General features: G+C 62.1%; 102 protein-coding genes, 2 tRNA genes and 2 pseudogenes (1 of these 106 running past the window's edge). 62 read left to right on the forward strand and 44 right to left on the reverse strand.

The window, feature by feature from the left end; translation table 11 throughout:
* Nucleotides 1-103: 103 nt before the first annotated feature.
* The 7 genes from VJS46_RS07455 to VJS46_RS07485 all read right to left on the reverse strand — a co-directional run bounded on the left by VJS46_RS07455 (nt 104) and on the right by VJS46_RS07485 (nt 10,350).
* A complete protein-coding gene (locus tag VJS46_RS07455; protein WP_324059125.1) occupies nt 104-1,153 on the reverse strand; it encodes a DUF7146 domain-containing protein in 1,050 nt (349 codons plus the stop codon).
* A gap of 1 nt (nt 1,154) precedes the next feature.
* A complete protein-coding gene (locus tag VJS46_RS07460) occupies nt 1,155-5,504 on the reverse strand; it encodes a strawberry notch family protein (protein ID WP_324059127.1) in 4,350 nt (1,449 codons plus the stop codon).
* Nucleotides 5,505-5,548: 44 nt separating this feature from the next.
* Complete coding sequence (locus tag VJS46_RS07465; RefSeq protein ID WP_066966578.1) at nt 5,549-5,764, reverse strand: DUF6117 family protein; 216 nt, start codon at nt 5,762-5,764, stop codon at nt 5,549-5,551.
* Nucleotides 5,751-6,269, reverse strand: a complete 519-nt coding sequence (locus VJS46_RS07470) for a hypothetical protein (RefSeq protein ID WP_324059129.1) — start codon at nt 6,267-6,269, stop codon at nt 5,751-5,753. Before VJS46_RS07470 ends, VJS46_RS07465 begins: the two co-directional genes overlap by 14 nt.
* Nucleotides 6,270-6,336: 67 nt before the next feature.
* Complete coding sequence (locus tag VJS46_RS07475) at nt 6,337-8,406, reverse strand: ParB/RepB/Spo0J family partition protein (protein WP_324059131.1); 2,070 nt, start codon at nt 8,404-8,406, stop codon at nt 6,337-6,339.
* A 127-nt stretch (nt 8,407-8,533) separates the two neighbouring features.
* Nucleotides 8,534-9,727, reverse strand: coding sequence for a DUF932 domain-containing protein (locus VJS46_RS07480; RefSeq protein WP_324059133.1), 1,194 nt, complete (start codon nt 9,725-9,727; stop codon nt 8,534-8,536).
* A gap of 548 nt (nt 9,728-10,275) precedes the next feature.
* Nucleotides 10,276-10,350 (reverse strand) — tRNA-Gly (locus VJS46_RS07485).
* Between the two features lie 175 nt (nt 10,351-10,525).
* Between VJS46_RS07485 and VJS46_RS07490 the strand changes: the two genes are divergently transcribed.
* Genes VJS46_RS07490 through VJS46_RS07500 form a run of 3 tightly spaced genes read left to right on the forward strand, consistent with a single transcriptional unit; the run spans nt 10,526 to nt 12,269 of the window.
* A complete protein-coding gene (locus tag VJS46_RS07490; protein WP_324059135.1) occupies nt 10,526-11,437 on the forward strand; it encodes a tetratricopeptide repeat protein in 912 nt (303 codons plus the stop codon).
* Nucleotides 11,438-11,451: 14 nt separating this feature from the next.
* Nucleotides 11,452-12,066: an LON peptidase substrate-binding domain-containing protein gene (locus VJS46_RS07495; RefSeq protein WP_324059137.1), complete on the forward strand. Its 615-nt coding sequence runs from the start codon at nt 11,452-11,454 to the stop codon at nt 12,064-12,066.
* On the forward strand, nt 12,063-12,269 hold the full coding sequence (locus tag VJS46_RS07500; protein ID WP_324059139.1) for a Trm112 family protein: 207 nt from the start codon (nt 12,063-12,065) through the stop codon (nt 12,267-12,269). The genes VJS46_RS07495 and VJS46_RS07500 overlap by 4 nt, the downstream gene beginning before the upstream one ends.
* Nucleotides 12,270-12,276: 7 nt before the next feature.
* Here the strand turns inward: VJS46_RS07500 and VJS46_RS07505 are convergent, their stop codons facing one another.
* The 6 genes from VJS46_RS07505 to VJS46_RS07530 all read right to left on the reverse strand — a co-directional run bounded on the left by VJS46_RS07505 (nt 12,277) and on the right by VJS46_RS07530 (nt 19,313).
* Nucleotides 12,277-13,485, reverse strand: a complete 1,209-nt coding sequence (locus tag VJS46_RS07505; RefSeq protein ID WP_324059141.1) for a UbiH/UbiF/VisC/COQ6 family ubiquinone biosynthesis hydroxylase — start codon at nt 13,483-13,485, stop codon at nt 12,277-12,279.
* A gap of 226 nt (nt 13,486-13,711) precedes the next feature.
* The gene (gene phbB, locus VJS46_RS07510; RefSeq protein WP_324059143.1) at nt 13,712-14,434 is read right to left on the reverse strand and encodes an acetoacetyl-CoA reductase; all 723 of its coding nucleotides are present in this window, start codon (nt 14,432-14,434) and stop codon (nt 13,712-13,714) included.
* A gap of 35 nt (nt 14,435-14,469) precedes the next feature.
* The gene (gene hemH, locus VJS46_RS07515) at nt 14,470-15,477 is read right to left on the reverse strand and encodes a ferrochelatase (RefSeq protein ID WP_324059145.1); all 1,008 of its coding nucleotides are present in this window, start codon (nt 15,475-15,477) and stop codon (nt 14,470-14,472) included.
* Complete coding sequence (locus tag VJS46_RS07520; protein ID WP_324059146.1) at nt 15,478-17,739, reverse strand: xanthine dehydrogenase family protein molybdopterin-binding subunit; 2,262 nt, start codon at nt 17,737-17,739, stop codon at nt 15,478-15,480.
* A gap of 111 nt (nt 17,740-17,850) precedes the next feature.
* The gene (locus tag VJS46_RS07525) at nt 17,851-18,282 is read right to left on the reverse strand and encodes a CoA-binding protein (RefSeq protein ID WP_324059148.1); all 432 of its coding nucleotides are present in this window, start codon (nt 18,280-18,282) and stop codon (nt 17,851-17,853) included.
* A 59-nt stretch (nt 18,283-18,341) separates the two neighbouring features.
* Nucleotides 18,342-19,313 (reverse strand): Mrp/NBP35 family ATP-binding protein, encoded by a 972-nt coding sequence (locus VJS46_RS07530; RefSeq protein ID WP_324059149.1) that lies wholly within the window; start codon nt 19,311-19,313, stop codon nt 18,342-18,344.
* A 70-nt stretch (nt 19,314-19,383) separates the two neighbouring features.
* Between VJS46_RS07530 and hflK the strand changes: the two genes are divergently transcribed.
* The 3 genes from hflK (at nt 19,384) to VJS46_RS07545 (ending at nt 22,932) form a co-directional block, all read left to right on the forward strand.
* A complete protein-coding gene (gene hflK, locus VJS46_RS07535; RefSeq protein WP_324059151.1) occupies nt 19,384-20,481 on the forward strand; it encodes an FtsH protease activity modulator HflK in 1,098 nt (365 codons plus the stop codon).
* Nucleotides 20,481-21,326 (forward strand): protease modulator HflC, encoded by an 846-nt coding sequence (locus VJS46_RS07540; RefSeq protein ID WP_324059153.1) that lies wholly within the window; start codon nt 20,481-20,483, stop codon nt 21,324-21,326. Before hflK ends, VJS46_RS07540 begins: the two co-directional genes overlap by 1 nt.
* A gap of 94 nt (nt 21,327-21,420) precedes the next feature.
* A complete protein-coding gene (locus VJS46_RS07545) occupies nt 21,421-22,932 on the forward strand; it encodes a Do family serine endopeptidase (protein ID WP_324059155.1) in 1,512 nt (503 codons plus the stop codon).
* Between the two features lie 233 nt (nt 22,933-23,165).
* Here the strand turns inward: VJS46_RS07545 and VJS46_RS07550 are convergent, their stop codons facing one another.
* Nucleotides 23,166-23,990, reverse strand: coding sequence for an alpha/beta hydrolase (locus VJS46_RS07550; protein ID WP_324059156.1), 825 nt, complete (start codon nt 23,988-23,990; stop codon nt 23,166-23,168).
* A gap of 309 nt (nt 23,991-24,299) precedes the next feature.
* On the opposite strand from VJS46_RS07550, the gene VJS46_RS07555 reads away from it, so the two are divergent.
* From VJS46_RS07555 to VJS46_RS07565, 3 genes are all read left to right on the forward strand, one after another.
* Nucleotides 24,300-25,340 carry a serine hydrolase gene (locus tag VJS46_RS07555; protein WP_414707984.1) on the forward strand — a complete coding sequence of 347 codons (1,041 nt, stop codon included), beginning with the start codon at nt 24,300-24,302 and terminating at the stop codon, nt 25,338-25,340.
* A 165-nt stretch (nt 25,341-25,505) separates the two neighbouring features.
* Entirely contained in the window at nt 25,506-28,283 is a 2,778-nt protein-coding gene (gene polA / locus VJS46_RS07560) for a DNA polymerase I (protein ID WP_324059159.1), read from the forward strand.
* A gap of 206 nt (nt 28,284-28,489) precedes the next feature.
* A complete protein-coding gene (locus tag VJS46_RS07565; protein ID WP_324059161.1) occupies nt 28,490-28,855 on the forward strand; it encodes an EthD domain-containing protein in 366 nt (121 codons plus the stop codon).
* An 86-nt stretch (nt 28,856-28,941) separates the two neighbouring features.
* Here the strand turns inward: VJS46_RS07565 and VJS46_RS07570 are convergent, their stop codons facing one another.
* From VJS46_RS07570 to VJS46_RS07580, 3 genes are all read right to left on the reverse strand, one after another.
* Complete coding sequence (locus tag VJS46_RS07570; protein ID WP_324059163.1) at nt 28,942-30,195, reverse strand: serine hydrolase domain-containing protein; 1,254 nt, start codon at nt 30,193-30,195, stop codon at nt 28,942-28,944.
* 348 nt (nt 30,196-30,543) lie between these two features.
* Nucleotides 30,544-31,179, reverse strand: coding sequence for a 3-oxoacid CoA-transferase subunit B (locus VJS46_RS07575; RefSeq protein WP_324059166.1), 636 nt, complete (start codon nt 31,177-31,179; stop codon nt 30,544-30,546).
* Complete coding sequence (locus VJS46_RS07580; protein ID WP_324059167.1) at nt 31,179-31,886, reverse strand: CoA transferase subunit A; 708 nt, start codon at nt 31,884-31,886, stop codon at nt 31,179-31,181. The genes VJS46_RS07575 and VJS46_RS07580 overlap by 1 nt, the downstream gene beginning before the upstream one ends.
* 203 nt (nt 31,887-32,089) lie before the next feature.
* On the opposite strand from VJS46_RS07580, the gene VJS46_RS07585 reads away from it, so the two are divergent.
* Nucleotides 32,090-33,610, forward strand: a complete 1,521-nt coding sequence (locus tag VJS46_RS07585) for a fumarate hydratase (protein ID WP_324059169.1) — start codon at nt 32,090-32,092, stop codon at nt 33,608-33,610.
* Between the two features lie 251 nt (nt 33,611-33,861).
* Nucleotides 33,862-34,272 (forward strand): hypothetical protein, encoded by a 411-nt coding sequence (locus VJS46_RS07590; RefSeq protein WP_324059171.1) that lies wholly within the window; start codon nt 33,862-33,864, stop codon nt 34,270-34,272.
* Between the two features lie 20 nt (nt 34,273-34,292).
* Here the strand turns inward: VJS46_RS07590 and VJS46_RS07595 are convergent, their stop codons facing one another.
* Nucleotides 34,293-35,162, reverse strand: a complete 870-nt coding sequence (locus tag VJS46_RS07595) for a hypothetical protein (protein WP_324059173.1) — start codon at nt 35,160-35,162, stop codon at nt 34,293-34,295.
* A 14-nt stretch (nt 35,163-35,176) separates the two neighbouring features.
* The gene (locus VJS46_RS07600; protein ID WP_324059174.1) at nt 35,177-36,397 is read right to left on the reverse strand and encodes a TIGR04063 family PEP-CTERM/XrtA system glycosyltransferase; all 1,221 of its coding nucleotides are present in this window, start codon (nt 36,395-36,397) and stop codon (nt 35,177-35,179) included.
* 98 nt (nt 36,398-36,495) lie between these two features.
* Here VJS46_RS07600 and VJS46_RS07605 point away from each other — a divergent pair, with 98 nt between their 5' ends.
* Both VJS46_RS07605 and VJS46_RS07610 read left to right on the forward strand, forming a co-directional pair.
* On the forward strand, nt 36,496-36,624 hold the full coding sequence (locus VJS46_RS07605) for a hypothetical protein (protein ID WP_324059175.1): 129 nt from the start codon (nt 36,496-36,498) through the stop codon (nt 36,622-36,624).
* Nucleotides 36,617-37,975, forward strand: coding sequence for a putative O-glycosylation ligase, exosortase A system-associated (locus VJS46_RS07610; protein WP_324059177.1), 1,359 nt, complete (start codon nt 36,617-36,619; stop codon nt 37,973-37,975). Before VJS46_RS07605 ends, VJS46_RS07610 begins: the two co-directional genes overlap by 8 nt.
* A 141-nt stretch (nt 37,976-38,116) precedes the next feature.
* Here VJS46_RS07610 and VJS46_RS07615 read toward each other — a convergent pair whose 3' ends face one another.
* The gene (locus tag VJS46_RS07615) at nt 38,117-39,910 is read right to left on the reverse strand and encodes an ABC transporter transmembrane domain-containing protein (protein ID WP_324059179.1); all 1,794 of its coding nucleotides are present in this window, start codon (nt 39,908-39,910) and stop codon (nt 38,117-38,119) included.
* Nucleotides 39,911-40,045: 135 nt separating this feature from the next.
* Between VJS46_RS07615 and VJS46_RS07620 the strand changes: the two genes are divergently transcribed.
* Nucleotides 40,046-41,266 (forward strand): polyhydroxyalkanoate depolymerase, encoded by a 1,221-nt coding sequence (locus tag VJS46_RS07620; protein ID WP_324059181.1) that lies wholly within the window; start codon nt 40,046-40,048, stop codon nt 41,264-41,266.
* Between the two features lie 86 nt (nt 41,267-41,352).
* On the opposite strand, the gene VJS46_RS07625 is transcribed toward VJS46_RS07620, so the two are convergent.
* Nucleotides 41,353-41,844, reverse strand: coding sequence for a glycine zipper 2TM domain-containing protein (locus tag VJS46_RS07625; RefSeq protein ID WP_324059183.1), 492 nt, complete (start codon nt 41,842-41,844; stop codon nt 41,353-41,355).
* 147 nt (nt 41,845-41,991) lie between these two features.
* Nucleotides 41,992-43,869 carry a signal peptide peptidase SppA gene (sppA, locus tag VJS46_RS07630; RefSeq protein ID WP_324059185.1) on the reverse strand — a complete coding sequence of 626 codons (1,878 nt, stop codon included), beginning with the start codon at nt 43,867-43,869 and terminating at the stop codon, nt 41,992-41,994.
* Nucleotides 43,870-44,201: 332 nt separating this feature from the next.
* On the opposite strand from sppA, the gene groES reads away from it, so the two are divergent.
* The 12 genes from groES (at nt 44,202) to recF (ending at nt 59,048) form a co-directional block, all read left to right on the forward strand.
* Nucleotides 44,202-44,489, forward strand: a complete 288-nt coding sequence (gene groES, locus VJS46_RS07635; RefSeq protein ID WP_324059187.1) for a co-chaperone GroES — start codon at nt 44,202-44,204, stop codon at nt 44,487-44,489.
* A gap of 56 nt (nt 44,490-44,545) precedes the next feature.
* A complete protein-coding gene (groL, locus tag VJS46_RS07640) occupies nt 44,546-46,192 on the forward strand; it encodes a chaperonin GroEL (RefSeq protein WP_324059189.1) in 1,647 nt (548 codons plus the stop codon).
* Between the two features lie 318 nt (nt 46,193-46,510).
* Complete coding sequence (locus VJS46_RS07645) at nt 46,511-47,092, forward strand: ANTAR domain-containing response regulator (protein WP_324059191.1); 582 nt, start codon at nt 46,511-46,513, stop codon at nt 47,090-47,092.
* Nucleotides 47,089-48,309 (forward strand): ABC transporter substrate-binding protein, encoded by a 1,221-nt coding sequence (locus VJS46_RS07650; protein ID WP_324059193.1) that lies wholly within the window; start codon nt 47,089-47,091, stop codon nt 48,307-48,309. Before VJS46_RS07645 ends, VJS46_RS07650 begins: the two co-directional genes overlap by 4 nt.
* Before the next feature lie 156 nt (nt 48,310-48,465).
* A complete protein-coding gene (locus VJS46_RS07655; protein WP_324059194.1) occupies nt 48,466-49,851 on the forward strand; it encodes a CmpA/NrtA family ABC transporter substrate-binding protein in 1,386 nt (461 codons plus the stop codon).
* Nucleotides 49,852-50,020: 169 nt separating this feature from the next.
* Nucleotides 50,021-50,980, forward strand: a complete 960-nt coding sequence (gene ntrB, locus VJS46_RS07660; protein WP_324059196.1) for a nitrate ABC transporter permease — start codon at nt 50,021-50,023, stop codon at nt 50,978-50,980.
* A gap of 113 nt (nt 50,981-51,093) precedes the next feature.
* Nucleotides 51,094-51,897 (forward strand): ABC transporter ATP-binding protein, encoded by an 804-nt coding sequence (locus tag VJS46_RS07665; protein WP_324059198.1) that lies wholly within the window; start codon nt 51,094-51,096, stop codon nt 51,895-51,897.
* Between the two features lie 256 nt (nt 51,898-52,153).
* On the forward strand, nt 52,154-53,368 hold the full coding sequence (locus tag VJS46_RS07670) for an alginate export family protein (RefSeq protein WP_324059311.1): 1,215 nt from the start codon (nt 52,154-52,156) through the stop codon (nt 53,366-53,368).
* A gap of 526 nt (nt 53,369-53,894) precedes the next feature.
* The gene (gene nirD / locus VJS46_RS07675) at nt 53,895-54,233 is read left to right on the forward strand and encodes a nitrite reductase small subunit NirD (protein ID WP_324059200.1); all 339 of its coding nucleotides are present in this window, start codon (nt 53,895-53,897) and stop codon (nt 54,231-54,233) included.
* Nucleotides 54,234-54,279: 46 nt separating this feature from the next.
* The gene (locus tag VJS46_RS07680) at nt 54,280-56,871 is read left to right on the forward strand and encodes a molybdopterin-dependent oxidoreductase (protein WP_324059202.1); all 2,592 of its coding nucleotides are present in this window, start codon (nt 54,280-54,282) and stop codon (nt 56,869-56,871) included.
* A complete protein-coding gene (cobA, locus tag VJS46_RS07685) occupies nt 56,864-57,649 on the forward strand; it encodes a uroporphyrinogen-III C-methyltransferase (RefSeq protein WP_324059204.1) in 786 nt (261 codons plus the stop codon). The genes VJS46_RS07680 and cobA overlap by 8 nt, the downstream gene beginning before the upstream one ends.
* 328 nt (nt 57,650-57,977) lie before the next feature.
* On the forward strand, nt 57,978-59,048 hold the full coding sequence (recF, locus tag VJS46_RS07690; RefSeq protein WP_324059206.1) for a DNA replication/repair protein RecF: 1,071 nt from the start codon (nt 57,978-57,980) through the stop codon (nt 59,046-59,048).
* A gap of 560 nt (nt 59,049-59,608) precedes the next feature.
* Here recF and dxs read toward each other — a convergent pair.
* The 3 genes and pseudogenes from dxs to VJS46_RS07705 form a co-directional block, all read right to left on the reverse strand.
* Nucleotides 59,609-61,534, reverse strand: a pseudogene (gene dxs, locus VJS46_RS07695) (1-deoxy-D-xylulose-5-phosphate synthase).
* Nucleotides 61,535-61,583: 49 nt separating this feature from the next.
* The gene (locus VJS46_RS07700) at nt 61,584-62,048 is read right to left on the reverse strand and encodes a Fur family transcriptional regulator (RefSeq protein WP_324059207.1); all 465 of its coding nucleotides are present in this window, start codon (nt 62,046-62,048) and stop codon (nt 61,584-61,586) included.
* Between the two features lie 59 nt (nt 62,049-62,107).
* Nucleotides 62,108-62,476, reverse strand: coding sequence for a MerC domain-containing protein (locus tag VJS46_RS07705; RefSeq protein ID WP_324059209.1), 369 nt, complete (start codon nt 62,474-62,476; stop codon nt 62,108-62,110).
* Between the two features lie 114 nt (nt 62,477-62,590).
* On the opposite strand from VJS46_RS07705, the gene VJS46_RS07710 reads away from it, so the two are divergent.
* From VJS46_RS07710 to rpsI, 4 genes are all read left to right on the forward strand, one after another.
* Nucleotides 62,591-63,628 (forward strand): COX15/CtaA family protein, encoded by a 1,038-nt coding sequence (locus VJS46_RS07710; protein WP_324059210.1) that lies wholly within the window; start codon nt 62,591-62,593, stop codon nt 63,626-63,628.
* A 13-nt stretch (nt 63,629-63,641) separates the two neighbouring features.
* Nucleotides 63,642-63,956, forward strand: coding sequence for a divalent-cation tolerance protein CutA (gene cutA, locus VJS46_RS07715; protein WP_324059212.1), 315 nt, complete (start codon nt 63,642-63,644; stop codon nt 63,954-63,956).
* A gap of 182 nt (nt 63,957-64,138) precedes the next feature.
* Complete coding sequence (gene rplM / locus VJS46_RS07720) at nt 64,139-64,618, forward strand: 50S ribosomal protein L13 (RefSeq protein ID WP_324059214.1); 480 nt, start codon at nt 64,139-64,141, stop codon at nt 64,616-64,618.
* The gene (rpsI, locus tag VJS46_RS07725) at nt 64,618-65,142 is read left to right on the forward strand and encodes a 30S ribosomal protein S9 (protein WP_324059216.1); all 525 of its coding nucleotides are present in this window, start codon (nt 64,618-64,620) and stop codon (nt 65,140-65,142) included. Before rplM ends, rpsI begins: the two co-directional genes overlap by 1 nt.
* Nucleotides 65,143-65,292: 150 nt before the next feature.
* Here the strand turns inward: rpsI and VJS46_RS07730 are convergent, their stop codons facing one another.
* Entirely contained in the window at nt 65,293-66,105 is an 813-nt protein-coding gene (locus tag VJS46_RS07730; protein WP_324059218.1) for a diacylglycerol/lipid kinase family protein, read from the reverse strand.
* A gap of 129 nt (nt 66,106-66,234) precedes the next feature.
* On the opposite strand from VJS46_RS07730, the gene VJS46_RS07735 reads away from it, so the two are divergent.
* Together VJS46_RS07735 and VJS46_RS07740 are read left to right on the forward strand one after the other, a co-directional pair.
* Entirely contained in the window at nt 66,235-66,975 is a 741-nt protein-coding gene (locus VJS46_RS07735; protein WP_324059220.1) for an alpha/beta hydrolase, read from the forward strand.
* Nucleotides 66,972-67,829 (forward strand): tetratricopeptide repeat protein, encoded by an 858-nt coding sequence (locus VJS46_RS07740; protein ID WP_324059222.1) that lies wholly within the window; start codon nt 66,972-66,974, stop codon nt 67,827-67,829. Before VJS46_RS07735 ends, VJS46_RS07740 begins: the two co-directional genes overlap by 4 nt.
* 39 nt (nt 67,830-67,868) lie before the next feature.
* Here VJS46_RS07740 and VJS46_RS07745 read toward each other — a convergent pair whose 3' ends face one another.
* Entirely contained in the window at nt 67,869-68,537 is a 669-nt protein-coding gene (locus VJS46_RS07745; protein ID WP_324059224.1) for an SIMPL domain-containing protein, read from the reverse strand.
* A gap of 156 nt (nt 68,538-68,693) precedes the next feature.
* On the opposite strand from VJS46_RS07745, the gene VJS46_RS07750 reads away from it, so the two are divergent.
* From VJS46_RS07750 to VJS46_RS07760, 3 genes are read left to right on the forward strand one after another with little or no spacing between them, the layout of a single operon-like run.
* A complete protein-coding gene (locus VJS46_RS07750) occupies nt 68,694-69,110 on the forward strand; it encodes a VOC family protein (RefSeq protein ID WP_324059226.1) in 417 nt (138 codons plus the stop codon).
* Nucleotides 69,077-69,835 (forward strand): hydroxyacylglutathione hydrolase, encoded by a 759-nt coding sequence (gene gloB, locus VJS46_RS07755; RefSeq protein ID WP_324059228.1) that lies wholly within the window; start codon nt 69,077-69,079, stop codon nt 69,833-69,835. Before VJS46_RS07750 ends, gloB begins: the two co-directional genes overlap by 34 nt.
* A gap of 58 nt (nt 69,836-69,893) precedes the next feature.
* Nucleotides 69,894-70,307, forward strand: a complete 414-nt coding sequence (locus VJS46_RS07760) for a hypothetical protein (protein ID WP_324059230.1) — start codon at nt 69,894-69,896, stop codon at nt 70,305-70,307.
* A 133-nt stretch (nt 70,308-70,440) separates the two neighbouring features.
* On the opposite strand, the gene VJS46_RS07765 is transcribed toward VJS46_RS07760, so the two are convergent.
* A complete protein-coding gene (locus VJS46_RS07765) occupies nt 70,441-70,935 on the reverse strand; it encodes an outer membrane protein assembly factor BamE (protein WP_414707985.1) in 495 nt (164 codons plus the stop codon).
* 126 nt (nt 70,936-71,061) lie between these two features.
* Between VJS46_RS07765 and VJS46_RS07770 the strand changes: the two genes are divergently transcribed.
* The gene (locus VJS46_RS07770) at nt 71,062-71,577 is read left to right on the forward strand and encodes a ubiquinol-cytochrome C chaperone family protein (RefSeq protein ID WP_324059233.1); all 516 of its coding nucleotides are present in this window, start codon (nt 71,062-71,064) and stop codon (nt 71,575-71,577) included.
* Complete coding sequence (locus VJS46_RS07775) at nt 71,574-72,095, forward strand: DUF177 domain-containing protein (protein ID WP_324059234.1); 522 nt, start codon at nt 71,574-71,576, stop codon at nt 72,093-72,095. Before VJS46_RS07770 ends, VJS46_RS07775 begins: the two co-directional genes overlap by 4 nt.
* Before the next feature lie 9 nt (nt 72,096-72,104).
* Here the strand turns inward: VJS46_RS07775 and VJS46_RS07780 are convergent, their stop codons facing one another.
* The 4 genes from VJS46_RS07780 to VJS46_RS07795 form a co-directional block, all read right to left on the reverse strand.
* The gene (locus tag VJS46_RS07780; protein ID WP_324059237.1) at nt 72,105-72,863 is read right to left on the reverse strand and encodes a 3'(2'),5'-bisphosphate nucleotidase CysQ; all 759 of its coding nucleotides are present in this window, start codon (nt 72,861-72,863) and stop codon (nt 72,105-72,107) included.
* Nucleotides 72,860-74,779 (reverse strand): sulfate adenylyltransferase subunit CysN, encoded by a 1,920-nt coding sequence (cysN, locus tag VJS46_RS07785; RefSeq protein WP_324059239.1) that lies wholly within the window; start codon nt 74,777-74,779, stop codon nt 72,860-72,862. The genes VJS46_RS07780 and cysN overlap by 4 nt, the downstream gene beginning before the upstream one ends.
* An 86-nt stretch (nt 74,780-74,865) precedes the next feature.
* Nucleotides 74,866-75,834, reverse strand: a complete 969-nt coding sequence (gene cysD / locus VJS46_RS07790) for a sulfate adenylyltransferase subunit CysD (RefSeq protein ID WP_324059241.1) — start codon at nt 75,832-75,834, stop codon at nt 74,866-74,868.
* 108 nt (nt 75,835-75,942) lie between these two features.
* Nucleotides 75,943-76,827: an SMP-30/gluconolactonase/LRE family protein gene (locus tag VJS46_RS07795; protein ID WP_324059242.1), complete on the reverse strand. Its 885-nt coding sequence runs from the start codon at nt 76,825-76,827 to the stop codon at nt 75,943-75,945.
* 91 nt (nt 76,828-76,918) lie between these two features.
* Between VJS46_RS07795 and VJS46_RS07800 the strand changes: the two genes are divergently transcribed.
* The 7 genes from VJS46_RS07800 to VJS46_RS07830 all read left to right on the forward strand — a co-directional run bounded on the left by VJS46_RS07800 (nt 76,919) and on the right by VJS46_RS07830 (nt 81,951).
* A complete protein-coding gene (locus VJS46_RS07800; protein WP_324059244.1) occupies nt 76,919-77,362 on the forward strand; it encodes an acyl-CoA thioesterase in 444 nt (147 codons plus the stop codon).
* 59 nt (nt 77,363-77,421) lie between these two features.
* Nucleotides 77,422-78,093: a response regulator gene (locus VJS46_RS07805; RefSeq protein WP_324059245.1), complete on the forward strand. Its 672-nt coding sequence runs from the start codon at nt 77,422-77,424 to the stop codon at nt 78,091-78,093.
* A gap of 98 nt (nt 78,094-78,191) precedes the next feature.
* Nucleotides 78,192-79,631 (forward strand): 3-isopropylmalate dehydratase large subunit, encoded by a 1,440-nt coding sequence (leuC, locus tag VJS46_RS07810; protein ID WP_324059247.1) that lies wholly within the window; start codon nt 78,192-78,194, stop codon nt 79,629-79,631.
* On the forward strand, nt 79,628-80,476 hold the full coding sequence (locus VJS46_RS07815; protein WP_324059249.1) for an N-acyl homoserine lactonase family protein: 849 nt from the start codon (nt 79,628-79,630) through the stop codon (nt 80,474-80,476). Before leuC ends, VJS46_RS07815 begins: the two co-directional genes overlap by 4 nt.
* Nucleotides 80,476-81,060, forward strand: coding sequence for a 3-isopropylmalate dehydratase small subunit (gene leuD, locus VJS46_RS07820; protein ID WP_324059251.1), 585 nt, complete (start codon nt 80,476-80,478; stop codon nt 81,058-81,060). The genes VJS46_RS07815 and leuD overlap by 1 nt, the downstream gene beginning before the upstream one ends.
* A gap of 59 nt (nt 81,061-81,119) precedes the next feature.
* Entirely contained in the window at nt 81,120-81,656 is a 537-nt protein-coding gene (msrA, locus tag VJS46_RS07825) for a peptide-methionine (S)-S-oxide reductase MsrA (protein WP_324059253.1), read from the forward strand.
* A 61-nt stretch (nt 81,657-81,717) separates the two neighbouring features.
* Nucleotides 81,718-81,951: a hypothetical protein gene (locus VJS46_RS07830; RefSeq protein ID WP_324059255.1), complete on the forward strand. Its 234-nt coding sequence runs from the start codon at nt 81,718-81,720 to the stop codon at nt 81,949-81,951.
* 62 nt (nt 81,952-82,013) lie between these two features.
* On the opposite strand, the gene VJS46_RS07835 is transcribed toward VJS46_RS07830, so the two are convergent.
* From VJS46_RS07835 to VJS46_RS07850, 4 genes are all read right to left on the reverse strand, one after another.
* Nucleotides 82,014-82,089: transfer RNA gene (locus VJS46_RS07835), tRNA-Val, on the reverse strand.
* A 39-nt stretch (nt 82,090-82,128) separates the two neighbouring features.
* Entirely contained in the window at nt 82,129-83,184 is a 1,056-nt protein-coding gene (locus tag VJS46_RS07840) for a winged helix DNA-binding protein (protein WP_324059257.1), read from the reverse strand.
* Between the two features lie 306 nt (nt 83,185-83,490).
* Nucleotides 83,491-83,733, reverse strand: coding sequence for a hypothetical protein (locus tag VJS46_RS07845; RefSeq protein ID WP_324059259.1), 243 nt, complete (start codon nt 83,731-83,733; stop codon nt 83,491-83,493).
* Nucleotides 83,734-83,982: 249 nt separating this feature from the next.
* Nucleotides 83,983-84,348 carry a glycine zipper 2TM domain-containing protein gene (locus VJS46_RS07850; protein ID WP_324059261.1) on the reverse strand — a complete coding sequence of 122 codons (366 nt, stop codon included), beginning with the start codon at nt 84,346-84,348 and terminating at the stop codon, nt 83,983-83,985.
* Nucleotides 84,349-84,643: 295 nt separating this feature from the next.
* Between VJS46_RS07850 and VJS46_RS07855 the strand changes: the two genes are divergently transcribed.
* From VJS46_RS07855 to VJS46_RS07885, 7 genes are all read left to right on the forward strand, one after another.
* On the forward strand, nt 84,644-85,909 hold the full coding sequence (locus VJS46_RS07855; protein ID WP_324059262.1) for a DUF418 domain-containing protein: 1,266 nt from the start codon (nt 84,644-84,646) through the stop codon (nt 85,907-85,909).
* A 243-nt stretch (nt 85,910-86,152) separates the two neighbouring features.
* Nucleotides 86,153-88,825, forward strand: a complete 2,673-nt coding sequence (gene acnA / locus VJS46_RS07860) for an aconitate hydratase AcnA (protein WP_324059263.1) — start codon at nt 86,153-86,155, stop codon at nt 88,823-88,825.
* Between the two features lie 107 nt (nt 88,826-88,932).
* Nucleotides 88,933-89,205, forward strand: a complete 273-nt coding sequence (locus tag VJS46_RS07865) for a type II toxin-antitoxin system ParD family antitoxin (protein ID WP_324059265.1) — start codon at nt 88,933-88,935, stop codon at nt 89,203-89,205.
* Nucleotides 89,195-89,500, forward strand: coding sequence for a type II toxin-antitoxin system RelE/ParE family toxin (locus VJS46_RS07870; RefSeq protein WP_324059267.1), 306 nt, complete (start codon nt 89,195-89,197; stop codon nt 89,498-89,500). The genes VJS46_RS07865 and VJS46_RS07870 overlap by 11 nt, the downstream gene beginning before the upstream one ends.
* 87 nt (nt 89,501-89,587) lie before the next feature.
* Complete coding sequence (locus VJS46_RS07875) at nt 89,588-90,805, forward strand: argininosuccinate synthase (protein WP_324059269.1); 1,218 nt, start codon at nt 89,588-89,590, stop codon at nt 90,803-90,805.
* Between the two features lie 71 nt (nt 90,806-90,876).
* A complete protein-coding gene (locus VJS46_RS07880; protein WP_324059270.1) occupies nt 90,877-92,223 on the forward strand; it encodes a TldD/PmbA family protein in 1,347 nt (448 codons plus the stop codon).
* Nucleotides 92,216-93,004, forward strand: coding sequence for a 3'(2'),5'-bisphosphate nucleotidase CysQ (locus VJS46_RS07885; protein WP_324059272.1), 789 nt, complete (start codon nt 92,216-92,218; stop codon nt 93,002-93,004). The genes VJS46_RS07880 and VJS46_RS07885 overlap by 8 nt, the downstream gene beginning before the upstream one ends.
* Before the next feature lie 65 nt (nt 93,005-93,069).
* On the opposite strand, the gene VJS46_RS07890 is transcribed toward VJS46_RS07885, so the two are convergent.
* Complete coding sequence (locus tag VJS46_RS07890; RefSeq protein ID WP_324059273.1) at nt 93,070-94,551, reverse strand: phytoene desaturase; 1,482 nt, start codon at nt 94,549-94,551, stop codon at nt 93,070-93,072.
* 415 nt (nt 94,552-94,966) lie between these two features.
* Between VJS46_RS07890 and VJS46_RS07895 the strand changes: the two genes are divergently transcribed.
* Complete coding sequence (locus tag VJS46_RS07895; protein WP_324059274.1) at nt 94,967-96,157, forward strand: acyltransferase; 1,191 nt, start codon at nt 94,967-94,969, stop codon at nt 96,155-96,157.
* Between the two features lie 67 nt (nt 96,158-96,224).
* Nucleotides 96,225-97,307, forward strand: coding sequence for a GNAT family N-acetyltransferase (locus VJS46_RS07900; protein WP_324059276.1), 1,083 nt, complete (start codon nt 96,225-96,227; stop codon nt 97,305-97,307).
* On the opposite strand, the gene VJS46_RS07905 is transcribed toward VJS46_RS07900, so the two are convergent.
* Nucleotides 97,285-98,145, reverse strand: coding sequence for a cupin-like domain-containing protein (locus VJS46_RS07905; protein WP_414707981.1), 861 nt, complete (start codon nt 98,143-98,145; stop codon nt 97,285-97,287). The two genes, VJS46_RS07900 and VJS46_RS07905, sit on opposite strands and share 23 nt — an antisense overlap.
* Nucleotides 98,142-99,245 carry a GNAT family N-acetyltransferase gene (locus VJS46_RS07910; protein WP_414707982.1) on the reverse strand — a complete coding sequence of 368 codons (1,104 nt, stop codon included), beginning with the start codon at nt 99,243-99,245 and terminating at the stop codon, nt 98,142-98,144. Before VJS46_RS07910 ends, VJS46_RS07905 begins: the two co-directional genes overlap by 4 nt.
* A 130-nt stretch (nt 99,246-99,375) precedes the next feature.
* Between VJS46_RS07910 and VJS46_RS07915 the strand changes: the two genes are divergently transcribed.
* Complete coding sequence (locus VJS46_RS07915; protein ID WP_324059279.1) at nt 99,376-101,271, forward strand: methyl-accepting chemotaxis protein; 1,896 nt, start codon at nt 99,376-99,378, stop codon at nt 101,269-101,271.
* Between the two features lie 38 nt (nt 101,272-101,309).
* Here the strand turns inward: VJS46_RS07915 and murA are convergent, their stop codons facing one another.
* Both murA and VJS46_RS07925 read right to left on the reverse strand, forming a co-directional pair.
* Entirely contained in the window at nt 101,310-102,593 is a 1,284-nt protein-coding gene (murA, locus tag VJS46_RS07920) for a UDP-N-acetylglucosamine 1-carboxyvinyltransferase (protein WP_324059281.1), read from the reverse strand.
* A gap of 45 nt (nt 102,594-102,638) precedes the next feature.
* Complete coding sequence (locus tag VJS46_RS07925; protein ID WP_324059283.1) at nt 102,639-103,205, reverse strand: HNH endonuclease; 567 nt, start codon at nt 103,203-103,205, stop codon at nt 102,639-102,641.
* A 96-nt stretch (nt 103,206-103,301) separates the two neighbouring features.
* Between VJS46_RS07925 and gluQRS the strand changes: the two are divergent.
* The 7 genes and pseudogenes from gluQRS (at nt 103,302) to VJS46_RS07960 (ending at nt 109,884) form a co-directional block, all read left to right on the forward strand.
* Nucleotides 103,302-104,193, forward strand: a pseudogene (gluQRS, locus tag VJS46_RS07930) (tRNA glutamyl-Q(34) synthetase GluQRS).
* A 9-nt stretch (nt 104,194-104,202) separates the two neighbouring features.
* Complete coding sequence (locus VJS46_RS07935; RefSeq protein ID WP_324059285.1) at nt 104,203-104,436, forward strand: twin transmembrane helix small protein; 234 nt, start codon at nt 104,203-104,205, stop codon at nt 104,434-104,436.
* A 1-nt stretch (nt 104,437) separates the two neighbouring features.
* Entirely contained in the window at nt 104,438-105,007 is a 570-nt protein-coding gene (locus VJS46_RS07940; RefSeq protein ID WP_324059287.1) for a cob(I)yrinic acid a,c-diamide adenosyltransferase, read from the forward strand.
* 69 nt (nt 105,008-105,076) lie between these two features.
* Entirely contained in the window at nt 105,077-106,345 is a 1,269-nt protein-coding gene (egtB, locus tag VJS46_RS07945; RefSeq protein WP_324059289.1) for an ergothioneine biosynthesis protein EgtB, read from the forward strand.
* A complete protein-coding gene (gene egtD / locus VJS46_RS07950; protein ID WP_324059291.1) occupies nt 106,345-107,304 on the forward strand; it encodes an L-histidine N(alpha)-methyltransferase in 960 nt (319 codons plus the stop codon). Before egtB ends, egtD begins: the two co-directional genes overlap by 1 nt.
* A gap of 234 nt (nt 107,305-107,538) precedes the next feature.
* Nucleotides 107,539-108,633: a DNA polymerase IV gene (gene dinB, locus VJS46_RS07955; RefSeq protein ID WP_414707983.1), complete on the forward strand. Its 1,095-nt coding sequence runs from the start codon at nt 107,539-107,541 to the stop codon at nt 108,631-108,633.
* A gap of 66 nt (nt 108,634-108,699) precedes the next feature.
* Nucleotides 108,700-109,884 (forward strand): acetyl-CoA C-acyltransferase, encoded by a 1,185-nt coding sequence (locus VJS46_RS07960; protein WP_324059293.1) that lies wholly within the window; start codon nt 108,700-108,702, stop codon nt 109,882-109,884.
* Here the strand turns inward: VJS46_RS07960 and VJS46_RS07965 are convergent, their stop codons facing one another.
* Nucleotides 109,885-110,211, reverse strand: coding sequence for a UrcA family protein (locus VJS46_RS07965; RefSeq protein WP_324059295.1), 327 nt, complete (start codon nt 110,209-110,211; stop codon nt 109,885-109,887).
* Here VJS46_RS07965 and VJS46_RS07970 point away from each other — a divergent pair.
* A complete protein-coding gene (locus VJS46_RS07970; protein WP_324059297.1) occupies nt 110,199-111,227 on the forward strand; it encodes a LysR family transcriptional regulator in 1,029 nt (342 codons plus the stop codon). The genes VJS46_RS07965 and VJS46_RS07970 overlap by 13 nt on opposite strands.
* On the opposite strand, the gene VJS46_RS07975 is transcribed toward VJS46_RS07970, so the two are convergent.
* Nucleotides 111,224-111,793 carry a hypothetical protein gene (locus tag VJS46_RS07975; RefSeq protein ID WP_324059299.1) on the reverse strand — a complete coding sequence of 190 codons (570 nt, stop codon included), beginning with the start codon at nt 111,791-111,793 and terminating at the stop codon, nt 111,224-111,226. The two genes, VJS46_RS07970 and VJS46_RS07975, sit on opposite strands and share 4 nt — an antisense overlap.
* Nucleotides 111,794-112,005: 212 nt before the next feature.
* Nucleotides 112,006-113,855, reverse strand: partial view of a TonB-dependent receptor gene (locus tag VJS46_RS07980; protein ID WP_324059301.1) — the 3' portion only. The gene runs 910 nt beyond the window's last position; the window shows 1,850 of its 2,760 coding nt (coding positions 911-2,760); its start codon lies off the right edge, out of view — the gene reads right to left on this strand; the stop codon is at nt 112,006-112,008.

The following is a 113,855-nucleotide window of genomic DNA, read 5'->3' on the forward strand; positions in this document are numbered from 1 at the left end:
CGGTCCTCCCGGATCGCCCCTAAAGAAGGCCGGGTGGGTCCGGCATGGCTTCGCGGAACTGCCCATGCCGGGGACCATCATCCTGATCCCGTCTCGGCCCGGCTCAGCGACGTTGAAATCGCGCCCGGTCGGTCTCGTGCAATTGATCGACGACCCGCTCGCCCAGAACCGATGGCCCATGCAGGCGCAAGTCGTCGTTGAAGTCGCCCAGCTCAGGCATGAGCGAGAGTAGTTCGATCCCAGCTGCCAATGCCCGCTCGGTCAGGATTGAGAGCGCTGCGTCCCCGGCCGCATCGCGATCGCGAGCGACGTATAGGCGGCGAAGCATTGGCGGGAACAGGATGGCGGCGAGGTGCGACGAGGAGGTGGCGGCGGCGAGTGGCAAGGTCGGCAGGACTTCGCGTAAGGAGAGCATGGTCTCGATGCCTTCGCTTGCGGCGATGACATCCTGCGCCTTCCCGAACCGGATTGCATGCCCAAGGATATTGCCCATTGCACGGCGCGGCGATGCGACTGCGGCTTTCATGCTGCCGGATGGATCGAGCCAGGTGCGATGGGTGCCGGTCTGGGTGCCTTCGTGATCGGTGACCGAAGCAATCAAAGCCGCAAATGCAACAGGCGTACCGGGCACATCGTAGTCGTTGGGCCGATAGTAGCAGCGGGGGTGGAATCGCAGCGCTGGCAGGTCGACAAGATGCGTGATGCCACGCGATTGCAGGTAGGTCGCCGCCAACGTGCCGACAATCGGCTTGGAAGCTGCGAACAGTCTCCTTGCGGCGGTTGGCGACCCTGCGCGTGCTGGTGGACCGGGCGAGAGCCTCCGCTCGTCGTCGTCAGCCGATGGCGGCAGCGACAGGAAGCGTTCGGCTTCGTCGATGGTCTCGGCAAGCCGCCCGTGGCGCTGGTTCAGCCGGATAAGGTCGATGAGGTCGCCATGTTCACCGGTCGCCGCATCGACCCAGTTGCCGATCGTACCGCGTTCGTTTTCGAAGAGGCGGACGTAGAGGCTGCGTCCGGGCGTACCGGCAACATCGCCAACCATCCAGTAGCGTCCCTCGCGGCGTCCTGCAGGGAGGTAATGGCGGCAAACGGCCTGCGCGTTCTGGGCGAGCCGTTCCGACAGATCCGCTGCGCGCGTGGAAAGCTGTCCCATGTCACGCAGCCTTGCGATCAAGGATGCGGGCTAGCGGATTGCGTTCGAACAAGCGCTCGAGAATCTGGCACCCGGCAATGGTATCGTCGGGGACGAACAGGCGCAGCTTCCAGCTGATAATCTCCGAGAACAGACCCATCGCCTTCAGTCGGTCCACAGCCGTCGGAGCAAACCCGGTCAGTTCGATGCGGTTCACCTGCATCAACCGCGAGCGGCGCAGTTGCAGGCCGTCGGCGAGGTCGAGCACCGTATGCCCCTCGCGCAGCAAGGCCAGCGCTTGCGGCGGGGATAGTTCGGGCGCGGTAGTCTTAGCCGTGGCGCTCGCTGCCCATGCAGGTGAGACCCTGCGCCCGACAATGCTCATGCCATCGTCGGTCTGGAGCCGGTAAACGCGGGTCGATTCCTCCGGCAGCCGCTTCCAGATGGGCAGCAGCAGCCCGGTGACAATGTGCAGTTCGCTTTGCGTGAACTCCTCCACCTGCGCCACCTCGGCCTGCCAGGTCGAAGAGAAGGTCCGTTCGTCGACCTCTTCCCAGGCTGTCTCGGGCAAATGGTGAGCCGCGAAGTTTAGCCGCTCCATCGGCCGGATCAGCCGTACCCGCCGTTCAACCTCGCCATCGTCGAGCATGACGCTTCGCGCTGGAAGCTGCACGGCAGCGCGTTTCGAGCGGGAGTTGACCAGCAGCCGCGCGCCCGGCTCGCATAGCAGGTCGAGCGCCTTGTCGAGCGCCAGCGGCTGGTTGCGCTCGCGCATGGCAATGGTGAGCAGCCGGGTTTCGGCACCGGTGGCCGGGTGGACGTAGATCGGTTCGCTGCCGGTGACGGAGAAGCTGTCGGCGACCAGCGTTTCCAGCCCGACATCGTAGCTTCCCGACGCAATCGCACTCTCGACCTTGGCGCTGAGCAACTGTTCGAAAACCGTGAACAGCACGTTCTGCATCGAAATCGTGAGCGCCAGCAGTCGGTTGAGAAAGGTCGTGATCGGCGGCAGCTCGTCCCTGATACAGCCGCTACCATCGGTCAGCGTCAGCCCGGTCATGGCCTCGAAGGTGGCCAGCGAGCAATGCTCGACCTTGCCCGCGTAGATCAGCAGGTAGAACTGCCGCAGCGCTGCATGGGCATAGGGGCTTTCGAGATTGTCCTCAGGGCGGAACAGCCCCTGGCCGCCGGTCTGGCGTTGGCCGCGGGTGATCGCGCCCAGCGTGTCGAGCCGCCGCGCGATGGTCGAGAGGAAGCGCTTTTCCGCCTGAACGTCGGTGGCGACCGGACGGAACAGCGGGGGCTGCGCCTGGTTGGTGCGGTTAGTTCGACCAAGCCCCTGGATCGCGGTATCGGCCTTCCAGCCCGCTTCGAGCAAGTAGTGGTGGCGCAGCCGCTGGTTCCGGGCGCCGAGATCGGCATGGTAGCTGCGCCCGGTGCCCCCGGCGTCGGAGAACACGAGGATAGGCTTCCTGTCTTCCATGAACGCCTGCGCTTCGGCGAGATTGGCGTGGGCGGGACGGTTCTCGACCACGAACCGCTCCCCGTCCGCATCGACCTTGCGGACAATGCGCCGCGAACGCCCGGTCACCTCGGCGACCATATCGGTGCCGAACCGCTGGACGATCTGGTCGAGCGCGCCTTGCACCGGCTCCATCGCTGCCAGTTTCTCGGCCAGGCAGTCACGCCGTTCTATGGCTTCCCGGCACTCTATCACGTTCCCGGCATCGTCATAGGCAGGACGCGAGGCGAGATTGCCGTCGCCATCGGTGTAGGTCTCGTGAAGCTGGGTCGGGAAGCTGTGCACCAAATAGTCCAGGACATATTCGCGAGGAGTTACATCGCAGGAAATGTCGTTCCATTCGCCTGGATCGATCTCGGCTAGGCGGCGGGAGAGCAGGGCTTCTCCGGTCGAGACGATCTGCACCACGGCGGCGTGGCCATCGGCAATCCCCTGCTCGATCGCCCGGATCAGGGTCGGCGTTTTCATCGCAGTGATGAGGTGGTTGAAGAAGCGCTGCTTGGCGGATTCGAAGGCCGACCGTGCCGCCGACTTGGCCTGGCGGTTCAAGGTGCCCTCGCTGCTGCTGGTCACGCCCGAAGCTTCAAGCGCCGCGTCGAGGTTGTTGTGTATGACCTGGAAGGCTCCGGCATAGGCGTCGTAAATCCGCACCTGGTCAGGGGTGAGTTTGTGCTCGACCAGCTCGTATTCGACGCCTTCGTAAGATAGCGACCGCGCGGCATAGAGCCCGAGCGCCTTGAGATCGCGGGCCAGCACTTCCATCGCCGCGACGCCGCCCGCCTCGATGGCCGCGACGAAATCGGTGCGTTTGTCGAACGGGAAATCCGCGCCGCCCCACAGGCCAAGCCGCTGTGCATAGGCGAGGTTCTCGACCGTGGTCGCCCCGGTCGCGGAGACGTACAGCACGCGGGCATCAGGCAATGCGTGCTGCAGGCGCAGCCCGGCGCGTCCCTGCTGCGAGGGAGCGCTGTCGCCCCGGTCGGATTTGCCGCCACCAGCATTCTGCATCGCATGGCTCTCGTCGAAAATTATGGCCCCGTCGAAGTCGGACCCCAGCCAATCGACGATCTGCTGAACCCGCGAAACCCGGTTCTCACGCGCATCGGAGCGTAGCGTGGCATAGGTCGTAAAAAGGATGCCCTGCTCGAGCCGGATGGGTGTGCCCTGGCGAAAGCGGGCGAGCGGCTGGATCAGCAGCGGCTCCTGGCCGAGCGCGCGCCAGTCGCGCTGGGCGTCTTCGAGCAGCTTGTCGGATTTCGAGATCCAGACCGCACGGCGACGGCCCTTGAGCCAGTTGTCTAGCAGTACGCCTGCGACCTGGCGTCCCTTGCCCGCGCCGGTGCCGTCGCCGAGGAACCAACCTTTGCGGAACCGGACGGCCTTGTCGCAGTCGTCGGGTGCGGCCTCGACCTTGTCGAACGTGGCATCAACCGTCCAGTTCCCGGCAAGGTGCACGGCATGGGCTTCGCCCGCGTAGATCACCGATTCCAGCTGGGCGTCGGAAAGCAGCCCCTTTTCGACTAGCCCTAAGGGCAGATGCGGCTGGTAGCTGGGCATGGGCGGCGCGACCGAGGCCATCGCAGCCGACTGGACGAGGCGGGTCGGATGCGGTTGTGCGCCCGCGATCCGGATCGATTGCAGCACATAAGGCTCGTAGAGCGCGTCGGTCAGGCGGCCGCCACTGGTCGCAGCCCAATCGACAGTGTCATAGTTGAGCACGACTCCGGCGGCTTCAACCGGCGGCACGGCAACAAGGCGAGGTGTAGGAGCGGCGGCTCGGCGGCTAGTTCTAGCGATCTTTCCCGGCGATGGGATCGCAGGCAGGACCGCAACCGGTGCCCGCGTTGGCAGCGCATCGACCAGCATTCGCAGCAGGCTTGGCAGATCGGCGGCCGTCACGTGCGATGGCGGAAAGACGCCGGGATCGTCCGCAGGCACCTTGTCGATCACCGTCAGCCGGGTCTCGAAAGTCGTGCCGTGGCTCGCGTAGATGCTGCCTGCGATCGGCGCGGTGAACACAACTTGCGCCTTTTCCTGCAACCTCACGAAGCTGTCGCGCCAGGCCGCATGATCCGGCGTACAATGGCTCCCCGTGATCGCGACGAGCCGCCCGCCTACGGCAAGTCGGGCCAGCGCCGAGACGATGTGGCGGAATGCGGCATCGGCGACGCGGGTCTCGACGCCGAGCGAGGCCGAGAACGGCGGGTTCATGACGATGCACGTCGGCACCACGCCCTCATCGAGCCGATCGTGGATCTGCGCCGCATCGTGCCCGGACACGCTTGCGCGCTCGAACAGATGCCGCAGCAGTTCAAGCCGCGTGTCGGCAACCTCGTTGAGCGCCAGGCCTGCGCCGGCAAGTTCGGCCTGTACCGCCAGCAACCCGGTGCCCGCCGACGGTTCCAGTACCAATTCGCCCGGTTGAAATTTCGCGGCGAACCCTGCGACCCAGGCGAGGCCAAGCGGCGCCGAGAACTGCTGGTATTGCACCATGTCCTCGCTGCGCCGGGTCTGGGTGGGCGTAAGGCGAGAAATCCGTTCGACAAGCTTCAGCCGTTCGAACGGATCAGCGGTCTTGGCGTGGATGGCAGGGCCATAGCGGCGCAGGAACAGCAACTGGGCGATTTCGAGCGCTTCGTAGGCGGTCTTCCAGTCCCAGGCCCCGCTGGAATCGCTGGCACCAAAGGCCGATTGCATGGCGGTGCGGATGGCGGGCGCATCCATCCGGCGACCTGCGGCAAGGTGGCCGAGCAGGTCCTGAGCGGCTTCGATGATGGAGTGGGCAGCCTGGTCCGGACGAGCGGAAGCAAGCGGGCGCGTGGAAGCACCCGCCAAAGGCGAGTTGGTCATGGATTTGATCCTTGGATTGGAAGTGTTGAGAGGCCTGCGCGCGCTCAGGCGGGCGGGATATAGGCGTCGTAAGGGTTGCCGGGCGCGAGATGACCGAACGGCGTCATCACGTAATCACCATCATCGCGGCCAACGGCGCACAGGACATAGCGGGTCTCGCCGCTGCCGACCTCGGTGCATTCCATCAGCGCCAGGTTGCCGTCCTTGGCAGCCCTGAGCAGAGTGTTGAAATTGGTGCGGGCATAGTCAGGAATCGCCATGACAGATCTCCCCGTTGACCGCAGCTTCCTTGTAGAATCGGTCGAACAGTGTGTGGGTCGATTCCGAGCGGATCGCGCTGGCGGTGATCAGCATGGCGAGACCGCCAAAGCCATCGGGGCGCATCTTCGAGCAGGTGAAGGCCATGGTGACCGTCAGTTCCTGAAGGTCGGGCGAGCGGCGCACGATGTCCTGCAGCACGTCGGGCCAGAGGTCACCGGCCATGTCGAGTTCGATATCATCCTCTCCCAGGATGGCGTTGGGCTGCTCATCGATCAGCTTCTGCGCCAGGCGGCTGGTTTCGGGGGTGGCCGCATCGAGGGCGGAGCGGACTTCAGCTGCTGGCAATGAGATCAGATCACTCGCGCCTTCTTCGCTGAAATAATACGCGGCCTCGCCGACGAGCTCCTCGTTGAAGACCTGAGCAAGAAACATCCGCTCGATCGGGAACATCGCCGAAAGCGGAATCACGGGATCGACCACTGTGGGCGTGAAATAGTCAGCCATGGCATGGCTCCTTTGAAAGTTTGGGGGGAAGGCACGCGGGGCGACCAGTGCCGCCCCGCGCACCGGTTCATTCGGCGGCGATCGCCATCGGATCGAATTCGCCATCCTCATCATTGAGGAAGTCGGGCAGGTCAGTGTCGGATGCTGCCTGCTCGGCAGCTTCGATAACCGGTTGCCGCAACGGTTCGGGTAGCCAGCCCGTGCCTTCAAGCAGCCGTTCGGCCTCGCGCGCCATGTCGCCCTTCTTGAGATGCTCGATCAGCACGGCGGTTGCATCGCCCTTGGCTTCGCGCACGGCTTCGATGATGCGGGGCTTGGTCACGCGGCTAAGATAGTTGTTGACCGTCGGCGTCCAGCCTGCGCCGGCCATGTCGAGGCCGACGACCGACGCCAGGGCATCAGCCGCAGCGATCCGGCAGGCAACGCCGTGCGCCGAAATTTGACCGCCGTAGCCCTTGACCGGTTCGAACAGCGCGTTGACGCCGAGCGAGACGCAATGGGCGAGCAGCGCCATCTGCTCGTCATGGGCCAGCGCGGTCAGCGCATCCCAAAGCGCAGCGGGTTCGTCGGGCAGGCGCGCCGCCCACTGCTCGTGCCGTTCCTGGATCGCCAGGCTCCATGGCGTCTCGCGCAGGTTCGGAGCGACATTGTCGAGCCAGGCCTGGGTCACGCCGATCTGCACGCAGCCATGGGTGCCGTGCGAGCGGAACACCGACAGGGTGAGTGCGTGGAGAACGGCAATGAATGCCGCCCCCGCATCCTGCGCAAGCGCATTGCGCAGCGCCACCGTGCGCACGGCCGTCAGCTCGGAGACAAGCCGATCAGGCAGCGGACGGATGGCATCGTCCTCATCGTCGCCCTGGTGCTCATCCTGGACCTGACCGCCAACGCTGATCGCCGGGCCGGTGGCCTGTTGGCCAGCTTCAGCATCGACCGCCGCACCTTCGTCCTCGACAACAGGCTCGTCGCCGGGCCGGACATAGCCGCGGTCGATCCGTAGCCGCCCGTCGTGCGCCAGTGAGACGAACACGCCTGCCCGCGCTAACTCATCGGGCTCATAGACCACCGGGCGAGAGGTGAGCGGCGTCAGCTCGGCGTCGATCTCGGTCAGCCGGGCATCGACCTCGTCGGGCAGGTCGCAGCCATCGCGGTACTCCTCGCCGATCGCGTCGTATTCCTCGACCAGGGCATCGAGTCGGGCCTGTTCCTCGTCGGTCAGCGGAACCGTCGTGCCGGTGATCCGGCGCTTGCCGCGCTCGCAGCCGTAAGGCAGGTCAATCGCGGCCTCGACCCATTTCCAGCCTTCGGCACCGATTTCCTGCGCTGCTTCGTTGAGCTTTTCGTTCACCAGCAGTTCGACCAGCGCCGGATCCTGCAGCCAGCCAGCCTCCTCGCTCGAGAACAGGTCTCGCATCACATAGCCGCCCGCCTCGGTGTAGGCCTCGATGCCGATGAAGCGCACGCGCCGGTCGCTCGCCGCAATGGCTTGTTCGGTCAACAGACGGCGGATGTGGTAGGCCGGAACGTGCTGACCCTGGTTGACCTGTTCCCAGACCTGCTCCTGGCGGGCATGGTTGTCGGTGACCGAGAAGGCCATGAGCTGTTCGAGCGACATGCCGTCCTCGCCGTAGACGTCGAGCAGGCTGGGCGCGACTGAAGCAAGGCGCAGGCGCTGGCGCACGGTCGAGACCGAGACGAAGAACCGCGCCGCGATGTCCTCCTCGCTGAGGCCCGCCTCGACGAGCGCGTTGAAGGCGCGGAACTGGTCGAGCGGGTGGAGCCCTTCGCGCATGACGTTCTCGGCGAGCGAGTCTTCTTCGGCGATGCCGCCCTCGCGCACTACGCAAGGGACGGGCTGGTCCTTGGCCATGCGCTTCGACTTCACCAGAAGCTCGAGCGCGCGGAAGCGGCGACCACCGGCCGGCACCTCGAACAGACCGGTCTCCTTGCCATCATCGTCGAGCATGGCGCGGACGTTGAGGCTCTGGAGCAGGGTGCGGCGATAAATGTCATCGGCAAGGTCCTCGATCGAGAGGCCCGCCTTCACGCGCCGCACGTTCTTCTGGCTCAGCACCAGCTGCGAGAACGGGATGTCGCGCGAGGAACTGAGCACCAGCTTGGGAACAGACTTGGTCATGGCAATTCTCCATGACGGGCCGCCGGGAGCCTCTCTCCCGGACCTCGACCCGTCACGAAGCGAAGCGCCGCCCTTTCACTCTGGAGAGAGCAGCGCCGCGCTGGAGAAACACCGGGAAGAGCAGGACTCAGTGAACCCGGTCGAGCAACTTCTTCGCCTTGCCCTCCATGTCGAGGCGGGCATCCTGGTGGGCCTTGTCGCGCGCCAGCGCGGTGATCCCCTGCACGAAGTCGAAGATCGACTCCGGCGGACGGCCTTCCTCGGCCAGCACGGTTTGGATGATCTTGCCAGTCTCGGCCTTTGAGAACCCTCGCGCCCGCAGGAAATCGCTGCGATCCTCGTCGGTGCGTGCAACGATCTGCTCGCGCGCGGCTTTAATGCCGTTGACGAAGGGCAGCGGCGAAGAATTGGCGAAGCCCTCCAGCGCCGGTGCGGCTTCGTGGGCGAAGCGGTTCGCGGCATATTTGCTGTGCCGGATGGAGATTTCCTCGAAGTCTTCGACGCCCCAGAGGTTCCGGTTCTGGCAGACGGCGCGCAGGTAGAAGTTCGCCATGCCCAGAGTCTTGGCCCCGACTTCCGAGTTCCAGCAGTAGAACCCGCGGAAGAAAAGATCAGGCGATCCGTCGGGCAGGCGCCCTGCTTCGATCGGGTTGAGATCATCGACCAGGAACAGGAAGACATCCCGGTCCGAGGCATAGAGCGTGGTCGTGTCGCGGGTGATATCGACGAGGGGATTGTAGGTGCCGGTTGACCAGTCGAGCACGCCGGGCACCTTCCAGCGGGTGTCGCCGGTGCCGTTGCCAGCGATCTTCTGCACGGCCTCGACAAGTTCATGGTCGTAGATGCGGCCATAATCAGGGCCAGTGACGGCGCGCAGTTCGAGCCTGCCGTTGTCGGTTTCGAGCGTCTTGATCTGCTCAGTCCGGTTCGAGGTCAGGCCGTATTGCAGGTTGATCGCCGCCAGCGGCGCAGGCAGCTGGCGGAGGTAGGCGGCGGGCGCGCCGACCTGGCTTGCGAGCTGGCCGAAGCTCCAGTGGGTCGGCGTGACCGGCGCATCCGCGCCCGGCAGAATTAGCGCGAGGCGCTCGGGATCGTTGCGGTTTGCCTCGACGTGGATCAGCGCGCTTTCGACGACGCGGGTGCGGCTGCGCTCCGACCGGCCACGCAAAGAGCGAGCGAGATCATTGAGTGACAAGAAACGCTCATCATCGGGCCGCGAGAACCATTCCGATGACACGCGGCCATTATGGGAGCCGCGGGACACATCGACCTTGTAGCCGCCGCTGAAGTCACGGCGCGCATCGAGAACCTGCATGTTCATGGGAAAATCTCCATGACGGGCGGCCGGGAGCCTCTCTCTCGACCTTCATCCCGTCACGGCGAAGCCCGCCAACCTCTCACTCTCACCTGCTCATGCTAACGTCGCGCGAGCGGCCCGAGAGATTGCCAAGGCAAGAAACCGCACCCTGACGGGAGGCGGTGGTCGCTACCTTGCCCGTGCAGGCAGAAAGGCGGGCCTGTCGGCTTTCCGAGCCTGCACATGCACACCTAGCCGCCGGAGGCAGAGTGCGCGCGGGGCCTTCTTCATTAGGCATCGCTCCCTCAGGAGCAGGCCGCGAGGGCTGCGGGACAGAGCGCGTCATCAGCCCCGCTCCGATTCTCGGGGTGTTGCGGGGTGTCCCCGCAGAGGTGGGTAAGGAGAAGACGCATTGCGGCTTCGACCAGGGAGGAGACTTCCTCCCGCCGAAAAATACTATTTGTGCGCCAGAAATACCCTGTTTGGTGGACGCCCGGTGGACGCCACTAGCCGAAGCGCACCGTGGACGCTGATGCCGCGGCGTCAGAATACATTGATATATTTAGGAAAACTGGAGCGGGCGAAGGGATTCGAACCCTCGACCCCAACCTTGGCAAGGTTGTGCTCTACCCCTGAGCTACGCCCGCTCGGCGGCCAGTGGGGTGTGTCCACTGGCAGGTGAGGCGCGGCAACTAGCATCGGTTTGGGGACTGGGCAAGTCCCTTTTGTTCATTCCCCAAACAATTTCTCCTGACGGTTGCGTAACCGGCGCATAGCCCCACATTATGTGCTATTCACACTGGGGATAGCAGGAGACGATCATTGGCGACGCTGGGATTGAGCGAGGCTGAGAAGACGGCGGTGGAGGCTTTCCGGCGGGACGTTGTGGAGCCCTCCATGACCCAGCTTGTCATTGTCGATTTCTGGGCGGAATGGTGCGGCCCCTGCAAACAGCTGACGCCTGTCATTGAAAAGATCGCGGCTGAATATGCGCCCAAGGGCGTGAAGCTGGTCAAGATCAATGTGGATGAGAACCGCTTCATCGCCAGCCAGTTCCGCGTGCAATCCATCCCGACCGTCTATGCGCTGTTCCAGGGGCAGCCGGTGGCTGACCTGACCCAGGCGCGCACAGAGGCACAGTATCGCAAGATGCTGGACCAGCTATTGTCCCAGCTTCCTATTCAGACCCCGGAAAAGAGCCTTACCGAGCAGATCGCGCCGTTGCTTGCCATGGGAGAAGAGGTGCTGGCGAGCGGCGATGCACAGCGGGCGCTCAGCATCTTTACCCAGATCATAGACATGGCGCCCGGTAATGCCGACGCGCAGGCAGGGCAATTGCGGGCGCTCATCGCCATGGGAGAGGCGGGTGAGGCGGAGGTGATCTATGGGGAACTGCCCGAGGATCTGAAAAAGAACGCCGCCATTGCTCGTGTTCGCTCGGCGCTCGACTTGGCGAAGGCCGCCCAGCCCGTCGACAATCTCGCAGAACTTCAGCAGCGCTTGTCCGCCAATCCGGATGACCATGCGGCACGGTTCGAACTGGCGGGCGGCCTGATGGCACAGGGCGACAATGACGGCGCGGCCGATGCGCTGCTGGAGATCATACGGCGGGAGCGCGACTGGAATGATGGCGCGGCGCGCTCTCAATTGCTGAAGCTGTTTGAGGTTGTCGGCCTTGAAGATCCCTGGGTTTCGGCCCAGCGGCGGCGCCTATCGGCCATTCTCTTTGGCTGAGTGAAACCCGTCGCATGACCGTCCAGCGCATATCCATTTTCCCCTTGGCGGGCGCGCTGCTGTTTCCCCGGATGCATTTGCCATTGCACATATTCGAGCCGCGCTATCGCGCCCTGGTCAGCGATGCGATGGCCCGCGACCGCCGGATCGGAATGATTCAGCCGCGCGGCCTTGGTCTTTCGCCGCCACTTTTCGACATTGGCTGCCTCGGCCGGATCGCGGATGTCGAAGCGCTGGAGGACGGCCGATTCAATATCGTTCTGGAAGGAATTGCCCGGTTCCGGGTGTTGAAGGAACTGAACGTGACGACGCCCTTCCGCCAGATCGAAGCGGAACTGGAGGATGAAGGCGCATCGGACGATGCGCTGGCGGGCGTAGAGCGCGCGGCCCTGGAGCAGGAGGCCAAGCGGTTTGCGGAGCTTCAGGGCTATGCCGTCGACTGGAATGCCGTTTCACGGCTCGATGACGAGGCGCTGATCAACGGGATTGCGCAGATCGCGCCCTTTGATGCGGCGGCGAAGCAGGCGCTGCTGGAGGCTGACAGCCTTAATGCGCGGTCCGAGCTTATCATTCAGCTCCTGCAGTTCTTCGGACGCCATGACGGCGATGATCGGGCGACCTTGCAATGAGCAAGCCCGACCCTGAATTGCTGAAGATATTGGTTTGTCCTGTCACGCGCGGCCCCCTGCGCTATGATGAGGAGGCGCAGGAACTGATTTCCGAACAGGCAGGACTTGCCTTTCCGATTCGCGACGGTGTGCCCGTGATGCTTGTCGAAGAGGCACGGCGCCTGGACGAGGGCGGGCCGGCTCAGCCTGGCCAACCGGCCTGACAGGATTTCAGATCGTTAATCCCTGCAGCAGTTTCGGCACATCGCCCGATTCACCGCGCGCCTCGCTCATGAAGCGGTTTTTGAGCGGGGGAAGCCCGCCGATAATGCCCATGCCCAGCCGCCGTACCGCCGACGCGGCCCCGCCCGGCAGGCCGAACAGGCGAATAACGCTGTCGCTGACCCCCGACACCATCAGATTGTCAAGGCTGCGCCAGCGGTCATAGCGCTTCAGCAATTGCGCGTCGCCCGGATCAAGGCCAAGGCGCATGCCCTCCACCAGAACTTCGGTCAGGGCGGCCACGTCGCGGAAGCCAAGGTTCAATCCTTGTCCGGCCACCGGATGAATGCCATGCCCGGCGTCTCCGACCAGCGCCAGCCGCGTATCAACGATGCGGGCGCTATGGTGGAAGCCGAGCGGAAAGCTGGAGCGGGGCGCCGCAAGGCTGATTTTGCCAAGGAAGCCGCCCATGCGCTTGTGCATCTCTGCGAGGAAGGCGCGTTCGTTGAGCGCCAGCATCGCGGCGGCGTGTTTCTTAGGCACTGTCCAGACAATAGCGGACCGGGTTCCGGGCAGCATAGGCAGGAGGGCGAGGGGACCGTCCGCCTGAAAGATTTCGAAGGCCGTATTCTCGTGCGGTTCCTGATGGTGAATGGCGGTGATGATCGCCACTTCATCATAATCCCAGCGGGCCGCTTTGATATGGGCGGCCTCACGCGTGGGGGAATGCCGCCCTTCGGCAGCGACAAGCAGAGGCGCGGAAAGAACCGCACCGTTATCCAGCGTTACTTCCACCCCGCTCAGGTCCCGCTCCACCCTTGCTGCTTTTGACGGGATGTGAAGTGTCAAATGCTTCGCGGCCCCTGAAGCGGCTCGCAGGGCAAGGCGCAGTTCGCGATTTTCGAACATGATGCCTAGCGGATCGTCATTTTCCGATGTTTCGAATTCCAGCGTTCCGGGCGAAAGGCCGTCGCTGACCCAGATCTTGCGAATGGGACAGCCTTTCCCCGCCAGATGGGGCTCAAGGCCGACCGCCTGAAGCAAACGGTAACTGGAACTTGAAATGGCGGAAACGCGGCCGTCGAAATCGGGTGCAGTGGTTTTCTCGGGATCAGCGGGATCGACCACCGCGCAGCCGATGCCATGGGCGTCAAGCGCCAGTGCCAATGTCATCCCGGCCAAGCCGCCGCCCAAAATGATGACATCGCTATGCTGCATGGCCGCTCCCGTCCGGCATTGAAATCCGCGAGCCTATGTAGGCGGGCCGAAGCGCTATGGGAAGCCGCTTAGAGGTGATCCGGCTCGTCGTCGCCGTCAGAGCGCGATCTTTCCGGTGCCAGCTCAAACCCGCTTGGTCTGATCTTGCCGAAAAGCCGCACTTGTCTTTGCAGAAAGTGAGACCTCGACTGGATCAGCAAGCGGGCCCGAGCGGGTCGCCGGACCCTTAATACATATGCTGTCCGCCGTTGATCGACAGCGTCGAACCAGTGATGAATGCAGCATCTTCGGCGCAGAGGAACGCTACGCCCCGAGCGATTTCTTCCGCATGGCCAAGGCGGCCCACGGGAATTTTGGCGACGATCTTTTCAAGCACGGGTTCCGGCACGGCTGCCACCATTTCAGTGTCGATATAACCTGGCGCGATGGCGTTTACGGTGACGCCGTTTTTCGCGCCCTCCTGTGCCAGAGCCTTTGTGAAGCCATGGATGCCGGATTTGGCGGCGGCATAGTTGACCTGCCCATATTGACCCGCCTGGCCATTGACTGAGCCGATATTCACGATCCGGCCCCAGCCGCGTTCCCGCATGCCGGGGAAGCAGGCCTTCGCCATGTTGAAGCAGCCCCCGAGGTTTATGCGGATCACTTCATTCCAGTCTTCAAAGCTCATCTTGAGAAGAATGCCGTCACGGGTGACGCCTGCATTGTTGATCAGGATGTCAATCGGGCCAAGTTCATCGGCAATCTGCGCGCATCCATCCCGGCAGGCGCCGAAATCCCCCACATCCCATCTGTAACTCCTGATGCCGGTTCGTTCGGTAAAGGCCGTCGCTTTCTCCACATTTCCCGCATAGTTCGCCGCCACCGTCACACCCATGTCCCTGAGCGCCAGGCTGATCGCTTCGCCGATACCGCGGGTGCCGCCGGTTACTACTGCTACTCGGGTCATGGTGGGTTCTCCTTCGCCTTAAAACTTCGGCCGCTTTATCGGAGCGGCCGCCAACCGGACAGTTCGCGACCCAGAATCTTGCCATACATGACGATAGCTTCGTCCTCTGCGTTTAGACAGGGGAGGAAAGCGAATTTTTGGCCACCTTGGCTCAAAAAAATCTCCCGTGCCCTAAGGGCAATTTCTTCCAGCGTCTCGATGCAATCAGCGCTAAAGCCGGGTGTTGTTACGGCGATATGACGTACCCCCGATTTCGCCATTTCGGTCAATGCCGCATCGGTTGCTGGCTCCAGCCATTTGGCCCTGCCGAAGCGGGACTGGAAGCTGACGGCAACTTCCCTGCCCAATGCTTCCCCCAGCAAGCGGGCGGTCTTGCGGCAATGGCAATGATAGGGGTCACCCAGTTCCAGTGTCCGCTGCGGCATGCCATGGAAGCTGGCGAGGAGCAGGTCTGGGGTGAAATCCAGGGCCGCCAATTGCCTTTCGATGAGCGACTTCAACGCCGCGATATAGTCGGCGTCGTCATGATAGGGTGGAAGCGTGCGGATCGCGGGTTGCCAGCGCATATGGCTCAGCACGCGATAGACCTCATCCTGCACGCTTGCCGTGGTGGCGCCGCAATATTGGGGATAGAGCGGCGCGATCAGGATCCGGTCGCATCCCGCTTCAGCCATGGCGCGAAGCCTGCTTTCGATCGACGGATTGCCATAGCGCATCGCCCAATCGATAAGGATATCATCGCCCATGTGCCGCTGCAGCCTCTCGGCCTGCGTCCGGGTGATCACCGCTAGCGGCGATCCCTCCGCCGTCCAGATCTGGCGATAGGCATGGGCTGACTTTTTCGGCCGCACGTTAAGGATGATGCCGCGCAGGATCGGTTGCCAGAGAAGGGGCGGGATCTCCACCACACGTGGGTCCGACAGGAACTGCTTCAGATAGCGTTTCACCGCCTTTGGTTCCGGGGCGTCAGGCGTGCCGAGATTGATGAGCAACAGTCCGGTACGGGGGGAGGGGAGCGACGGGTGTTTATCGGGTAATGGCAATTATCTTTCCCCCAGAAGCGGCAATGTGCGAAAGCGTTCGCCGGTGATGGTGAACAAGGCGTTGGCCATGGCCGGTGCCACCGCGGGCACGCCGATCTCGCCAACGCCCCCGGCTTCTTCCCTGCTGCGAATGAACTCGACCGTGATGTCGCCGACGTCGGCGAGTAGCGGCAGCTTCAGATCGCCAAGCCTCATCTTCCGCGGCATTCCCCGCCGGTAGGGCGTGGTGGCGCCCATGGCGGAGGCGAGGCCGAAGATGAGGCCGCCCTCGATCTGCTGGCGGGCAATGTCGGGGTTCACCAGCGTGCCGCAGTCCACGGCTGCCACCATCCTGCCGACGCTGAGCTTGTTGCCCTTCAAGTTGGCTTCCACCACGACTGCGATGTGGCTTCCGCCCATGCTGTGGCAGGCAATGCCTTGTCCGCTGCCCGCAATCCCCCCCTGCCAACCGCCAAGCGCCGCCGCAGTTGAAAGGCAATGGGCAAGGCGGGGATGGCCCCCCAGCATCTGCATGCGGAAGGACATGGGCTCTATGCCCGCGATCTTCGCCAGCTCATCGACGAAGCATTCGTTGAAGAAAGCCGCATAATGGTCCGCATTGCCGCGCCAGAGCCCGGAGGGGAGACCCACATCAACCGGATAATGGTCGATGGCGAGAGCACCCATATGATAAGGCGGAACCAGCCCCGATATGGCGGCGCGTTCGGCCGTCGCCCCAGTGCTTTCCCGCGCCTCATGCGGCAGAACGCCATCCGCCACCCGCTTCCAGAGTTCAGACAGAGCCGAAGGGACCGCGATCTTTGCCGACCAACCCTCAATGAATCCGCCGCGCCCGAGCTTGGCCTCCAGCCGCGCATGGGCCGGAGGGCGGGGACGGTCGTGAATGATATCCTCGGCCCTGGACCAGAGCAGTTGCACGGGACGGTTCATCTCCTGTGCGATGATTGCCGCCTGAACGGCTGCGTCCGCCTCCATCTTGCGGCCGAACGAACCGCCTGCGAGCATGGGATAGATGACGACCGAACTTTCAGCCAGACCAAGCGCGCGAGCGACCGCGGCACGGGCAAAGGCCGGTGCCTGCGACGGCAGCCAAAGTTCCGCCTCGCCTTCATGCACCCGCGCCGTCGCGGCCATGGGTTCCATGGCCAGATGGAGCGCAGGGGCGACCTGATATTCGCTCGCGGCGATCTGGGCTCCGGCGAAGATGCTTTCCAGGTCCCCTTCGTGCACGAAGCGTTCGCCTTGGGCGCCATCAAGGGCTGCCTCCAGCGACTGGCTGATGAAGCTGTTGTCGATCAGCCTGCCTTCGACCGTGAACAGGGGATCAAGCAGATCCAGCGCCTTGTTGGCCGCCCACCAGTTGGTGCCCGTCACCGCCACCCAGCGTTCATGCCGGATGATCTTCAGGAAGCCTGCGACCTTTTTTGCCTCCGCCTCGTTGACGGATTTCAGGCGGACATTGCCGATCGGTCCCTGACGAATGGAGGCATAGACCATGTCGGGCAGGCGGATGTCTGCGGCGTAATTGGCAGAACCGTCAATCTTTGAAGGAACGTCGAGGCGGGGGAGATCACGGCCGACCAGATCGTCTTCGGACTTCGGCCGAAGCGGCAGGTCTTGGGGGACGTCATACTCCGCCGCCTCCGCTGCCAGTTCGCCAAAGCGAAGCCTCTGATCTCCCAATATGACAAAGCCGTCTTTCGTCTCGCAAGCCTCCCAGTCCACGTCCCAGCGGGCCGCTGCGGCCTTGCAGAGGAGAATGCGTGCCGCTGCGCCGGCCTCGCGATAGCTGCCCGCGAACATCCGGACCGATGTCGAACCACCGGTCAGCATCATATTGTTGCGGATCGCATATTGGCGCACCGCCCAATCGCCTGCCTTGCCGATGAGCGTCGGCATCTCCTCGCCCAGCCATTGCCCGGCGAGCAGCGTATTGGCGTAGATCGGATTGATCGGCGCTGGCTGCACCGCGACCGTGCGCCAGTCGGCCCCCAGTTCATCCACCAATATCTGGGGCAGCAGGGTATAGACGCCCTGACCAAGTTCGGCCTGAGGAACCACGACCACCACCTGACCGTCGCGCCCGATCTTCAGGAAGCCGTTCATCACCTGCTCGCCTTCGGCGGCGTTCAGATTAGGCGCATAGCTGCGGGGCCAAAGCGCCCAGGCGACCAGAAGGCCGGCGCTGGCGCCACCGCCAATCAATATCTGGCGGCGGCTAAGCCCCGCCGGTTGCTCTTCACTGGCCCTGACGCGCGTCATGCCGGTGTGATAGAGGGGGAAGAGACAGGGCGGAAGGGGCGAAGTGCCCGGCGGGAGGGATTTTTGAGTGGTTCTGGGCTTTTACCACTCAGTTCCAGCGAGGGACGGGGCTCATCCTTCCACCCGCGCTATGCCGAGCCGTGAAATTTCAATTTTCGGACAATGGTTCATCACGACCTTCAATCCCGCTGCTTCGGCGTGCCTCGCGGCCTCCTCATTGACGACGCCGATCTGCATCCAGACAGATTTTGCGCCTGCCTTGATGGCGGCGTCCACCGCCTCACCAGCGGCGTCGCTGCGGCGGAAGATATCGACCATGTCAATCGGGACGCCAATCTGATCCAGGCTGGCCCAGACGAATTCGCCATGCACATGTTCGCCAGCGATCGTGGGATTGACCGGCAGGACGCGATAGCCCTGCTTCTGAAGGAAGGCCATGACGCCATAGCTGGGGCGCATGGGATCATCCGACGCGCCGATCATGGCAATGGTGCGGGTTTCGCGCAGCAACTCCGCAATATCTTCGTCACGGGTGAGGGGCATGGGGCTTCTCCTTCCGGCCAGATGTGGGGAGGGCCGGCGGAGATGCAATTGATTCACCCTTATCTTGGCCGGCTATTCTCCACCCAGCGGGCGAGTTTCTCCGCAATGGCCATGAATGGGACTCCCTCGGCTCCGTCCGAAGCGGCCGGGGGCTGCCCGGCGTCGGACGCTTGGCGGATAGCGATATCCAGCGGGATACGGCCAAGGAAGGCCATGCCCATGGATTTGGCCGCTGCCTCCGCGCCGCCCGTGCCGAAGGGATCGGACACTTCGCCGCAATGGGGGCAGGCATAGCCCGCCATATTCTCGATAAGTCCGATCATCGGAATGTCGGCCTGCTCGAACAGATGCACGGCCCGGGTGGCGTCGATCAGCGCCAGATCCTGCGGCGTCGATACGATGATGACTCCCGCAGGCTTATGCTTCTGCATCATGGAAAGCTGGACATCGCCGGTCCCGGGGGGCAGGTCGACGATCAACAGATCGATGTCGCCCCATTGGGCGTCGATCAACTGGCCAAGCGCATTTCCGGCCATCGGTCCACGCCAGGCGATCGCCTGACCGGGCTTGACCAACTGGCCCATGGACAGCATCGGCACGCCGTAGGCATTGGGCACGGGCACCAGCTTGTTGTCCTCGGCCGTGGGCTTTACGCCTTCGCTGCTCAAGAGACGCGGCTGGGAGGGCCCATAGATGTCGGCATCGACCAGACCCACTTTCTGGCCAAGCCGCTTGAGGGCGATGGCGAGATTGGCGGCCACGGTCGACTTTCCAACGCCGCCCTTTCCGCTGCCGACGGCGATGAGGCGAACGGCCTTTTTTTCAGCCGTCATTGCGATGCGCACGTCGCGAATATCCTGAAGCGACTTCATCTGGCCACGGATACCGGCCTCCAGCACCTCCCGCTGCATGGGACTAAGGCCGGTTACGTCAAGGACCACGCTCAGCACGCCATCTTTAAGGCGCGGAGCGCTGGCACGGCCCTTGGCCGCTGTCTCCAGCAGTTTTTCGATCTCGCTCAACTCGGTCATGGCGGCCGCATAGTCGAATATCGTGGCAAAGGCACTGTTTTTCCATGGCGGGTGTTCCTATACAGGGGAAATGAGGAAAATTTCCGGGTGGATGGCGCAAATCGGCGCTGCAATGAGTGAAGGTGGGCCTTGGGGCGGGCGCGGAAGCGACGGGTCCAGCGACAGCGGCGACGGGTCGGGCAGCGGCAAGGGGCCACGCAACCCATGGAGCCAGCCTCCTCCGGGCGGACGTCCTCGCGGACGGGGGCCGTCGGCCCTTGACGAACTGCTCCGGCGCGGGCGGGAAGGTTTCGGCGGCGGTTTGCCGCAGCGTCCCGACGCCAGGCAGCTTTGGCCGATCCTGCTGGTCCTGTTCGTGATCATCTGGATCGCTCTTACCTGCGTGCACCGCATTGGGCCGCAGGAGCGGGGCGTGCTGCTGCGGCTGGGCAGCTATGCCGGAACCATGCGGCCCGGCATCAATCTCAGCCTGCCGGCGCCAATCGATTCGGTATCCACCGTCGATGTGGAGGAAATCCGCACCATCAACATTCCGAGCGGCGCGGGCGAGAAGCTGGTGCTGACCGGCGACCAGAATATTGTCGACCTGGCTTATTCGGTCCGCTGGAATATTCGCGACGCGGCGCTTTACAAGTTCCAGCTTGCCGATCCGGACAACACCATCCGCGAAGTAGCTGAATCCGCCATGCGGTCAGTGGTTGCGACTGTCTCCCTTAATGAAACGATCGGCGCTGGACGCACCGAGATCGAGCAGAGGGTGCAGCAGCGGATGCAGGAGATGCTCGATGGCTATCGTTCGGGCATATTGGTGCAGGGTGTCGCCATCAAACAGGCTGATCCGCCCGAAGCGGTGAACGACGCCTTCAAGGAAGTCTCGGCCGCGCAGCAGACAGCGCAGACCTACATGAACGAGGCGCGCGCCTATGCCCAGCAACTTACCGCCAAGGCTCAGGGCGAAGCGGCGGCCTTCGACAAGGTCTATGAGGAATATAAGCTGGCGCCCGAAGTGACCCGGCGGCGCATGTATTATGAAACCATGGAGGAAGTGCTGGCGAATGTCGACAAGACCGTGGTTGAGGCAGGGAATGTCACACCCTATCTGCCGCTGCCGGAGATTCGGAAGCGGGCGCAGCAGTCTGGCACTTCGGGCATGGAGAATGGCCAGTGATGGGTAATGTCGTTCGTAACCCGATTGCCCTGGCGATCATTGCCATCGGCCTCCTCATTCTCATTGGCAGCACGCTGTCGATCGTACCGGAAACCAAGCAAGCAGTGGTGGTCCGCTTTGGCGAACCGGTCCGGATCGTCAACCGCTACAAGCCGAATGAGGATTTCGGACATACTGGCGCTGGCCTTTATGCGCGGATACCCTTTGCCGAGCAGCTCGTCTGGATCGACAAGCGCGTATTGAGTGTCGAAATGGAGCGCCAGCAAGTGCTCTCCACGGACCAGTTGCGGCTGCAGGTCGATGCCTTTGCGCGCTACCGCATTGTCAATCCGCTGCGTATGTACATCACGGCAGGCAGCGAAAGCCGGGTGTCCGACGAACTTCGGCCGATCCTGGGTTCGGCCTTGCGCAATGAACTTGGCAAGCGGCCATTTGCGGCGCTGCTCAGCCCTGAGCGGGGGCAGGTGATGGGCAATATCAAGCGCGGCCTCAACCGCGTTGCCCGCCAATATGGCGCCGAAATCGTCGATGTGCGGATCAAGCGGGCTGACCTGCCTGACGGCACGCCGCTGCAAAGCGCTTTCCAGCGGATGCGGACCGCGCGGGAGCAGGAAGCGCTCACCATCAGGGCGCAGGGCGCGAAACAGGCACAGATCATCCGGGCAGAGGCTGATGCCGCCGCCGCGCGCATTTATGCCGACAGTTTCGGAAAGGATCCTTCCTTCTATGACTTCTATCGGGCAATGCAGAGCTACCGCATGACCTTCTCCCCCAACGCGAAGGGGGACTCGTCGGTCATCCTGTCGCCGGACAATGCCTATCTGAAGGAATTCCGCGGTCGTTAAACTATCGTAACAGGGCTTATTCAATGTAGGTTAATGCGATCAGCAGCATAGGCGGGGCGTGCTGGTCGCCACCAAATTGAGAGGAAATCTTACCGTGCGTTATGCTTACGCCATTACTGCAGCTCTTCTTCTAGGCGGTACGGCAATTGCCGTGACGTCGCACGATCCGCTCGGCGCACAGACCGCTCAGAATGAAGGTCCCGCGATGCAGGCAGCCGCGCCGCGCGGCGCGCCCATGAGCTTTTCGGCCATGGTTGAGCGTCTGCAGCCGGCGGTCGTCAATATCTCCACACGCCAGCGCGTGCAGGTTCAGAATCCCTTTGCGGGAACCCCCTTCGGCAATCTCTTCGGCCCGCAAGGCGGACAGCCGCAGACGCGCGAAGCTCAGTCGCTGGGTTCCGGCTTCATTATCTCGCCGGACGGCTATGTGGTTACCAATGCTCATGTGGTTTCTGGCGGAAACGCCAGTGCTGTGGTCGATTCGATCACGGTGATCCTGCCGGACCGCAAGGAATATGAAGCAAAGCTGATCGGCCGCGACGTGGCGTCGGATCTTGCCGTGCTGAAGATCAATGCGCGGGGCCTTCCCTTCGTGAAATTCGGCGACAGCACCCGCACGCGCGTTGGTGACTGGGTAATTGCCATCGGCAACCCCTTCGGGCTTGGCAGCACGGTGACCGCAGGCATTGTGTCGGCGTTGCACCGCAACACTGGCCAGGGCGGCGCCTATGACCGATTCATTCAGACCGACGCCTCGATCAATCAGGGCAATTCCGGCGGTCCGATGTTCGACCTCAACGGCAATGTGATCGGCATCAACTCGCAGATCCTTTCGCCGACTGGCGGCAATGTCGGTATCGGTTTCGCCATTCCCTCGGAAACGGCCCTCCCGATCATCGAGACGCTGAAGAAGGGGGGGGCGGTTCGTCGCGGTTACCTCGGCGTCGGCATCGGGCCGATGTCGGAGGATCTGGCGGAGTCCCTGGGCCTTCCGAAGAATCGCGGCGAGTTCATCGGCCAGGTCGTTCCCGGTGAAGCAGCCGCGAAGGCCGGCATCAAGGCCGGCGACGTTGTGGTCAAGGTCAATGGCGAGGACGTGACGCCGGACAATACTCTCTCCTTCATCGTCGCCAATCTGGCGCCGGGAACAAGGGTCCCGGTCGAGTTGATCCGTGACGGGCGGCGCATGACGGTCACCGCTGTTGTGGGTGAACGTCCGGCCGAAGAGGAACTGGCGGGCTTTGGCGCAGAGCCGAAGGAGGATTTCTCGGACCAGGATCAGCAGAGCAGCCAACAGGCCACGCAGCAGGCCCTGGGCGTTGCAGTGACGCCGGTGACCCCGGCCATTGCCCGGCAGTTGGGCGTGGATGGAGCGCTGAAGGGCGTCGTCATCACCGCTGTTGATCCTGCTTCGGACGCGGCCAGCAAGGGACTGCGCCGGGGCGACATATTGTTGACCGCGAATAACAGCCCTGTGGCGAGCGAGGCCGCACTCGCCGCGGCAGTGCGGGAAGCGCAGCAGGCAGGGCGCAGCGCTGTCCTGCTCCAGGTCCAGCGCGGACGGGCACAGCCTGCCTTCATTCCGGTAAGACTTGGGAAGAAGTAACCAAATCAGCATATGCCGGGAGGCGGGGACCCATTTGCCTTGGGCGATTTCTCTCTTGAAGAAAGGGGCTGGGCTTCGACAAGCTCAGCCCGAGCGGAGGAAGATTATCCCCATTCAACGGGGGCGGTCGGCTAGAGCGCGCTGCGTTTAATCTGACGCGGGCGCGCGCTCTAATTCTTTGTTGTCGCATCGTTTTTCGCGCAAAACCGGTTCCCACGTTTGCGCACGATGCTCTATCCCTTCAGGAACAGCCTTACTTCGTCCGCAAAGCGCTTGGGCTGATCGAACATGATCATGTGTCCGCTCGGTCCTATGGGCTTGAGCCGGGCGGTCCTGGCCCCTGCATAGGCGGACTGATAGCGCCTCGTTACGGCGGCGCGCTGCTCCGCATTGGCCGGGGTTGCATAAAGCACGGTGAGCGGCGGGCGGATCTTTGGCAGCTCTGCCGTGATATCCAGCTTGGCAAGATCCTGAAGCGCGGCGGCCATGGTGTCCGGGTCATTGTCCGCCGCATCGGGACTGAACATGCCCATGAGTTGCCTGAACATTTCCCGGCCGCCTTGGGTGCCGGTGAAATAGCTGCCCATCCGGGTTGCAAAGGTGCCCATGCCTTCCGCAGTGCCGCCCACCATGCCAGCGCCGGCAGGGAGCATGTCCACCACCATCACCGATCCCGTCTGCCGGGGAAAGCGGAGAGCAAGCAGCATCGCCAGCATGCCCCCCATGCTATGCCCTATGAGGGCGGGAGCTTGAAGGCCAGTGGCTGAGATGTAGCGCGCGATTTCCGCCGCGACGGGTTCCACCACCGCTCCGCCGCGATTGGCTTCTGGCTGCGTTCCCGCAAATCCCTTCACCTGAACGAGGTGATAGCGGTAGCCAGGGACGGCTGCCACGCAAGCCTGCCATATCGACGAAGCGGAACCCAGGCCAGGGATCAGTATGACGTCGGGTCCCGATCCCTGGGTTTTGACGCTGATCCGGCGGGACGAGAAAGCCGGAGCGGCCCAGCCAGTGCCGGGCAGTAATGCAGCGGCACCCAGGGTCAGAGCCGCCGTCATGAATTCGCGCCTATTTGCCCGGATCATATGGGATGCTGAATCGGTCATTTCTGTTCATTATGCCTTGGACGCTTTAACCGCTGCTGACTGGCGGCTTTCTTCTTGTCTGATCTTCCGGCGTTCACCTTCCGTCCACCGCCTTTGTGGAATCATTCATCGCAAATATGGCATAATCCCGACTCGGGGAGCTTAGGAATTGGTCGCGTGCGGGATGTAGGCGAAGGATTGTTCGAAGTGGGTGAAAGGCGGGGCTGGAAGCCGGTTTGGCTATGGGGCGCAAGGGGCGGGATTTTGCTGGCTGCGTCCGCGATGCTGGCCTCCTGCTCCAGTGGTATCATTCCGGCCGCTGCACCCTCGACGCCTGTTGCCAGCCGCCCGGTGACGCCGCCTCAGCGCATTCCCCAATATGATCCGCGCAGCCAGCCCTCTCCCGCGCTCGTGCGGATCATCCATGACCTTGGGCGGAACTTCAACGGCGACGTCGGCATCGCCGTCCAGCGGGTGGATGCCGATTGGGTGGTCGAATATAATGGCCGCAAGCTTTATCCGCAGCAGAGCGTTTCCAAGCTGTGGGTGGCGATGACGCTGTTCGACACGGTCGACCGCGGCAAGCTGAGGCTAAGCGATCCGACGGTCATTCAGAGGCAGGATTTGACGCTGTTCCACCAGCCCCTGGCGGCCATGGTGGATGCTGATGGCTATCAGACGACGCTGTCCGACCTCCTTAACCGGGCGATGCAGCAAAGCGACAATACCGCAAATGACAAGTTGCTGCGCACCGTGGGTGGTCCCGACGCCGTACGGGCCTTTTTCGGCAAGAATTTCATCGGCAATATCCGCTTTGGCCCCGGCGAACGACTGCTGCAGAGCGCCGCAGCGGGCCTCGACTGGAATCAGAGTTATTCGGTCGGCCGGAATTTCTATGCGGCGCGAGCAAACCTGCCCCGCTCGGTGCGCGAAAAGGCGCTGGACCGCTACCTTGCCGATCCGCCCGATGGCGCCGCGCCGGTCGCCATTGTGGGGGCGCTAGCGAAGCTGAAGCGGGGCGATCTGCTTTCGCCGTCCTCCACGCGGTTGCTGCTCGCGGTCATGCATGAGGCAAAAACCGGTCCGCAGCGGATCAAGGGCGGCGTGCCGCCGGGTTGGACCTATGCCCACAAGACCGGCACTGGCCAAGAACTTGCGCCGCGCTCAACCGGCTATAATGACGTCGGCATCATGACCGCGCCCGACGGCACCAGCTATGCCGTCGCAGTGATGATCGGCAGCACGACCCAGCCCATCCCCAGGCGCTGGGAGTTGATGCAGGCGGTGTCCCGCGCGGTCGCGGCCAATCACGATAGAAGGTGAGTTGCTCCTTCGATATCCCTGCGAAAGCGGGACCCATCTTTTGAGCCAACCCTTGGGTGTTGAAGTGGCTTCCCGCCTTCGCGGGAAGGACGAACTATCTAAGGCTTTCGACCCCAAAGTTCATCCCCTGTTCCCCTGACCCGCACCCTGCGCTATCCCCGCGCCATGGCTCAGAATCATCTCTATCTTGTCGATGGCAGCGGTTATATCTTCCGCGCCTATCACCGCCTGCCGCCGCTCACCAACATCCGCGGAGAGCCGGTGGGGGCCGTCTATGGCTATACGACGATGCTCTGGAAGCTGGCCGATGCCCTGCACAGGGCGGAGGGGCCGACGCATATGGCGGTGATCCTCGACAAGGGCAGCACTTCTTTCCGCAATGACCTTTACGATCAGTACAAGGCGCAGCGTCCGCCCGCGCCGGAGGACTTGGTCCCGCAATTCCCGATGATCCGCGACGCCACCCGCGCTTTCTCTCTTCCCTGCATCGAGGAGGAGGGATTTGAAGCGGACGACATAATCGCCAGCTACACCAAGGCGGCGCTGAAGGAGGGCTGGTCCGTCACCATCGTCTCTTCCGACAAGGATCTGATGCAGCTCATCGAACCCGGCGTCGATATGCTGGACACGATGAAGAATGTCCGGTCGGGGCCGGAAATCGTGCATGAGAAATTCGGCGTGCCGCCGGAAAAGCTGGGCGATGTGCTCGCGCTCATGGGCGATTCGGTGGACAATGTTCCGGGCGTGCCCGGCATCGGTCCCAAGACGGCGTCCAAGCTGATCCTGGAATATGGTGATCTGGAGAGCGTGCTGACCGCAGCGCCGCTCATGAAGAAATCGAAGATGCAGGAGAATCTGATCGCCCATTCCGACATGGCGCGTCTCTCCCGGCAATTGGTGGAATTGCATTGCGAGGTGCCGCTGCCGCAGTCGCTGGACTCGCTGGTGCTGAACGGCATCCCTACCGAGCCGCTAAAGGCATTTCTTGAACATCATGGCTTTAATTCGCTGCTCGCGCGGCTCGGCACCAGTGCTGCACCCGCGGCCGTCGCGGCCGCCACGGCGCCCGACGTCAAGGCGGAGCCGCAGCCTCCCCGGTTCGAGTCCGCCCCCGCCATTGACCGCAGCCTTTACGAAACCGTGGTGACTGAAGCGGCACTCGACCGCTGGATCGCTGCGGCGCATGAAGAAGGCGTGCTCGCCATCGATACGGAGACGGACAGCCTCGATTCCGTGTCGGGCAAGCTCTGCGGCATCTGCCTTGCGGTCGCGCCGGGACGCGCCTGCTACATTCCCGTCGGCCATCGCGGGGCCGACATGTTCAGCGACGCCCCGCAGCAGCTTTCCCAAGATCTGGTATTGGAGAAGCTAAGGCCGCTGCTCGCCGATGAAAGCGTGCTGAAGGTCGGCCAGAACCTCAAATATGACATCTGCATCCTTGCCGGTCTTGGCTTGGAGATAAAGCCCATCGACGATACGATCGTCATGAGCTTTGACCTGGATGCGGGCAAGAATGGCCATGGCATGGATGAGCTTGCGAAGCTCCACCTCAACCATGAATGCATCAGCTTCAAGTCGCTCTGCGGGACCGGCAAGAGCCAGATCAGTTTTGCCGAGGTGCCGCTCGACAAAGCGACCGCCTATGCCGCCGAGGATGCGGACGTCACCTTCCGGCTGTGGCAGATCTTCAAGCATCGACTGCCCCAGGAAGGGGCGACGCGCGTCTATGAGATGGTCGACCGCCGTCTGGTGCCCGTCATCGCGAAGATGGAGCGCACTGGCGTCAAGGTCGACCGCGAGCAGCTCTCCCGCCTGTCCGCTGAATTCTCGACCGCTATCGAGGCACTGGAATGTGCGATCTTTGAGGATTGCGGCACGGAGTTCACCATCGGCAGCCCCAAGCAATTGGGCGACGTGCTGTTCGAGAAAATGGGCCTGAAGGGCGGGCGGAAGGGCAAGACCGGCGTCTATTCGACCGATGTCACCGAGCTTGAGCGGTTGCAGAAGGACGGCGTGCCGGTTGCCGCAAAGCTGCTCGAATGGCGGCAGATCACGAAATTGAAGAGCACCTATACCGACGCCTTGCAGCAGCAGGTCAATCAGAAGACCGGACGCGTCCACACCAGCTACAGCCTGTCAGGGGCGCAGACGGGACGGCTCAGCTCCACCGACCCCAATCTTCAGAACATCCCGATCCGGTCCGAGCTTGGACGGCAGATTCGCCATGCCTTTGTCGCGGAGCCGGGCAATGTGATGCTGGCGGCGGACTATAGCCAGATCGAACTGCGCCTTGCCGCCCATATGGCGGACGTTCCGGCGCTGAAGGATGCCTTTGCGCGGGGCGAGGATATTCACGCCGCCACCGCGCAGGAGCTGTTCGGCGAGGTCAATCGCGATACGCGCGGGCGGGCGAAGACGATCAACTTCTCGATACTTTACGGCATATCCCGCTGGGGTCTGGCGGCGCGGCTGGAGATTGCGCCGGACGAAGCGCAGGACATGATCAATCGCTATTTCCAGCGCTTTCCCGGCATCTCCAACTATATCACTCACACGCTCGAAGAAGCGCGGGAGAGGGGCTTCACCACGACGCTGTTCGGCCGCAAGACTTGGTTCCCCCGGCTCAATGCCAAGAATCAGGCCGAACGCGCGGGTAGTGAGCGTGCGGCGATCAACGCGCCCATCCAGGGCACCAGCGCCGATATCATCAAGCGCGCCATGGCTCGCATGGGCCCGGCGCTGGAGGCAGCCGGATTGCCGGAGGTGAAGATGCTGCTGCAAGTGCATGACGAACTGGTCTTCGAACTGCCGGAGGGGCAGGCGGAGGCGGCGAGTGCAGTCATCCGCTCCGTCATGGAAAGCGCGGCGGAGCCGGTGGTGAAATTGAGCGTGCCGCTCGGCGTGGAGATTGGCACCGGTCCAAGCTGGGGCGCGGCGCATTGATTTGCCGTGCTGCTGCCTAAGTCACATTTGCTCCATCCGGTCATTCCCGCGAACGCTGGAATCCATCCGTTCTCTCGGCTCAAAGTCGGAGATTGTGGCGAGCTAAGTTCCCGCTTTCGCGGGAATGACGGGCTTTCGGTTGTCTTCACGGGAGCGCGATCCTGAATGTTGATTTTATTGGCGTCCGAACGCGTAGAGGGGATGACATGATCAAGATGATTTTTTGCTTGAAGCGCAGGGCCGATCTGACGGTCGAGGAGTTTTTGAAATACTGGCTGGAGCGCCATGCCCCGCTGGTGCACTCCTACGCCTCCGATCTCAATATCCGCCGCTACGTCCAGTCACATTCGCTCCCCGAGTCTATGGCGAAGGGTGGGCCGCGGGGATCGGAGGCGGTTCATTTCGACGGGGTTGCCGAACTGTGGTGGGATGATTGGGAAAGCTTCACCGAGCCGCGTCAAACCGCACGGGGCCAGGCGGCAGGCCTCGCCCTGCTGGAGGATGAGCGGAACTTCATCGATCTCGCCCATTCCCCGATTTTCTTTACACGCGAGCATGTGATCGTCGGCTGACGGACATGGTTTTTGATGTGGTCGATAAAAACCGGGCCGTCGCCCCATTTGCACGATCAGGATGACAAGCTACCCTATGCCCTAGTTCAAGGCGCGGCCCACTGTCTTCCATTCGCCGCCACGCGCATTGGGGTTCCCGGCTGGCCGGGGAGGGGCGACAGTTCCATCCAATTCTGGAAGGGCAGCCCGTAATACAAATCGAACAGCTCCAGCTGCGCCCTGAAAGGCTTGCTGCTTTCGCTGTTCCACAACATCGCGATGCCGGTGCGCGTTTCGGGATCGAACATCATCGTCGAACGATATCCCGCCACGGCGCCGCTATGGCCGACCAGCCGGTGCCCCGCATAGGTGAAGCTGCGCCAGCCAAGGCCATAGCCCGGATCATGCAGCGCGCGGCCGAGCGCTGTGCTGCCATAGGGACGCAGAGTGCCCACCAGTGGGTCGTGGATCGTCTTCAGCACCTCTGGCGAAAGAACCGAAGGTTCCTCGCCCATTTGCGCCTGCATCCAGCGGGCCATGTCGATTATGTTGGAATTGACCCCCGCCGCAGCCGGAACCTTGTAATAGGCGTCGGTCAGCTTCACCGGATAGCCGTTGCGATAGGGTCGCGCCCAACTGCGGGCGCAAGTGAGATCGCCAAGGCCGATGCTGGCTCCTGTCATGCCGAGCGGCTGGAAAAGCTGCGTCCGAACTGTCTCCGCATAGCTGCGGCCCGTCACCTTGCTGATGACCTCTCCCGCCGTGTCATAGGCGATATTTTGATAGCTGTGGCAGGTGCCCGGCGCGCAGATGAGGGTCAGGCCCGCAAGTTCGTGCCGGATCGCGACGGGATCGCCGCCTCCCTCCAGCTTGCCATCATAGGCATTCTTCCACAGGCCAAGTTGATGCGACAGCACGTCGGACACGGTCGCCAGCCGCTCCGCACCGCCCGGCAAGCGAAGGCTGGTACCATAGGAAGCGACCGGCCGGTCAAGATTGAGCTTGCCTTCAGCGGCGAGCTTCGCGGCCATCGTGCCTGCTACGCCCTTGGAAAGGGAGGCCCAGCGGAAGACGGTATGTTCGTTGACCGCCTCTCCGGTTTCCTCCGAGGCGAGGCCATAGCCGCGGATGAAGGCCAGCTTGCCATTTTCGACCACCGCGATGGCAAGGCCCGTCATGTCGCGCTCCGCCATAAGCCGGTCCAGCCGGGCATCGAGCGCGTCATAATCAACCACTGGCTTCCAGGGCTGAACGTCAGGAAGGGGTACGCTGGCGGCCTGCGCTATTGCGGTCCGTCCACCCTCCGTTTCGGAGGCATAATGCTGATAAAGCAAAAGGCCACCCGCAGAGGCAGCCAGCAAGGAAAGCGCTTTCAAAACGCCAAAGGAGCCCCCGTGTCGGGACCGCTGTCCTTTGTTCCCTCTCCCAATCCGTCTGCGACCATGGCTTTTGCTCATGGCCCTATATTTGTCCGGATTTCCGCCGTTCCGCAAGGTAAATGCGGTGATCAGCATGGAAAACGAGTCAGCTTGTATGAAGCTGATGCCTGTCTGCGAGCGTGGTACTTTGCAGCAGACCGTCATCCCCGCGTAGGCGGGGATCCATTTCCGGATCCAACCTCTGGATCTGGCGTCGGGAGATGGCTTCCCGCCCGTGGGGAATGACGATTTCAAGCGGCCCTTTGCAGGAAAGGGCGGGCCATCCGTGAGTCAGCTCAAATAATGCGCCGTGGTCTTTGCCGCGACTTCCTCCGCCGTCACGCCGGGAGCAAGTTCGACCAGTTTGAACAAGCTGTTGTGATCGGGCCGCTGGAAAACGCAGAGGTCGGTGATAATCATGTCCACGACATTCTTGCCGGTGAGCGGGAGGGTGCATGCGGGGATGAACTTGGCGCTGCCGTCCTTGGAGTTGTGCTCCATGACGACAATGATCTTCTTGACGCCAGCGACCAGATCCATAGCGCCGCCCATGCCCTTGATCATCTTGCCGGGAATCATCCAGTTGGCGATGTCGCCATTTTCGGCCACTTCCATGGCGCCAAGGACAGTGAGGTCGATATGGCCGCCGCGGATCATGGCGAAGCTGTCCGCCGAGCTGAAATAGCTGGAGGAGGGCAGTTCGCTGATCGTCTGTTTGCCAGCATTGATAAGGTCAGGATCGACTTCATCCTCATAGGGGAAGGGGCCGATGCCGAGCATGCCGTTTTCCGACTGCAGCGTCACTTCGACGCCGGGTGGGATATGGTTCGCCACCAGAGTTGGAATGCCGATGCCAAGGTTCACATAGAAGCCGTCCTTGAGTTCCTTTGCGGCGCGGGCGGCCATTTCATCACGCGTCCAGGCCATTATGCCGTCTCCCTCTGGCGAACGGTTCGGAATTCGATCTTCTTGTCATAGGGCGCACCCACGATCATGCGCTTCACATAAATGCCGGGCAGGTGGATGCTGTCGGGATCGAGGCTGCCGGTGGGCACCACCTCCTCAACTTCGGCGACGCAGATTTTCGCTGCGGTGGCCATGGGCTGGTTGAAATTGCGGGCGGTCTTGCGGAAGATGAGGTTGCCTGCCTCGTCGGCCTTCCAGCCCTTGATGATCGCAAGATCGGCGAAAATCCCGCGTTCCAGAATATATTCCTGGCCGTCGAAGACCTTCACTTCCTTGTCTTCCGCCACTTTCGTACCGACGCCTGTCTTGGTGTAGAAGCCTGGGATGCCCGCGCCGCCCGCACGGCACCGCTCAGCCAGCGTCCCCTGCGGGCAGAACTCGACCTCCAGTTCCCCGGAGAGATATTGCCGCTCGAATTCCTTGTTCTCGCCGACATAGGAAGAGATCATCTTCCTGATCTGCCGCGTGCGCAGCAGCTTGCCCAGCCCTTCATTGTCGATGCCGGCATTATTGGACGCGATGGTCAAGTCCTTGACGCCCGAATCCCGGATCGCATCGATCAGACGCTCGGGGATTCCGCACAGGCCGAAACCGCCGGCACAAATCTGCATGCCGTCGAAAAGCAGGCCGTCCAAGGCCGCCTGGGCGCTTGGATATTGTTTCTTCATAGGCAGAATCTCCCAGTCAGCGAAAATGTTGCATCGCACATAGGGGGAGGAAAGTTGCGGGTCAATTTGCCTGCATTGACTTGCGGCCATTAACCTGCCCCGGCGGCTTTGGCCAGTCACAATTGGGGGCCCCTCTGGACAGATGCCGCACAAGCGGTAAAGCGGCGCCCATTGACCGTGCTGGAAATGAAGGAATCGCAATCGTGACCGTTGTGATCAAGGAAGCCGACCTTATCGAAAGCGTCGCCGACGCGCTGCAGTTCATCAGCTATTATCATCCGATGGATTATATCCGGGCTCTAGGCGTTGCCTATGAGGCGGAGAAAAGCCCCGCCGCCAAGGATGCAATTGCGCAGATCCTGACCAACAGCCGCATGTGCGCCGAAGGGCATCGGCCGATCTGCCAGGATACGGGCATTGTCACGGTGTTCGTGAAATGGGGGCAGAATTGCCGGCTCGAGAGCGGCATGAGCCTGCAGGAGGTTGTCGATGAGGGTGTCAGGCGCGCTTATCGCAATCCGGAAAACCCGCTGCGCGCTTCCATCCTCAGGGACCCGGCCTTCGGCCGCGTCAATACGAAGGACAACACCCCTTCGGTCCTGCATGTTGAAATGGTGCCCGGCGACAAGGTGAGCATCGATGTGGCGGCCAAGGGCGGCGGTTCGGAAAACAAGTCCAAGTTCAAGATGCTCAATCCCTCCGACAGCATCGTTGACTGGGTGCTGGAAATGGTGCCGCAGATGGGCGCTGGCTGGTGCCCGCCGGGCATGCTGGGCATCGGCATTGGTGGCACGGCGGAAAAGGCGGTGCTGCTCGCCAAGGAGTCGCTCATGGGCGCCATCGATATGGCGCAGCTCAAGGAACGCGGACCGCAGAACAAGATCGAGGAGCTGCGAATCGAGATTTTCGACAAGGTCAATGCGCTAGGCATCGGCGCGCAGGGCCTTGGCGGGCTTTCGACCATTCTTGACGTCAAGATCATGGACTGGCCGACCCATGCCGCGTCCAAGCCCATAGCGATGATTCCCAATTGCGCGGCCACGCGTCATGCGCATTTCACGCTGGACGGTTCGGGTCCTGCCTATCTCGAAGCCCCCAAGCTCTCCGAATGGCCGGACGTCAACTGGACGCCGAGCAAGGAAGCAATCCGCGTCGACCTCGACAAGCTGACACCGGAAGTCGTTCAGAGCTGGAAGCATGGTGACCGCCTGTTGCTTAACGGCAAGATGCTGACGGGCCGCGACGCCGCGCACAAGCGCATCCAGGACATGCTGGCCAAGGGCGAGGAGCTGCCGGTCGAGTTCAAGGGCCGGGTCATCTATTATGTCGGACCGGTGGATCCGGTGGGCGAGGAAATCGTCGGCCCCGCTGGTCCCACTACAGCAACGCGCATGGACAAGTTCACCCGCATGATGCTGGAACAGGGCCTGCTCGCAATGGTCGGCAAGGCCGAGCGCGGTCCCATGGCTATCGATGCAATCAAGGACCACAAATCGGCCTATCTGATGGCCGTGGGCGGGGCCGCCTATCTGGTCGCCCGCGCGATCAAGGGATCGAAGGTCGTGGGCTTTGAGGACCTCGGCATGGAGGCGATCTACGAGTTCGAGGTGCAGGACATGCCGGTGACCGTAGCGGTGGACGCAGAGGGGCAGAGTGTCCACCACCTCGCGCCGCTGGTGTGGCAGGAGAAGATCAAGCGGGAGAAACTGCTGGAAGGGGTGTGATCTGCCGGGGCAATTTCCGTACGGAATAGAAGATGATCCCATGTTTTGGCTCTCGATATTCCTTGCAGGCACTACGAACTACGACTCCGCCCGAGCCAATCCGACCGGGCAAGTGGGTAGGACCGTATGATTATCCCCCTCAGTCCCGCTATAATTCTGCCCTAATTTTCTTCTAGCCGCTCGGGCGTTATAGAGGCGCTGGCACCTGGATCGCCGCAGGGGGCGGAAGGTTTGGCGCCGGGGGAATTGGTGTGACTAAATCGCGATTCCGCTACCCTTGTGCGGTGGCGACAGTGCTGTGGGGCCTTATGGGCACGCCTTCTGTTGCACATGCGCCTGTGCCGCTCGCGCTGCAGGTGCTGGAGAAGGGCGCTTGGCAGGTGAAGCCGCGTTCGCCGGGCGAAGGGGTGCTGAATATCTGCCTGGGGGATCCCCGGCAGTTGCTGCAGCTCTATCATCAGCGGAGCCGCTGCACCTTCCATGTCATTGAAGATCGCGCCACCAGCGCCGTCGTGCATTATACTTGTCCGGGCTCCGGGCAAGGGCGGACGGCGCTTCGGATCGAAACCAGCCGCCTGGCGCAGATCCATACCCAGGGAGTCGCCAAGGGGCAGCCCTTTGCCCTGGCCTATGAAGCGCGGCATAAGGGCGAATGCCATTAGCCCTTTGGGGGCGATTTTTCTCAGGCCGCGCGGGCCGTCATCCGCTGCAAGGTGCCCAGGGCTGCTCGCAGGGCTTCATCGACTTCCGCATCGATGCTCCTGCGCTCGGGCTCCGGCTCTAGCCGAGGTGCTGGCCGGGCAGTTTCGCGTGGGCGCGCAGGGGCTTGCGACTCAGCCTCGTTGGCGCGCTTTGCCGCCACGGCTTCGGCAAGCAGCAGCCGGCGATGGGCAAGGCCCCGCTCGAAACGGGCCACCAGTTCAGTGATGCTGAGCGCCGAATAGTCGGAAGGCTGCATCCGGGCGGCGGCCAGCACCCCTGACGGGTCCTGAACAATGGCCGGTTTGCTGGGGCTGGCTTCGACGGATCCGGGCCGGGGAGGGCGCGCGATGATCATGGCTTCGCGCAGTTCAAGCTCGTCCAACGGCTCCGGGGACAGCGGCATCCGCATGCCGCCGTTCGCTTCAGCCGGTGCAGGTTTTGAGACAAGCGGCGACAGACCTTCAAGATCGCTGCTGGCAAAGAGCGGCCGGCGGGGTCCATCCATATGGCTTGGCGCTCCGTAATCCGGCTCATCTTCCTCGTCATATCCGATTTCATAGCCGATGCGGATGACAGAGGTGCCCTGCGTCAGACGGGACAAAGCCGTCCGCGCTGCCGCGATGATTGCCATGGCGCTGATGCCGGAAGCAAAGGCAAGGATCAGCCGTGCCTTCTCACCCAGTGGCGGCGCGGCGGCGGGCAACAGCGAGGGCAGACCGGCTGAGGTGGAGGCCATCTCGAGAAGGCCGGCGGGCGTCAACATGACCCCGGCAGCAACGGCGCCGCCGCCCAGAATCGCCATGAGGGCGCTTGTGGGGAACCCGCCCTTCCTGCCAAACCGAATCGCCATAATTCCTCCAGCCCTCAGGCCGCTCGCCTCTTCCGCTGATATCCAAGCAGTTTTTGGTAAACAGGTTCGTAACGGGAAATGTTTGACAACCAGTTACGATCACGTTCGACGAATGCGCGAGCCGTGCGCCGCCGTTCCTCCCAAATGCCTCGGTCCTCCAGCAGGGCCGCGAGGGCTTCTGCCATCGCTTCGGGATCGCCCGGAGGAAATAGCGTGCCTGTAACCCCATCCTCGATCAGTTCGCGGTGCCCGCCCACGCTTGAGGCTGCGACCAGCCGCCCCTGGGCCATTGCCTCGAGCGGCTTGAGCGGCGTCACCAATTCGGTAAGGCGCATGGCCTTGCGCGGATAGGCAAGGATATGGGTGAGGCTATAATAGCGCTCCACCTCGTCATGGGGCACCCGGCCAGCAAAGACGATATGGCCGGCCACGGGCGAAGCCGCCGCTTGCTGGCGCAGCGCTTCTTCCATCGGGCCGCCACCCACCAGCAATAGCCGGACGCTCGACCGGCGAGCGATGAGGCTCGGCATTGCTGCGATAAGGTCATCGAGCCCCTCATAATCATAGAAGCTGCCGATGAAGCCGATTACCTCTGCTCCATCGAGGCCCAGCCGCGTCTGCAGCGCCGGGTCCGGCGGCACCGGTTCCCCGAACATCTCCATGTCGACGCCATTTGGCGACACGATGATTTTGCCGGCGGGGACGCCACGGGCAAGCAGATCCTGCTTCAGCCCTTCGCAGATCACCGCGACGGCGTCGGCCGCCCCAACAGCATAGGTTTCGAGCTTTCGGGTCAGCCAGTAGCGCGGGGATATTTCGCGGGATGTCCCGTTGCCGACCGCCGCATCCTCCCAGAAGGCGCGGATTTCGTAGAGCAGCGGCAGGTCATGCCGCCGCGCCACCCGTTGAGCCGCCAGTGCATTCAGCACGGGTGAATGGGCGTGCAGCAGGTCCGGCCGCCATTCCCGGACCAGCGCATCGATCCTGCCCGCGAGCGCGTCCACTTCCTTCCACTCGCGGAGCAACGGAACGCTGCCTGACTTGCCCCGCGTGCGGTGGAAGGTAAGGCCGTCCACCACCTCCATACCGGGCCCGCCGGCCTTGTGGCGAAGCCCGGTGACGCAGGCCACTTCCCAGCCCTTTGCCCTCTGTGCCCGCAAAATGGCGCGCGTCCGGAAGGTATAGCCGCTGTGAAGCGGCAGGCTGTGGTCAAGGATGTGCAATATGCGAGTCATGACGACCAAGTTTTTGCGCGGAAAGGATTAACGCGACGTCAACCCAGTAGGCGTAGGGCGGCAGTCTCCGGCAAGGTCTGGTGGAAGGGGGTGAAGGCATGATCGACAATTTCTCCTTGCTGGTCAGCCATGGCCTTATCCTGCTCGCCGCATGGCGGCTGCTGTTCCGCGCCGATCTCGACAGGGAAGACCCGCCCGCGCCTGGCGGAAACAACCGCGATGCGTGACCTGATCTTCATTGCGTTCCTGGCGGCATTCATGGGCCTTGGTTTCAAGCGCCCGTTCATCTTCGTTCTGGCCTATGCCTATATCGATATCGTTTCGCCCCAGCGACTGTCCTATTTCCTTTTGAACAGCATCCCCATTTCGCTGATCGCCTTCGCGCTGGCGGTCCTTGCCTGGCTTGCGGTCGATGACAAGCGGGACAGCCGCTTTTCCTGGCGGCAGGGATTGATGCTCTTCTTGCTCGCTTATGCGGGCTACACGACGTTGCACGCCGACTTTCCGCTGGAGGCCAGGGAAAAATGGGACTGGGTGTGGAAGGCGCTGGTCTTTGCGATATTTCTGCCGCTGACGCTGCGGACAAAGCTCAGAATCGAGGCTTTGAGCCTTGTCATGGTGCTCTGCGCCAGCTCGATCATCATCACCGGCGGCATCAAGACGCTGCTATCGGGCGGCGGCTATGGGGTGCTCAACCTGATGGTCGAGAATAATAGCGGCCTTTATGAAGGCAGCATCATCTCCACCGTCGCTATCGCGATCATTCCGCTGATCCTGTATCTTTCGAAATGGGGCAGCATCTATCCGGCGGACTGGCGGGTGAAGCTGTTCGCCTTCAGCCTCTGCTTTGCCTGTCTCCTGATCCCGATCGGGACGGAGGCGCGCACTGGCCTTGTCTGCGCGGCCTTTCTGGTCCTGCTGTTCCTGCGCCATGCGAAGCGGCGGCTGCTCTATGGGGCCTTGCTTGGTATCGCCGGGTTGATGGCGATCCCCTTCCTGCCTTCTAGTTTCACCAGCCGCATGGACACCATCCAGAATTATCAGGCGGACCAGTCCGCCTCCACCCGGATCGCGGTGTGGCAATGGACCTGGGACTATGTGCAGGATCATCCGTTGGGCGGCGGCTTTGAGGCCTATCGCCAGAACACGCTTCGCTATGACGCAAAGAAAGTGGAGGGCGACGGTCCGGTCCAGGCAGTGGAACGGCAAGTCATCACGGACGAAGGACGCGCCTATCACAGCAGCTATTTCGAGATGCTCGGCGAACAGGGCTTTCCCGGCCTTTTTGTCTGGCTGCTGCTGAATTTCGGCACGGTGTTGCGGATGGAGATCATCCGCCGCCGCTATGCAAAACGGCCCGAGGCCGCTTTGCAATGGGTCGCGCCCTATGCGCTTGCCATGCAACAGGGGCATCTGGTCTATCTGGTGGGCTCGCTCTTCGTAGGCATCGCATTCCAGCCCTTCATCTTCATGCTGATCGCGCTTCAGATTGCCCTCGACAGCTATTTGAAGCGGCGGGAGAAGGAGGCGGCGTGGCGGCCGATCAAGGCAGGAGCGGAGAAGATGACGGTGGGGTAAGGCGCTGAGAGCTCGTTGCCCCTGGAAATTGTGGATCAGAGCCGCGTTCTACACCACTTCCCTCTCGCCAACCTCTCGGAACACAACACGAAGGCAGGGACGACGGAAATCAGAGTGGAGGTGTCTCTCCCCATAGGTCATTCATGCCGCAACCCCGTCAAACTGCAGGCGGGCGAGCCGTGCGTAAAGGCCGCCCCTGAGGATCAGCGAGTCATGACGCCCTTCCTCCACGATGCGTCCTGCATCCATAACGATGATGCGGTCGGCGGCCCGCACCGTTGCCAGGCGATGGGCGATTACGATGGTGGTGCGATCCCGCATCAGGCGGTCGAGTGCTTCCTGCACCAGCCGTTCTGATTCAGCGTCCAGGGCTGAGGTTGCCTCATCCAGAAGCAGGATCGGGGCATTGCGCAGCAGGGCGCGGGCAATGGCGACGCGCTGCCGCTGGCCGCCGGAAAGACGGGCGCCGCCCTCTCCCAGGAAGGTTTCCAGCCCTTGTGGCAGAGCCTGGAGGAAATCCTCGGCATTGGCCGCCCGGGCGGCAGCCCAGATCTCCTCGTCGGTCGCGTCCCATCGGCCGTAGCGCAGATTGTCGCGGGCGGAGGCGGCGAAGATCACCATTTCCTGAGGCACCATCGCCATATGGGCGCGGATGTCGGCCGGATCGGCGGACCGCAGATCAACGCCGTTCAGCCGGATGGCGCCGTTGCCGGGATCATAGAAACGCTGCGCCAGTTGCAGCAGCGTGGATTTTCCGGCGCCGGAAGGCCCCACCACGGCCACCGTCTCGCCAGGCGATATGTCCAACGAGAAATCGTCCAGCGCCTTCGTCTCGGGTCGCGTCGGGTAGCGGAAGGTCACATGGTCGAAGCTCAGCCTGCCACGCGCCGTGTCAGGTATCACCACCGGATGGGGCGGAGCGGCGATGCCGGGCTTTTGCGAGAGCAATTCTCCCAATCTTGCGGCTGCTCCCGCACCACGAAGCAGGTCGCCATAGGTTTCCGTGAGCGCTCCGAAAGCGCCCGCCACCAGCCCACCCGTCAGGACGAAGGCGGCAATCGCGCCACCCGAAAGCCGTCCGCTGGCGACGTCCAACGCGCCCTGCCACATGATCATGGTGATAGAGCCGAAAATGATCGCAATGACGATGGCGGTCATCACGGCACGCATCCATATCCGTTTGCGGGCGGTGGCGAAGGCGCTCTCCACGGCCGTACGGAAGCGGGATGCTTCCCGGGCTTCCTGTCCAAAGGCCTGGACGATCTTCATGGCGCCAAGCACTTCCGCGACGGTAGAACCGACCTCCGCAATCCTGTCCTGGCTGGCGCGGGACAGCAGACGCAGCCGGCGGCCGAGGAACATGATGGGCAGGATGACGACCGGTATGCCCAAAAGCAGCATTGCCGTTAATTTGGGCGCCAGGGTGAATAGATAGGCGATCCCCCCGACTCCAGTCACGATATTGCGCAGGGCCATGGAAACGGTGGTGCCGACCACCTGTTCGATAATGGCGGTGTCTGCCGTCAGGCGGGAGGCGATTTCGGACGGACGGTTCTCTTCAAAGAAGGCTGGGGCGAGTCGCAGCAGATTTTGCTGCACCGCCGTCCGCAGATCGGCCACGACTCGCTCTGCGAGCCACGACACAAAGTAGAAGCGGGATGCCGTTGCCAGGGCAAGGATGACGACGATCATTAAAAGATAATGAAAATAAGGGGTTATGTCTCCTGCGCCACCGGCAAAGCCCTTGTCGATGACGCGCTGGAACCCACTTGGAATGGCGAGGGTCGCGCCGGACGCCAAAAGAAGCGACAGGGCTGCACCAACGATTCGTCCCGGGTATCGGGCGGCATATCCCCCGATAAGGCGCAGATTTCCAATACGGCGCGTTGTATCGACAGCTCCCGCGCTTTGCGGCGGATCGAATTTTTTTTCCATGTAAGTGCGCCTAGCAGCGGCTATAGGTCGCCTCAATGCGCTTTATGCTTTATACTGCAGCGCACATATATGCGGGAACTGCAATTCGGTCGCACGTCCGCTTCAAAGGCGGCGGGGGAACAGAAGGGTCTTTGAATGCTGTACGACGCCTATGAGCTCCAGCGCAGTTTGCTGGCAGGGGCAAGCGCTTTGGCAAATGCCAGCGTGGAGTTGCTGAACAATCCGGCGAATCCATTCGCCTATTTCGGCGGCGGACCGATTCTCGCATCGGCGCTCGATGTCTTTGCCCATGCGGCAGCGCCCCGGGGCAAGCCGGCCTTCAATCTCCCTTTCATTGAGATCGACGGCAAGCAGGTGCCGGTCACCGAGGAGATCGAGTGCCGCAAGACCTTTGGGCAGCTCAAGCATTTCGTCCGCGACGGGCATGAAAATGACCCAAAGTTGCTGATCGTCGCGCCAATGTCCGGCCATTTTGCGACGCTGCTTCGGGGAACGGTCGAGCGGATGCTGCCAAAGCATGACGTCTATATCACCGATTGGCGCGATGCCCGGAATATCCCGATTCGCGAGGGGGGTTTCGACCTCGACGACTATATCGATTATGTGATTGAGTTCCTGGAATATATCGGGCCTGGCGCGCATATGCTGGCGGTCTGCCAACCGTCGGTTCCCTGCTACGCCGCGGCGGCGGTGATGTCCGCCGACAATAATCCCGCCCGACCGAAAACGCTCACCATGATGGGCGGTCCGATCGACACGCGCGAGGCGCCCACGGCCGTGAATGTCCTCGCCACGCAGCGGCCTCTTTCCTGGTTCGAGCAAAATGTGGTCGCCACCGTGCCTTTCCAATATCCCGGCGCAGGGCGAAAGGTCTATCCAGGCTTCATGCAGCTTGCCGGATTCATGTCGATGAATCTTGGCAACCACCTGATGAGCCATTGGGAGATGTTCAAGCATCTGGTCGAGGGCGATGGCGAGAGCGCCGACGCGACCAAGGATTTCTACGACGAATATCGCTCTGTCTGCGACATGACGGCGGAATTCTACCTGCAGACGGTGCGGGAAGTGTTCCAGGAGCACAGCCTGCCCCGCGGCATGTTCGAGCATCGCGGCAAGCGGATCGACCCCAGCGCCATAACCGACATCGCCGTGCTGGCAATCGAAGGTGAGCGGGACGATATTTCAGGAGTAGGCCAGACCAAGGCCGCGCTCACCATCTCGGCCGGCCTGCCGGAAAGCCACAAGAAATATTATTTGGCCGAAGGCGTGGGCCATTACGGCATATTCAACGGCAGCAAGTGGCGCAAACGGATCGCGCCAGTAGTTGAGGAATGGATCGTCACGCATAAGGGCTGAGGAGCAGTCATTCCCCTCCCGCTCGCGGAAGGGGGGAAGGCCGGCTTGGCATACACCTTCCGCGCGCCGGCCCACTGGCTCTGCAACTAACGGCAGCGGATATCGCTGTTCTGCTCCACCGAACGGCCAAGCAGGGCGCCGAGCGCGCCGCCGATCAGGGTTCCGCCGGTGCGATGGCGTCCGCCGTCAATGACATTGCCGAGAATGCCGCCTGCCGCCGCGCCGACGATCAGGCCGGTGGTGCCGTCGCTGCGCTTGCAATAATAGCGGCCGTCGGAGCCGCGATAGACCTCATCATCCGGGCCAAGGCGGCGCTCCTCATATCCGGGATCGTCGCGATAATCGCGCGCGGCGTCATAATCGGTGGCGTAGCGGTCTTCATCATGAACGTCGCGATCTCGCAGCCGGGAATCATAATAGCGTTCGCGCTCACGCTGATAGACCTCGGTTTCGGCCTGATACCGGTCCTGAGCGGCCTCCCAGCGCCGCTGTGCATCATAGGATTGAGCATGCGCCAGAGCGGGCAGGCAGGCTGATATTGCAAGGGCGAGGGCGACATATCCGGTCTTCATTGCCATTCTCCGATGGGTGCAGGTCAGCATTTCCTCCCCGGTTTCACCCCTGTGGCTGAACGGCCCATGAACTCCGGCCCGGAGAGGGCAAGGGCGCGGCTGATCGATGCGCTTTCCGCGATGTCCTGCCTGTTTCCTCCGCCCGGAAGATCCTCACCACTCCAGCAGATAATCGATCAACTTCCGGGCCTTGGCTGCATTCACCGGCTGCGGCAGCGCGCCCCGGCATTCCAGGCAGTCGGCGCGGATCGCGCTGCCCATCAGCATGGCGCGGACGTCCCCCACCGCTTGCATGGCGAAGTTGCGCCGCAGCCAGGCCTGCTTGCCGAGCCAGTCCCTGGGCAATGAAACGCTGCGGTCCTCCTCATCGCTGCGGGAATATTGCTCAAGCAACTGGGTGAAATAGTCCGGCTTTTCCTCGATGAAGACCGGCCGCGCCTTGGCGGGGTCGAGCTTTGCGAGTTTCGCCGCCTCTGCGACGGCATCGTCAAGCGAACCGAACCCGTCGATCAGCCCCAATTGCCGCGCTGTTCCGCCGTCCCAGACGCGTCCCTGGGCAATCTGGTCCACTCGCTGGGGCGGCATCTTGCGCGCCTTGGCCACCAACCCGACGAAGCGGCGATAGACATCTTCGACCCCCGCCTGGGCCAGCGCGTCAAATTCGGGGCTGAAACCGCCCGCAAGATCGGGTTCCCCGGATAATGGCGTGGTCTTGATGCCATCCGTGGTGATACCAATCTTGGCCAGCGAATTTTCGAAGCTGGGCAATATGCCGAACACCCCGATGGAGCCGGTGATCGTCGAAGGTTCGGCGAGGATTCGGTCGGCGGCGGTCGACACCCAATAGCCGCCGCTCGCCGCGACATTGCTCATCGAAGCGACAACCGGCAGGCCACGCGCTTTTGCGTCCAGCAGGGCGCTTCTGATCTCTTCCGAAGCGAGGACCGATCCGCCAGGAGAATCCACGCGCAGGACAAGCGCCTTTAGATCCTTTTCGGAAAGCGCGTCATGGATCAGCTTGGCGATGGTCTCGCCCCCCGCCGAACCCGGATCGGCCTCTCCGTCGACAATGTCGCCTGCTACGGTCACAACGCCGATCTGGCCGTCCTCCCGTATCGGATAGGCGGCGGCATAAGCCTCATATTTGATCTGTTTGAAGCTGCCGGGGACTTCCTCCTCATCCACCCCGGCCAGCTTCGTGACGCGCGCGCCAAAAGCCGTGCGGTCGCCGAGCCTGTCCACCAGCCCGGCGCTGAGCGCTGCCTTTGCAAGATCGCCGCCCGCCGCGCGCGAAACTGCAACAGGATCGGCGACATAGGCGGCTAGTTTCGCCTTCGGCCTCGCCCGGCCGACCTCGTCCCGCCAATTCTGCCAGACGGCGCCATAGACCGCCTGCATGGCGCTCTCCGCCTCGGGCGACTGGTCGGTGCGGATAAAGGGTTCGACGAAGCTCTTGTAGGTGCCGACGCGATAGACATGCGCGTTGACGCCCAGCTTGTCGATCAGGCCCTTATAATAGAGCTGCGATCCGCCCGGCCCGCTGATCATAACCCCGCCAATGGGGTTGAGCCAAACTTCCGACGCATGGGCGGCGAGCTGGTATCCGTCATCGGTATAAGCCGTCGCAAAGGCAAGGACAGGCTTTTTCGCGGCGCGCACCTTGTCCAGCGCCTCGCCCACCCGCGCCATCGCCACCTGGCCGCCGCCCATGAAGCCGTCAAGATCAAGCACGACCGCCTTGACCTTCCGGTCCTCCACCGCCGTTTCGAGCGCGTGCACCACGTCCCACAGGCCATATTCCCCGACGGGGGATCCATTGCCGGTGATGAGATCGAAGGGGCTTTCGCGGCGCGGCTGTTCAACGATGGTTCCTTCGAGCTTCAGCACCAGCGCCCCGCTGCCGATCATCGCAGGCTGGGGGGAAAAGGTGAGCGCCGCATAAAGAAGGCCGAAGAAAAGCAGCAGGAACAGCAGCACGAGGCCGTCCTTGATCGCCAGTAATATGCGCCAGATACCTTTGATAAAGGCCAAACGAGCCTCCTTGGGCCATTGAATTTTACCGCCGAGGGGTAACCCATGCCGCGAAGGGCCGCAATGGAGATAGGCGGTTGCCATCGTTCCAGCAAAGGCAGCACCCCGCCGGCGAGAGGCGACGAAGGGACACGGTTATTCTCTCCCGGAAATTTTTTCTCAGATGCGCCCCTTGACCGGCTTTGCCAAGCGACCATATGACCGCGGTTGGCACTCTCATATCAGGAGTGCTAACAAGGATTCGAAGGGCGGAATGTATTGAAAGGGGCGCCTGACAAGGGGGATCCTGCAACACATCCGGCCGGAACGATAGCCAAGAGAAAGGTAAGCATATGGGTTTTCGTCCGTTGCATGATCGCGTTCTCGTCCGCCGTGTCGAGGCGGAAGAGAAGACGGCTGGCGGGATCATCATCCCCGACAGCGCCAAGGAAAAGCCCTCTGAAGGTGAAGTCGTCGCCGCCGGCGCAGGCGCCAAGAGCGAAGACGGCAAGATCACTCCGCTGGACGTAAAGGCCGGCGACCGCGTCCTGTTCGGCAAATGGTCCGGCACCGAAGTCAAGATCGACGGTGAAGACCTGCTGATCATGAAGGAAAGCGACATTCTGGGGATCATCGGCTGAGCCGCTTTCCCATCTATCCCAACATCTAATCTGACAAGAAAGCAGAGGTAGAGAACATGGCAGCGAAAGACGTAAAATTTTCGCGCGACGCCCGTGAGCGGATCATGCGCGGTGTCGACATCCTGGCCGACGCGGTCAAGGTGACGCTGGGCCCCAAGGGCCGCAACGTCGTGATCGACAAGAGCTTCGGCGCGCCCCGCATCACCAAGGACGGCGTTTCCGTCGCCAAGGAAATCGAACTGAAGGACAAGTTCGAGAATATGGGCGCCCAGATGGTCCGCGAAGTCGCTTCGAAGACCAACGACATTGCCGGCGACGGCACCACCACCGCCACCGTGCTGGCCCAGGCGATCGTTCGCGAAGGCATGAAGTCGGTCGCGGCCGGTATGAACCCCATGGACCTGAAGCGTGGCATCGACCTCGCCGTCATCAAGATCGTCGAGGATCTGAAGGGCCGTTCCAAGCCCGTCGCCGGTTCCAGCGAAATCGCGCAGGTCGGCATCATTTCCGCCAATGGCGACGTGGAAGTCGGCGAAAAGATCGCTGAAGCCATGGAAAAGGTCGGCAAGGAAGGCGTCATCACCGTCGAGGAAGCCAAGGGCCTGGATTTCGAACTCGATGTCGTCGAAGGCATGCAGTTCGACCGCGGCTACCTGTCGCCCTACTTCATCACCAACCCGGAAAAGATGCAGGTCGAACTCAACGACCCGTTCATCCTGATCCACGAAAAGAAGCTCTCCAACCTTCAGGCGATGCTCCCCATCCTGGAAGCCGTCGTTCAGTCGGGCCGTCCGCTGCTCATCATCGCGGAAGACATTGAGGGCGAAGCGCTCGCGACCCTGGTGGTCAACAAGCTGCGCGGCGGCCTCAAGGTTGCCGCCGTCAAGGCTCCGGGCTTCGGCGACCGCCGCAAGGCCATGCTGGAGGACATCGCGATCCTGACGAAGGGCGAGATGATCTCCGAAGACCTCGGCATCAAGCTCGAAAATGTCACCGTCGGCATGCTCGGCCAAGCCAAGCGCGTCACCATCGACAAGGACAACACCACCATCGTCGATGGCGCCGGTGAAGCCGATGCGATCAAGGCTCGCGTTGAAGCCATCCGTCAGCAGATCGAAGTCACCACCAGCGATTATGACCGTGAGAAGCTCCAGGAGCGTCTTGCCAAGCTCGCGGGCGGTGTTGCCGTGATCAAGGTTGGCGGCGCGACCGAAGTCGAGGTGAAGGAGCGCAAGGACCGTGTCGACGACGCCCTGCACGCCACCCGCGCTGCGGTTGAGGAAGGCATCGTCCCCGGCGGCGGCACCGCGCTGCTCTATGCCACCAAGGCTCTTGATGGCCTGAAGGGCATCAACGACGACCAGACCCGGGGCATCGATATCGTCCGCAAGGCGATTCAGGCCCCTGTCCGCCAGATCGCGCAGAATGCCGGTCAGGACGGCGCCGTCGTTGCCGGCAAGCTGCTCGACTCCAAGGACGAGACGCTCGGCTTCAACGCTTCGACAGACGTTTATGAGAACCTCGTCGCCGCTGGCGTTATCGACCCGACCAAGGTCGTCCGCGCCGCGCTGCAGGATGCCGCTTCCGTGGCTGGCCTGCTGATCACGACCGAAGCGACGATCGCCGAAATGCCCGAAGACAAGCCTGCTATGCCCGCAATGCCGGGTGGCGGCATGGGCGGCATGGGCGGCATGGACTTCTAAGTCCAAGCTGGCCATCAGCAACAGGAAAGGCCGGGGCGAAAGCTCCGGCCTTTTTTGTTTTGGGGAGGTTGGGGTCTTTGCTGCCGATGAAAAAAATGAGCCGTCGCCCCTGCGGAGGCAGGGGCCCCGCTGTTTCTTGAACCCTGTCAAAGAGAAGCGGGGTCCCTGCCTGCGCAGGGACGACGGAAAGGGGACTTTTTTGCTCTCTCTCCTTCGGGGGAGAGGGAGCCTCACGTCCCTTCTGCCCGCTTTAACCACCCTCAATATTGCAATTCCCCGCGAATCGTTGCAACGCAGCACAAACGGGAGGTTCAGCGCTTGCGGATCGCGATTGTCGATGAAAGCTCCGCGCGGGCGGCGGTGATTGAGGAGGGTTTGCGCGACGCTGGCCTCAATGACATCGCCACGCTGACTGATCGCAAGGGACTGGTGGCGCGTCTCGCCGCGCTTGAGCCCGATGTGGTCCTCATGAACCTCGAAAACCCCAGCCGCGATACGCTGGAGGAAAGCTTCCTCGTTTCCCGCTCGCTCGGCAAGCCGATTGCCATGTTCGTCGACCAGAGCGACGAGCAATCCACCTTTGCCGCCGTTGATGCGGGTGTTTCCGCCTATATCGTGGACGGTTTCAAGAAGGAGCGGATCAAGCCGATCCTCGACCTTGCCGTGCGCCGGTTCCAAGCCTTTTCCAAACTTCAGGAAGAGCTGACCGAGGCGAAGAACCAGCTCGCCGAACGCCGGACGATCGACCGGGCGAAGGCCATATTGATGAAGCGCCGAAGCATCGATGAACCGGCCGCTTACGCCTTGCTGCGCAGCCACGCCATGCAAAGCAACCGGCGCATTGCGGAAGTTGCCGAGGCGCTGGTGACCGCCGATAGCCTGATGGGAGGTGATCTGTGACGCTTGACCCGTTTCGTATTGGTTTTCTTCCCCTGGTCGACGCGGCGCTTCCCATTCTGGCGCATGAACTGGGCTTTGCCGAAGAACAGGGCATCGACCTTCAACTGATGCGGGATGTCAGTTGGGCAACGGTGCGTGATCGCCTGCTCTACGGTCATAGCGACGCCGCCCATCTCGTAGCCCCGCTCGCCATTGCGACCAGCCTGGGGCTGGACCGTCCGGCAGTGCCGCTCTCGGTACCCTTCGTGCTGGGCCTTAACGGCAATGCCATCACATTGACGCCGGAACTGGCAAAGGCCGTGACCGAAGGGAAGAAGGGCCTTGCAAAGCCCCGCGAGGCGGGGAAGCGCTTTGCCGCCATTATCGCCGAGCGGGCGGCGGCGGGTTCCAAGATACGCCTTGGGGTCGTGCATCGCTTTTCCAGCCATAACTACATGCTCCGCTACTGGCTGGCGGGCAGCGGCGTCGACATTGACGAACAGATCGAGATCATCACCATAGCGCCGCCCTTTGCCGCCGACGCACTGGCGGCGGGCGAAGTGGATGGCATCTGCGTCGGCGAACCGTGGAACAGCGTCGCTGTGGAGCGTGGCGTCGGCGCCATCGTCACCGTCACCGCCCATATCTGGCAGCGGGGCGTCGAAAAGGTGCTGGCGATGCAGACGGCACGGATGGAGGCCGACCGCGAAATTGTCCACCGCCTGATCCGCGCGATGTACAATGCCGGCAAGGCCTTTATCGACCCTGCCCGCCTGGAGAAAAACGCGGCCATATTGGCGCGACCCGAATATCTCGACGGGCCGGCGCCGCTGATCGAGCGGGCGATTTCCGACCGGATCAAGCTCGCCGCCGGAACCGAGCCGCTGCATATCCCGGACTTCATGTTCCAGCATCGCGAAGCCGCCAATTTCCCCTGGGTCAGCCAGGCGGCCTGGCTCTATGCGCAGATGGTCCGTGCTGGACATGCGAAGAAAAGCGCCAAGGCTTATGCGGCAGCGCAAAAAGTGTTTCGGCCGGACGTGTATCGCGCCGCCTTTGCCGGGACCAATGTGCCCCTGCCCGGGGCAAGCGCGAAATTGGAAGGTGGTATCGCGAAACCCACTGGAGTCGGTACCGTTCAGGGCCGATTGCTTTTGGGCCCGGACCAGTTCTTCGATGGCCGCTCATTCGATCCTGACCATCTGGACGATTATCTGGCTGAAATCGCAGCGCAATAAAATTTTTTCGCATGTGCGAATATTGCACTTGCTCAATGACGCGACTCATGCAAGCTTGTGTCCATCGGGCAAGGATGCCTGAGTCAGTTTATCCGGTCTATCCATGGGGGGATGGAGCCGGAACGGCGCCCTATTTGCAGGGGTAGCCATTAGGCAATGACGCCGCCCGACCAGCCAATGATGGCCGTGGTCGAGGCGGCTTTTTTCATGTCGAAAATTCTCATCTTCAGGGAAGGGCCAATCATGGACAATAATGAAAAGGGCGATGAAACAAAGGCGATGGAGCGGCGGCGCTTCCTGAAGCTGGGGGGTACGGCTGCGGTCCTGTCCGCGGCACATGCCGCGTTCCCCGGCGGTGCCTTCGCGCAGGGTGCGGGTCCGGAAGTGAAGGGCGCAAAGCTGGGCTATATCGCGCTCACGGACGCCTCGCCACTTATCATCGCGAAGGAACTGGGGCTTTTCGCCAAATACGGCATGCCCAATGTTGAAGTGCTGAAGCAGGCAAGCTGGGCCGCGACCCGCGACAATATTGTCCTGGGTGCCGGCGGTGGCGGCATTGATGGCGCGCATATCCTGACGCCAATGCCCTATTTCCTGACACTGGGCACTATCGGCAAGACAACCCCGATGAGCATCCTCGCCCGCTTGAACGTCAACGGCCAGGCCATTTCGGTGGAAAAGGAATATCTGCAGGCCAAGGCTGACCTCAATGCCGGCAAGATGAAGGGCATCATCGCCAAGCGCCGCGCTGCGGGCAACAAGATCACCATGGCAATGACCTTTCCTGGCGGCACCCACGACCTGTGGATCCGTTATTGGCTGGCTGCGGGCGGCATCGATCCAGACAAGGATCTGGAACTCATCACCATTCCGCCGCCGCAGATGGTCGCCAATATGAAGGCCAACACCATGGAGGCCTTCTGCGTCGGCGAGCCCTGGAACGACCAGCTTGTAGCGCAGGGCATCGGCTACACTGCGGTTTCCACGGGACAGATGTGGATGAACCACCCCGAAAAGAGCTTCGCCATGCGCTCGGACTGGGTGGCCGCCAATCCCAAGGCCGCGGTCGCCATCACAGCCGCCGTTATCGAGGCGCAACGTTGGTGCGACAATCCGGCAAATCTTGCCAAGCTGTGCCAGATCGTTGGCGGCCGCGACTGGTTCAAGGTCCCTGTCACCGACATTCAGGACCGCCTGGCCGGCAATTTCAACATGGGCGATGGCCGCTCGTTCAAGAACGCGGCTTTCAAGATGAAGTTCTTCGCCGCGAACGCATCCTTCCCCTACAAGAGCCATGAGCTGTGGTTCCTCACGGAAAACCAGCGCTGGGGCAAGCTGCCAGCGGGCCTTAACACCAAATCGGTTATCGCCAAGGTCAATCGCTCCGACATATGGCGCAAGGCGGCTGCACTCGCCAAGGTTCCGGCGGCCCAGATACCGAAGGGTGAGAGCCGCGGTGTCGAGAAATTCTTCGACGGCAAGGTCTTCGATCCGGGCAATCCCGCGGCCTATCTCAAGAGCCTCGCGATCAAGCGGGTTTGAGGCGCAGTGGAAGCCGGGGCCTGGCGATGAACGAACCTCCTTCGGCGTCGTCCCTGCGCAGGCAGGGCCCCCGCTTCCTTCATTCGGGTCCTCCAGAACAAGCGGGGTCCCTGCCTTCGCAGGGACGACGTGAGAGTCTGAAAATTTTTTGAACAGGGGGCACATCATCATGACGGGCAACTCCGCTTCCCTCGTCCCGACCGCCGCCGGCATGGTTCCAAGCCATGTCGCAGCCTCGGCCGAGATCATTCCTTATCCCAATAGTGGCATGCCGAAAATTCAGCCTGCATTGCCGTCCGCCTGGCTAACCGATCCGGTTGTCGAGCGCGCCCGCTCCGTCGCTGCGTCGGTCATGCCGACGCTGATGATGATTCTTGCCCTCCTTGCGGTCTGGGAAATCGCATGCGGCACCCAGGATTCGAGTTTGCCGAGCCCTTCCCGAGTGTGGTCCGAGAGTTACGAGGTGATCGTCCACCCGCTGAAGGGGGTCTCCTTTGACCTTTCGGGCCTGCATATCGAGGGCAGCGGCGATGTCGGGATTGCGGGACACATTCTAACCAGTCTGGAACGTGTTGCGATCGGCTATGGCCTGTCCTCCGTTTTCGGCATCGGGCTTGGCATCCTCATTGGCCAAAGCCTGTTCGCCTATCGCGCGCTCGACCCGCTCTTCCAGGTTCTGCGCACCGTGCCGCCGCTCGCCTGGCTGCCGATCAGCCTTGCGATCTTTCAGCAGGCGGGGCCATCGGCCGTCTTCCTGATCTTCATCACCGCCATCTGGCCGATCATCCTGAATACGGCGGCGGGCGTGCAGAACATCCCGCCGACCTATCGCAATGTCGGCAAGGTGCTCGCGCTCAATCCGGTGGAATATTTCCTGAAGATCATGCTGCCGGCCACCGTGCCGCACATGTTCACGGGCCTTCGCATCGGCGTCGGGATGAGCTGGCTCGCAATCGTCGCCGCTGAAATGGTTCAGGGCGGCACCGGCATCGGTTTCTTCATCTGGGACAGTTACAACAGCTCACTTCTTACCGACACCATAGTCGCGCTGGTCTGGATCGGCATGGTCGGCTTTTCACTCGACCGGATCGTCGCCTGGATCGGCCGCCGCGTGGCGCGGCAGAATTGATGAGAAATCACCCTGTCCCCGTTCGTGTCGAGCGAAGTCGAGACACGATCAGGCCAAGCCCGTGTCCTCGACTGCGCTCGACGAACGGGGACGGGTAGCAAAGGAAGCTACAAATGAAACAACGCAGCTATCTCGCCCTTGAAGGCATCAGCGTTACCTTTCCGACCAAGAACGGACCGTTCACGGCGTTGCAGGACATTGATCTGTCCATCGACAAGGGACAGTTCGTCGCGCTGATCGGCCATTCGGGTTGTGGCAAATCGACGCTGATGAACATCATTGCGGGCCTGGTGAAGCCGAGCCGCGGCGTCGTCTTTCTGGACGGCGACGTGATCGACAAGCCGGGTCCCGACCGGGCGGTGATCTTCCAGGACCACTCGCTCTTGCCCTGGCTGACCGTGGAGGAAAATGTCCGCCTTGCCGTCGACAAGGTAATGCCCAACAAGGGCCGCGCCGAGCGCAAGGACTGGGTGGCGCATAATCTGGACCTCGTCCAGATGGGCCATGCCGCCGCCAAGCGTCCGGGCGAACTGTCGGGCGGCATGAAACAACGCGTCGGCATCGCCCGCGCCATCGCCATGAGCCCTCGCGTCCTGCTGATGGACGAGCCGTTCGGCGCACTCGACGCGCTCACCAGGGCGAGCCTCCAGGATGCGGTCATGAACATCCAGTCGCAACTCAACAACACCGTGGTGATGATCACCCATGATGTTGATGAGGCGGTGCTGCTTGCCGACCGGGTGGTGATGATGACCAATGGTCCGGCCGCCACCATCGGCGAGGACTTGGCCATCAAGCTTCCGCGCCCGCGCAACCGCATCGAGGCGACGGAAATGCCCGAATATAATCATGCACGGCATGAAGTGCTTCACTTCCTGCACCAGCGTTATTCCAACCCGCTGGAACAGGCCGCGTAACAAGCAAAATTCCCTCTCTCCTTCGGGGGAGAGGAGGCGAGGCAAAGCCGAGCCGGAAGAGGGAGGGAACGGAACGTCGTTCCTGAAAGCCTGTCGCGCGTCCTCCCTTTCCCTGACCCTCTCCACTGAAGGGGAGAGGGAAAACAATAGAGGATGCCTTCCGAAAGGTGGGGAAAAACACACTATCAGTGGAGGAAAACAAGTGAAAAAATATCTATTGGGTACCGCACTTCTGGCCGCCATCACCACACCTGCGATGGCCGGCACCTTGACGCTGAAGCCGCTCATCGACACCCGGCTCCGGTATGAAACGGTCGATCAGGACGGCTTTGCCGAAGATGCCGATGCAGTGACCTTCCGCGCCCGCGCCGGGGCAGAGCTTGCCAGCAAAAGCTGGTCTTTCCTGGTTGAAGCGGAAGGCACGCTGGCGATCGTCGAGGACTATAATAGCGGCGTCAACGGCAAAGCCATCTATCCGATTGTAGCCGACCCGGAAAATATCGAACTCAACCGCGCGCAGGTGCAGTTCAAGGGGCTGCCCGGCATAATTGTCACCGCCGGACGCCAGCGCATCAATCTTGATGACCAGCGCTTCGTCGGCTCCGTCGGCTGGCGTGACAATGAGCAGACCTTTGACGCGGTCCGGGTCGAATGGACCGGGATCAAGAATTTGAAGCTCGACGCCACCTATGCCTGGTCCGACCGCACTATCTGGGGCATCGATGGCGGCAAGTTCGGTGCCGCGAACCGCCCGCAGGCGATCGAGGGCGACAATGTCCTTGCGAACCTTTCCTACACCACGAAGCTCGGCGTCCTCACCGGTTTCTATTATCGCGTGGATGAGGATGAGCCGGTCGTTGCCTTGCTTCGCAACAGCAGCCAGACCTTCGGCGGCCGTTTTGCGGGGGCGTATCCGCTCGGCAAGGCGCTGAAGCTGACTTATGCGGCAAGCTACGCCAGGCAGAGCGATATAGGCACCAATCCGCTCAACTATTCCGCCGGCTATTATCTGGGCGAGCTTGGCTTCGAGGCTGGTCCCCTGAAGCTTCTCGGCGGCGTGGAGAGCCTGGGCTCCGATGGCAGCGTCACGGACAAGGCCACAGGCACGCCTTTCGCTGGCGGTTTCGCATTCCAGACGCCTTTTGCCACTCTGCACAAGTTTCAAGGCTGGGCCGACAAGTTCCTGACAACACCGGCGCAGGGCATCACCGACTATTATGGCACTATCGGCTATACGGTGAAGAAGAAGGGGCCGTTTGACGTCATCGGCCTTACCGCCACCTATCATCGCTTCGACAGTGATCGGCTGGACATCAACTATGGCGATGAAATCAACGTCCAGTTGATGGCGAAGGTCAAGAAATACACCTTCACCCTGAAATATGCCGATTACCAGCGGGAGGGCATTGCGAGCTTCACCGGTGATGCCGACACCAGGAAGTTCTGGGCCTCGGTGGAATGGGCCTTTTGATGGTTGAGAGCGCTCGCTTTGACGCGGGCGCTCGTTTCATCTCGGGGAGAAGTTCCCGCTTTGGCTGTGAATGAAGAAAAGCGGGGTCCCTACCTTCGCAGGGACGACGGGTCGTTGTCGAGCCCGGTGACAATTCCATTTCGCAGCCGGGCGCTGCGGACGTGCAGCCCGTTGACAGAATCGCTGCCCTGGATTATTTCTTGCCGCATTGCAGCAATGGCGCTGCAACACCTTTACGAATTCCCGCCGCATAGCCGGGGTTCTGCTCAAATCGACAGCAATGGCGCTGTTTGGGGTCAATATGGCTCCGTCAGTCAAACGTCTTGTGTCGGGAGTGGACTTGGATGCGTCAGTGCCGGGAAATCAGGATAGCTTCGGTTCCTATTTCGTCATCCCCGCGAACGCGGGGATCCACTTCGTCGCCATCTCTGCGTTTGAGCCGAGAGCTCAAATGGGTTCCCGTTTTCGCGGGAATGACGAAGGAAAGGCCGGATCGGCCATCCCTCACCCCATCAGGAGAACAAAAATGACCCCAGACTGGATCGACATTGGCGCTGTGGATGACATTCCCCTGCGCGGCGCGCGCACCCTTCTGGTCTGGGATAGCGAGGAAATAGCGGTTTTCCGTACGGGAGAGGGTGAGGTCTACGCGCTGGTCAACAAATGCCCGCACAAGCAGGGTCCGCTCTCGCAGGGCATCGTCCATGGCGACAAGGTGGCCTGTCCGCTGCACAACTGGAATATCAGCCTGAAGACCGGTCAGGCGCTTGGCCCGGACGAGGGCTGCGTGCCGACTATCCCGCTCCAGGTGGTTGACGGCCGCATCATGATCGCGCGAGCCGAAGTCATGAGCATGGCGGCATGAGGGGGATGGTCTATCTCCCTACTCCTCTCCTGAAGGGGCGGGGAGAATGAGCGCGACCAAAACCACCTGCCCCTATTGCGGAGTAGGATGCGGGGTGTCCGCGACCGTCACCGGGCCCCGCACCGTAGAAATCAAGGGTGATGCGATGCACCCCGCCAATGGCGGGCGTTTATGTTCCAAGGGCACCCACCTTGGCGAAACCGTGGGACTTGGCGGGCGTCTGCTGCATCCCGAGATTGGCGGCAGGCAGGCGGGCTGGGACGAGGCGCTCAATGCCGTGGCGAAGGGCTTTTCCGATGCCATTGCCGAACATGGCCCCGACAGCGTCGCGCTTTACCTTTCCGGCCAATTGCTGACCGAAGACTATTATGTCGCCAACAAGCTGATGAAGGGCTTTATCGGTTCCTCCAACATCGATACCAACAGCCGCCTTTGCATGGCGAGTGCCGTTGCTGCGCATAACCGCGCCTTTGGCGAGGATGTGGTGCCCTGCAATTATGAGGATCTGGAGCAGGCGGACCTTATCGTCCTCGTCGGCTCCAATACTGCCTGGTGTCACCCCATCATCTGGCAGCGGATCGAGGCCGCCCGCGCCACACGTGGCACCAAGCTGGTGGTCGTGGATCCCCGCCGCACGGAAACCGCCGAAAGCGCTGACCTGCACTTGCCCATCCGCCCGGACGGCGACATCGCGCTTTTCAACGGCCTGCTCGCCGCCATGAAGGATCGCGGGCTGCTGGACCAGCAATATCTTGCGGCGCATGTCGATGTGCCGGAAGATTTCTGGGATCAGCTCGGCCAAACCGACGTCGCGGAGCAGGCGGGCCTTTCCCCTGAAGCCCTGGCCAAATTCTACGATCTTTTCGCACGGCACCAGCAGACCCTGACGCTGTTCAGCCAGGGCGCGAACCAGTCGGTTTGCGGAACGGACAAGGGCAACGCGATCATCAACGTGCATTTGGCGATGGGCCGGATCGGCAAGCCCGGCATGGGCCCCTTCTCCATCACTGGCCAGCCCAATGCCATGGGCGGCCGGGAAGTGGGCGGCCTTGCCTCCATGCTCGCGGTGCATATGGGCTTTTCGGCCGAGGAACTCAGCCAGGCTCAGCGCTTCTGGAACAGCCCCACCATGGTCAAGGGGCCGGGCATGAAGGCAGTGGACATGTTCCGCGCGGTTCATGACGGACGGATCAAGGCGATCTGGATCATGGCCACCAATCCGGCCGTGTCGATGCCAGACGCCGGTTTCGTGCGCGAGGCGCTGGCGAAATGTCCGCTGGTCGTTGTTTCCGATGTCATGGCGAACACGGATACGGGCAGCTTCGCCCATATAAAGCTTCCCGCGCTTGCCTGGGCGGAGAAGGACGGGACCGTCACCAACAGCGAGCGCACCATCAGCCGCCAGCGTGGATTTTTTCCCGCTCCGGGTGAGGCGCGCGCCGATTGGGACATCATTGCCGATGTGGCCCGGCGCATGGGCCATGCCGACGCCTTCGCCTTTGACAGCGCAGCGAGTATCTTTCGCGAATATTGCGCCCAGACGGCGTTTGAGAATGATGGCCGCCGCAAGCTCAACCTTTTCAGTTGGGCGGATGTCAGCGATGCCGATTATGACGCATTGAAACCCATGCGTTGGGGCGGTTTGTCGCCCTTCGCCGATGGCCGCTTCACCACGCCCAATGGCCGCGCGAGACTGCTGCCGGTTGAGCCGCCCCCAGCGCCTGCCGCCGATGCGGCTTTTCCCTTGCGCCTCAACACCGGACGCTATCGCGATCAGTGGCACACCATGACGCGCACCGGGCTCAGCCCCCGTTTGTCGCAACACCGGCGCGAGCCGCTGGTCGAAGTGCATCCCGCCGACGCTGCCGCCTTTTGTATAAGGGACGGAGGCCTTGCCCGCATTCGCACGCGGCAGGGCGAAGCGATCTTCCGCGCCGCCATCAGCGAAGGCCAGCGGCAGGGCGAGCTTTTCGTTCCGATGCATTGGACCGATCAGCAGAGTTCTGCGGGCCGCGCAAACCGCCTGCCGAACCAGGGTGCCGATCCCATCTCCGGCCAGCCCGGCTTCAAGAACAGTGCGGCGGCAATCGAAGCCGTGACGCCGGCATGGACCGGCTTTCTCGTGACTAGAGAGCAGCCCGAACTGCAGGGTGTTCCCTATTGGACGCTGATCCGTCAGCGCGGTGGCTGGCTGGTCGAAATGGCGGGCTTTGAAGAGATCGACCTGGAGCATCTGCTGCCCGAAGGAGAACGTGTCGAAGCGCTGGACGGCGCGCGCGGCGTTCGCCGGGCTGCGGTGGTGGATGGCGAGGGAAGGCTCGCCGCCGCGCTGTTCCTCAGCCGTTCGGGCCGTCTGCCGGAGCGGGACTGGATCGCGGCGCAGCTTGACGGTGAGGAGCGCCATGCAGGGCTCGCGCTGCTTGCCGGACGCCCGGCGCAGTTGCCGCCGGATCGCGGACCGATCATATGCGTTTGCTTCGATGTGGGGATGAAGACGATCCTTGGCGCCATTGCCGAGCAGCAGTTGACCAGCGTGGAAGCGGTCGGTGCGGCGCTCAATGCCGGGACCAATTGCGGGAGCTGCCGTCCCGCGATCCGGTCCTTGCTTGAAGAGCAGAAGGAAGCGGTCAATGCGTGACGCATCCCCCGAACGTCACCCGGTGTGGCTGGTAGGCGCCGGGCCGGGCGATCCAGAACTGCTGACGCGCAAGGCGGAGCGGTTGATCTACACCGCCGAAATCGTTTTTTATGACGCGCTTGTCAGTCCCGATATCCTGTCCCTGATCGCGCCCAATGCAGAGCGTGTGCCGGTCGGCAAGCGTTCGGGCAGGCACAGCAAGGACCAGGAGAGCATCAACGAAATGCTGCTCGCCGCCGCATTGGCGGGTAAGCGCGTGGTCCGCCTGAAGGGCGGCGACCCGTCCATCTTTGGCCGGTCGATGGAGGAAATCGCGCATTTGCGCGCGGCGGGCATAGAGGTTTGCATCTGCCCCGGCATCACGGCCGCCAGCGCAGCCTCGGCAAGCCTTGGCCTCTCGCTCACCCTGCGGGGCATGGCGCGCCGGCTCCAGTTCGTGACCGCCCATGCACGCAAGGGCGAGGCGCTGGATCTCGACTGGCATTCCCTCGCCGACCCGAACTCAACGCTTGCCGTTTATATGGGCAAGGCCGCCGCCGCCGACGTGTCGCGCCAGCTTATTGCGGCGGGATTGTCCGGGGACACACCAGCGATCGTTATTGAAAATGCCAGTCTGCCCGAGGAGCGGCATCTCGCCACGCGGCTGGACCTGTTGCCGCTCGCGGTGAAAACCGGCATTGGCGACGGCCCCGCCTTGCTGCTCATCGGGCAGGCGATGGACATCCGCACGGCCACCGCCGCCGCGCAGCAGGTGGAGGCGCAGGTCCGAGAGGAATGATGGCTGCTATGTTTGGCAACCCCTCGCCACGCTACTGACAGACGATCAAGTGACTCTGGAGAGGCGGGGTCCCTGCCTGCGCAGGGACGACGGGGTGAATGACCGAGGCGGATAAACGCCTCCGCGGCGCCGAGCCTCTGCGTGAATTTTCGATAGCCCGTATCTTCGGGCCCTCGTCGTCGCTGTGCAGGCAGGGACCCCGCTGCCTTGTGGCGAGGGACCTCGGGGCAATGCTGTAGACCCTCCGCTCACCTCCCAAATCGGCCCCGAATCTCCACCACCATCGCTTTCGCTTCACCCCTTTCGCAACTGGAGGTAGAGCGGAAATATGTCGCTTCGCCGCCTCTCCCTCACGGACTTTCGCAATCATGCCGATGCGCTGATCGTTCTCGATCATTCGTTCGTGGTGCTGACTGGCGAAAATGGCGCGGGCAAGACCAACATATTGGAAGCGGTGTCGATGCTCTCGCCGGGGCGCGGTCTTCGGGGGGCCGCTTTGCGGGACATGGCGCGGCAGGGCGGGCCCGGCAATTTCAGCATTGCGGCGCAACTCAGCGACGTCACGATCGGCACGGGAACGGCGTCCGACGCCCCCGACCGGCGGCTGGTCAGGATCAACGGAGTCCAAAGTTCGGCAAGCAGCCTTTCGGAATGGCTGAGCATCATTTGGCTGACCCCCGCAATGGACCGGCTGTTCATTGAAACGCCGGGTGCGCGGCGGCGCTTTCTGGACCGGCTGGTGCTTGCCCTTTATCCGGGCCATGCAGTGAACAGCACCCGCTATGAGGCTGCCATGCGCAGCCGCACGAGAATTTTGACCGGCGACGAGCCACCTGATCCCGTGTGGCTGAGCGCGCTTGAGGCACAGATGGCGGAACATGGCGCGGCGCTTGCCCGAGCGCGGCGGGAGACGGTGGCGGCCTTGAGCGAAGCCCTGGCCCTGCAGCCCGAGGGGCCTTTTCCCTGCCCGGCGCTCGCCCTTGCCGAATGGGATGACCCGGAGGCCGATCTGGCGATCCTCCTTGCGCAGGGCCGCCGCCGTGATGCGGCCGCGGGCCGGGCGCTGGCTGGGCCGCATCGAACGGACCTCGCCGTCACGCATGCGGCAAAGGGGCAGGCGGCGGCGCTTTGTTCCACGGGCGAACAGAAGGCGCTGCTTCTCTCCATCATTCTCGCACATGCGGAGCTGGTGGCGCGGCAGCTCCAGCGCCGGCCGATTCTCCTGCTGGATGAAGTTGCCGCCCATCTCGATCCCAAAAGGCGCCTTGCTCTGTTTGACCGGCTTGCCGCTGGCGGCGGGCAGATCTGGATGACCGGGACCGAAGATTCCCTGTTCGAGGGGCTCGAAGCGGCCTGCCGCCTGCATGTTTCCGCCGGTCAAGTGGTGCAGGTGCCATAGGAATGCGGCCTGCTCCGCTACGAAATCGCGGATGGAACCTTTGCTGCAATGCAGCAAAAGTGGAACTGTTATCCCTATTCCCAAGGAAAAATCTGAGGGGTAGACTGGTCCGGCCGCGGTCGCCGCTCAAGCCATAGGCAGGGCGTTTCGCAGGAGAGTGATGCGCCGGTGAAAGTCCGGGAATCAGCCGACCGCGGCCCCTTATTTCAGAAAAATTTCCTTGCGAATCGCTTGCGAAAAGGGCGGATTTCCTTGCGAGTGCAAAAAATGCAACTGTGCCCGATCTTTTCGCAATTGCGAAAAAGATCGTTGGGTCCCATATCAAAATTGCCTTTCAGGCATCCTCTCCTAAGACTTTCGGGCCGGTCCTTCGGGATCGGCCTTTTTTTTTGATTGTCCCTGATGCTCGGACGAGGGCTGGCGCATGGCGCTTCAAGCCTACTCTTTCCCTTAATGTCGAGCGAAGTCGAGACACGTCGAGAGCCAGCGTCCCTCGGCTTCGCTCGGGACGAACGGAAACGGATTAACCTGATTTAGGCATTACTGCAAAACGCGTCGCTTTAGGCCCGTGCGCTCTCGATCACGCCGCCGTCATTATAGCGCAGCGCCTTCAGCACGGTGTCGGCAATGCCGGGTGCATCAAGACCGGCATCGGCATATTGCTGCTCTGGCTTGTCCTGCTCCTGAAAGATGTCGGGCAGGCGCAATGTCCGGAGCTTCAGGCCACCATCGATAAGGCCCGTATCGCTCGCCATGGTGAGGACATGCGCGCCAAGGCCGCCTATGCTGCCCTCCTCGATCGTTACGGCAACTTCATGGCTGGTGAGCAGCTTGCGGATCAGCTCCTCATCCAGGGGCTTGGCGAAGCGCAGATCGGCCACCGTCGCTGAAAGCCCTTTGGCGTCCAGTATGTCTGCCGCTTTCATGGCTTCTTCGAGACGCGTGCCGAGGGACAGGATCGCAACCTTCTTGCCTTCACGCATGATCCGGCCCTTGCCGATCGGCAGCCGCTCCGGCACCTCCGGCAAGGCAGTGCCCGTACCATTGCCGCGCGGGTAGCGTACCGCAATCGGCCCATCATCATGCATGGCACAGGTATGGACCATGTGCACCAGTTCGGCCTCGTCGGCAGCGGCCATCACGACCATATTGGGTAGAGTGGCGAGATAGGTGATGTCAAAGCTACCTGCATGGGTGCTGCCGTCCGCACCAACCAGCCCCGCCCGGTCGATCGCGAAGCGGACGGGGAGATTCTGAATCGCGACGTCATGCACGACCTGGTCATAGGCGCGCTGCAGGAAGGTCGAATAAATGGCGCAGAAGGGGCGCATTCCTTGCGCGGCAAGTCCCGCCGCAAAGGTCACGGCATGCTGCTCGGCGATACCGACGTCGAAGCAGCGGCCGGGAAAAGCCGCGGCGAACTTGTCCAGGCCTGTGCCCGAAGGCATGGCGGCGGTGATGGCGCAGATGCTTTCATCGCGCTGCGCCTCAGCCATCAGTGCCTTGGCAAAGACATTGGTGTAGCTTGGGGGCCCTGGAGGCGCCTTGGCTTGTTCTCCGCTCACCACGTCGAACTTCTGAACGCCATGATATTTGTCGGCCGCTGCCTCGGCGGGGGCGTAGCCCTTGCCCTTCTGCGTCACGACGTGGATGAGGCAGGGGCCCTCGGCCGCGTCGCGTACATTTTCGAGCACTGGGATCAGGTGATCGAGATTATGGCCGTCGACGGGCCCTACATAGTAGAAGCCCAATTACTCGAACAAGGTGCCGCCGGTCGCGAGGCCGCGGGCAAATTCATCTGTCTTGCGGGCCGCGATGTGCAGCGACTTGGGCAGCTTGCGCGCCAGCCGCCGCAATATGTCGCGCACCGAGAGGAATTCGCGGCTTGATACGATTCGCGCGAGATAGGCGGAAAGCCCGCCTACGGGCGGGGCGATCGACATGTCATTGTCATTGAGGATGACGATCAGCCGGTTGCCCGCCGCCTCGGCATTGTTCATCGCTTCATAGGCCATGCCGGCCGACATGGCGCCGTCACCGATGACTGCGATTGCCTTGCCGGGCTTTCCGGCAAGCTTGTTGGCAATGGCGAACCCCAGGGCCGCGCTGATCGAAGTGGAACTGTGCGCCGCCCCAAAGGGATCATATTCGCTTTCTGACCGCTTGGTGAAGCCGGAAAGGCCCCCGCCCTGCCGCAGCGTGCGAATCCGGTCACGCCGTCCGGTCAGGATCTTGTGCGGATAGCATTGATGCCCGACATCCCAGATCAGCCGGTCTTCGGGCGTGTTGAAGACATAATGAATGGCGGTGGTAAGCTCCACCACCCCGAGGCCCGAGCCCAGATGGCCGCCAGTCACGCCCACGGCCGAAATGACCTCCTGGCGCAACTCATCGGCGAGCTGGCGCAGCTGGTGCGGCGGCAGGCCGCGCAAATCCTCAGGCGTCTTCACCTGATCGAGCAAAGGCGTGTGGGGCGATTGCGGCATGTCGGGCCCTGTAGCTATTTTTTCCGCCTCTGTCGAACCGTGCGATGAGTCAGGCGCATTTGGCGCACAGACCAAGCACTTCCATTACCGGCCGCTCAGGCGCGAAGCCATGCTCCCGGGCCATTTTGCGCACCGTGTTCGACAGGACATCATCGTCTATGTGAGTCGCCTCGCCACATTTGCCGCACACCAGGAAAATACAGTCATGGACGCACCCTGGGTGAGCGTTGGCGATATAGGCATTGGCGCTTTCAACCCGCATGGCGAGGTTGTTTTTCACGAACAGGTCCAGGATTCGGTAGACGCTGTTGGGCGCCACCCGCTTGCTGCGCTTTTGAGAGACCAGGTCGGCAATATCATAGGCGGAGGCCGGCTTGTCGAATTCGGCCAGCACCTCAAAGATCGCCGCGCGCATATCCGTCCATTGCTCGCCCTGCCGTTCAAGCATGCGCTGCGCCGCGCCTGCGAGCGATTCGCCGGTCGGCTCAAGATGTTCGTGATGGTGTCGGCCCATTGAACCTAGATATGATTGCGCTTGCGCAAGGGCAAGCTCGTTGGCCGATGGGGGAATCGCTACCGCGCGGCGCGAAAGTTCATGACGTGGCCAGCCGCGAGGATCGAAACCCCCGCCATGGTGAGCGGCGCTTCGTGCCAGCCATGGCCCAGAAACAAGGCGAAGCCCATGACCAAAAGTCCGGCAATGCCGATCAGCAGCGGCCGGCGCAAACCATGGGTGCGGGCGCCATGACCCAGCGCAACGGCCGCCAGGATGATGGCGATGGCGAGCCCAGCCTCATGAACGATGGGAGAAAGGAAATAGCCGCTGACCGATGCCAGCAGCGCAACCACGATCGAAGTCGCCAGGCAGTGGGCAAGGCAGAGGCCCGACAGGCCGATCGCCAGCCGGTCAAGGCGTCCGTTCTTCAACAGCGACTGAATCATGCCCGTTCCTTGTTCCACGACAGTGCTAAAGCACAGGTGAGGGTGCGATACAACATATCATTGAACGCGCCGTCCTCTTGAAAGCTCCTTCGCAAGGGTGCAAGTGCGGCGCTCATGAATCCTGCCCGTCACGCAGCGCCTTCGCCGCGCCCGCATCAAATCGCCAACTGGCTCTTTGCCATTGCCTTCCTGGTCTTCCTGATGGTCGTTGTGGGCGGCATCACTCGCCTCACCGAATCCGGGCTTTCGATCACGCAATGGCGGCCGGTGACCGGGGCCATCCCGCCGCTGAATGAAGCGGACTGGATGAAGGAATTCGGGCTCTACAAGGGCACGACGCAATATCAGACCGTCAACCGGCATATGACGCTGGAAGAGTTCAAGTTCATCTTTTTCTGGGAATATGTTCACCGCCTGCTGGGGCGGCTGATCGGCCTTGCTTTCGCCTTGCCCTTTGCCTGGTTTGCATGGAAACGGCGGATCCCCTCCGGCTATGGTCCGCGACTCGGCGTGCTGCTGGCGCTTGGCGCGCTCCAAGGGGCGATCGGGTGGTGGATGGTGACATCCGGTCTCGTCAACCGGACGGAGGTGAGCCACCTGCGCCTCGCGGTTCATTTGCTGACCGCTTTTCTCATCATTGGAGGCCTTGTCTGGACGGCGCTTGATCTGCGGACGCTGGCCAGGAACCCAGCGGCGCGGCCGACGCGGCTTTCCGGGTTGTCAGCGGCGATCCTTCTCCTGCTTGCGCTTCAACTCTGCCTTGGCGCTTTCACGGCAGGACTGCGCGCGGGCTACGCCTTTTCCACCTGGCCGCTGATGGGGGACAGCCTGTTTCCGGCGGATGCGCCCATAATCACGCCGCTTTGGCGGAATATTGTCGATAATCCCATTGTCGTTCAATTTACGCACCGATGGCTTGCCTGGATCGTGGGCGCCGCCCTGTTCCTCCTTGCTGCGCGGGCGCATCGCTGGGGGGCGCCAAAGCAGGGCGCTGCGCTCATGGCGCTGGTGGCGCTTCAGATCGGCATCGGCATTGCCACCCTGCTCACTGGAGTGGAACTTTGGATAGCGGTTGCGCATCAGGCCGTCGGCGCCTTGCTTGTGGCCGCGACCGTTGCCTGCTGCCACTGGATGGATCATCTCAAGGCATGATAATGCTGAGGGCATGAATGGTCTTGCCCTGGTTTACACGCTCTTCGGCACTGCTGAAGAAGCGCGCACCGTCGCTCGCCGATTGGTGAGCGAAAAGCTCGCCGGTTGCGCCAACATCCTCTCGCCCTGCACCTCCATCTATGAATGGCAGGGGGAAATGCAGGAGGAAGGGGAGGTGGCGGTCCTGCTGAAGACCCGCCCGGAAAAACGCGCTGCGCTGACCGTGCGGCTGGCCGAACTGCACAGCTATGAAGTGCCTGCTATCCTTTCCTGGGATGCGGGCGTGAATGAAGCCTATGCGGATTGGATTGGACGGCAGGCCGGTTAGGCAGCTTGCGGCAAACTTCTCGCGCTGACGCGTCATGGTATCATGATACCCGTCAGCAAAGCCGCACTTTCTCTTGACTTCGGGACAATTCGGAGCCATTAGCCCGCCATCGCGCTGCCCTCCATGGGCGGCGTTCTTTTGTTTCATTCACCGGGGCGCATCCCCATCAGGAGATTAGGGCCATGAAGGCGCTGATGAAGACCACGAAGCCGGCCACCCCGGCAACGGTGGAAAAGAAATGGCTTCTTATCGATGCCGAAGGGCTGGTTGTCGGCCGGGCCGCGTCGATCATCGCCAATATCCTGCGCGGCAAGCACAAGCCGAGCTTCACCCCGCATGTCGATTGCGGCGACAATGTCATCGTCATCAACGCTGACAAGGTGAAGTTCACCGGCAAGAAGCTGTCGGACAAGGTCTATTACAAGCACACGGGCTATGCCGGCGGCATCAAGGGCATCACTGCCCAGAAGGTGCTGGAAGGCCGCTTCCCGGAGCGCGTGCTGGAAAAGGCCGTTGAGCGCATGATCCCCCGCGGTCCGCTCGGCCGCCAGCAGATGCGCAACCTGCGCATCTTCGCCGGTGCGGCCCACCCGCATGAAGCCCAGAATCCGGAAGTGCTCGATATCGCTTCCCGCAACCGCAAGAACAAGGTTGGTGCATAATGTCCGATAATCGCCAGTCCCTTTCCGATCTCAAGGACATCGCCGCGGGCGCCGCTGCCGCTCCGGCCGCCGCGCCTGCCGCTGAAGCTCCGGCTGCGGTCGAGGCCGCTCCGCTGCGCCAGCAGGAACTCGACAAATTCGGCCGCGCCTATGCAACCGGCCGCCGCAAGGACGCCGTCGCACGCGTCTGGGTAAAGCCGGGCACCGGCAAGATCACCGTCAATGGCCGCGACCAGGAAGTCTATTTCGCGCGTCCCACGCTGCGCCTCGTCATCAATCAGCCCTTCGACGTCACGGATCGCCAGGGCCAGTATGACGTGATTTGCACCGTGAAGGGCGGCGGTCTTTCGGGGCAGGCGGGCGCCGTGAAGCACGGCATCAGCCAGGCGCTCAGCAAATATGAACCGGCGCTGCGCAGCGCGGTGAAGAAGGAAGGCTTCCTCACCCGCGACAGCCGCACCGTGGAGCGCAAGAAATACGGCCGTGCCAAGGCTCGCCGGAGCTTCCAGTTCTCCAAGCGCTAATCGGCGACGGGAATGTCATTCGGAAGGGCGGTCCGCTTGGGCCGCCCTTTTGCTTGGCCTGCGGCAGAAGAAGATCCGTCTTGGGCATAGGAAAACGTCGTCCCTGCGCAGGGACGACGCGGGGGATGGAGACAATTCACCAAATCCCCGTCACCCCGTCGCGATAAACCGCAATCCGCATCGCCCCAGCGTGAAGCGGCACGGGCTTTGTGCCTCCGCCTGTTCACCATCCACGAGCAGCGAAAAATCGCCATTGCGCAGCAAGGTGACGGCAGGGGCGCAGATGAGCGGCGTGTGCGGTCCTTCGCGGAAATCACCTTTCAGCCAGGCCCAGCCATGTTGCAGCAGTTCTGCCGCTGTCCCGGCATGGATCCCATTGACCCTGAGTCCCGCCACCTGCGGATCAATGAAGACGGCCTCGAATTGCCCCTCGACCCCTTTTACGGATACAGGATCGCCCTGCAATGTTTCCTGCAGCGCCTGCGGCACTGATTCGACAAGGCCGCCGACGTCCAGCTTGCGCATATGCTCCCGCACCTCGCCCCAGGCGGCGGTCGGTCCGGCAACGATGCCGACCAGCGATCTAAGCCCATGCCCTTCAGCCACCGGAAGCGCAATGCTCCTCGCTTGCGGACTGAATGCATCCTCAAGGATCGCCATCGGCTCCCGGTCACCATGAAGTTTTCGCGACAGCAGGTTCATGGTGCCCCCCGGCAGGACGAGCAGGTCGCCGCCCCAACCGTCCAATGCGGTCACGGCGGCGCTTGTGGTGCCATCACCTGCGAAGATGGCGATCGTGCTGGCGGCCTTCGCTTCGGCGAGGACCGGCATGGCCTCCTCCGGTATCGCGATCAGCCGCGTTGGTTTTCCGGTGTGGCCGCTCAGCGCCTGACCAATGGCGTCGCATTGGTCCGGATCATGGCTGCCGCTCGTCCGGTTCACGATGAGCCAGCATTCGTTCATGGCAGAAGGAACGTGGCGCCGCATGAAAAGTGCCGCAGCGATTATCCGCCAAGCCAGTCAGTGCCAGCCACGCGCCCCGCTGGGCCGAACCTCTGTCATTGCGGCTGGAGCCTGATATAAGCCCGTTCCATGGCTGAAATTTCCCGTCTTTCCAGGCCCGGCGGCCTTCGTCTAGCCGTCAGGCACCGCAAGGGCCGCGGCCCCACCATCGTCTTCCTTCCCGGCTATATGTCCGACATGGAAGGCGGCAAGGCGCTCGCTCTCGATTCATGGGCGGCGGAGAAAGGCCGCGCCATGCTGCGCCTCGACTATTCCGGCTGCGGCGCGAGCGAAGGGGCTTTCACTGACGGCACGCTGACCACCTGGCGCGACGATGTGCTGTTTCTGATCGACAGGCTGGTGGAAGGCCCGTTCGCCCTGGTCGGCTCATCCATGGGCGGATGGCTAGCTCTGCTCGTGGGGCTTGCGCGGCCCGAGCGCCTGACCGGGCTTGTGGGTATAGCGGCCGCGCCCGATTTCACCGACTGGGGCTTTACCGAGGAGCAGAAGCTCCAGATCCTGCGCGAGGGCAAGATAGAGGAGCCGTCCGACTATGGCGATCAACCCTATGTCACGACCAAGGCCTTCTGGCAGTCCGGGGAGGCCAACCGGCTGCTTCACGGCTCCATCGCCATCGACTGTCCGGTTCGCTTGCTGCATGGCCAGCGCGATGAGGTGGTGCCCTGGCGCAATGCGCTGACCCTCGCGCAGCAGCTTCGTTCAGCCGATGTGCAGACTTTGCTGATAAAGGATGGCGATCACCGCTTGTCGCGCGAGCAGGACCTTGCCCGCCTCATCGACGCGGTCGCAACCCTGCCGGAGCCCATATGATCCTGCCTCTCGCGCTGCTGCTGGCCCAAGCCAATCCTGAGGCCGAGATCGTCATGGACCGCAAGCGGCAGGAGGCGGCAAAGGCCGCCAAGGCTGCTCCCAAGCTGGGCATGGATGAAAAGGTGCTGCGGTCGGATTTTGTCCGTCCCAAGGCCATGCAACAGAAATTCGACCTGTGCATGGATGCCGCTGTCGATGACCCAGAAGCCGGGGTGCGGCACGCCGAAGCCTGGCGGTTGGCCAATGGCGGCTATCTTGCCCGCCAATGCCTTGGTTTTGCCTATGCGCAGCAGCAGCGCTGGGCGCCTGCCATGGTCGCCTTTCATCAGGCCGCTGATGAAGCGGACGTCGCGGGCGATCCTGCGGCGGCGCAGCTGTGGGCACAGGCCGGCAATGCAGCGCTTGCCGATGGGCAGGCTGCGAAGGCACTGACCTATTTCGATGCCGCGCTGGCGCGGGGGCTTCCCGATGGGTTCGAAAAGGGCGAAGTCTATCTGGACCGGGCGCGTGCGCATGTCGCGCAGGGCAAGCTGGCCGAAGCGCGGCCCGACATTGACAAGGCTCTTGACCAAGTTCCCAAGGATCCGCTCGCCTGGCTGCTTTCGGCAACCCTTGCCCGGCGAATGGATGACCTTCCGCTCGCGCAAAGACACATTGCCCAGGCGGTGGCGCTCGCCAAGGACGACGCCTCGGTGGCGCTGGAGGAAGGCAATATCGCTGTTCTTTCCAACGCCGACGACGTAGCCAGGCTGGCGTGGGAGCGGGCCGTGAAGCTGGCGCCCGAGAGCCCGGCAGGCAAGGCTGCTGCGGAGAGCTTGAAGCAGCTTGCGGGCGGAACAGCGGCGAAGCCTTGATGGACTGCTCCCCTCCCGCTTGCGGGAGGGGAATGAGGATCAATCCAGGTAGAAATCCACCGTCGTCACAACCCGGACCTTTTTGTAGGGCGAGTCCGCTCCGCTTCCCATTTCATCCCCGTCCCGCGCGCCAATGGAGAAATAGCCCTGGGTTGCGCTCTTGATGCCGCCCACATCAGTCCCGCTGTCCTCAGCGAACTGCTCCGCGGCCTTGCGGGCATCCCGCGTGGCCTCGGCCACCATTGCAGGCTTGATGTCGTTCAATTTGGTGAAGCTGTAGACCATGCCCGATCCCTCCTCCAGCGCAATGCCACGCCGGACAAGATCAAACTGCCGGGCAAAGGCGCGTCGCGCGCGGGGGATGTCATTGGTTCGGAGCTGTATTCGCTGGCGAATGGTCACATTGTTCACGCCCCGGTTGCTGTCATACCATTGATTGACGTTCACCGCCGCCGTGCTCAGCGCCTGATCGGGAAAACCCATCGATCTGAAGAAAGCGCGAATCTGATTGGCGTCATTGTCGACCGCCCCCTGCACTTCGTTGATGTCAAATCCCTGTTTGGAAAAGCTCAAATTCCAGGTGGCGAGGTCCGCCGTCACGTCCTTTTCGGCGAGGCCTCGCACCGTGACCGACCGGTCCGCCTGCCGCGCGCGAAGCAGGCCGTCGCCCAGCAGATAGCCCCCGATAATGATGGCGACAGATAGCATGGCAGCAGATGCCAAAAGGATCCTGGATCTGCCCTCTCCCGAAACTCCATTCATGGCACTTCCCTTTTGCTTCGACATCCCTATTTTCAAGGGCGGCAACACTTCTCATGGCTGAGATGAACCGTTGCTGACTTGCGACAAAAGGAAGCCTGCCGCATGCCCAAATATCTGCACACCATGATTCGCGTCACAGACGTCGAAAAAACCATAAAGTTTTTCAATTTGATAGGACTTGAGGAACAACAGCGGATGGAAAGCGAGCAGGGCCGCTTCACGCTCATATTTCTCGCTGCTCCCGGTGACGAAGAGGCGCAGGTGGAACTCACCTATAATTGGGATCAGCAGGAATATTCCGGCGGCCGCAATTTCGGCCATCTGGCCTACAGGGTCGAGAATATATACGAAACCTGCCAGCGTCTGATGGATGCGGGTGTCACCATCAACCGGCCGCCGCGGGATGGGCATATGGCTTTTGTCCGGACGCCGGATAATATTTCCGTCGAATTGCTGCAGGACGGACATCTGGAGCCCGCAGAACCATGGGTGTCCATGCCGAACATAGGCGAGTGGTAATGGGTCTGGAGGTCCTCCGCGTCCCGGTCCTTAGGGACAATTATGTCTGGCTGGCCCATGATCCGGCGAGCGGTGAGACGGTGGCGATCGATCCAGCCGTCGCACAGCCAGTGCTTGACGCGGCGGCCGAACGAGGCTGGCAGATCACTCAAATATGGAACACCCATTGGCACGCCGACCACATCGGCGGCAATGCGGAGATCAAGGCGGCGACGGGCTGTTTCATCACGGGACCTGCCGCTGAAGCGCCCCGCATACCGACGCTCGACCGCCAGGTGACGGAAGGCGACAGCGTCATGCTGGGCGAACACACCGCCTATGTCCTGGAGGTGCCCGCGCATACGGCGGGCCACATCGCCTATCATATGCCGGGCGAGCCCCTGATCTTCATCGGCGATACCCTCTTTGCCATGGGCTGCGGACGGCTTTTCGAAGGAACGGCCGAGCAGATGTTCGCCAACATGCAGCGGCTTTCGCACCTCGACCCCGAAACAGCCGTTTATTGCGCGCATGAATATACGCAGAGCAATGGCCGCTTCGCGCTCGTGGCAGAGCCTGACAATGAAGCCATTCGCCATCGCATGGCGGAAGTGGACGTTGCCCGCTCCAATGGCGAAGCCACCGTGCCCACGACCATAGCCCTTGAACTTGCCACCAACCCGTTCATGCGCGCCCGGAATGCAAGCGAACTGGCCGAACGCCGCGCCGCGAAGGATGCTTTTTGATCGCCGCCAGACTGCTATAATCGTGAGCGGGTAGGCGGATGAGCAGGAGAAAAATGCCATGCGTGCCTATATGATTATCGCTCCGGTTCTGCTGGCCGCCTTTGCCACCAGTGGGATTGCGGCCGAGGACAAGCCGCCCAAATTGACCGCGAAGCAGCAAGCCGCGCTCGACAAAGAATTGAAGGGCAAGGTTCCTGGCAAAAAGCAAAGCTGCATCAGCCTCACCCAACGGGCGGACCTTCAAATCATCAGTGACGAGCTACTGCTCTACAAGGCGGGACGGACGATTTACGTCAACCGAGTGTTGGGCAGTTGTAACGGCCTTTCGCTTGGGCGGGCACTGGTTACCAACATCTTTGGATCGCAGCTATGCCGGGGCGACATTGCCCGCGTCGCGGATTTCAACAGCGATATGCTGACCGGAAGCTGCGCCCTGGGCGATTTCGTGCCCTATCGCCCCGCAGGGAAGTGACGCCTTGGTCGCTCGGTTGAAAAGCGTCATTCCCGCGAAAGCCGGAATGCATCCATGCTCCCGGTGCATGGCGGAATGCTAGACTAGACGATGTGGATCCCCGCCTTCGTGGGGATGACGATAAAAATAATCGTCAGGATCCGTTCGGACCAGGTCCAGTAGAATCCGATCCAGAGCCGGTTCCGGCAGCGCCCACTGCGCCAATATTGCCGAAAATCTCCTGGAACAGGCCGCGCTTCCGGCCAAGGGTCGGCGTCTTGTCGCTTTCTGGATCGATCTTGGCGACGAGATCAAGGCCGGTCTTGTCCACTGCAACGACATTTCCAGCCTGATCGAAGCGAACACGCAGCACCGTCTGGTTCACTGGCTTGGGCTTGGAAAAGGCCAGTTGCCGCGTGTCGCGGGCGACATAATACCATTCGCTGCTGTCGAATTGTCCCGCGAAACTGGGGCGGCCCAGAGTCCGTTCTACCGACGCCTTGTTGTCGACACCCGGCTGGACCGAGTCCACGAGCAGATTGTCGACGATATAGCCCTGATGCGCGCGCACCCGGGCGCAGCCGGATGCCAGCGGCAAAAGGGCGAGTGCGCCTGCGACCATGGCAAACCGCGCAATGTTGAGGCGCATCAAATTCTCCCGGAACACCAACATATCCGCCGCCAGCCATTGCATTGGCGGCCGGGGCAATCAATATGGAATCTCGCCCGGGCATACAAGCCCGCCATTTTCCACTTGCCGGACCCCTGTCGCCAAATGTCCATTCTCAGCCGCCTGTTCGCCAAAACCGACCCGCGCGAAGCCATGCGCCCGCTTTACAACGCAGTGGTGATGCGGGGCAGGGAGGCGCACTGGTATGCAGACGGCGCGGTGCCGGATACGCTGGATGGCCGTTTCGACATGATCGCCGGAGTGCTTTCCTTCGTCCTGCTGCGGCTGGAGCAGGAGGCGGACCGCAAGCAGGAAAGCGTCTGGCTGACCGAGATTTTCGTGGATGATATGGACGGCCAGCTTCGCCAGATCGGCATTGGCGACATGATCGTAGGCAAGCATATCGGCAAGATGATGAGCGCGCTCGGCGGGCGGCTTTCCGCTTATCGCTCGGCCCTCACGGGTACTGACGGGCTGGAGGAAGCGCTTTTGCGGAACCTTTATCGCGGCAATGCTCCCGGCGCTCATGAGGTGAGGCATGTCGCGCAAGCGCTCGCCGCCTTTTGGGAAGCGCTGCAGGTGACTCCGGCGGAACCTTTGCTGGAAGGAAGGCTGCCATGACGGCTCCTGAATTTTCCCGGCCTGAGTCGCTCGACAAGATTGGCCGCAGCAGCAAGCCCGTTCATATAGAGGCGACGGCGGAGGAACGCGCGGCGCTCAGCCGCCGCTTCGGACTTGTGGCGCTCGACCGCCTGGCGGCCGATTATCTCCTGGAAAAGGACGGCGAAGCCATCATAGCCAGGGGCCATATCGAGGCAGAGCTTGCCCAATCCTGCGTCGCGAGCGGTGTTCCCGTGCCGGAGCGGATCGACGAGCCCTTTGCCATTCGTTTCGAGCGGGAGGCGGCTGCATCAGGCCCGGATGAAGAGGTTGAGCTCAGTTCGGACGATTGCGACGTTATCTTTTTTGCCGGCGACCGGATCGACATGGGAGAGGCCGTCGCCGAGACATTGTCGCTCAGCATGAACCCCTATCCCCGGTCGCCCGACGCGGACAGTGTGCTTCGCGAGGCCGGTGTGCTGAGCGAGGAAGAAGCAAGCCCCTTCGCAAAACTGCGCGAGCTTACCAGGAAGGGTTGACGGCCAGTCCTAACCGAGGCCGGCCTTTGCCGCAGCCAGTGCCTCCATCACTTGCGCCACATGTTCGGGGCGGCAAATCAGCAAGTCCGGCATATAGGTGTCGCGCTGGTTGTAAATGAGCGGCGAACCGTCAATGCGTGAACAGTGCAGGCCATGCGCTCTGGCAACCGCGACGGGCGCGGCGCTGTCCCACTCATATTGGCCGCCGGTGTGAAGGTAGATGTCTGCTTCCCCGCGAACCACCGCCATTGCCTTCGCCCCCGCAGAGCCCATGGGAAGCAGCTCTGCCCCAATGGCCTCTGCCACGGTCAGCGCCTCTGCGGCGGGGCGGGTCCGGCTGACGAGCATCTTGAGCCTGTGATTGGGGGGCGGGATAACGCCTGGCTGATCGGTGCGGAGGACAAGGCCAAGGGCCGGAAGCGCCACCGCGCCTGCGACCGGCACTCCGTCGATGGTGAGCGCCACATGGACGGCCCAGTCGGTCCGGCCCTCGCCATATTCCCGCGTTCCGTCTACCGGATCGATGATCCACACGCGCGACTTGGAAAGCCGTTCGGGCGTGTCCTTGCTCTCCTCCGAAAGCAGACCGTCTTCCGGGCGCTGCTCGCGAAGGGCGCTCATGAGGAACTGATTGGCGGTTTCGTCTCCAGCCTTCCCAAGCGCCTTCCCCGGCAGCAGGCCCGACCGGAGCACGGCGAGCAGAATCTCGCCCGCGCTTGCAGCCAGTCGCGCGGCCAGCTCTGCATCCGAAAGCGGAGCCTGCGTCAAATCACCGGGCTCCAGCTACCCAGCACATGATCAACGATCAGGTCGGCGGCTTCCTCCGGCGACATCCTGGTGGTGTCGATCCTGATTTCGGGGCTTTCCGGCGGCTCATAGGGGCTATCGATGCCGGTGAAGTTCTTGAGCTGACCGGAACGCGCCTTTTTGTAAAGGCCCTTCACGTCGCGCTTCTCGGCCTCGGCGAGCGGCGTATCGATGAAGATTTCGACGAACTCTCCTTCCGGCAACATTTGCCGGACCATCTGCCGTTCGGCCTTGAAGGGCGAGATGAAGGCGGTAAGCACGATAAGGCCGGCGTCGGTCATGAGCTTGGCCACCTCGCCCACGCGCCGGATATTCTCCACCCGGTCCCGCTCGGTAAAACCGAGGTCGCGGTTCAGCCCGTGGCGGACATTGTCGCCGTCCAGAAGGAAACTGTGTTTGCCCATCGCAAACAGCTTTTTCTCGACCAGGTTCGCGATGGTCGACTTGCCTGATCCTGAAAGCCCGGTGAACCAGAGCAGCTTCTGCTTCTGTCCTTTTTGCGCGGCATGGGCATCGCGGTCGATGTCGACGGATTGCCAATGGATGTTCTGGCTGCGGCGCAGGGCGAAATGGATCATGCCCGCCGCCACCGTCCGGTTGGACATGCGGTCGATGAGGATGAAACCGCCCAGATCCGGATTGTCGTTATAGGCTTCGAAGGGAAGCGGACGGTCGAGCGAAATGTTGCAGATACCGATGGCATTGAGCGCAAGCGTTTCCGCCGCTTCATGCGCCATGCTGTTGATGTTGACCTCATATTTGGGCTTTGTGATCGTTGCCGTCACAATCGAGGTGCCCATTTTCATGAGATAGGGGCGGCCCGGCAGCATGTCATGATCGTCCATCCACACGACCGTGGCCTCGAACTGGTCGGCCACTTCGGTCGGCGCATCGGCCGCCGCAATCACATCGCCGCGCGAACAGTCGATCTCATCGGCGAAGGTCAAGGTGACGGACTGCCCCGCGACCGCTTCCGCAAGATCGCCATCGAACGTGACGATCGACCTTATGGTGCTGGTCTTGCCCGAAGGCAGCACGCGGATCGCATCGCCCGGACGAACGGTGCCCGAGCCGATCAGGCCCGAAAAGCCCCGGAAGTCGAGATTGGGGCGATTGACCCACTGCACCGCCATGCGGAAAGGCCGCCGCGCCATGAGGTCGCTGTCGAGTTCGACCGTCTCCAGATGCTGAAGCAGCGTCGGACCCTCGTACCAAGGCGTATTGCCGCTTCGGGCCGTGATATTGTCGCCCTTGAGGCCGGAGATCGGGATCGCGAGAAAGTCTTTGATCCCAATGCTGCTGGCAAAGGCGCCGTAATCTGCGACGATCTCATTGAAGCGGTCTTGCGAATAGCCGGCCAGATCCATCTTGTTGATGGCGAGCACCACATTGCGGATGCCGATCAGGTTCACAAGATAGCTGTGCCGCCGCGTCTGGGTCAGCACGCCCTGCCGCGCGTCGATCAGGATGACGGCGAGGTCAGCGGTCGATGCGCCGGTCACCATGTTGCGGGTATATTGCTCATGCCCCGGCGTGTCGGCGACGATGAACTTGCGTTTTTCGGTCGCGAAGAAGCGATAGGCAACGTCGATCGTTATCCCTTGCTCCCGCTCGGCGGCAAGTCCGTCGACCAGCAGAGCGAAGTCGATATCCTGCCCCTGCGTGCCGACGCGTTTGCTGTCCGCTTCGAGCGCCGCAAGCTGATCCTCGAAGATCATCTTGCTGTCATAGAGCAGGCGGCCGATCAGGGTCGACTTGCCGTCGTCCACCGATCCGCAGGTGATGAAGCGCAGCAGGCTCTTATGCTGGTGCTGCTCCAGATAGGCATCGATGTCCTCGGCGATGAGGTCATCGGTCTTGTATATGACGTCGGTCATGTCTTACTCCGTCGTCCCGTAGGAGGCGGCCCGGCTTCCTTGATTTGCGGTGAGGACGGCCAAGCGGGACAAAAGGTGAGGGCGCATCAGAAATAGCCCTCCTGCTTCTTCTTCTCCATGCCCGCGCCGCCTGCATCCTTGTCGATTGCGCGGCCTTGCCGTTCCGAGGTGGTGGTGAGCAGCATTTCCTGAATGACTTCGGGGAGCGTCCGTGCCTCGCTCTCCACCGCGCCGGTCAGCGGATAGCAGCCAAGCGTGCGGAAGCGGATGGAGCGTTCGACGGGCACTTCCCCGTCCCCTAGCGGGAAGCGTTCATCATCCACCATGAGCAAGAGGCCGTCGCGTTCCACCGTCGGACGGGGAGCAGAGAAATAGAGCGGCACGATCTCGATCCCTTCCAGATGGATATATTGCCAGATGTCGAGCTCGGTCCAGTTGCTGATCGGGAAGACGCGCATGCTCTCCCCCTTGGCCTTGCGGGCATTGTACAGCCGCCACAGTTCGGGCCGCTGGTTCTTGGGATCCCAGCGGTGATTGGCCGAGCGGAAGGAAAAGATACGCTCCTTGGCGCGGCTTTTTTCCTCGTCGCGCCGGGCGCCGCCAAAGGCGGCGTCAAAGCCATATTTATCGAGCGCCTGCTTCAGGCCCTCCGTCTTCCACATATCTGTGTGCAGCGCGCCATGATCGAAGGGATTGATCCCTTTCTCCATGGCTTCCGGGTTATGATAGACAATGAGTTCCATCCCCGCCTGACGCGCGGCCTTGTCGCGCAAGGCGTACATGTCGCGGAATTTCCAGGTCGTATCGACATGGAGGAGGGGGAAGGGCGGCGGCGAAGGATAGAAAGCCTTTTTCGCCAGATGCAGCATGACCGCACTGTCCTTGCCCACGGAATAGAGCATGACGGGCCGCTCTGCTTCGGCCACAACCTCGCGCATGATATGGATGCTCTCTGCCTCCAGGCGTTGGAGATGAGTGAGATTGCTTGCTGTCATCAGGTCTTCTTCATCATTCTTTCGAGCAGGGAGCGCCCTGCGGCCGCGCCCGCTTAACATCGGCCTTTGCAGGCTTTCCACCAAGAAAAACTATGGGGCACTTCGATATCTCTTAGCTGCCCCTCTGTGTTCCCTCTCCCACTGGAGAGGAAAGCGGACCGGCCGCTCCTAGCCCCATCGCCGGAATGGAACTTCCGCAACGCCGGGCACGTTCACCTCGAAACTGAAGATGCTGCCTGACAGAGGGTCCTGCTCCAGGGCTTCCGCCGACAGGCCGGTTCGCGCCGTGGTGACAAAGGCGGTGCAATTGTCCGGGCCGCCGAAGCAGATCATGGTCGGGCGGGGAGCGGGGAGGGGGACCTCTTGCAGGACTGCTCCTTCGGGCGACAGGCGAACCACTCGTCCCCCGTCGAAAAGCGCGGTCCAGTAGCAGCCTTCGGCATCGACCGAAGCGCCGTCGGGCCGGCCTTGCCCCAAGGGAAATTGGTGGAAGATACGGCTGTTGCCGAGGCTGCCCGATGCTCCGTCGAAATCATAGACCCTTATGGTATGGCTTGGCGTATCGGCGAGGAAGAAGCGCTTTCCGTCGGGCGAGAAGGCAGCTCCGTTGCAGGTGAGCATGCCGCCTTCCACCTCCACTATCGATCCGTCGCCATTCAGCCTGTAGAGGGCCGCGTCCCGCATCGACTTGGTCATATTGACGCTTCCGGCCCAGAACCGGCCTTGCGGATCGACACGTCCGTCGTTGAAGCGAAGGTCGGCCTGCCCTGCAAAAATTTGCGGCCCGAACGGCTCCGGCTCGGCATGGAATTCGGGCAGCAGCGCAAAGCCGTCCTTCATCGCCAGGATAAATCCGCCTTCCTCCATGAAGGCAAAGCAGCCGACGGGATCATTGAACATGCGGCATTCGTCCCTGCCGGTATCGGGATCCAGGCGATGCAGCTCGTTGCAGGCAATATCGACCCAATAAAGCCGCTGTTCGCCCGCATGCCAGCGGGGCCCTTCGCCGAGTTCCGCCCGGGCTTCAAACACGCACCGCAACTTCTGTGTCATAACTGCCTCAGCTTCGGAATTTTGGCCGGGATTATTTCCATTTTGCCTCTCGCGGGCTATCTCCACAATAGGCGGATAGGAAAGGACAGGCATGGCAAAGCCGGAAAGCTGGCGTCTCGAGGTTGAAAACTACCCCTTCCAGGTCGTGGTGAGCACTCGCTATCAGGACCTGGACGTGATGGGTCATGTCAACAATGTCGCGATGGCAGCGATGTTCGAGACCGGCCGCATCCACTTTCATCATTCCTTGGGACAACATCCCCGGGACAAGGGCGTCCGCTGGCTGGTGGCTGCCGTCGACATGGCTTATGTGAATGAGGCCCATTTCCCTGAGGACATGGTGATCGCCAGCGGTTTCGGCCGTATCGGGACAACGAGCTGGCATATCTATTCCGCCGCTTTTCAGGACGATGAATGTGTCGCGGTTTGCGACACGGTCATGGTCGCCCGTGGACCAGAGGGCCGCCGGATCATTGGCGACGACATCCGCGAGATGATGCAGGCGCATTTCGCAAAGCCGGATCGCGAAGGCTGAAGCGTTCCGCTGGCCCTGAACCCTATCCTGACGGGACTGTTAACCATTTGTAAGTCAGCTTGCGCCTAATTTTCCCCGGCGGGCTCAACAAGGCAGAAGCGATGGGTATTTTCAGGCGAGACGGCATGTCGGGCGGGCAGGGGCCGGGAACCGAACAGGTGGCTGATGAGCCCGGTCTCCAGCGCCGGATAAGAATGCTTGTCGTTGATGAGGATCCCACCGCGCTCAGCGTCATGAGCCGCCGCCTGACGCATATGGGCCATGACGTGGTGCTTGCGGAAAATGGCTTTGTGGCGCTCAGCCTGATGCAGGCGCAGCGATTTGACGTCATCCTGATCGACATGATGATGTCGATGCTGCCGGGCGTCGACACCATGAAGAAGATGCGGGCATCGGGGCTGCTGGCGGGGGCCATGATCATCATGATTTCCGGCCGGAGCGAAAGCCACGCCGCAGTGGTCGCGCTTTCCGAAGGGGCCGACGATCATATCGTCAAACCCTTTGACTTTGACGTGCTCGACATCCGTATCCGCCGTTTGGTGGCCCGGGCGGAGGAAATGAACCAGCTTGCCCGCCACAATGCGCTCCTTGACGCGCGGATCGCCCGCCGTGCCATTGAGCTAGGGGAGACGCGGGCGGAACTGGAGGCGCTTCACGCCGACCGGACACGGCTGGTGCAATCCATTCAGGCGCTGCATGACGAACTTCAGCGGCTGAGTGCCGGAAACTGAGGCGGGTACAAGTGCGGCTGGTTTCCCGCAGTAAAATTAGCAGACCGCAAAGCGCAATTTCCTTTGCTTGCGCCCCATGAAAGGTTAGTGACCCAGCCATGACTGGACCGCTGACGCTTTACGAGAAAATCTGGAACGCCCACATGGTTGACCGGCGTGAGGATGGCACCTGCCTTATCTATATCGACCGGCACCTCGTCCATGAAGTGACGAGCCCCCAGGCTTTTGAGGGGCTTCGCCTCGCCGGACGCAAGGTTCGCCGTCCCGACCTGACGCTTGCGGTGCCCGATCACAACCTGCCCACCACGCCACGTGTGGACGCGGCGGGCAACCGCATTCCGATCGATGATCCCGAAAGCGCGCAGCAGCTTGTGGCGCTGGAGCGTAATGCGCCCGAATTCGGCATCAAATATATCGGCCCGACGGATGTTGAGCAGGGCATCGTCCATGTGATCGGTCCCGAGCAGGGCTTTACGCTGCCAGGAACGACGCTGGTCTGCGGTGACAGCCACACGGCCGCGCATGGCGCGCTGGGTGCGCTCGCCTTTGGTATCGGGACCAGCGAGGTGGAGCATGTGCTTGCCACCCAGACCCTGCTGCTCAAACAATCGAAGACGATGCAAATCCGCGTCGATGGCGTGCTTGGCTTTGGCGTCAGCCCCAAGGATTTGATCCTCGCGATCATCGGCAAGATCGGCACTGCCGGCGGGACCGGCTATGTCATGGAATATCGCGGCAGCACCTTTGACGACATGTCGATCGAAGGACGCCTGACGGTTTCGAACATGTCCATCGAAGGCGGCGCGCGTGCGGGCCTGTTTGCGCCGGACGAAAAGACTTTCGCTTATTTGAAGGGCCGTCCGATGGCTCCCAAGGGTGCCGACTGGGATGCCGCCGTCGCCTATTGGAGAACCCTGCCAACAGATGAGGGCGCGCGGTTCGATACCACCGTGACGTTGGACGCTGCCGACATCGCCCCCAACGTCACCTGGGGCACTAGCCCCGAAGATGTCGTTCCCATCACGGGGGCGGTCCCCGATCCTGATAGTTTTACCGACGTCTCCAAACGGGCGGCTGCGCTCAAGGCGCTGGACTATATGGGCCTGCACAAGGGGCAGCGGATGGAAGATGTGGCCGTTGAGCACATCTTTATCGGAAGCTGCACCAACAGCCGGATCGAGGATCTGCGCGCCGCCGCTTCGGTGGTGAAGGGCCGCCACCTGGCGGATTCGATCAAGCAGGCGCTGGTCGTGCCTGGCTCCGGCCTAGTCAAGCGCCAGGCCGAAGCAGAGGGGCTTGACCGGATATTTACCGAAGCCGGGTTTGAATGGCGCGAGCCCGGCTGTTCGGCTTGCCTGGGCATGAATCCCGATAAGGTGCCGAGCGGCGAGCGTTGCGCATCGACCTCCAACCGCAACTTCATGGGGCGGCAGGGGCCGGGTGCCCGGACGCATCTGGTCTCGCCCGCCATGGCCGCCGCGGCGGCAGTGACCGGGCATCTGACGGACGTACGCGAATTGATGGGGAATGCCGAATGAAGATGGCGCTTTACCTGCTCATGGCGGGAACCTTGGGCAGCGGCTTCATGGCCTTGGCCGCCGCGCCGCCGGCAGCCCCCGAAGTAACGCTGACCCGTCTGGATTGCGGCAAGGTGCAGGTCAATGACCTGAACGTCTTTTCGGATACCAAGGCCTATACCGGCCAGACAAAGACCCTGACCGTCAGCTGTTACCTCATCAGGCACGGTAAGGATTATCTGCTCTGGGACACCGGCCTCCCAGCCGCGCTGAAGGGTGCCGCCCTGAAGCAGGATGGGCCGATGTCCCCCACTCTGCAAGCGACCTTGCCCGAGCAGCTTGGCCGGCTGGGCGTGAAGCCCGAGCAGATCAGCTTTGTCGGCATCAGCCATTATCATTTCGATCATAGCGGGCAGGCGGCAAGCTTTCCTGCTGCTACATTGCTGATCGGCAAGGGCGACTGGGACGCGCTGCGCGCCGACCCGCCCGCATTTGGGATGGATGCCGCATTTTTTGCACCCTGGATCAAGGGCGGCAGCAAATCGGAGTCTGTCCTTGGCGATAAGGATGTTTTTGGTGACGGCACGGTCACCATGCTGGACATGCCGGGGCACACGCCGGGACACCATAGTCTGCTGGTCAGGCTGAAGGACAAAGGGCCGGTGCTGCTGACCGGCGATGTGGCGCATTTCCAAGAAAATTATGATCGGGACGGCATCCCTTCCTTCAACATCGACCGCGCCGACAGTCTGGCTTCGCTTTCCCGGTTCAAACAGTTGGCCGCCAATCTGAAGGCCACGATTGTCATTCAGCATGAACCACAGGATGTTGCAAAGCTCCCCGCGTTCCCGGAGGCCGCACGATAATGGACGCCGTTTCGACAGTTGAAGGCCGCGCCTATCCATTCGGCATGAAGAATGTCGATACCGACATGATCATCGCGGCCAAATGGCTGAAGACGATTAGCCGCAGTGGTCTGGGCGCCGGCGCTTTCGAGGGGCTGCGGCAGGACCCGGACAATGTGTTCGACAACCCAGAATATAGGGGCGCCCCGATTCTGATCGCGGGCGACAATTTCGGCTGCGGATCAAGCCGTGAGCACGCGGCCTGGGCCCTTATCGACATGGGCGTGAAAGCAGTCATCGCTCCCAGTTTTTCGGACATTTTTTCGGGTAACGCCTTCAAGAACGGGATACTGACCGTCGCCTTGCCGCAGGAGGCAATCGACCGCCTGCTGGAGGTTGCGAAGACTGACCCGGTCCATGTCGATCTTGAAACGCAGACGGTGACGACGCCGTTTCAGGACCGGTTCGAATTCGCAATCGATCCTTTCCGCAAGCATTGCCTGAGCGAGGGGTTGGATGAGATCGGCCTTACGCTGGAGCAGGATGCCACCATTGGGCGTTTCGAGGCCAAGGAGCCTTCCTGGCTGAGGCCGTTTGCGGCCTGACTGGAAGAAGGCTTCGCCGCATCCTATCTTGCTCCCGCACATCAAGATGAGGGCAGGATATGGCGCAGGAAATAGCGACGCTGGCGGGGGGATGCTTCTGGTGCACCGAAGCCGTGTTCAACAGCCTAAACGGCGTAAGCAGTGTCGAGAGCGGCTATATCGGGGGCATACGTCCCGATCCTGCCTATGAGGAGGTCTGCACCGGCGCCACCGGCCATGCCGAAGCGATCCGCATAGTCTTCGATCCTGAAGAGATCGGCTATGGCGATCTGCTCGACATATTCTTTGCGACCCATGATCCCACAACCCTCAACCGGCAGGGCAATGACGTGGGCACGCAATATCGCTCCGCCATCTTTCCGCATTCGCCGGAGCAGGAACAGGAAGCACGTGCCGCGATCGAGCGTGCCAGTGCGGATTGGCCGGCCCCCATCGTCACAGCGATCGAGCCGCTGTCCACCTGGTATCCTGCCGAGGACTATCATCAGCGCTATTGGGACCGGGTGGGGACACAAAACGGCTATTGCCTTGCCGTCATTCCGCCCAAGCTCCAGAAACTGAGCCGGAAATTCGCCCAGAGAGTGAAGGCGGACTGACCCGCGTTCATCAGGTGCTCATGGTTTCATGATAGGTCCGCAGGGCCAAAGGGAGACACCCATGAAGATGCTATTCGTCCTTTCCGCTGCGCTGCTGCTGCCTGGCTGCATCGCCAAGACTGCTCTTGATGTCGCCACGATGCCCGTGAAGGCCACCGGCCAGGCCGCCGATTGGGCGACCACCAGCCAGGACGAAGCCGACCGCAACTATGGGCGTAAGATGCGCAAGCAGGAAGCGCAAGAGGCTCGCGAAAGGAAAAAGGCCTGCGAAGAGGCGGGCTATCAGGATTGTTGAAGAAGGCGGGTGTGGATTTCCAAAATCACACATGCCCCCGAGGGCATGCCTGACTTTGGAAATGGTGGGCGATGACAGGCTCGAACTGCCGACATCCTCGGTGTAAACGAGGCGCTCTACCAACTGAGCTAATCGCCCGATCCGGGGTTCTGCCTAATAGGGGATTCGCCGCAGGGGTCAAGCCATGATGGCTTTGGCCCCTTTCTTGGCGGCGATAAAATAGTTGGTCATGGCGTCCGCTGCTTTTTCGGACAGGGCGATAAAGACGCGGCGTCCATCTGCCGGATCCGCCTGACGCAGGAACAGGCCATTGTCCGTGAGCGCCCGGATCCAGCGCAGGGCGGTGGTGGCGGGCACGGCGGCGGCGATGCAAAGGCTTGATACCGATACCCGCTGGTTGGAGAGGCGGGCCGCCATCAGGTCGAGCAGCATGTCCCATGCGGGATCGGCGAACATCTCGGCAGGGAAGAATTGGTCGCGCAAGCGCCTCAGGCGAAGCAGGTCGCGTATCTCCCGTGCCGTAATCGGTGCTGCCGATGCCCTGCTCCGGGGAATGTCCAGGCCAGGCTCTCCCACATAAACGCCACTGTCCGGTTCGCTCAACCCGTCGGCGCCGGAAGAAAGATGCCCGCCCGGTATTTCCGTGTGGCCGGAGAGGCTCGCAAGGGTCCGGGCAATGCGGCTCACCTCTTCCGAAAGCCGCTGCAGCCGCAGGGCTTCGCTTTCCTGGCCAATGTCATGCAAGGCAGGCGGAGAGGCTGGCTGAACAGCCATGGCGATGGCGGCGGCCAGGTCCGATTCCCCGGCCGAGCACAGCAACTGGACGGTTCCGCAGTAGAGCGAACCGAAGGCCTCATCCAGAAGAACGGGGGAAACGGTCATGATTACGCAGGTGCCATCGGCATCGGCGAGCTGTTCCGCCCGGGCAAGCAGGCGCGTGAAGGCTGCACTTTCCTTTGCCGCCTGTACGACCAGGACGTTGACCGATGCAATGAGATCAAGCCGCTCCAGGCCCATTTGCAGGTCGAAAGCCCCCAGCAACCGCGCTCCGGCGCTTTCCGCCAGCTGGGCAAGTTTTTGCCGGTCTTCTGCTTCTTCGGCTATCACCAGCGCGGAGGGGCGGCCATCCAGCGCTCCGGCCAGGGCGCCTCTGAATGCTGCACTGCGCATAAGGCCATCCGCCCCGTCTGTGGCCCCGGCCGCAAGCCCGCTGATGATCCCCTGTTCGTCCACCTCATGCCTCCTGTGCTGCTTTTGTTCGCCGCTTATATGCCGGGACAGCAGTCTGCGTCGCTAGTCGCTTCTCTCCATTTCGGAGGAAAGGACCCCGAAATTACAGGAAGTAAGGCAAAAAATGTCAAGAAAATAGAGGATCGTTACGGAACCGCGAGATGCTATCGCTTCTGGATGGAACGGGAAGCGGCGGATGCACCCGTCCGATCCGGAAGGGACGAGGAATCCTCCATAATGGAGCAGATTTTGGTGCGGTGCAGCGAAGGACGCCTGACGGGTCCCGCCTGCCGCTACCTGCCGGTCAGTTCAGGCCGCGAGATGGCCCACCGCGAAGCGCGGCTCGCCCCCAAGGCTGCCCGAATAGCATTCCAGCGGCAGCGCCGTGCCGCAGAACGCACATTCGGCGAGCAGCCGGCCGACGATCCAATGGCTGCGGCCGCAGCCGGGGCAGTGATTATGCTCGTTGATGCGGTACATGATGTGGTAGCCCCGCAGGAAAGGATCGGCAGCAGATTTGTGCGTGGTGGTCTGGCCAAGATCGGGATGCATTGAAATTCCTCCCTTTCGTCACTTCAACAGACAACGATGCGCGGCGAACGGAGTTCCTCCCGCGATGAAAAGGTCGCCCGCATCGAACGGCGGACGCCGAATCATCGCGGTGCGACCCCATGAAAAACCACGCTTTCTCCCCGCGAAATGACCCATAGTGTATCCCAGAGCGGCAGGGGCAGATACGGCAATTTCGAGTTAGGATGGCGATTTCCCGCCTTGGGACGCTTTATGGTTAACCGCCGCCTGTCAGCAGCGGTCTCCCCGGTCCAGTTCCCGCCCGATCAGCGCGCCTGCGCCTGCGCCAATAACGGTGCCGGGCGTACGGTCGCCATAGCGGTCAACCTCACGGCCCAGGAGAGCGCCGGCCGCACCGCCCAGGATCAGGCCGGTCGTGCCGCTGCTCCTCTTGCAGCGTTCGGGCCGGTCATAGCTGTAGCGCCGCGGCTCAGAATAATAATGATCATGGTGGTGGCGCCGGTGCTTGCGCCAGTGACGGCGATCATCGTCATGGCCATGGTGCCAGCCGCGATCATGTGCCTGCGCCATGGAAGGCAGCCCGGCAGCGGCACTCGCTGCAAGAGCAGTGGCGAGAATGATTTTGCGCATTAACATATTTCTACTCCTCCCAAACAGGATGGCGAGGAGGCCATCCCTTTGTTCCGAGGGCCATATTCCACAATGCTGATGGCGCGAATCTGAACATCGCTGTCAGGTACCGTTAAGCATTCGGGCGTCGGAACGAAGCGCGCCCAAACCTCCGCGCACGACCGGATACCGCGAAAAAATGTAGGAAAATTCGCCAATGAAAGGCCGTTCAACACCCTGATAGGATCATGGCGGGGCGGAATGTCTCCATCGGGGCGTGAAACATTTTTCAGGGGGGCCGAACAATGTCTCCAGAGTTGCCATGATGCCGACGGAGCTGGTCCCGGAACTTGGCCTGCTAAGATCCGAGCTTTCGCCGGCGCTTCGCGCGATGACGCGGACGCCGGGGAGCGAGGCGCGATCGGCGGGCCGGATTCTGTTGGTCGACTCCCTCAGGGGATTTGCCCTGCTGGGGCTCTTTCTTGTTCATTGCCTCGAATATTTCGAGCTTTACTGGCGGCATCCTGAACGAAGCCACATTCATAATGCGGTGGACCTTGTCTTCGCCGACAAGGCCTATGCCGTCTTCGCCTTGCTGTTCGGGCTCAGCTTCTTCCTCATCATGGACCGGCAGGCACGGAAGGGGGTGGACTTTTCCCGCCGTTTTGCCTGGCGGCTCCTGCTTCTGGCGGGCATAGGCTATCTCTACAGCCTTATTTATGTGAGCGAGATCTTGCAGGTGCTTGCGCTCCTGGGGCTCAGTCTTTTGCTGTTCAACAAGATGGCCAGCCGTTCGCTGCTGATCCTGTCCTTTCTATTCCTTCTGCAACCGCATCTGCTGTTCCTTGCCCTGAGCGCCTTTTGGGACGGGGGCCGCGACGCCTCTCCCGTCCAATGGGCGGCGCTATATGCAAGGGCGGCGGATATATTCGCGCAAGGAAGCTTCTGGCAGGTGGCTGAGTTCAACCTGTGGCAGGGACAAATGTTCAAATGGTTCTATATTATTGAGTCTCCCCGCATTGCCTCTTTCGGGACGCTGTTCATCTGGGGGCTGTTGCTGGGCAGGATCGGCTTTTTCGCCGCGCGGAAGCAATATCTGCCGCAAAGGCGGTGGATCCTGACCTTTTCGCTGGTCGCTGCCGCTTTGCTATATGCCGGGAAAACAGATTTCGAGGCCAGTCCTCTGCTGGTGGGAAGCGGCAATCCCAGAATATATCTGCTCATGGTGCTGGAAAGCTGGCTTGCCATTGCCGTTGCCATCTCGGGGGTCCTGATTTTCATGGAAGCCTATGAGTTCCGTCCGCTCCGGCGTTTGGCGGTCCTCCTTGCCCCTTGCGGCCAGATGAGCCTCACCATCTATGTGGCTCAGGGTCTGCTCTGTGTACCGCTTTTTTACGGATATGGCCTTGGATGGTATCAGCATATCGGTCAGGAGCGGGCGTTGTTGTTCGGCCTTTTGACATTTGCCGCCATGGCTTGGGGTGCGCGCCTTTGGATGCGGCATTTCCGCTATGGCCCGCTGGAATGGTTGTGGCGCTGCGGCACCTATTGCAGCTTGCGGGTGCCGCTGCGGCGCAGCCCAGCCTGAAATGAGGCGCGGCACCGGCGGCAAAAGCCCTGGGCGTCCGCATCACCATTTTTCCCCGCTTCCCAACCTCCACAACCCTTGCTAAGGGCCGCGGGACTCATTCGAGCCGGTGCCAGCGGCTGGGGGTGGAAATGCAACGGGGCCTCTTTCCATCATACCTGATCCGAACTCCCCATGGCATCGCCACACCAACCGACCGGGCCAGGCCTGCATCCTGTCCTGGTGCTGTGAAAGGTTTCGCACATGACTGCAATCGGACAGGACACGCTCGGCACAAGGGAAACCATGAATGTCGGCGGCAAGAGCATTGCTTATTATTCACTGAAGAAAGCCGCAGCCAAGCTGGGCGATGTGTCGCGCCTGCCTTTCTCCATGAAGGTGCTGCTGGAAAATCTGCTGCGTTTCGAGGACGGTAACACGGTTACCGTCGAGGATATCCAGGCGATTGTCGATTGGCAGAAGGACCGCAAGTCCGAGCGCGAGATCCAGTACCGTCCGGCGCGTGTGCTTATGCAGGATTTTACCGGCGTTCCTTGCGTGGTTGACTTGGCCGCCATGCGCGACGCGATGAATGCGCTCGGTGCCGACGCCAAGAAGATCAATCCGCTGGTTCCTGTGCACCTCGTGATCGACCACTCGGTGATGGTGGACGAATTTGGGTCGCCCAAGGCTTTCGCGGACAATGTGGAGCTGGAATATCAGCGCAACGGCGAACGCTATGAGTTCCTGAAATGGGGCTCGAAAGCGCTCGACAATTTCAAGGTGGTTCCTCCGGGCACCGGCATCTGCCATCAGGTGAACCTGGAAAATATCGCGCAGGCTGTATGGACTTCGACCGATGCCGCCGGTGCGACGGTCGCCTATCCCGATACCTGCGTCGGCACCGACAGCCATACCACGATGATCAACGGCCTCGGCGTGCTCGGCTGGGGCGTGGGCGGTATCGAGGCGGAAGCGGCGATGCTCGGCCAACCGGTCTCCATGCTGATCCCCGAAGTGGTCGGCTTCAAGCTGACGGGTGCGCTGCCCGAAGGCATCACCGCCACTGACCTGGTGCTGACCGTTACGCAGATGCTGCGCGCAAAGGGCGTGGTCGGCCGCTTCGTCGAGTTCTACGGGCCGGGCGTGTCCTCGCTGAGCCTTGCCGACCGTGCGACGATCGCGAACATGGCGCCGGAATATGGCGCGACCTGCGGCTTTTTTCCCATCGACGGCAAGACGCTCGATTATATGCGCCTCACCGGCCGCACGGAGGAGCAGGTGGCGCTCACCGAGGCCTATGCCAAGGAGCAGGGCTTCTGGCTCAACACCGACGCTGCCGATCCGGTCTTCACCGATACGCTGGAACTCGACATGGGCACCGTCCAGCCGAGCCTCGCCGGGCCCAAGCGCCCGCAGGACAAGGTGATCCTGTCCCAGGTCGACGACGTCTTCAACGCCGACCTCACCAATGTCTACAAGAAGGCGCTGGCCGAGCGCGTTCCGGTGGAAGGCGCCAGCCATGACATCGGCGACGGCGACGTCGTCATCGCCGCGATCACGAGCTGCACCAATACGTCCAACCCCTCCGTGCTGGTCGCTGCCGGCCTTGTCGCCAAGAAGGCGAACGAGAAGGGCCTGACCCGCAAGCCTTGGGTCAAGACGTCGCTCGCACCGGGATCGCAGGTCGTCACCGATTATCTGGCCAAGGCCGGTTTGACCGAACATCTGGATGCCATCGGCTTTAACCTGGTGGGCTATGGCTGCACCACCTGCATCGGCAATTCGGGTCCGCTCGCCGCGCCGATCAGCGCCGCGATCAACGGCAACAACATCGTCGCCGCGTCGGTCCTGTCGGGCAACCGCAACTTCGAAGGGCGCGTCAGCCCTGACGTGCGCGCGAATTTCCTGGCTTCCCCGCCGCTGGTGGTCGCCTATGCCCTGAAGGGCACGGTCACGACGGATTTCGTTGAAACGCCCATCGGCCAGGGTTCGGACGGGCAGGACGTGTATTTGAAGGACATCTGGCCCTCCAACGACGAAGTCCGCGCCGCCATGGACGCAGCCATCGACGCCGACATGTTCAAGGCGCGCTATGCCAATGTGTTCGACGGCGACGACAAGTGGAAGGCGATCGACGTCACCGGCTCTGACACCTATATGTGGCGCGCCGGTTCGACCTATGTCGCCAACCCGCCCTATTTCGAGGGCATGAGCATGACCCCGGCGCCGGTGTCCGACATCATCGAAGCCAAGCCGCTGGCGATCTTCGGCGACTCGATCACCACCGACCACATCAGCCCGGCCGGCTCGATCAAGGCGGCCTCGCCCGCTGGCCAGTATCTGATGGAGCATCAGGTCTCCCAGGCCGACTTCAACAGCTATGGCGCGCGCCGCGGCAACCATGAGGTCATGATGCGCGGCACCTTCGCCAATATCCGCATCAAGAATGAGATGCTGGACGGCGTCGAGGGTGGCGTGACCAAATATGACGGCGAAACCATGCCGATCTATGACGCCGCCATGCGCTACAAGGCCGACGGAACGCCGTTGGTGGTGATTGCGGGCAAGGAATATGGCACCGGCTCCTCCCGCGACTGGGCGGCCAAGGGCACCAACCTGCTCGGTGTTCGCGCAGTGATCGCCGAGAGCTTTGAGCGCATCCACCGGTCGAACCTGGTCGGCATGGGCGTCCTGCCGCTGCAGTTCGCCGAAGGCACCGACCGCAAGACGCTGGGCCTCACCGGCGATGAAACCTTCACCATCCAGCATGTCGCTGGCCTGAAGCCCCGGCAGATGGTGGACGTGATCGTTGCCCGCAAGGACGGCAAGACCGAAACCTTCCAGGCGCTTTGCCGCATCGATACCGCGAACGAACTGGATTATTTCTTGAACGGCGGCATTCTGCCCTACGTGCTGCGCAAGCTGGCTGCCTGAGGTTCAGGGCTCAAGAAACGCCAAAAGGCTCTCTCCGGTAACGGAGGGGGCCTTTTCTTTGGGACTGCGCCAGATTATATGACAAAGTCATAGCGGAGTCCCTTGCCATGACCGAACGATCCTCGAAACCTGTCACGGTCACGTTGGGCGGCATGGCTTCGCGAGCCCAGGCACTGGTCGATTCCGGCCGCTATGCCTCGATGAGCGAAGTGGTACGCGCAGGCCTGCGCGCCCTTGACCGGGAGGAAGCGGCGCTCGACCGGATGCTCAAGGCGAAGATTGAAGAGGCTTTGGCCGACCCGCGTCCCCCAATCCCAATGGAAGAAGTCTTCGCCGAATTGCGTGGTCGCCACCTGAAGCGGACTGGCCGTGGGTCATAGGATTGTCTGGCATCAACAAGCCCGATCCGATCTTCTCGCCCTCTATGACTGGATAGCTGACCTGGCTGACCCCGATACGGCGTTTTCCTATACATCGAGAATCGAGGACATGTGCGCCAAGTTGACTAACTTCCCGGAACGCGACACGCCTCGCCCCGATCTTGCGGAGAGGGTGCGTACCATATCCTTTGCGCGGACAGTCATTATTGCTTACCGCGTGGGCGAAGACGCCGTAACGGTCCTCCGCATCATATCCGGCGCCCGCGACATGGAGCGCCTCTTCGAGGAAGAATAAGCCCCACAGTTGCACGAATCCCCCGCCCCTGATAGGCGCGCGCTGTTTCGCCCTGTGCGGCGCTCCCACGCCTTGGAAAGAATAGAGATGAGCGAGAAGATCAATCGGATTGTGCTGGCCTTTTCAGGCGGCCTCGACACCAGCGTCATCCTGAAATGGCTGCAGCAGGAATATGGGTGCGAGGTCGTCACCTTCACCGCTGACCTGGGGCAGGGCGAGGAGTTGGAACCGGCGCGGGCGAAGGCGCGGCTGATGGGCGTCAAGGAAGAGCATATCTTCATCGATGACCTCCGCGAGGAATTCGTCAGCGATTACGTCTTCCCGATGATGCGCGCCAATGCGCTTTATGAGGGGCTTTATTTGCTCGGCACATCGATCGCCCGCCCCCTCATCGCCAAGCGGCAGATCGAAATCGCGAAACAAGTCAATGCCGACGCCGTCAGCCATGGCGCGACCGGCAAGGGCAATGACCAGGTCCGTTTCGAGCTTGGCTATTATGCGCTGCAACCCGATATCAAGGTCATCGCGCCCTGGCGCGAATGGGATCTGACCAGCCGCACCCGGCTCATCGAATTTGCAGAAAAGCATCAGATTCCCATCCCCCGCGACAAGCGCGGCGAGAGTCCCTTTTCGACCGACGCCAACATGCTTCACACCTCGTCCGAAGGGAAGGTGCTGGAGGATCCGTGGGAGGAGGTGCCCGATTATGTCTATTCGCGCACGGTCAACCCGGAGGACGCGCCCGACCAGCCGGAATTCATCACCATCGATTTCGAGCATGGCGATGGCGTCGCCATCAATGGCGAGGCGATGAGCCCCGCGACGCTGCTCGAAACGCTGAACAGTTACGGCAAGAAGCACGGCATCGGCCGGCTCGATCTGGTTGAGAACCGCTTCGTGGGCATGAAGTCGCGCGGCATGTACGAAACGCCGGGCGGCACCATCTATCACCTTGCCCATCGCGGCATCGAGCAGCTTACGCTCGACCGCGGCGCCGCGCACCTCAAGGACGAGCTTGCCCCGCGCTATGCCGAGCTCATCTACAACGGCTTCTGGTTCTCGCCGGAACGGGAGATGCTGCAGGCCGCGATCGACTACAGCCAGGAAAAGGTGACCGGCACGGTGCGCCTGAAGCTGTACAAGGGCGGCGTCTATGTGGTCGGCCGCAAGTCGCCTCATTCGCTCTACAGCGAGAAGGTCGTGACCTTCGAGGACGATGCGGGCGCCTATGACCAGCGGGATGCGGCAGGTTTCATCAAGTTGAACGCCCTGCGGCTGCGGCTGCTCGGACGGCGGGACCGATAGGGTCGATCCTTCCTTTGCTGGCTCCGCAGACAGCCTTTGACGTCAGCCTCTTTCGGGATTAGGGCACTTTCATGCTCAGCCTAGAAGAAGCCCAGCAGCGCGCCGAACAGATTGTCGAAATGGCGCGCGCTATAGGCGCTGATGCCGCCGACGCCATTTATGTTTGCGATGCGTCCACCCAAGTGCAGATGCGCCTTGGCGTCCTGGAGGATGTGGAGCGGTCAGAGGGCGAGGAAATCGGCCTTCGCGTCTTTTCCGGCCAGCGGTCCGCTACGGTCTCTTCGTCCGACATGTCCGCTGAGGCCCTTTCCAGGCTGGCGGAGCGGGCGCTCGCCATGGCGCGGGAGGCGCCGGAGGATCAGTTTGCCGGGCTCGCCCCGGAAGAATTGCTGCTGCGCAGGAAGGTCAATGGCCTCGAACTCGCGGACGATGAGGATCCTGAGCCCGCCCATCTCAAGGAACGTGCGCTGATCGCCGAGGACGCGGCGCGAAGCGTCATGGGCGTCACTAATAGCGAGGGCGCGGGCGCAAGTGCCGGACGCAGCCACATCGCGCTGGCGACGAGCCACGGCTTTTCCGGCAGCTACGCCGGTACTTCGCATAGCTGCTACGCCAGCGTCCTTGCGGGCGAAGGTTCGCGGATGCAACGGGACTATGCCAGCCACGGTGTGCGGCATCTTGCCGATCTGGAACATGCCGACAGCATAGGGCATCGCGCAGGTCAGCGGGCGGTTGCCCGGCTGGACCCGATCAAGATCGAAAGCGGCCAGATGCCAGTGATCTTCGACCCGCGGGTGGGCTCCAGCCTGATCGGACATTTGATCGGCGGAATTGTCGGTGCAGCCATTACTCGCAAGGCGAGCTTCCTGCTCGAAAGGCTCGGGGAGCGCATTTTCGGCGAGGGCATCAATATCATTGACGATCCCCTGCGGACGCGGGGACTGCGCTCCCGGCCCTTCGACGGGGAAGGGCTGCCGACGAAACCGGCGCATCTGATCGAGAATGGCGTGCTGACGGGCTGGTTGCTCGATAGCGCTTCGGCCCGGCAATTGGGTTTGCAGCCCACGGGGCACGCCACGCGCGGGACAGGCGGCGCGCCCGGGGCTAGCGCCACAAACGTTCATCTTGAGCCAGGCTCGATGACTCCGGGCGAACTGATGGCCGATGTGAAGCGCGGCATCTATGTGACCGAATTGATCGGCATGGGCGTCAACATGGTGACTGGCGACTATAGCCGGGGCGCGTCGGGCTTCCTGATTGAAAATGGCGCCACTGGACCGGCAGTCGCGGAGATCACCATCGCGGGCAGCCTGCTTGACATGTTCGCCAACCTGACTGCCGCCTCTGATCTGGAATTCCGCTATGGCGTGAATGTGCCGACGCTTCGCATTGATGGAATGACGGTCGCGGGTGGCTGACCCGCTGCTCGACCAGGTTGCCGCCGCCGTCATGGAAGCGGCGGACATGGCGATGGCCCTGTGGCAGCCAGGCGAGTCCCGGGTGAAAAACTGGGAAAAGTCACCAGGACAGCTCGTCTGCGAAGTCGATCTGGCGGCGGACCGGCTGCTGCGGGAGCGGCTCAGCGCGATCGATCCTGACGCCGCCTGGCTTTCTGAGGAAACCGCCGACGATCTGGTGCGGCTTGAACATGACCGCATCTGGCTCGTCGATCCCATTGACGGCACGCGGGATTATCTGCGCGGCCGGCCTGGCTGGGCGGTTTCAGTGGCCTTGGTGGAGCATGGAGAGCCTGTGCTTGGGCTGCTGGCAGCGCCTGCGCGGCAGGAGTTGTGGACCGCGCGGCGCGGCGCTGGGGCTTGGCGCAATGATGTGCCCTTGATCGCAAGCTGCCGTGCGGCCCTCGCTGGCGCGCGCGTGCCCGCCGACCAATTGCCGAAAGCGGATCGCGATCTGACCGCTGTTCACAAACCCAATAGCATAGCGCTGCGCATGGCCATGGTGGCCGCCGATGAGGCGGACCTGGTGGCGACGATCCGCTGGGGCAATGAGTGGGACATCGCCGCCGCCATGCTGATCGCTCAGGAAGCAGGCGCTCATGTGACCGACGCGCTTGGGCAGCAATTGCGCTTCAACAGGGAACATCCGACGGCTTTCGGCGTGCTGTGCTGCGCGCCAGCCATTCATGACGCCGCGGTGCAGCGGCTGTCCGGCAGGGCAAGGGAAATTCTGGACAAATGAACACGCCGTCCTTGCCGGTGCAGGGACGAAGAAAGGTTCAGTAATCCTGCCGCCCCGGCGGGCAGTTACAGCCGCAGATCCTCGATCATGAGCCCCGCGGTTGCCTTGGCGCTAGCCACCACGCCCGGGATGCCGGCTCCGGGATGGGTGCCCGCGCCGACAAAATAGAGGTTATGGATCATATCGTCCCGGTTGTGCGTGCGGAACCAGGCGCTTTGCGACAATATCGGCTCCAGGGAAAAGGCGTTGCCCAGATGGGCATTGAGGTCCTGCGCAAAATCGGGCGGAGCGTAGTGGAAGCTGGTGACGATGCGGGAGCGGATGTCAGGGATCAGCCGCCGCTCGATCTCATCCAGAATCCGCTCCTGATAAATCGGGCCCATCTGTTGCCAGTCGATGGGCAGCTTGCCGAGATGCGGAACGGGTGCCAGCGCATAGAAGGTGGAGTGCCCCTCCGGCGCCAGGCCGGGGTCGGTCACGGTCGGATGATGAAGGTAAAGCAAAAAGTCCCGCGCGAGTACGCCATGCTCGTAAATGTCCTTGAGCAGGCCCTTGTAGCGCGGACCGAGCAGAATCATGTGATGCGGAATGCCGGGCCAGGTCCCCTTGATCCCGAAATGGACGATGAAGAGGCTTGGCGACCAACGCTTGCGCGCCAGCGCCTCCGTCTGGCGGCGGCCGCGGACGGTATCGCCGAGAAGGTCGCGATAGCTGTGCATGATGTCCGCATTGCTGGCGACCGCGTCGAACCTGTCGCTCCACCCCGACCGGGTGCGGAGCCCGGTCGCCCGGTCGCCCAATGTCTCGATCTCTTCCACAGGGTCGCCAAGCCGCAGGACGCCGCCGATCCGCTCGAACTGGGCGACCATTCCCGCCACCAGCCGATTGGTCCCGCCGTGGGCGAACCAGACGCCGCCATCCCGTTCAAGCTTATGGATGAGCGCGTAAAAGGCGCTCGCTGTCAGCGGATTGCCGCCGACGAGCAACGTGTGGAAGCTCAGCGCCTCGCGGAGCTTGTCGTGCTTCACGAAGCTCGAAACCATGGAATAGACCGATCGCCAGGCCTGGTGCCGTGCGAGCTTGGGCACGGCACGGACCATGGATGTGAAGTCAAGGAAGGGCGTCGCCCCCAGCTTCACATAGCCTTCCTCATAGACACTGGCGGAATAGTCCAGGAAGCGCTGATAGCCAGCGATGTCTGCAGGATTGAGCTTCGCTATTTCATGACGAAGCGAAAGCTCGTCATTGCTATAGTCGAACTGTGTGCCATCCGGCCAATTCAGCCGGTAAAAGGGCGTGATCGGATGGAGCGCGACATCTTCGGCCATGTCATGGCCGGTGAGACGCCAAAGTTCGGCAAGGCAGGCGGGATCAGTGATGACCGTGGGGCCCGCATCAAAGGTGAAGCCGTCCTTTTCCCACACATAAGCACGCCCGCCGGGGCGATCGCGTGCTTCTATCACTGTCGTGGCTATCCCCGCCGACTGCAGCCGGATCGCCAGCGCGAGACCCCCTATGCCAGCTCCGATAATGGCGGCTTTCTTCACGCTGCCTTTTCTCCAAGGGCCGCTCGAGCACGACCGGCCGGCACTGGCGGCTTGCGGCTCAGAATAGGGGACCTGTCTGCCATGGTCGAACGCCGGGCATAAAAGCGGCCGATCAGCCCGCGGTCAAGGCGATACAGGCCTTGGCGCACGGGATGGCGCGCTCGGGCCCGTGCGCAGCGTATCAACATCCCGCCACCACCCAATAGGGCGAGGCCGCATTTAAGGGTTCCGGTCATTGGCGGAAAGACTTAACCGGCGAGGAAGGGGCGGGAAAGGGGGCGACGTGAATAATCTTTGTGCGGTTGCTAAGAACACCGCTTGCCCCAGGAAAGCCAGCATCCGCCGCGCCAGGGATGGCTTCGGACACGCGAATCGGAAAGAGCGGTGCAATGCCAAAACAACAGGTCGCCACCTTTTGCTGAAGCTGCCGGACAGCCGCGCTGCGTTCCCGGACAGCTTTTCGCCCGCCCGCCTTTCCGGCGCGATCGGCATTTCCCGTGTCATCTGCATCCTTGGCGTCGTCTATGTGCACGCCTGGACAGGTCTTGACGGGGGGCAACTGGCGCAGGCGGACGCTTCCGCACAAGGCATTTTCCGCTGGGTGCTGATGGAGCTTCTTGGGCGAAGCGCAGTGCCCCTGCTGGGAATGATTTCGGGCTGGCTCGTGGCGGGCACTGCATGGTCACGCCCCTATGGCACGTTCATGCGGGGCAAGGCGCGGACGATCCTGCTGCCGATGCTGCTCTGGAACATGCTGGCCATGCTGATCATTTCGGGCGGCGGCGCGCTTGGTCTTCTGGCGTCGCCGGTGCCCCAGTCTGTTTGGGATGGCTTCAACCAGCTATTCAGCTTGCTGACGCCCAATGAAACCAACGTGCAGATGGCGTTCCTGCGCGACCTGTTCATCTGTATGGCGCTCGCCCCCTTGCTGGTCCGCATGCGCAGCCGCTGGCTATGGGCGATCATGGCGCTGGCAAGCGCTTGGGCGATTTCGGGCTGGATCAATCCACTCCTGCTCCGCCCGTCCATCCTGATATTCTTCGTTGCGGGCATATTGGCCCGCCGCCAGCGGTTCGAGGTCCGGGCAGCGGGCATGCCCATGGCTCATGCGGCCTTGCTGTTCGGCGTGTGCGCATTTGCCAAGGTGCTGGTGTCAGCGCTGGCCGCACCTTTAGGGGCTGCGCATCCGCAGATGATGGCCGCTCTTGACCTTGTGCTGCGTTTTTCGGCAGCGCTCATGTTCTGGCGGATCGCATGGTGGCTGGCGGGGTCGAGCAAGGGGGCGGCGCTGCTGAAGATCGAACCCTATGCGTTCCTGATCTTCTGTTCGCACCTCATCCTGATCTGGCTCGCCGGTCCGGCGATCGGGTTGCTCACTGGGCCTTTGGGGTCGCCTGCCTATCCTGCATTCCTGCTGCTCCAGCCCGCCCTGGCGGCTGCGGTGGGAGTGGTGATTGGCAAAGCCCTCATGGCCGCGTCGCCTCCTGCCGCAGAGATATTGAGCGGGGGCCGATTGAAGGCCGGGCAGGGCAAGACACCGGTCCAAGGCCGCTGGATCACCTCTGGCATTGGGTTCGGGCGAGGACAGGCAGCAAATTCGTCCTGACCGGATCCGGGGCGTGTTCCAACAGCGCTCTTGACCGCAAGTTCTGGAGCCGCGAAGCAGCGGTTCCATGAGCCCGCTTTCCTTGAAGGTATCGCTAACGTCGCTGGACGATCCGGCGCAAGTCGCCAGCCGATGGAGGAAGCTGGAGGCGCGGTCGGATAGCAATTCCTTCTTCCTTGGCTGGACCTGGACCGGAAGCTGGCTGAGCGCGACCGGAGCAAGGCCGGATCTGCTCGCGATCAAGAGGGACGGAGACGATATAGCGCTTGCGCTTCTCGGACGGTCCGTAACACGCCGCCCGTTCGGCCGCGAGCCCGCCCTGTTCCTCAACCAGTCGGGTCAAGCCGGTCCCGACCGGGCTTTCATTGAGTATAACGGCTTGCTGACCATCCGCGGTTTTCCGGCGGAGCGGGCGGCCGCCTTGGTCCTCGACCATCTTTCAGGGCTGGACCGGTGGACCGTGTTGCGAGTCCCTGGCGTGGAGCGGGGCTTGCCCCTGGCGCAGGCGGGAGATTTCCGCCGCCGCACATTGGTGAGCGAATTGCCAGCCTATTATGTCGAGCTCGACCTGGTTCGTCAGGCGGGTGGCGATTATCTGTCCCTGCTGAGCCCCAACAGCCGTTCGCAGATCCGGCGCTCATCGCGGCACTATGGCGAGCCGAGATTGGAAAAGGCGGCTTCGATCGAGGAGGCGGATACATGGCTGGCCGACATGCGGCGGCTCAATCAGGAGCGGCACCGGGACAATGCCTGGGAAGAGCCTCTCTTCCGATCCTTCGTCCGGGAATTGGTCGCGCAAGGTCTCGCCAACGGGGAGGTGGAGTTGCTCCGTATCGGCACGGAGAGCCAGTTACTGGGCTATTTACTGAACTTCCTCTATCGCGGCCGCGCCATGAATTACCAGTCGGCTTTCGCGCCATCCATTTCCGCCAAGGCGAAGCCAGGGCTCATGTGCCATTGTGCTGCCGTGGAGCGTTATGCAGCTCAGGGATATGTCCTTTATTCCCTGCTTGCCGGAAAGGACCGCTACAAGCAGAGCCTGTCGACGGGCCATGAAGTGCTGCAATGGTGGAATCTGGAGCGCTTTTCACCGGCTCTGGAGGCCGAGCATGTGCTCCGCAAGGTGCTTAAACGGCCAGCGTCCGCATGAGCCGGTAGCCCAGGCGGCCGATCCATTGCCTTTCGGGTGCGCGGCGGACCGGGATCAACGGCAGGGATCGTTGGCGGAGCCAGGCATTGAGGCTTTGCAGCTCGCCTTCTGCGACACTCCGCCGCGACCGCCATGTGATCGAAAAGCTGATCGATACGGCATTGCCATTGCGCACGAAATGAGGCGCCTTCACTGGCACCAGTATCGCGTCCCCCGGACAGAGATGTACGGCCTGCGCTTTGGTTAGGAAAAGCTCGTCCCATGGAAGGTTGCGATGCCCTCCACCATGAAAGGCTTCGCTGAGTTCCGCTGGCACCAGTGCCCGGTCGCCGGAGGGAAAGACCGTCATGGTCTTCTCTCCTTCGATCTGCAGCAGGATATTATGTTCGGGATCCATGTGGAAAGGCGTGACGCTGTTTGGCGATGACAGGAAAATAAAGGCTTCCCGATTCAGCATCGGGCCGGTTCGCGCCTTCACAATGGATGCGATTTCGGAAAGCGCACTGTCCAGCAGGGACCCATAGAGCCGGTCCCGCTCCACATTCTTCAGCACCATCCATGACCCGTTGCTATCTATCCCCCTGATCGTTTCACCGATGGAAAGGCCGTTTTGCGGCGTCTCTTCGGGCCGGATGCCAAGCGGCAGGTCGCCGCGATTATATTCCACGCGATCGGAGGGCAGCCGCTCCGCCAGTGCCGCCAGAGCCTCGCGGCTCAAAAGGGGATGGTCCGCCAGATCATGGCTGAGCCGCGCATGCGCATCAGGATAGGCGCTGTACAGCATCTTGAGCGCCCGGTCTGGAAAGGCGCGCCGGGCAATATCTTGCTGGGCGGTCATTGATTGCTCCCTCTCTTGACGAGGGCAGCCGCCTGATCTGCGGCCTTCATCATCTGCCATGCAAGGCCTCGGCCGCGTCCCTTTAATTCGACCCGGAACTGCACGATCCGCCGCCGTTCCGCCCATAGGCTGTCGATCATTGGATGTCCGGCGGCGGCACAACTGTCCATCCACTGACACGGGCCATGGTCGAGGACCTGGCGGAGATTTTCGATTTCGATCAGCACCCCTGGCGAAAAGCGCGCCATCGTCTCGTCAAATGCAATCTTGAAGGAAAAGCCGCCGTCGCCCGTGACAAAATTCACTAACATGGCGAGTGGCCTTCCATCAAGGTCCAGCCGCAGGAACATCAGGCTCTGGGCGGCAAAAGCCCCAGCCATGCTGTCGCGGAAGAAGGCCGTTTCCATGGGATCGCAGGCCAGCGCGGTTCGGGCGCGGCCCTTCCATCCGGCGCGCTCCAGTTCCAGAAAATCGTCGCACCAGCGGTCGAGATCGGAGGCATGGGAAAGCACGCTGCTGCTTACCGCCCCCAATTCATGCAGCCGGTTCTGGAGCCTGCGGATCTCCTTGCGCTTCTTGCCGCGCATATTGGTTTCCCAATAGGCATCGGCGGAAAGGGCGCTGTTCAACAATGCCCGCTCATAGCAATGGATCAAACGCAGGCCGCGACCCTGCTGGTGGCAAAGCGCACGCAGGGACTGCACGTTCGGACCTTCCTCATCCATTCCCGCCAGATGGAGGAAGCCAGGCGCCCATGACACGTCATCCAGCCCTTGCAGAAATTGCTGCCAGGCCTGCTGTCCCTTCCCCATGAGGATAAGGGGCGTGCCGAAAAAACAATGTGTGTGCATCCAGTTCGTCACATTGCGCACCGGGAAGCGGCCGTGCTGCGACGAAGTGGTCACAGGCAAAAGGCCGATCAGCCTTTTGCCGTCCCATGCCTCAAGCAATCTTACCTTGTTCCTGCCTGCAAGATGCTGGAGCGCTGGCCGCAGCATTTCGGGGGCGTAGAAGCAGTTCGGTTCTTCCGCCTCCCGCGCAAGCGCAGCCCAGGCTTCCAGCAGCCTCGACCTCTCGCCCGGAGCCCGATCAGGTGTCATGTCCATCAGGGGCAAGCGAATAGGCGTCAAAGATTAGGAATGACTAAATGGCCCAAGGACGGACTGCTTAACAGCTTGATAACGAAACTGGACGTATGGCGATGGAAGGGGGAACCGGACGGACGCCGATATGACAAATCGTTGGGTAAAAGCTGCATTGGGCAACATGGTTCGCGCATATAGGGGATCATGGGTCAGCACGACGTCGCCCGTAGCGGGACTGGTCCTCATGGCCGTGATTACCTGCGCTGTGGTCGTGACCTCGCTGGTCAGCCGGATCGACGAGAATGCTGGCATTTATATAACTTCCAACCTTCAGGGCATGATCCAGCGGGAAAAGGGGGACATGGGTGAAGAGTTGGTCCGCATCGCCCGTGAGGCGGGTTCGGACATATCGCCTCTTGCCGTCGTGGAAAGGGAGATAGGCCATATCCGGTCTCCCGGCGCGGTCTATGGTTATGTGATGGATGCCAAAGGCCGGGTTGCCTGGGCAGGCAATGTCCACGGCCAGCCGGCGCCTGCGCTTTCAAAAATGTCGCCCGCCGGCATGCGGGCGTTGCTTCGGGATTTGCCGAAAAAATGGCCGGAAGCGAGCCAGATGAAGACCAGCCGGGTCGTCCTGGTCCGATTCGACGGCCAGCCTGCCATATTGGCGGCCATGCCGATTCTTGCGCCCGGCGATGGGATGCAGCGATCTGGAAAGCCCGTGCATTACGCCCTGCTGATGGAGAAGATCGACCAGCCGCTTCTCGATAGCTGGCGCAGGCTGTTCAATATTCGGGATTTGAAATGGACCGAGAAAGGCCTTGGGGAAGGTTTTCTGTCGATTGCACTTGCTGACGCCGAAGGAAATCATATCGGCGCACTCTCCTGGCCTGCTTATGGCGTGGGGCGACGGGCGCTTGGTGGGATCGTTCCGATGATTTCCATTTGCGGCATCGTCTTTGCTGCCTTGTCGCTCTGGCTGATCGTGGTTCTCCACCGGTCGCGCCTCGCCATGGAACAAAGCCGTGAGGTGGCGGTCCGTCTCTCGGCTGAGGCCACGGAGAGTGCGCAAGGAGCCAATCAGGCGCGGCAGGAGGCGGAGGCCGCCCTGGCAGAGGCGGAGGCGGTTCGCCGCCGCGCCGACGAGATGGCCCAGCGCGAAGTGGCGGAGCAGGCACTGCACCGCCAACAGCTTCGCGACAATTCTCATCGAATGGCGGTTGCGCTGCAGGAATCCATGGCGTCGCTGGTGAAGCAGTTGCTCGAAACCGCCAATGATCTGGAACTCAGTGCGGAAACGACCATCGGGACACTCCATGAACAGCAGAAACAGGCCGATGTCGTGCGTGTCCGTTCCTATGATGCCGCCGCCGCCATTCAGGGCGTGACCGGCGGGATAGAGGAACTCGCCGGATCCATTGCCGAAATCCGCAAGGCAGCAGAGGAGTCGCGCCAGTTCGCTGAGGCCGCCAGTGATCATTCCGCCGCAGCGCGGGATGCCAATGACCATCTGCTGCAGCAGGTAGGATCCATCAACGATGCGGCAAGCCTGATCGCCAGCATTGCCAAACAAACCAACCTGCTCGCGCTCAATGCCACCATTGAGGCCGCGCGCGCCGGATCGAGCGGTTACGGCTTTGCAGTCGTCGCCAATGAGGTAAAGGCCCTCGCAAGCGAAACCGCCCGAACGACGGGCAGCATTCATGACCGGGTGGACGGCATTGAGACGGCCGCCCGGTCAACCGTCGAACTGGTCGGATCGCTGGACAGCATGCTCGGCGGGCTGGTTCAGGCGATGGCGTCCTCTTCAGCGACGGTCCAGCAGCAACAGGCGGTGGTCGAAGCGATCCGCGGCAATTCACGCGGCGTCGCCGAAAATGCGCAGATCGCCGCCGAGGCGATTGAGGCCATCTCCAACTCACTCGAAAGCATAGCACAGACCGCCATGTCCACCCGCCACATCGGTGCGGCGGTGCGCAATCGGGCGGAGCATCTCAACGCAGAGTTCTCGCGCCTGGTGAAGCAGCTTGAGGCGGCGTGAGGAACATTCCCCGCCCGCTTGCGGGAGGGGAGTAAAGATTAGCCGTCGCTGACGCGTTCGATGTCGGCACCGACGGCTTCGAGCTTCTCCTCAAGCCGCTCATAACCCCGGTCCAGATGATAGACGCGGGCGATCTGCGTTTCGCCTTCAGCGGCAAGCCCCGCAAGGACAAGGCTCATCGAGGCGCGAAGGTCGGTCGCCATGACGGGCGCGCCTGTAAGCTTGGGCACGCCGCGCACCACGGCGCTGCGTCCGTTCACCTGAATGTCCGCACCCATGCGGGCAAGTTCGGGAACGTGCATGTAGCGGTTCTCGAAAATAGTTTCGGTCAGGACGCTCGCGCCCTGCGCTAGGGTCAGCATGGCCATGAATTGCGCCTGCATGTCAGTGGGAAAAGCCGGAAAGGGGGCGGTGGAGATCGACAGCGGGCGCAAGGGACCGTCAGCGCTCACCTTGATGCTGCCAGGCAGTTCCTCGACCCTCACGCCTGCTTCGCGGAGGCCGGCCAGAATGGCGTGCATGTCATCTGCATTGGCGCCGATCAGGTCGAGCGATCCACCAGTGATCGCCGCCGCACAGGCATAGCTTCCGGCTTCGATCCGGTCGGGCATGACGCTGTAGGTGGCACCGTGGAGGCGGTCCACCCCATCGACGATCAGCTTGTCGCTGCCGATGCCGCTGATCTGAGCGCCCATTGCCACGAGCAGGTTGCAAAGGTCGACGATTTCCGGTTCGCGCGCGGCATTTTCAAGAACGCAGCGCCCCTTGGAGAGCACCGCCGCCATCAGCGCATTTTCGGTCGCGCCCACTGACACGACCGGAAAAGTGATGGTGCCGCCGGGAAGGCCGGTGCGCGGCGCGATGGCCTTCACATAGCCCGCCGTAATCTCGATCTCCGCGCCGAAGGCTTCGAGCGCCTTCAAATGCAGGTCGATCGGGCGATTGCCGATCGCGCAGCCGCCCGGCAGGGACACCGTCGCTTCCCCTTCGCGGGCGAGCAGCGGACCCAGCACCAGGATAGAGGCGCGCATTTTCCGCACGATGTCATAGGGGGCAACGGTCGAGGTGACCTTGCTCGCCCGCAGGGTCATGACACGTCCGAAATCCTCCGGCCGGCTGCCTTCGATCATGGTCGATACGCCGAGCTGGTTGAGCAAGTGCCCGAAGCTGTCGACATCCGCCAGGCGCGGCAGGTTGCGGAGCGTCAGCGGTTCGTCAGTCAGCAGCGCACAGGGCAGCAGCGTCAGTGCAGCATTCTTGGCGCCAGAGATGGGAAGGCGGCCCTCAAGCCTTTTGCCGCCGCGGATAAGAATTCGGTCCATTCGCCGCTTCTATACCCAAATTCGCAGGGCGCAAGCGGGAGTCCGTCAAGCCAGCAGCTCGACATCCCAATAGAGCCAGTCATGCCATGTATCGTGCAGATAATTGGGTGGAAAGGCGCGGCCATGTTCCTGAAGCTGCCAGTTGGTGGGCCGGATCGGGGCGACCTTCAGGCGCATGCCGGCTTCCTTGGGCGTGCGCCCGCCCTTCTTCAGGTTGCAGGGGGAACAGGCGGTGGCGACATTCTCCCAGGTCGTGCGTCCGCCCTGGCGGCGAGGAACGACATGGTCAAAGGTCAGGTCCGAGGCCGTTCCGCAATATTGGCAAGCAAATTTGTCGCGCAGGAAGAGGTTGAATCGCGTAAAGGCAGGATATTCGGATGGCTTTACATATTGCTTGAGGGCTATGACCGAAGGGATTTTCATGGCCCAGCTTGGACTGTGCACTTCCCTTTCGTAGCTTGCGACGATGTCCACCCGATCCAAAAAAACCGCCTTGATGGCGGTTTGCCAAGGCCACAAGCTCAGGGGATAATAACTGAGCGGCGTGTAATCGGCATTCAGCACCAATGCCGGACAATGATCTGGATGTCGTATAAGGTCGGGATGGTACATAAACCTAAGCTTCTCGCCCTTTCCGGCCTCGCTAATCCATGAAAAGCGTGACATGCGTATGACAGCATTAACCACCCCCACCCGTCAAGAGTCTGCATGAATCCGTGCAATAGCCCGCAACATCTTGTGACTCGCTTCGCGCCCAGTCCGACAGGGCGGCTGCATCTGGGACATGGCTGGTCCGCGCTGATGGCGCATGATCTGGCCCGCTCCACAGGCGGTCAATTTCGCCTTCGTATTGAAGATATCGACGGCACCCGCAGCCGCCCCGAACATGTCGAGGGAATATTGGAAGATTTGCGCTGGCTGGGCATCGGCTGGGATGGGCCGTTGGTTTTTCAGTCCGGGCGGTTGGAAATATACGAAGCGGTGCTGGAACAATTGAAGGGGGAAGGGCTGGTCTATCCCTGTTTCTGTACCCGCGCGGAGATCGCGGCCGAAATCGCCGCCAGCCTTTCCGCGCCGCATGGGCCCGATGGTCCGCATTATCCCGGCACCTGCCGCCGCTTGAGCAAAACGGAGCGCAGGCGGCGGATTGAGGAAGAGCCTCATGGATGGCGTATCGATATGGCAAGGGCCGCCGCGCTTGCAGGGCCGCTTGTCTGGGAGGATCTGGACATTGGCCCGGTCACAGCCGATCCGCTGAGCGCTGGCGACGTGATCCTCGCGCGCAAGGACGCACCCACCAGCTATCATCTGGCCGCCACGATCGACGATGCCGGGATGGGTATTACGCACATCATCCGGGGCCGCGACTTGTTTGCGGCTACCCATATACATCGCTTGCTTCAGGCGCTGCTCGGACTGCCCACCCCTAGCTATCGCCACCATGGTCTGCTCCTGGGAGCCGACGGCAAGCGGCTTGCCAAGCGCAATTGGGGGGCCGTCGCTTGCCAGTCTCAGGGCCTCAGGCACCGATCCCGCTCGCCTGGTGCAGGATTTGCGGCAACTCGTCTTTCCCATTGGAATATCGCTGGGAGAGGCCTAGATAGGACCTATGACAACCTTTCTCGTCATCCTCATCGTCCTTGCCGCCATCGCCACGCTCGTTGCGCTCATTCGCGGCATCATCACCTTCCTCAAGACCACGGAGCAGGATCTGAAAGGAGGGCAGGGGCCAAGCGTCTCCAGCCTTAAGCAGAACAAGATGATGATGGCACGCATCGGCTTTCAGGCACTTGCCATTTTGCTGGTGGCCTTCCTGCTCCTGATGACCGGCGGCGGGCGCTGATTTGGTCAAACTCAACAAGATTTATACGCGCACGGGCGACGATGGCACGACCGGACTGGTCGACGGTTCCCGCCTCGCCAAGTCCGACATGCGCATGGCGGCCATCGGCGATGTTGACGAAGCGAACAGCGCCATCGGCGTTGCGATCGTGGCCCTGAAGGAAGAGGGCTATGCCGCCATGCTCCGCCGTATCCAGAATGATCTTTTCGATCTCGGCGCGGATCTGGCAACCCCTGGCGAGGATTTCACGCCGGGCGAAATGACCCTGCGGATCGTGCCCGCTCAGGTTGAGCGGCTGGAAAGCGAAATCGACGGCATGAACGCGGCGCTGGAACCGCTCAGAAGCTTCATCCTGCCCGGCGGCAGCGATGCGGCCGCAGCGGTGCATCTCGCGCGTGCGGTCGTCCGGCGGGCGGAGCGAACGGCTGTGCGCGCCGCTGCGGAAGTGCCGCTTAACCCGCAGGCGCTCGCCTATCTGAACCGGCTGTCCGACCACCTCTTCGTCCTGGCCCGCGCCGTCAACGCAGCGGGCGAGGGCGACATATTGTGGGTGCCCGGCGGGTCGCGCTGATAGAATCTCCTGATCTTCGGATCGAAACGACTGCCCCTGCGTTAGCCCCACCGAAACCCGGGAGGGCGAATGCCTGCCGAAACAAGGTCCTACCCGTCAACGAGCGGACCAGCGGATTATATGCGCATCCGGACATTATCCGGGGCGCTTTCCGCGCCGCTTTCTGACGCCGATGCGACGGCGCAGTCGATGGAAGATGCCTCCCCCGCCAAATGGCACCTGGCGCATACAAGCTGGTTCTTCGAAACCTTCGTCCTGCGCGATCATGTGCCACGCTATCGTCCGTTCGATGAGCGGTATCATTTTCTCTTCAACAGCTATTATGAGGCTGAGGGAGATCGCCATGCGCGTCCCCGGCGGGGTCTTCTGACGCGTCCATCGCTGCCCGAAGTGCTCGCCTACCGGGCGCATGTGGATGCGGCGATCGGAGAGGCGCTGCCCACATTTTCGCAAAGAGCGAAGGAGCTGCTGGTGCTGGGCCTGCATCATGAGCAACAGCATCAGGAACTGCTGTTGACAGACATTCTTCACCTGTTCGCTCAAAATCCGCTCGAGGCCGCCTTGTGGCGTGCTCCTTCGGCAATGCCCGCCCCAATGCCCGCCCCAACGCAATGGATAGGGGGGAGAGAGGGCAGGGCGCGTATCGGCCATGAAGGGCAGGATTTTGCCTTTGACTGCGAAGGCCCCGCCTATGATGTGCTGCTGAGCCCTCATGCGCTGGCCCACCGGCCCGTCACCAATGGCGAATGGCTGGAATTCATGAACGATGGCGGCTATTTGGAGCCCCGCCACTGGCTGTCCGATGGCTGGGCCTGGGTCCAGCGGGAACGGATCAATGCCCCCCTTTATTGGAAAGCCGGCGGGCAGGACGGCTGGACCAGCTTCGGTCATGACGGCCGCCATCCGGTCAATCCCGCCGCGCCGGTGACCCATATCAGCTTCTATGAGGCGGACGCCTTCGCTTCCTGGGCAGGCGCGCGGCTGCCTACGGAAGCGGAATGGGAGAGCGCCGCCCAAGGCATCGATCCTGTGGGCGGCAATCAGCTCGATCGTGCCGGGGCCGTCCGCCCCCGCGCCTGTGAAGAGCCAAGCGCCTTGTCACAGATGTTCGGCGATGTGTGGGAATGGACGGGTTGCGCCTATCGGCCCTATCCCGGCTTCAAACCAGCCGACGGGGCAGTCGGCGAATATAATGGCAAGTTCATGTCTGGGCAGTTCGTCTTGAAGGGCGGCAGTTGCGCCACGCCGCGCGGCCACATGCGGGCGAGCTACCGCAACTTCTTCTACCCCCATCAGCGCTGGCAGTTCACCGGCCTTCGATTGGCAAAGGATTTGTGATGGCCGATCCCGCTCTTGTCCGCCAAACAGGGGATGAAGCCGATGCGGCCTTTCGCGAGGATATACTGAACGGGCTTTCCAGCATCCCCAAGACCACTCCTGCACGCTGGTTCTATGACCAGCGCGGATCCGAGCTCTTCGAACAGATCACCGATCTGCCCGAATATTACCCGACCCGTACCGAAACCGCCCTGCTGACGGCCCATTGCGCCGAAGTGGGAAAGGTTGCCGGTCCCGGCCGCGCAGTTATTGAATTTGGCGCCGGTTCCGCGGCCAAGACGCCCCATCTTCTGAAAAGGATTGATCCTGCCGCCTATGTCGCGGTGGACATCAGCGGCGATTTTCTGAGGGAGAGCACGGCGGCGCTGGCGCTGGACTTTCCAAGCCTGCCGGTCCGCGCTGTCGAGGCCGACTTCACCCATCCGATAGAGCTGCCGCGCCTTGCTGGCCATCTTCCGAGACTGGGCTTTTTTCCCGGCTCCACCATCGGCAATTTCGAAGCGGCGGTGGCCGTGGACCTGCTTCGTTCCTTCCGGCGGTCGCTTGGCGATGGCGCGATGCTGCTGATCGGGATAGACCGCATCAAGGATCCGGCTGTACTGATCCCCGCTTATGACGATGCCGCAGGGGTGACGGCTCAATTCAATCTGAACCTGTTGACGCGCATCAATCGCGAATTGGACGGTACGATGCCGGTCGAGGCCTTCCGTCATCTGGTCCGCTGGAACGATGATGCCGCCCGGATCGAAATGCACCTTCAGGCCGCTCGAGATGTCGATTTCACGGTCGCAGGCAAACGGTTCTCCATGCGCGAGGGCGAAACCATCCATAGTGAGAACAGCCATAAATATGGCGTGCGGGACGCTCGCCTTTTGCTTCGCGCCGGTGGTTGGTCGCCGTGCCGGGAATGGGCCGATGCAGACGACATGTTTTCTCTCATATTGGCTGAGGCCATGTAACCGCCGTTGCGCAACAGGCCGCTACGCGGATATTCCTTGAAACAGCAAATTGATTTCCGGTCTGGTAGGTCCAGAATGTTCTTGATATGTTCTAAGGAGTGATTTCGAGCCAGATGGACTCATCTGGCGGCTCGGAAATCACGGAGAACAAGGGAATATTGGTCTCGTTCCGGTTCGATCAGAACCGAAACGAGACCAGGTGAAGGCTCGTGCGGAAGGGGCCGGAGCGGGTAAATGAAGGACGCCATGGGCGACGCACCGATGCGCAAGATCATCCATGTCGATATGGACGCCTTCTTCGCCTCGGTCGAGCAGCGGGACGATCCAGCGCTGAAGGGAAGACCGGTTGCCGTCGGCCATGCCTCTCCCCGGGGCGTGGTAGCGGCGGCGAGCTATGAGGCGAGGCGGTTCGGTGTCCGGTCGGCCATGCCGTCGAGCACGGCCCTTCGAAAGTGCCCCGAACTGCTGTTCGTGCGGCCGCGCTTCGACGTATATCGGGACGTCTCGCGGCAGATTCGCAATATTTTTGCGGGCTATACGGATCTGATCGAACCTCTTTCGCTCGATGAAGCCTATCTGGATGTGACGGCCAACTGGCGGGGGCTTCCCTCCGCGACTGCGACCGCAGAGGAGATACGGGCGAACATAAGGGCGGAGACAGGGCTCACCGCGTCCGCAGGGATTTCGTTCAACAAGTTTCTGGCAAAACTTGGATCGGACCAGAACAAGCCCGATGGCCAGTTCGTGATCACCCCGGCAAGGGCGGAAGCCTTCATCGCCGCGCTCGACATCGGCCGCTTCCATGGCGTTGGGCCAAGGACCGTGGCCAGGATGCACGCCCTCGGCATATTCACGGGCGCCGATCTTCGCGGACAGAGTCTTGCCCTTCTTCAGGAACAGTTCGGCAAGTCCGGGGCCTGGTATCATGGCATAGCAAGGGGCAGGGACGACAGGCCGGTATCGCCGGACAGAGTGCGAAAATCCTCGGGTTCCGAAACCACCTTTGCCGCCGATCTCGTGGATCCCTTGGCCATATTTGATGCGACCGCCAGACAGGCGGATGAGGTATGGGAATGGTGCTGCAAGGCAGGGCTTTATGGCCGCACCGTTACGGTCAAGGTCAAATATGCCGATTTTCGCCTCGTCACGCGCAGCCGAACCCTGTCCGCCGCCATCGAGGATCATGCGGCCCTGCTTCGGGTGAGCCGGGAATTGATGAGCCAGCTCTTCCCGTTGAGAAAACCCATAAGGCTGCTTGGGGTGACTATGTCCAATTTCAACGAACCGCCGTCGGCCGAGCCCCGGCAATTGACCTTCGCCCTGGAATGATCCTTCTCCCGGCCTTCGCCTTTCACTATATCCGGTAAAGAAAACTCCTCATTCAAGGAAATCCGCATGTCAGCAGACCCCGTCGTCATCGCCTCCTATGCACGCACCCCGATGGGCGGTTTTCAAGGGGCTCTTTCGCCTTTGAAAGCGACCGAGTTGGGTGCGGCGGTGGCAAAGGCGGCTCTTGAGCGATCCGGCGTTGCGGGGGATGCCGTGGACCAGATCATCATGGGCTGCGTGTTGCCTGCCGGTCTAGGACAGGCTCCGGCGCGGCAGGCGGCGCTGGGCGCGGGACTGCCGCTGCAGGTCGAGGCGGCGACAGTCAACAAGATGTGCGGATCGGGCATGCAGGCCGCGATCCTGGCGCATGATGCGCTCGTGGCTGGCTCAGCCGATGTCATTCTTGCTGGCGGCATGGAATCGATGTCGAACGCGCCCTATCTGCTGCCAAAGCACCGGTCCGGCGCGCGGATCGGCCATGATCGCGTGGTCGATTCCATGATGATGGACGGCCTCGAGGACGCCTATACAGTGGGAAAGCCCATGGGGGCCTTTGCCGAGGATGCGGCGCGGCATTATCAATTCACGCGGGAGGCGCAGGACGCCTACGCACTTGCCTCCCTGACGCGCGCACTGGCGGCGATAGAGAATGGCGCCTTCCGCCGTGAAGTCGCTCCGGTCGTGGTGGAAACGCGCAAAGGCGCCGTGACGATCGACACGGATGAGCAGCCGGGCAAGGCTCAGCCCGAAAAGATCCCCGGCCTCAAGCCCGTCTTCGCGAAAGATGGCACGATCACCGCCGCCAACGCCTCCTCCATTTCAGATGGCGCGGCGGCGCTGGTGATGACGCGTGCCTCCGTCGCGGAGAAGCTAGGCCTCAGCCCGGTGGCGCGTGTGGTCGCCCACGCCGCCCATGCACATGAGCCCGGCCTGTTCACCACTGCCCCTGTTCCCGCGATCAGGAAGGTGCTGGCGAAGGCGGGATGGTCGCTAGACCAGGTGGACCTGTTCGAAGTGAATGAAGCCTTTGCCGTGGTCGCGATGATCGCCATGCAGGAACTTGGCATTCCGCACGAAAAGCTCAACGTCAACGGTGGCGCGACGGCTCTTGGTCATCCGATCGGGGCATCGGGCGCGCGCATCCTGGCGACGCTATTGGCGGCGCTACAGGAACAGGGCCTCCAAAGGGGCGTCGCCTCCCTGTGCATTGGCGGCGGAGAGGCGACGGCCATGGGGGTGGAACTGCTCTGATCAGCGGGCGGCGATCTGCGCTGATTTTGTACCGTCTGCGGCCGCGAGAACCTGGCTCCGCTGAAGCGCCACATTGTGCATGGCCCTGGCCCGGCACCGGCGGACGTCATTCCGTCCCGCAAGATCGGCTGGTGACGCGCGTCCGCAGGCGGCCCGCACGGCAGCGTGGAGGCGGCGGTCGAGAGCTCTTATGCCCTCGGCGCTGCCTAGATCGAGATCGGCGAAGCTGACGGTCTCCCTATAAATGACCTGACCTGAAGATTGAGCCGCGGCCGGTGTAATGCTCAGGCAACCGGCAATCGCGGCGAGCGCGAATGTCCTGTTCATGGCTGTTTCTTTCCTGGGGTGGAACGGGCGCGGGCGCCAACGCCAGCGCTGCGATCATCATTATCGTTAATGGTGTCGAAAGCCTAACAACGATGTTGCGAAACTATTCTGCAAAAGTGCAGAATGGGGCCATGTTCGACTGGAACGACCTGCGCTATTTTCTTGCCGTGGCTGAGACCGGCAGCACTCTGGCCGCAGGGCGGGCACTGAGGGTGAGCCAGACCACGGCTGCCCGCCGGATCGCCGCACTGGAACAGGGGCTGGGTCTGATGCTGTTCGACCGTGCGCAGTCAGGCTACAGGCTCACCACCGCCGGCGAGGCCTTGCTGGCGCAGGCGCAATCGGTTCGGGATGCGGCCACGGTCTTTGCTGACGCTGCGGCCTCTCAGGCGCGGGACATCAGCGGCGTTGTTCGTCTGACCACGCTTGAAATCTACGCGATTACCGTTCTGCCCTCCATTCTCCGCGAACTGCATGCCGCCTATCCCCACATATTGATTGAAGTTGAAACGGGCAGCGAGGTGCGGGACCTCTCCACAGGCGCTGCCGATGTGGCGCTGCGGAACAGCAAAGGTCCTACCGGCGGGGGGCTCGTCGGCCGCCGGATCGCCCCCGATCCATGGACGCTCTATTGCAGCCGCGCCTATGCGAAGGAGCATGGAGTGCCGCGGACGAGAGCGGAATTGCTCAAGCACCCCTTCATCGGCGGCGGAGGCGAGCAGGTGTGGGGACTATATCGTAGTTGGTTGAAAAAGCACGGCCTGGAAGGATCGGTGGCAATGCATCATGGATCGCCGACCGGCCTGTTGTCGGCCGTGCGCGCCGGTTTTGGCCTTGCTGTGCTACCAAGCTTCGTTGCCGACCGCGACCCGGACCTTGTCCGCTGCCTGAAGCCTGACCCCAAGGATGGGGGGGCATTATGGCTGCTTACCCATGAACGGCTGCGCCACACGCCCCGGGTGCGTGCGGTGCTCGATTTTCTGGCGCAGCGGCTGACGGAAACGCCAAACGCCTAACTTGTCGGGGCTGATGGATCGATCGAGCGCAACAGCTGAGGCGGTTCGGACCGGTAGGGCGGCTCGGGAGCGGCTGGTTCACCCAAGGCCACGTCGCGGTCGACATAGACATCGAAGGCTGTCCCCGCCTTGATCTTGGCCTCGCGGCCCTTCACGATAATCGCCAGGGGAAGAAAGACCACACCGGCCCCGACAGCGCCGAGCGTGCCCGACTTGCCTTTGCTGTTGCGCTGTCCGCGCACCGGGATCTCCGTTTCTCCCGCGCGTATTTTCGTTACCTTGATGTCCAGCTTGCCTGACCGGCCGAGCAGGCCATTGTCCCGCACGCGGCTGACTTCGCCAACGGCTGGCGCTCCGGCCGGGATCAGGGTCGTGCCGTCCACCACCAGGGGAGCGGCAACCGCGAGTTCCACGCTATCCCCCACCTTTGCCGATTTGGAGGAGATGTCCTGCCGGGTTTCAAGGCGTATGGCTGTACCTTCCCGCAGCGTCAGTGCTTGGGCTGACGCCGCTTCGGCGTTGAGGAGCGCAAGAACCGCGCTCATGGCTATTGCGAGATGTTTCATCGGGCCGACCAAATCTGCTGGACCGCACCTCCGGATGAAACGTGTTCAGGGACATTTGGTTGCATTCAAGCAACGAAATAACCCCCCTTTGCCTGGGTGAGAGAACTGCCGTTCGAAAAGGAAAAACGTTGTCCCTGCCTGCGCAGGGACAACGGCCTTGCTTTATTTGCATGCCGCTCCTCAGCCTCTTGCTGCTATAGCGGCATCCAACCTCAGAACTTGCCGCGAAGCGTGATGCCGTAGGTGCGTGGCTCTGCGAGATAGGCGGAGAAGAGCTGTGTCGCCACCGCCGCCCTTCCTGCCCGGACATGCGCGGATGAGCCGCTTCCCTGCAACGGGCTGTTGAACGCGACCTGGGTATATCGGGTGTTGAAAATATTTTGGCCCCAGAATTCGACCGCCCAACTTTCCTCCGGCCCGCGTATCCCGACGCGGGCATTCCACACGCTGTAGCCATCCTGTTCCTTTTCAGGGAACAGGTCAGAGCCGGTATTGTAGTCGCTGGTCATGCGCCCATCAAAATAGACGAGCCCCGACAGGCCGCTGCCGCCCAATGGCGGCGTCCATGCAAAGCTCACCGTGGTCACGAACTTTGGCGCGTTGCTGTTCACGTTGCCGGGCAGCAGGAACAGCGCATCGTCGAGCGGCGTCTGGCCGTCGCTGCTACCTACCAGCCGGTTCCTGAACTTAGCCTCGGCATAGGTCAGGCCGCCGCTCACCCGGATGTCGCGGACCGGCGTGGCGGTCAATTCGACTTCGACGCCCTGGCTGACGAGTCCGGGTTTGACATCGTCCCGATCGCAGCGCCCGCCGCCCACATCAATCGAGCCGGTCGTCAGCGATTCGCCGCAGCCATTGATGTTCTGGACGACAAAGCTGGTGCCGTTAAAGGTATTGAGCTGGAAATTCTCGAACTCCTGACGGAAAGCGGCAATATTGGCGCTCCATTTCCGCGTGCTGTATTTCAGGCCGATCTCGAACGCATCAACCTTTTCCGGAGCGAAACGCAGGCTGCTCGCATCGGCGTTTGTACGGGGGAAGAAGTAGGTAGCAGGCGATGAGGTCAGCGTTGAAAGGCCAGTATTGCCCAGCTCGAACCGGTCGAGATTATAGCCGCCCGCCTTGTAGCCACGCGAATAGCTGGCGTAGAGCAGTATCTCCGATGTGGGCTTGAAGGAAAGGACGGCGGTGCCGGAAAATTCTCCGTCGCTGATGTCGTCGCGCAAGGACAGGCCATTGAGGGTGGAACTGCTGTTGCCGAGGCAAGCGAGCGCCAATATGCCTCTCGCCGCATTGGCCGCGGCAGCGCCGAGGCCGCCCGCTACTGCCGGCGCGAGTGCTGTTTGCAAGGCAGGGCAGGTTGTGTTGTTGTTGTTCAGGCTGGCTGAAAAGTCCTTCGTTTCATGCGTATAGCGCAGGCCGACCGTGAAATCGATCTTGTCCGTGATATGCAGGATATTATGGGTGAACAGGGCCCAGTTCTCGCTCTTTTGAAAGTACCGGGAATCGGTGTCGCCTGTGCCCGCCGGAATATTGGCAAGGGCGGTGAAGGCCGGTCGCAACGGTGCCGGAACGAGGGCGCTGATCAAGCCCGCGGTCCCCGTCGGCGAACCGCAGGCCGCGGAAGGGAAGGCGGCCGATTGCGCGGGCGTCAGATTGGCCGTGAGCAGCCGGCATGTCGCGAACCGGCCATAGTCAGCACCGAACACGATATTGTCACGCAGCGTTAGCTTCTCGTGGGCGTAATAGCCACCGACAAGCCAATCGAGCTGGTCGTTGAAGGCCTGTCCTTGCAGGCGCAGTTCCTGTGTGAAAGTCTTGAACTGGCGGAAGGTATTGGGATCGCGGTAAAGAATATCGGCCGCAGTATAGTCATAATCACCGAAATCCTTGGACTTATAATCGCGGTAGGCGGTGATGCTGGTCAGCTTCGCAAGCCCGAAATCATAATTAATCTCGGCCGAAAGTCCCCAATCCTTCAGGTCGCTACTATATTCGCGGCCCGGCGTGATATATGCCTCGCGGGTATAGGGGCGGGGCGCTACCGGGACAGAGCCAGGCT

It is taken from the genome of Rhizorhapis sp., from assembly GCF_035276005.1.
GTDB lineage: Bacteria > Pseudomonadota > Alphaproteobacteria > Sphingomonadales > Sphingomonadaceae > Rhizorhapis.

Bases quoted from the DNA above. Each gene is read 5' to 3' on its own strand.
- VJS46_RS07455 (WP_324059125.1), bottom strand. From the start codon at position 1,153: ATGGGACAGCTTTCCACGCGCGCAGCGGATCTGTCGGAACGGCTCGCC.
- VJS46_RS07460 (WP_324059127.1), bottom strand. From the start codon at position 5,504: ATGACCAACTCGCCTTTGGCGGGTGCTTCCACGCGCCCGCTTGCTTCC.
- VJS46_RS07465 (WP_066966578.1), bottom strand. From the start codon at position 5,764: ATGGCGATTCCTGACTATGCCCGCACCAATTTCAACACTCTGCTCAGG.
- VJS46_RS07470 (WP_324059129.1), bottom strand. From the start codon at position 6,269: ATGGCTGACTATTTCACGCCCACAGTGGTCGATCCCGTGATTCCGCTT.
- VJS46_RS07475 (WP_324059131.1), bottom strand. From the start codon at position 8,406: ATGACCAAGTCTGTTCCCAAGCTGGTGCTCAGTTCCTCGCGCGACATC.
- VJS46_RS07480 (WP_324059133.1), bottom strand. From the start codon at position 9,727: ATGAACATGCAGGTTCTCGATGCGCGCCGTGACTTCAGCGGCGGCTAC.
- VJS46_RS07495 (WP_324059137.1), top strand. From the start codon at position 11,452: ATGACCGTCCAGCGCATATCCATTTTCCCCTTGGCGGGCGCGCTGCTG.
- VJS46_RS07500 (WP_324059139.1), top strand. From the start codon at position 12,063: ATGAGCAAGCCCGACCCTGAATTGCTGAAGATATTGGTTTGTCCTGTC.
- VJS46_RS07505 (WP_324059141.1), bottom strand. From the start codon at position 13,485: ATGCAGCATAGCGATGTCATCATTTTGGGCGGCGGCTTGGCCGGGATG.
- phbB (WP_324059143.1), bottom strand. From the start codon at position 14,434: ATGACCCGAGTAGCAGTAGTAACCGGCGGCACCCGCGGTATCGGCGAA.
- VJS46_RS07520 (WP_324059146.1), bottom strand. From the start codon at position 17,739: ATGACGCGCGTCAGGGCCAGTGAAGAGCAACCGGCGGGGCTTAGCCGC.
- VJS46_RS07525 (WP_324059148.1), bottom strand. From the start codon at position 18,282: ATGCCCCTCACCCGTGACGAAGATATTGCGGAGTTGCTGCGCGAAACC.
- VJS46_RS07530 (WP_324059149.1), bottom strand. From the start codon at position 19,313: ATGACCGAGTTGAGCGAGATCGAAAAACTGCTGGAGACAGCGGCCAAG.
- hflK (WP_324059151.1), top strand. From the start codon at position 19,384: ATGAGGAAAATTTCCGGGTGGATGGCGCAAATCGGCGCTGCAATGAGT.
- VJS46_RS07540 (WP_324059153.1), top strand. From the start codon at position 20,481: ATGGGTAATGTCGTTCGTAACCCGATTGCCCTGGCGATCATTGCCATC.
- VJS46_RS07550 (WP_324059156.1), bottom strand. From the start codon at position 23,990: ATGACGGCGGCTCTGACCCTGGGTGCCGCTGCATTACTGCCCGGCACT.
- VJS46_RS07555 (WP_414707984.1), top strand. From the start codon at position 24,300: ATGCTGGCCTCCTGCTCCAGTGGTATCATTCCGGCCGCTGCACCCTCG.
- polA (WP_324059159.1), top strand. From the start codon at position 25,506: ATGGCTCAGAATCATCTCTATCTTGTCGATGGCAGCGGTTATATCTTC.
- VJS46_RS07565 (WP_324059161.1), top strand. From the start codon at position 28,490: ATGATCAAGATGATTTTTTGCTTGAAGCGCAGGGCCGATCTGACGGTC.
- VJS46_RS07575 (WP_324059166.1), bottom strand. From the start codon at position 31,179: ATGGCCTGGACGCGTGATGAAATGGCCGCCCGCGCCGCAAAGGAACTC.
- VJS46_RS07580 (WP_324059167.1), bottom strand. From the start codon at position 31,886: ATGAAGAAACAATATCCAAGCGCCCAGGCGGCCTTGGACGGCCTGCTT.
- VJS46_RS07595 (WP_324059173.1), bottom strand. From the start codon at position 35,162: ATGGCGATTCGGTTTGGCAGGAAGGGCGGGTTCCCCACAAGCGCCCTC.
- VJS46_RS07600 (WP_324059174.1), bottom strand. From the start codon at position 36,397: ATGACTCGCATATTGCACATCCTTGACCACAGCCTGCCGCTTCACAGC.
- VJS46_RS07605 (WP_324059175.1), top strand. From the start codon at position 36,496: ATGATCGACAATTTCTCCTTGCTGGTCAGCCATGGCCTTATCCTGCTC.
- VJS46_RS07610 (WP_324059177.1), top strand. From the start codon at position 36,617: ATGCGTGACCTGATCTTCATTGCGTTCCTGGCGGCATTCATGGGCCTT.
- VJS46_RS07615 (WP_324059179.1), bottom strand. From the start codon at position 39,910: ATGGAAAAAAAATTCGATCCGCCGCAAAGCGCGGGAGCTGTCGATACA.
- VJS46_RS07620 (WP_324059181.1), top strand. From the start codon at position 40,046: ATGCTGTACGACGCCTATGAGCTCCAGCGCAGTTTGCTGGCAGGGGCA.
- VJS46_RS07625 (WP_324059183.1), bottom strand. From the start codon at position 41,844: ATGGCAATGAAGACCGGATATGTCGCCCTCGCCCTTGCAATATCAGCC.
- groES (WP_324059187.1), top strand. From the start codon at position 44,202: ATGGGTTTTCGTCCGTTGCATGATCGCGTTCTCGTCCGCCGTGTCGAG.
- groL (WP_324059189.1), top strand. From the start codon at position 44,546: ATGGCAGCGAAAGACGTAAAATTTTCGCGCGACGCCCGTGAGCGGATC.
- VJS46_RS07655 (WP_324059194.1), top strand. From the start codon at position 48,466: ATGACGCCGCCCGACCAGCCAATGATGGCCGTGGTCGAGGCGGCTTTT.
- ntrB (WP_324059196.1), top strand. From the start codon at position 50,021: ATGACGGGCAACTCCGCTTCCCTCGTCCCGACCGCCGCCGGCATGGTT.
- VJS46_RS07665 (WP_324059198.1), top strand. From the start codon at position 51,094: ATGAAACAACGCAGCTATCTCGCCCTTGAAGGCATCAGCGTTACCTTT.
- VJS46_RS07670 (WP_324059311.1), top strand. From the start codon at position 52,154: ATGGCCGGCACCTTGACGCTGAAGCCGCTCATCGACACCCGGCTCCGG.
- nirD (WP_324059200.1), top strand. From the start codon at position 53,895: ATGACCCCAGACTGGATCGACATTGGCGCTGTGGATGACATTCCCCTG.
- VJS46_RS07680 (WP_324059202.1), top strand. From the start codon at position 54,280: ATGAGCGCGACCAAAACCACCTGCCCCTATTGCGGAGTAGGATGCGGG.
- cobA (WP_324059204.1), top strand. From the start codon at position 56,864: ATGCGTGACGCATCCCCCGAACGTCACCCGGTGTGGCTGGTAGGCGCC.
- recF (WP_324059206.1), top strand. From the start codon at position 57,978: ATGTCGCTTCGCCGCCTCTCCCTCACGGACTTTCGCAATCATGCCGAT.
- VJS46_RS07700 (WP_324059207.1), bottom strand. From the start codon at position 62,048: ATGGGCCGACACCATCACGAACATCTTGAGCCGACCGGCGAATCGCTC.
- VJS46_RS07705 (WP_324059209.1), bottom strand. From the start codon at position 62,476: ATGATTCAGTCGCTGTTGAAGAACGGACGCCTTGACCGGCTGGCGATC.
- VJS46_RS07710 (WP_324059210.1), top strand. From the start codon at position 62,591: ATGAATCCTGCCCGTCACGCAGCGCCTTCGCCGCGCCCGCATCAAATC.
- cutA (WP_324059212.1), top strand. From the start codon at position 63,642: ATGAATGGTCTTGCCCTGGTTTACACGCTCTTCGGCACTGCTGAAGAA.
- rplM (WP_324059214.1), top strand. From the start codon at position 64,139: ATGAAGGCGCTGATGAAGACCACGAAGCCGGCCACCCCGGCAACGGTG.
- rpsI (WP_324059216.1), top strand. From the start codon at position 64,618: ATGTCCGATAATCGCCAGTCCCTTTCCGATCTCAAGGACATCGCCGCG.
- VJS46_RS07730 (WP_324059218.1), bottom strand. From the start codon at position 66,105: ATGAACGAATGCTGGCTCATCGTGAACCGGACGAGCGGCAGCCATGAT.
- VJS46_RS07735 (WP_324059220.1), top strand. From the start codon at position 66,235: ATGGCTGAAATTTCCCGTCTTTCCAGGCCCGGCGGCCTTCGTCTAGCC.
- VJS46_RS07740 (WP_324059222.1), top strand. From the start codon at position 66,972: ATGATCCTGCCTCTCGCGCTGCTGCTGGCCCAAGCCAATCCTGAGGCC.
- VJS46_RS07745 (WP_324059224.1), bottom strand. From the start codon at position 68,537: ATGCTATCTGTCGCCATCATTATCGGGGGCTATCTGCTGGGCGACGGC.
- VJS46_RS07750 (WP_324059226.1), top strand. From the start codon at position 68,694: ATGCCCAAATATCTGCACACCATGATTCGCGTCACAGACGTCGAAAAA.
- gloB (WP_324059228.1), top strand. From the start codon at position 69,077: ATGGGTGTCCATGCCGAACATAGGCGAGTGGTAATGGGTCTGGAGGTC.
- VJS46_RS07760 (WP_324059230.1), top strand. From the start codon at position 69,894: ATGCGTGCCTATATGATTATCGCTCCGGTTCTGCTGGCCGCCTTTGCC.
- VJS46_RS07765 (WP_414707985.1), bottom strand. From the start codon at position 70,935: ATGCGCCTCAACATTGCGCGGTTTGCCATGGTCGCAGGCGCACTCGCC.
- VJS46_RS07770 (WP_324059233.1), top strand. From the start codon at position 71,062: ATGTCCATTCTCAGCCGCCTGTTCGCCAAAACCGACCCGCGCGAAGCC.
- VJS46_RS07775 (WP_324059234.1), top strand. From the start codon at position 71,574: ATGACGGCTCCTGAATTTTCCCGGCCTGAGTCGCTCGACAAGATTGGC.
- cysN (WP_324059239.1), bottom strand. From the start codon at position 74,779: ATGACCGACGTCATATACAAGACCGATGACCTCATCGCCGAGGACATC.
- cysD (WP_324059241.1), bottom strand. From the start codon at position 75,834: ATGTTAAGCGGGCGCGGCCGCAGGGCGCTCCCTGCTCGAAAGAATGAT.
- VJS46_RS07795 (WP_324059242.1), bottom strand. From the start codon at position 76,827: ATGACACAGAAGTTGCGGTGCGTGTTTGAAGCCCGGGCGGAACTCGGC.
- VJS46_RS07800 (WP_324059244.1), top strand. From the start codon at position 76,919: ATGGCAAAGCCGGAAAGCTGGCGTCTCGAGGTTGAAAACTACCCCTTC.
- leuC (WP_324059247.1), top strand. From the start codon at position 78,192: ATGACTGGACCGCTGACGCTTTACGAGAAAATCTGGAACGCCCACATG.
- VJS46_RS07815 (WP_324059249.1), top strand. From the start codon at position 79,628: ATGAAGATGGCGCTTTACCTGCTCATGGCGGGAACCTTGGGCAGCGGC.
- leuD (WP_324059251.1), top strand. From the start codon at position 80,476: ATGGACGCCGTTTCGACAGTTGAAGGCCGCGCCTATCCATTCGGCATG.
- msrA (WP_324059253.1), top strand. From the start codon at position 81,120: ATGGCGCAGGAAATAGCGACGCTGGCGGGGGGATGCTTCTGGTGCACC.
- VJS46_RS07830 (WP_324059255.1), top strand. From the start codon at position 81,718: ATGAAGATGCTATTCGTCCTTTCCGCTGCGCTGCTGCTGCCTGGCTGC.
- VJS46_RS07845 (WP_324059259.1), bottom strand. From the start codon at position 83,733: ATGCATCCCGATCTTGGCCAGACCACCACGCACAAATCTGCTGCCGAT.
- VJS46_RS07850 (WP_324059261.1), bottom strand. From the start codon at position 84,348: ATGTTAATGCGCAAAATCATTCTCGCCACTGCTCTTGCAGCGAGTGCC.
- VJS46_RS07855 (WP_324059262.1), top strand. From the start codon at position 84,644: ATGATGCCGACGGAGCTGGTCCCGGAACTTGGCCTGCTAAGATCCGAG.
- acnA (WP_324059263.1), top strand. From the start codon at position 86,153: ATGACTGCAATCGGACAGGACACGCTCGGCACAAGGGAAACCATGAAT.
- VJS46_RS07865 (WP_324059265.1), top strand. From the start codon at position 88,933: ATGACCGAACGATCCTCGAAACCTGTCACGGTCACGTTGGGCGGCATG.
- VJS46_RS07875 (WP_324059269.1), top strand. From the start codon at position 89,588: ATGAGCGAGAAGATCAATCGGATTGTGCTGGCCTTTTCAGGCGGCCTC.
- VJS46_RS07880 (WP_324059270.1), top strand. From the start codon at position 90,877: ATGCTCAGCCTAGAAGAAGCCCAGCAGCGCGCCGAACAGATTGTCGAA.
- VJS46_RS07900 (WP_324059276.1), top strand. From the start codon at position 96,225: ATGAGCCCGCTTTCCTTGAAGGTATCGCTAACGTCGCTGGACGATCCG.
- VJS46_RS07905 (WP_414707981.1), bottom strand. From the start codon at position 98,145: ATGACCGCCCAGCAAGATATTGCCCGGCGCGCCTTTCCAGACCGGGCG.
- VJS46_RS07910 (WP_414707982.1), bottom strand. From the start codon at position 99,245: ATGACACCTGATCGGGCTCCGGGCGAGAGGTCGAGGCTGCTGGAAGCC.
- VJS46_RS07915 (WP_324059279.1), top strand. From the start codon at position 99,376: ATGACAAATCGTTGGGTAAAAGCTGCATTGGGCAACATGGTTCGCGCA.
- murA (WP_324059281.1), bottom strand. From the start codon at position 102,593: ATGGACCGAATTCTTATCCGCGGCGGCAAAAGGCTTGAGGGCCGCCTT.
- VJS46_RS07925 (WP_324059283.1), bottom strand. From the start codon at position 103,205: ATGTACCATCCCGACCTTATACGACATCCAGATCATTGTCCGGCATTG.
- VJS46_RS07935 (WP_324059285.1), top strand. From the start codon at position 104,203: ATGACAACCTTTCTCGTCATCCTCATCGTCCTTGCCGCCATCGCCACG.
- egtB (WP_324059289.1), top strand. From the start codon at position 105,077: ATGCCTGCCGAAACAAGGTCCTACCCGTCAACGAGCGGACCAGCGGAT.
- egtD (WP_324059291.1), top strand. From the start codon at position 106,345: ATGGCCGATCCCGCTCTTGTCCGCCAAACAGGGGATGAAGCCGATGCG.
- dinB (WP_414707983.1), top strand. From the start codon at position 107,539: ATGAAGGACGCCATGGGCGACGCACCGATGCGCAAGATCATCCATGTC.
- VJS46_RS07960 (WP_324059293.1), top strand. From the start codon at position 108,700: ATGTCAGCAGACCCCGTCGTCATCGCCTCCTATGCACGCACCCCGATG.
- VJS46_RS07970 (WP_324059297.1), top strand. From the start codon at position 110,199: ATGTCCTGTTCATGGCTGTTTCTTTCCTGGGGTGGAACGGGCGCGGGC.
- VJS46_RS07965 (WP_324059295.1), bottom strand. From the start codon at position 110,211: ATGAACAGGACATTCGCGCTCGCCGCGATTGCCGGTTGCCTGAGCATT.
- VJS46_RS07975 (WP_324059299.1), bottom strand. From the start codon at position 111,793: ATGAAACATCTCGCAATAGCCATGAGCGCGGTTCTTGCGCTCCTCAAC.